Here is a 115,343-nt window from a genome sequence, read left to right as displayed (position 1 = left end):
GGCGCCCTGACCATCTCTCCTGTTATGGGCTGAGCATTGAACCCGGTACGGAATTCGAACGCCGCTGGGACAACAAGGAGATTGTTCTGCCCACGGATGATGAACAGGCCAAGATGTTTATCAACGGCGCAGACCTTCTCGAATCAGAGGGCTATCTTCAGTACGAAATTTCCAACTACGCCCAGCTTGGTTTTCACAGCCGCCACAATCTCGGATACTGGCAGGGCCGCGAGTATCTCGGCATTGGCCCTTCTGCGGTCTCTACGGTCAAACATCTGCGCTGGCAGCACCCGCTCACGTTAGACGAGTATCAGCACAGCATAGAATCTGGCCGTCCCGAGTCCAGCGCTGAGCGCCTTGATGCCATTACGCAAGCCAAAGAAGCCATCATGCTTCACCTGCGCACAGCAAAAGGCCTCCCCTTTGCCCGCTACAAAGCGCTCACAGGTCGCGATTTTCGCCACGATTTTAAGCCCATGATGACTGCCCTCTACAACAAGGGGCTTATTCGTCTCAAGGCCGGGCATATCTCTTTCTCTCGCACGGGCATGCTTGTTTCTGACACCATTCTCAGCAATATTTTTGCCTCCCCAGTCTGGGACAGCCCAGTCGAAATTTCGCGCTAGCTGCCTTCCTCCACGTTTTTGTCCCCCAGCAAGAGGCATTTCCAGCCGTTTCTCCTCCCTTTTCTCCGTCCCACAACCTGCTTTATCTTTTTTTCCCTGCGCATTAGGCATTTGTTTTCATTTTTTTCATACGCAAAAATCGTTTACTGGTGCCGCTTTCCAGAGATTCTCTAAAAAAAGTCTCATTTTTTTCTAAAGCTTTTTCCCTCCACGCCGAACAGATAGGCAACTCACGAAAATAACAGCAAGGACGCTGTTTTAAGAATCCCAAGGAGGGAACATTATGTCTCTGGTAATCAATCACAACCTTTCTTCTGCTACCGCTTCCCGTAACCTGACTCAGTCTTACGGTGCACTGAATAAGTCTGTTGGTCGCCTCTCTTCCGGTCTGCGTGTCAACTCTGCCGCTGACGACGCTGCTGGCCTCGCTGTTCGCGAAATGATGCGTGCTGACGTTGCTGCTCTGAACCAGGGCGTTCGTAACGCTAACGACGCTATCTCCGCTATTCAGACCGCTGACGGCGCTCTCGGCGTCATCGACGAAAAGCTCGTTCGTATGAAAGAGCTTGCTGAACAGGCTTCCACCGGTACGTACACCAACGAACAGCGTGTCATCATCAACTCTGAGTACCAGGCTATGGCTTCCGAAATCACTCGTATCGCTAACGCTACCGACTTCAACGGCATCCACATGCTGAACGGTAACCTCTCCAAAGCATACGACGGAACCAAGGACGAAGGCGCTATGCGCGTTCACTTCGGTACCAAGGACGACGCTGCAGAAGACTACTACGACATGAAGGTTAACGGTGCTACCGCTAAAGCCCTCGGTGTTGACTCTCCTGACCTCAGCACCCAGAAGGGCGCTGCAAGTGCTCTCGATACCATCGACACTGCTATCGCTTCCAAGGATAACATCCGTGCTAACCTCGGCGCTCTGCAGAACCGCCTCAGCGCTACCATCAGCAATGTGCAGATTCAGTCCGAGAACCTCTCCGCTGCTGAATCCCGCATCTCCGACGTTGACGTTGCTACCGAAATGACCGAGTTCGTTCGCCAGCAGATCAAAACCAACGCCGCTGTCTCCATGCTGTCTCAGGCTAACAGCCTGCCCCAGATGGCTCAGAAGCTCCTCGGCTAATCCCGAACCGCTTCACACTACCTTCTATTCTGACTTCAAGAGGCCCCTCCATTGTGGAGGGGCTTTTTGTATTACGAGACCCCGTCTCGTGCTCTGCAAGAGGCGCGTGGGTGGTGGGCGGGGACTCTGTCCCCGCACCTCTGCAAGGGGCGCTGCCCCTTGACCCCGCCCAAGGACGAGGCCCTTGGGAATCCCGCTATCGCCCAAAATTAAGGGCCGGATGTGTGAAAGCCCTTGGCTTTCCCCTACATCCGGCCCTTAATTTTTGAGCTAGGGGAATTTCCTCAACGCGTGTTCTTCTGCCTTTTTCTGCCGCACTTATTTTCTTTCTGAACGCTCGCGTTCAGAAAGAAAATGGTGGCAACGCACGGGAAAGAGAAAGAAGCCGCTTTAGGTAGCCCCAACAAGTTTAAAAGCCGTTCAAGCTTCGCTTGCACGGTTTTTAAACTCGATGAGGATACGTAAGGGAATCATTCCCTTACGCGGGGGTTTGGGGGCAGGCCCCCAACTTCCCCCACCCACCCATCCAGCACTAACGCGCTGGGGCAGGCCCCCAACTTTCTCCATTCACCCACCCAGCACTAACGCGCTGGGGCAGGCCCCCAACTTTCTCCACTCACCCACCCAGCACTAACGCGCTGAAGGGCGAGTCATCGCTAAGGGATCAAGCATCTTTTCTGCTTCATCCCGGGAAAGAAGTCCCCGCTCAACAACGAGGTCGAGGACGGGACGGCCTGTCTTGTCAGACTCCTTGGCAATGGAAGCGGCGGCTTCATAGCCAATCACGGGAGAAAGAGCTGTGACGGCACCAACGGAACGATGAACTAACTCAGCACAACGCTCACGATTGGCAGTAATGCCATCAACGCAACGCTTGCGTAACATCAGGGATGCACGGGCAAGCATGTCGACAGACTGGAAAAGGTTAAACGCAATAATAGGCTCAAACACATTCAGCTCAAGCTGCCCACCTTCGGCGGCCATTGTCACTGTCAGGTCGTTGCCGATCACCTGATAACAGACCTGATTCACAGCCTCGGGAATAACGGGATTCACCTTGGCAGGCATAATGCTGGAACCGGGCTGCATCGCGGGAAGGTTAATTTCATTGAGTCCGGTGTGCGGACCGGAAGAAAGAAGACGCAGGTCGTTGCACACCTTGGAAAGCTTCACGGAAATACGCTTGAGCATACCTGAGACAAGAACAAACGCACCGGTGTCGTTGGTAGCTTCCACAAGATTAACGGCGGGAGTAATTTCGAGATCTGTAATAGCAGAAAGGAAGCGACATACAGCCTCGGCATAGCCTTCAACAGTGTTGATGCCAGTGCCAATGGCCGTCGCGCCCATGTTGCTCTCAGTGAGGAATGGGAGAATTTCGTGCAGACGACTAATGTCTTCGTGAATAGTCACTGCGTAGGCAGCAAATTCCTGCCCCAAAGTCATTGGGACAGCATCCTGAAGCTGGGTACGCCCCATCTTGAGAACGTCAGCAAACTCCTCGCCCTTGGCCTCAAAACTTTCGACCAAAAGATCAAGTTCCTTAAACAGGTCAGCGCACGACCAGGTCAGGGCAATTTTCAGGGAAGTTGGATAGACGTCATTTGTTGACTGAGACAGGTTCACATGGTTGTTGGGGTGCAGATACTGATACTCACCCTTCTCGTGCCCCATGATTTCAAGAGCGCGGTTGCAGATCACTTCGTTGGCATTCATGTTTACCGAAGTGCCAGCGCCACCCTGAATAACATCCACAGGGAACTGGTCGTTGAACTTGCCAGAACGTACTTCGCGGGCCGCCTGAATGATGGCGTTTCCGCGTTCTTCATCCAAGAGACCAAGCTCCATATTGGCGTACGCTGCGGCTTTTTTGACGCAGGCGATAGCCTGAACAAGTCGAGGAAAAAGCGAAATCGGAATTCCAGTAATCTGGAAATTTTCCAATGCGCGAACCGTCTGAACACCATAGTACGCATCGGCCGGGACCTTGCGAGGTCCGAGGCTATCCTTTTCAGTGCGGAAAGTCATGAAGCTGTCCTCTCATCTGGGAGGCCCGCGTCATGTACAGGTCAGGAGGCTAAAACAGCATCACGCGTTGCGGGCAAATGAATGCACTCATACCGCAAGCCGTCAGACTCCAGATGCACATACGCCAGAGTTGGATCATAACTACCCTCTCGCATACTTCCGGGATTCGCAACCCACGTTCTACCATAGCGTTCCCACTCGGGTTTATGCGTATGCCCAAAGCAAATGAGATCGTAGTCAGGTCCAAAGGCCTCAGCTAGGTTAGCAGATAGTTTTGGGATACTTTTGTATCCGTATCCATGCACAACACCAACAGTCAATGTGTCAAAACGAAACGAAACTCTGGTATCAAGTTCAGCTGTGAGAAGGCCGTCGTCACAGTTGCCAGCAACAGCATGAAACTGCGGATGCTGGCAAAGGTAACTCCAGACAGGAAAGCTGCACATGTCGCCGCAATGGACCAAAACATCAGCAGAAGCGAGGAACCGCTCATACACGGCTTCGAACCACGGCGACACGTCAAAAACGTGTGTATCGGAAAGAAGTGCTATTTTCATTCTTAGTTATCAATGGGGATCGAAGATCCCGAAATCAGATATTTCAAATCATCGTCTGTAAAATACAGACCAAGCCCAGCAAAGAACGAGCTGTTGCCAGAATCGCTGGCAAAATCATCCCAGCCAGCAGTGGCGTAAAAATTCTTGAGAAAATAAATCTTGGCACCAGCTTTCAGATGCGGCGGATCATCGTCGTCAAAATCAAAGGCTTCAAAGTACGCCTTGATGCGATCATCCCAAAGATAATAGTCGAGACCGACACCACCGGTGGACTCCATCAGGCCACCGCGCAGAGCCAAATCACCCCAGCGCTTACCGATCTGTGCATTGAAGAGAATACGGTCTTTTTCAGTTTTCTCTTCGTTTTCAACCTCAACCGTCGTGGGACCGCCATTGATGGAGGTCTCTGTAATGGTCTCGGTTTTCCGTGTCCGCCCACCGGGGTCAGACACCACACCAATCATATAAAAATGACTGGAAGACGGCTCAATAAGCATATTGAGGTAAGTCTTCACGTTGTCAGAATCAGCCAGATACTCGGCAGAAAAATCAACGCTGGTCTTAAACTGCTCCTGCTTGCCAAGGAAGGTGTTGATGCCCTCAAGCGCCTTGTCCAGCTCACGGGCTGTGGTGTCGTCATTCACAAGCTTTCCAAGGGAACCCTTGCCCTCGTCAATCTTGCGGGCCACGCTTTCCAGCGATGCCACAGTGCTGTGAAGATTGTCACCCATTTCCTCGTCATTCACGAGACGGCCCGCAGCGCCCTGCCCCCTGTCGATCTTGCCCAGAACGCTGTTCATCTGGCCCAAGGTCTGGCGCATGTCTGCGGAGGCAACTTCAAAATTCTTAATGATGGTGTTGACGCTTCGCTTGTTGTCTGTCGAGACATCACGAAGATCCTTAGAAAATTCACGCATGTTCTCAACGATCATGTCGATGCTTTCCACATTGCGCTGTACCATCTGGTTCAGGGTCACAGTCAGGTCCCGCATACTCTCAAATGTCATCTGCAGGTCCTGCTTTCCCTTTTCACCACCAAGGACGCCACTCACACTGCTCGTTACAGAACTGATATCGTCAGCAATCTTGCCGACCTTGTTCATCAGAACTTCCAGATCAGCAGTGCGGTCCGAACGCTGAATCATGCCACCCTCTGCAAGCACAGGGTAAGCCTCGGTTCCGCCTTCCAGCGAAACATACTTGTCGCCCAAAACGCCGCGCGTCATAATGTGGGCCACAACGTCAGCGTGCAGCTTCACCTTGTCGTCTACAGCAAGCGTCAGCCGAGCGCGTCCGTTTTCCAGCGCAATGCGCTGAACGCGACCAACTTCAATACCCGCAATCTCAACAGGAGCACCTTCCTTAAGGCCAGTGACGCTGTCAAAATATACATCAAGATCATAGCTTCCGCCGCGCAGCATACTCTGCTCGCCAACCTGAAAAGACATAAAGGCCAGCACCAGTATTGCGACAAAAACAAATACACCGACTTTGACTTCGGCGCCTGATTTTCCTGTCATAGGATGTCTCCCCTCGACTTCGCCACCCCGATGGCGTTTACCCTACTACTCCAGACCGATAGGTCCGTCTGCGCGCCCCTCAATAAACTGACGCACAACCGGATTCTGGTTTGCCCGAATTTCTTCAGGAGTTCCCCTCGCTATGATCTGACCCTCGTAAAGCATATAAATTGTATCGGCGATAGCCATAGTCGCCTGAATATCGTGGCTAATCACCACGCAGGTTGCACCAAACTCATCCCGGGTTCGCAATATCAACTCATTGATGGCCGCAGACATGACAGGGTCCAGCCCGGATGTCGGCTCATCAAAAAGAACTATCTTCGGGTCCAGCGCAATGGCCCGGGCAAGGCCCACACGCTTTCTCATGCCACCAGACAGCTCGGCAGGCATCTTGTGCCCAGCATCTGCGAGTCCAACAGAAGAGAGCTTTCTGGCCACAATATCTAAAATTTCTTTGTTCCTGAGTCCTGAATGCTCGCGGAGCGGAAAGGCAACATTGTCTTCCACAGTCATGGAATCAAAAAGTGCCCCTTCCTGAAAAAGCAGACCAAAGCCTCGGCGAACATCCGCCATGTCCCGAACAGAAAGACCAGTGATGTCCTGCCCCTCAATGCGCACCTCTCCACTGTCAGGCTTCATCAGCCCAACAATATGCTTGAGCAGAACAGACTTGCCGCCACCACTCCGTCCAATAATGACGGTCACGGAATCCGGCTCAATATCAAGGCTGAGTCCACGCAAAACATGCTGTGAACCAAAGCTTTTATGCAGGTCTTTGCAGGAAATTATTGCTTGCATATTACATCATCAGTGCCGTCAGCACATAGTCACTGGAAAGAATCAAAATGGAAGACAACACCACAGAATCCGTCGTGGAGCGTCCAACCCCCTCAGCCCCGCCATGCGTCATAAAGCCTTTGTAGCAGCCGACAAGGGTCAAAATCACCCCAAACACGGCGGCCTTGACCAAACCGTTATAAATGTCGCTCAGCTCAACAAGCTCATAGACCTTGTTCATAAAAATGCCGCCATTAATGCCAAGCATCCTGACGCCAACCAGATAGCCACCAACCATGCCGACAAAATCTGAAATAGCCGTCAAAAGCGGAAGCATCACCAGCCCGGCAATAATGCGGGGCACAGCAAGATACTGCACAGGATTGACCGCCATAACCTCCAGAGCGTCGACCTGTTCGGTCACCCGCATGGTGCCAATTTCTGCGGCAATAGCCGAGCCAGCCCGCCCTGTGACCATAAGGGCAGTAATGACAGGACCAAGCTCACGAGTCATAGACAGGGCAACCGTTGCCCCAACAAGGGATTCTGCAGAAAAAAGGCGAAAGGCATAATAGGTTTGCAGCGCAAGGACCATCCCGGTGAACAGGGAGGTCAGCACAACAACAAACAGCGAATACACGCCGATAAATTCCATTTGTCGAAAAAAAAGGCGAAGGCGGTACGGCGGCCGGAACGTCCAGAGGAGCGTTTCCCAAAAAAGAAGAGCAATACGCCCCAGTTCCGCAACCAGCGCAATACTCGAGGCTCCAAGCCATGCAAAAAACTGAGTCATACCTTTCCTTCGTTTCGTCTCAAATCGACATAAATCTGTTTTTCTGTTTTCCCAGCTTTTAGCATCTATTCTGACAATTTACTAGGCATCACAGGAGTTTTACCCCTGTATTCCACGTTACCGAAATGCGACAAAAAGAGGTGCAAGGCTCAGGTTTTTAGAGCTTTTTTTGACTTTTTTCGTCAAAAAAAAGGGTCTCCCCAAAGGGAAGACCCACATTTTTTTGGTTCCTAGGCAAGTTCTGGTACCCGGTGCTCCTGCGCAAGTTCGCGCCGGACTTCTTCCAAATCAATCACAATAGGATCAATCAGGGTAAAGCCCTCAGGGTCACACCAGTCTTCAGCGTCTGCCCAGCGTCCATCGTAGAGCACGTTGTCGATAACAAAGTAGTTGGGTTCTCCCATTACCCTGTCCCAACGCTGCACATTAAAAGTAAACTTTGCCGGATCAAATTCCTGAATATCATTCCACTTCCAGCGGAAACGGCAGAATTCGTCATCAAAGCCCAGCACAGCCAAAAACTTGGCTCGTGAATTCAGGTAAAGCCGACGACGCATTGTTGTCACGTCTTGCGTAATCCGCGTCTCGTCAAAGGGTACGGCCTCCGAGTCGACAAAGACTCGCACACAGCAGTCTGGACAATAGCGCATCCCATACGTTGCAGTATTCCCCTTTCGCCACCACGAAAGATACTTCTGCTTGTATATTCCACGTCCAAAATCTGCAATCTTGCGCGCAGTGCTTTCAGAAATCGGATGCAACGCGAGGTCACAACTTGGTCCTGCAATTTCAAATGTCACGTTCATGAGGGAACTCCTTCCCTCGAGCACTCCTTACTGCATATCACCATCACAATCCAAGAACAACAGGAAACCCACCGCATCGTAGCGCCATAAAAAAAGCCTCGACATTCATCGAGGCTCTCCTGTTCGGCTTATTTTTTATCTTTTCCGTTTTTATTGGCCCACCAGCTTGAGTCTGGCCCCAAAAACCACCAGTCACTCTGGTCAGTGGCATAGACCTGCGCGGCAAGCTCTTTGCCCTGTGGCGTTCTCAGACGCTTGAGCGCCCCCTGAAGCCATTTCTCGGCATACGGGTTGCCAAGGTCCATCTGCTCTTTGAGGCACATAATAAAGTCAATCTGGTCTGCATCCTGTGCAAGCCGGGATTCTTCTGACTCTGCCCCTTCCAGCTCGCCCCACAGCCCCAGAACCTTCTCAGAAAGTCCCGTACCTGCGGTTGCATCTTTCAGGGCCTGCGTTCCATTCGCCGTGCAATACATCTTGTTGACGTAATTCAGGTCTCCGGTCCGCGCCTCATGCACATCATGAAAGAGGCACATCATGGTCGTATGTGAGCTGTCTGCTCCGGCCATCTCTGCCAGGACAAAACCAATAATCGAAGTACGGAAGCTGTGTTCGGCAACGCTCTCTTTGCCGGACCCCAAAAACTGGTAGCCCGTCCGCGGCGTGTGCCGCAGCATTCCAACTTCAAAAAGAAAATCCGTCAGCCGTTTCAGACGGGTCATGTCACAATTTTTTAGAGCCGGAGAACGCTGCTCCGACGTCGAATCACTCATTGTTCCACCCTTTTCGGGCGGGCTACGAACGGTAGTCCGCGTTAATGCTTACGTATTCATGCGTCAGGTCAGAGGCCAAAAGCGAACTTGCGCCTTCGCCATTCCCTAACTCAATATCAATATGGATGTCTTGCTTCTCAAGATGTGGCACCAGCAGGCTGTCAAAATCAATATCCACAGGCTGACCATTTTCAAAAATGCACAGTCCAGCAATGGAAATAGACACTTCTTCCGGCTCAAAACGCGCGCCGCTCCGTCCAAGGGCCGCAGCGATACGTCCCCAGTTGGGGTCCTGACCAAACATGGCGGTCTTGACCAGTGGAGAATTACCCACGGCCCGAGCTGCAAGCTCTGCATCTTCATTATCAGGAGCGCCCGTCACCGAGACATGCACAATCTTTGTTCCACCCTCGGCATCCTGCACAATCTGGTAGGCAAGGGAACGGCACACTTCTGTGACGGCTTCCAGCAAAACCTCACGCCCAATAGTGTCGACACTCATGCCGCTGGCGCCATTGGCAAGGCCAAACACCGTGTCATTTGTGCTGGTGTCGCCATCGACTGTCACCCGGTTAAAGCTCCGATTCACAGCCTCACGCAAAATTTCACGCCACTGTGCAGCAGGCACGTCGGCATCAGTCATCACACACCCAAGCATGGTCGCCATGTTTGGCGAAATCATGCCAGCACCCTTGGCAAAACCCAGCACCCGAACTTCACGGGCGCCCTTTCCAATGCTCTGCCATGCAAGCTTGGGGAAAGTATCCGTAGTCATGATGGCCTTGGCAACGTCAATAACGCCAGCAGTAGCCCGGCTTTTTGAAAGCGGAGACATGGCCTTGCGCCACAGGTCCATCTTGAGCTGAGGGCCAATCACACCTGTGGAAGCAACCAGCACCTGATCGGGCTTGGTTCCCACAGCCTTGGCAACCATCTTTCGGGTCTCCTGACAATGTGTCAGTCCCTCTGCTCCGGTGCAGGCATTGGCCTGCCCAGAATTGACGCAGACCGCATGGGCCGTATCACTCAGGGCCAAAGCTTCGCGGGAAACGCGAACCGGCGCAGCCTGAAAACGGTTTGTCGTAAATACTCCGGCAGCAGTTGCCGGGGTTTTGCTGATGACCACACCAATATCGTTACGGTCTGGAGTCTTAAACCCAGCCGCAGCAACAGCAAAAGTAAATCCCTGAGGAATCTGCATCTTTTGTCTCCAGCTCTTTACAGCATAGCTAACGTGTTCTTGTGTTGAGGCACTGAGCATGACGGAATTTTCTTCTTTTTAAAAGAAAAAAGCGCCCGCCAGAGGCGCGCGCTTTTACTGCATACTGAGCGCCTAGCGGCCACAGCACTTTTTATATTTCTTTCCGCTTCCGCACGGACACGGATCATTGCGGCCGACCTTCGGTTCTTCCCGTTTCATGGGCTTCTTCTTGGCGGCCTCAGACTCTCCGCCTCCGGCGTAGGTCACATTCTTTTCTTCCTGATGCTGGAAGTCGTCTTCGTGCACCTCCTGCTGCAAGCGCAGGCGGCACAGGGAACGCAGCGTGGTTTCCTTGATGCGCTCCAGCATATCCTGGAACAGCTCAAAGCCCTCACGCTTGTACTCCTGCTTTGGATCTTTCTGACCGTATCCACGCAGGCCAATGCCTTCACGCAGGTAATCCATGTTCAGCAGGTGTTCTTTCCAGTTCCTGTCGAGGCTATCCAGCAGGAAGAAACGGAAAATTTCTGTATACATATCTGGTGCGCCCTGACGCAGTACGCCAAAGCGTTCGTTCACAGCGTCACGTGCAGCATCACGGGTCGGCAGCTTTTCACGCAGCTCATCCACCCGGCCAAGATTGAAAATCTCATCCAGACGGCCAGCAACAAACTCTGTCGCCTCTTCCTCGTCACCGTGACGGGACTTGGAGTGCTCAAGGCTCTCAAAGAGTCCATCAAGCTGTTCGTCAACAAAAGTGTTCACCATCTCTTCCAGCTCAGCAGGCTGGGCGCGCATGATGTCACGACGCTGGGAATAGATAACCGTACGCTGCTGGTTCATGGTGTCGTCGAACTCCAGCAGCTGCTTACGAATATCAAAGTTACGGCCTTCAACGCGACGCTGTGCGTTCTCAATGGCCTTGGTCACCATTGAGTTCTCAATAGCTTCGTCATCCTCAAGGCCAAGGCGGTTCATGATGCCCTGAAGCTTCTCAGAACCAAACAAGCGCATCAGATCATCGTCCAGAGCAAGGAAGAACCGGGAGGAACCCGGATCACCCTGACGGCCAGAACGACCACGGAGCTGGTTATCGATTCGGCGGGACTCATGGCGCTCAGTGCCAAGGATGTGCAGGCCACCAAGCTCACGCACGCCCTCGCCGAGCACGATGTCAGTACCACGGCCAGCCATGTTGGTAGCAATGGTAACTTTGCCCGTCTGGCCAGCCTCAGCGACAATCTCTGCTTCCTGCTCGTGGTGCTTTGCGTTCAGAACGCTATGCGGCACACGGCGCTTTTTCAGCAAGCTGGACAGGCGCTCAGACTTTTCAATACTCGTCGTACCAACCAGAACAGGACGGCCTTCCTTATGCTTTTCGGTCACGTCCTCAGCAATGGCGCGGTACTTGGCGTCCTGATTCTTAAAGATCAGGTCAGCCTGGTCGTTACGAACCATCGGGCGGTTGGTCGGGATAACGGTCACGTCCAGATCATAAATCTGCTTGAACTCAACAGCTTCCGTATCAGCGGTACCCGTCATGCCAGACAGCTTGTCATACATGCGGAAGTAGTTCTGGAAGGTAATAGATGCCAAAGTCTGGTTCTCAGCCTCGACCTTGACGTGTTCCTTGGCTTCCAGAGCCTGATGCAGACCATCGGAGTAACGGCGACCTTCCATGAGGCGGCCCGTGAACTCGTCAACGATCATGACCTGCCCCTCTTTCACCACGTAGTCCACGTCACGCTTGAACAGGCGGTGCGCCTTCAAAGCCTGCAAGACGTGGTGCTGATAAGCGATATTGGCAGGGTCATACAGGTTGCTGATACCCAAAATATTTTCGCACTTGATAACGCCTTCATCGGTCAGGGACACGGTGCGGGCTTTTTCATCAAGGATGAAATCGTTCTCCGGGTTCAGGCGGGGGATGATGGAATCCATCTGCGCGTACATGGCGACGGAATCCTGAGCCTGACCAGAGATAATGAGCGGGGTACGGGCTTCGTCAATAAGGATGGAGTCAACTTCGTCAACGATGGCAAAATGCAGATCACGCTGAACAAGCTGGTCCAGATAAAATTTCATATTGTCGCGGAGGTAGTCGAAACCAAACTCGTTGTTTGTTCCGTACGTAATGTCCGCGCCATACGCAGCCTTGCGTTCTTCGTCGGTCATGCCATGCAGCACAGTACCAACGCTCAGGCCGAGGAACGTATAAATCTGAGACATCCACTCGGCGTCACGACGGGCGAGGTAGTCGTTCACCGTCACGACATGGACGCCTTTTCCGCTCAGGGCATTGAGCACAACTGGCAGTGTTGCCACCAGAGTTTTACCTTCACCGGTTCGCATCTCTGCGATACGGCCGCCATGCAGGACAGCTCCACCGATAAGCTGCACATCGTAGTGCCGCATGTTCATCTGGCGACGGCCAGCCTCACGCACCAGCGCAAAGACTTCTGGAAGCAGCTCGTCAGTGCTCTTGCCAGCCTCGACCTGCTGCCGAAGCTCCGCAATACGAGAAGGGAAATCCGCGTCCGAAAACGCACGGACCTTGTCCTCAAGGCTATTCACCTGATCCACAACAGGTCCCAAAGTCTTCAGGTATCGCTCATTCTTGGTACCAAAAAGTTTACGCCCAATGGCCGCGAACATATATTTCTCCTCGTATGTCAAAACGCCAGAAGATGGCGTTCGGGTCAAAAATCATAGATCAAACATATCCAGCCAGTGTGCAACGGTCACGCCCTCTGGGGCTGTTCCGGCAAGCTGGGAATAACATCCGCTGCATCCTGTCAGCACGCAGGAAGGCGACTCTTGCAGCAGGCCTTCCCAACAGCGTTTCCCGACGGTCGCAGAAAGTTCTGGAGCGGTAAGCTGGAGGATGCCACCCATGCCACAACACTCTGCGGCATCGGGCTGGCGGAAAGATTGTCCTAAAAGATCGTGCAGCAGAACTGCATCCGGGTCCCCATCTGGAGCATGGCACGGATGATGGTACACCAAACTCGACGGCATATCACCGCTTTGTTCAACGCTCATACCCTGACACAGGGAAGAAAGGGGAAGGAGACTCTCGGCAAAGCGCTCGGCCTCTGCCCTATCACGAAAAAGTGACGAACAGGTCGCATAGGCGGCAAGCCCTGCGTGGCAGCTTGCACAGAAGGTCACCAGCAAATGTTCTCCGGCCTCACGCCACAGCTCGACGTTATGCGCTCTGGCGTTTTTCTGGGCGGCTTCTGCCCCTGCATGACCAAGGCTCGCTCCGCAGCAGTCCCACTTAGGGCGCACAGCGGTTTCAAAGCCCAAAAACTCCAGCAGTTTTTCTGCGGAGCTGGTCCATCGCCGGGTAACAGCCTGAGCAAGGCAGCCTGGGAAAACTACGGCCTTCCGGTCATATTGGCAAGCTGGCGCACTTTCTGGACGGAGGAACCCGGCAAGTTTTCGTGGCTCAGCCAGTGCGGCGAGCTTTTTGGCAGAAGATGGAATTCGGGAATCGCCCTTGCCACACACTGGAGCTGCCAGTTTTGCCATACGCGAAAAAAGCGGCCACGACAGTGCAGAGCTTTCGATCCAGACCTTCCAGAGTCTGCGGGCAATACCTGCGTGTTCTGCCCGGACTCGCGCCACCGCATGTGGCACATCCACGTTCCGAGGGCAGGCCTTATGGCATCGGCCACAGGTCAGGCAACTCGCGGCCAGCGATGCGGCTTTCTTTTCAGAAAAGAGTTCCGGGGTCTCGGCAAAACGCTCCAGAAGCAGCATGCGTCCACGAGGACTCAGCTCTTCCTTTTGCGTCGCGCTAAACAGTGGACAGACTTCCAGGCAACGCCCACACTGTATACACTGTGGATCCGTCCCGGTGTCCTGCGATTGTACGTTTTTCTCTTGCGTCATGATCTGTAATATATCCCAAAACTCGCAGAGCAGTTGGTCCTGTTCCGCAATCTGGGACAATAAGTCCGCGAATGGGTCCAGTCAATGCGCTGATTCAATTAAAAAAAATGTTATGCTGGACAAGCTTTCTTAGTGGGATATAAGCATCTGACGCAACGCAACTTTTTGACGCAGAACCCACGCAAGGGAAGGAAATGACGACTCAGAAAAAAAACCTGTCTCCAGTACCATACATTGCACTGCTCGGTGCAGTACTTCTCTGGAGCAGCTCTTTTGTGGCGATGAAGATTGGACTCAGCCATTTTGACCCCAACGTCTTGATCTTTGGTCGAATGCTCATTGGAAGCATCTGTCTCATCCCACTTTTTGGATACCTCACACGAGTTCAGTACAAAGCCGGAGACTGGAAGCCTCTTTGCTTTATGGCTTTTTGCGAGCCGTTTCTCTATTTCGTCTTTGAGTCTCACGCGCTCAAATACACCTCTGCAGCTCAGGCTGGCATGGTTACATCCCTTTTGCCTCTTTTTGTAGGCATTGCTGCAATTCCATTTCTGAAAGAAAAAATCAGCCGATGGATGATGGCAGGCTTTCTTCTTGCCGTTGCTGGCGTTATCTGGCTCAGCCTTTCTGGTGAAACAACAGAAAATGCCCCGGCTCCCGTCCTTGGCAATATTCTGGAAGCCCTCGCTATGGCCTCGGCAACAGGCTACGTCATCATGCTCAAGCGGCTCTCCTTTCGCTATTCTTCCAACTTTTTGACCGCATTTCAGGCCGTCGCTGGTGCCGCCTTCTTTTTCCCGCTGCTCTTTTTGCCCACAACTGTCATCCCAACACACTTTCCTACCGAAGGCGTGCTTTCTGTGGTCTATCTCGGCAGTATTGTGACTCTCGGCGGGTACGGCCTTCACAATTATGCCGTCAGTCAGATCCCGGCCAGCCAGTCTACCGCGTTTATTAATCTTATCCCGGTATTCACAGTGTTCCTTGGCTGGCTCGTCCTCGGCGAGACCTTTACCGGCCAGCAGATGATCGCCTCCGGTCTCGTTCTCGCCGGTATCTTTCTCAGCCAGAAGAAGACACGGCCTGCTTCGCAAGCCTCATAACACCCGGCGAAATCATATCCAGCATCACCAGCACGTCTTCCAGTGGAAGCGGGCAACTCGTGCCTTCGATATAGCTCTTCGCCTTTGCTAAATGTTTTTCCGTAATATGCCCGGAGTTCAGCAGCCACTGCACTGGATTTCGGGCATTTCGTTTTTCATCCAGCGTCTGGATCTCTTTCTGAATTTTTCGCTCCCGACGCGCCAGCATATCTGCCTTGCGCTCCAGCACCCGCTGTTGCCGCACCAAATCTTCGTACTCCAGCGACAAGGTGTCCAGCTCGCCCCCAAGCTTTCGGCACTCCTTTTCTACCACCCGTCGGCGCTCCAGAAATTCGCTCTTTTCCCGGTAACAAAAAAATCCCCCAACTATTCCGAACAGCAGCAGCCCCATTGTCGTCCAGAACATGCTCATACGCTTTCGACCTCCCTTCGCTTTTTGCGGAAGCTCATCCCTCGGCTCCCGCCACGCTCTCTCTTCCTCTTCTCCGCCGCGTTCAGCTCTGTCTCCTCGCTCTCAAGTTTCTCCTGCAAGGCTCGCTCTGCCTCCTCGGATCGCGCGCATTCTTCACGAAGATGTGCAAGCTCATCGTGCTTCCCGCGAATCTGTTCACCAAGCGACAGCAAATCCCGCTCCAGTGTACTCCGCTCTTCATCCAGCACCGCGAGCTGTTCTCGGTTCCGCCGCCGCAATTGCGTAACGTATGCACTGAAAACACCTACAGTAAGCAGAACTGTCAGTATGCAAACAAACGTCTCCACAATCCCCCTCCTCTATGGGCTTCAATTTTCTCACGTATCCTAGAGAAGCTCGCGCCCTAAATCAAGGTATCTATAGAACTTATACTGCTGTAAAGGTAGGTTACAAGACTCCGCCCTGTGCTCTGCAAGGTGGGCTTGGCAGGTTTATTGGGGCGCTGCCCCAAGCCCTGCAAGGGGCGCTGCCCCTTGACCCCGCCCAAGGACGAGGCCCTTGGGAATCCCGCTATCGCTCAAAAAATAAGGCTGAATGGGATGAAAGCTTCGCTTTCCTCTCCATCAGCCTTATTTTTTGAGCTAGGGGAATTTCCTCAACGCGTGTTCTTCTGCTTTTTTCTGCCGCACTTATTTTCTTCTTGAACGCAAGCGTTCAAAAAGAAAATGGTGGCAACGCACGGGAAAGAGAAAGAAGCCGCTTTAGGCAGCCCCAACAAGTTTAAAAGCCGTGCAAGCGAAGCTTGCACGGCTTTTAAACTCGATGAGGATACGTAAGGGAATCATTCCCTTACGCGGGGGTTTGGGGGCTGGCCCCCAAATCTTCTCCCAGCTCATTCTATTCTAATAGGCTTTACCGGGGTTCATGATGTTCCGGGGGTCGAAATCGGCTTTAATCCGGCGCATGAGCTGCCGCTCGACGGGTCCGATTTGCCTGTTGAAATATGGATACTTGGTCATGCCGACGCCATGCTCGCCAGACATCGTACCGCCACAGCCGAGGACGACCTTCAACACATCATCCTTGAGCGCTTTAGCGACGGGGAGCTGCCCGGCGGTTTTGTCATACATCACATTAACGTGCAGATTGCCGTCACCGAGATGGCCGAAAACGAGAGTCACAAGCTTGTGTCGGGCTGCGGCCTCACGAATACCAGCAACAGCCTCAACGACACGCCCACGCGGCACAGTGACATCGTCAGACATCTTGTCTGGCGCGACGGTGAAAGACGCGGGATTGATAAGCCGCCGCACTTCCCACAGAGCTTCTTCGTCGGCCCCCTGCCCGGTGGCGAGAAACGAAGGGGAACATAATTCAAGGACACGAGATAAACGCGCAAGCTCAAGGGGGAGAACTTCCTCTGAGCCATCAAGCTTGAGGAGAAGCACCGCTCGGGTCGCCTCTGGCCACGGAGCCGTGGTGACGGCGGAAAGAGCTTCGAGCACTTCGCGCGCCATGAACTCCATCGCCACGGGCAAAATTCCTGCCCGGAAGACCTCGGATGCAGCATGAAGCGCAGCTTCGAGAGAAGAAAAACCTACGAGCACAGACGCCGTCTGCTGCGGGAGCGGGAGAAGCTTTAGCTCAAGCTCCGTGATAAATCCCAGCGTCCCCTCGGAGCCGACGAAAAGACGTGTCAGATCCAAGCCGACAACATTCTTGTGGGTGCGCCCACCACACTCAATAAGCTGCCCACCGGGGAGCACGGCTTTCAACCCGAGCACATAGTCACGGGTAACGCCATACTTTACGGCGCGCATGCCACCTGCATTGGTGGAAACATTTCCACCGATGGTGGAAATGCGATGGCTGGCGGGGTCCGGGGGATAAAAAAGTGACTTTGCAGCACAGGCACTCTGAAGCTTTGCGGTCACGACACCGGGTTCAGCAACGGCCACAAAGTCCGTCGGGCTAATATCCCGAATGGCGTTGAGATTCAGAGATGAGACGACAATACCGCCGCCCTGAGGCACACAGGCACCAACAACGTTCGTGCCGCGAGATCTTGGGAAAAGAGGAATGCGCTCGGCATGGGCAAACTGCAAAAGTTCCTGCACCTGCTCCACGTTTCGAGGCTGGACAACGGCCCACGGCATGGCAAAAAGCCTGCTGGAATCGCCGCCATAGGCGCAAATTTCCTCTGGGGAAAAGCTGATGTCTTCCTCAGAGAAAATGCCGGATAAAAAAGACTGCTGTGCAGAGGAGAGCATACGGTCTCCTATTTAAAGCGGGCAAGCTCGCGGGCAGTGTCGCGGGCAATATCTCGACGCTTGATGTCGTCGCGGCGGTCAAAGTTCTTTTTGCCTCGGCCGAGACCGATTTCAACCTTTAACTTGCCGTTGCGGAAATAGAGTCGGATGGGGATAACGGACAGACCTTTCTGGTCAACTTTTGCCTCAAGGGCTTCAATCTCCCGACTGTGCAAAAGAAGCCGACGCTCGCGTTCAGGCTCGTGACCTGTGTACACGGCGTTTTCATAGGGAGCGATGTGAACGCCAATAAGCATGGCCTGACCGCCAGCAACGCGCACATACCCGTCCTTGAAACTCACGTGCCCATTTCGAATGGACTTGACCTCGGAGCCCATGAGGGAAATGCCAGCCTCATAGACTTCCAAAATTTCATAATTCCGGCGGGCGTTCTTGTTCACGGCAACAGATTTTGTGCCCGCCCTGTTCACTGATTTCGCCATATATTTTTAAACCATGTCGTCCAAATCAAGGAGCGATGAATAAAAAGTCAGTTCTTCCGGGAATCTGGTAAAGATAGAATCCATAACCAGACGATTAATCTTCATAACGGTACGGCAATCCAAAATGCGCCGCAAAAGCGTTTTGCACTCGTCCATTGTGGTCTGACGAATGATGCGCTTGATGCCGGGGATAGCCTGCGGGTTCATGCTCAGCGAATCAATCTGCATTCCCAAAAGGATGGGCACACAGAATGGATCAGAGGCAACCTCGCCACACAGACTCACCTCAATGCCAGACTGATGCGCGGCGTCAACAACCATTTTGATGGACCGCAGCACAGCCGGATGCAAAGGCTGATACAGATAGGAAACATCTTTGTTGGTTCTGTCAATACCGAGTGAGTACTGAATCAGGTCATTGGTACCAATGGAGAAAAAGTCGACTTCACGCGCCAGAAGCTCGGCAGTCATGACCGCCGAAGGCAGCTCGACCATAATGCCGACCGGGATATTCTCGGCAAAATGGAGTCCGTCACGCCGCAGGTCCTGCTTGACCTCAAACAAAACCTTGTTCGCTTCGCGAAGCTCCCGCAGCCCTGAAATCATTGGATACATCATAGCGCAGTTGCCATGTACGGCAGCGCGCAAAATAGCGCGAAGTTGCGTTTTGAACATATCCTTGTGCTGGAGACAAAAACGAATGGACCGCAGGCCAAGGGCCGGGTTCCGCTCGCTAATCTGCGCATGCTGGGAAAGCAGCTTGTCCGAGCCAAGGTCTAGTGTCCGATAGGTCACCTTCTTGCCGTCCATAATCTCGGCAAGTTCCTTGTACTCCTCATACAGCTCTTCCTCAGTTGGGAGAGAGGGGCGATTCATGTAGCTGTATTCCGTCCGGAACAGCCCAATGCCCTCCCCGCCGTAATCAAGAACAGCAGCGACTTCTTCAAAAAGTTCTATGTTGGAGTGCACAGCCACCCGGAAACCGTCAATGGTTTCGCCGGGAAGATGGCAGTTGCGATGAATCGATTTCTGATATGTCTCAAAACGATTCTGCAACTCGGTGTAGTGCGCCAGCTCCTCTTCGGATGGCTCCACCAGAATGCGCCCCTTGAGGGCGTCAATAATGATAAACTCACCGTCAGTAATATTGTCTTCAAGCCCGCTCACACCAACAATAGCAGGAATCTGAAGCGTCCTTGCCAGTATCCCGGTGTGCGAGGTCTTGCCACCTTCTGTGGTGCTAAAGGCCATAATCTTGTCGACTTCCAGTCCGGCAGTGTCGGACGGGGCAAGATCATGCGCCAGCAAAATGATACGGCCTTCAATGGCCGTCAGCCCAGAGGAGAGTCCCATAAGTTTGGACAAAACCCGGTCAGCCATCAGCCGAACATCCTGAATCCGCTCCCGGATGTAGTCATCCTTGATTGCGGCAAAGGTTTCTTCGGTATCCTTGATGGCCTTGAGCAAAGCCCACTCAGCATTGATCTGCATTGTGGTGATGTACTTCACCACAGATTTGCTCAGCTTTGGGTCCCGCAAAATTGTAATGTGCGAATCAATCAGGAGGGCGTGGTCAGAAAGTTCCTTTGGCAGGTCTTCCCGAACAGCGACCAAATCGCTAATCGCGCAGTCAACAGCCTGACGCAGACGTTCAGCTTCGCTTTCCACAAGGTCCTGAGCGATGGACTGGCGTGGAATGGCGCCGTAAAGACGCCGATTCATGAAAAAGGCTTTACCAATGGCAATGCCAGAAGAGACCGGAATACCGGTGATGACCTTTTTGGCCACTACTTCTCCTCGCCGAAGCGGTTCAGAAACAGGTTCAGAAGAGTGTCAACAGCCTTGCCAGCATCAGTGCCGCGTGCCCGGAGCGTCAGGGCGCAGCCCTGAGGGGCAGCAAGGGTCAGCAGGTCCAGAATACTTTTTGCGTCCACAGACTGGTCACCAGATTCAAGCAGAATTTCCGAGGCAAATTTCTGAGCCTCTTGGGCAAGTCGTGCAGCAGGTCGGGCGTGAAGTCCAAGCTCGTTTCGCACGCAGACCTGAGCACTGCGGAAATCATCAGCTTCGGTTTCCAGCACTGTGTCCTCCATTGTATTGGGTCGCCCTTCCGGGGCGCTCTCGTCGTGTGATGTCATCATCTCATGCAAACAGTGAAATCAAAAATTTCTCAAGCCACGGGTAGCCAAGGTACGCAGTCACAAGGAGCGCAACAATAACCTCCCGTGAAAGCCCTGCCGTAAAAACAACACCAGCAAGGCCTCCCAAAGCCAGAACCGCAGCAAGCCACTCATACCACAAAAAGAGCTGTGGCCATGAGACAAACCAGATTCCGGCAACGAGCAGCGCGTTCACAAGCTTGAATCGCTGCCCCCAATTAATCAGGTCCCACTTCTTTAGAACGTGCAGAATCTGCAAACCCTGCCGATAGCCAGCCATAAATGTGTAGGCCTTGAATGCCTGCAGAGCGAAAAAGCAGGCAATACCAAAGACCAGCGCAAGCCAGCCTAGCCCAGAGGCCCAGAGCAAAAACGTCGCGAGGGACCAAAAAACCAGTATGCTGCCACCAAAAAACGAGTCGCCAATGGCAGACAGCGCATAAATCGTGGTGCTTCTCAAGCTTCCAAATGCCTCTGGAGACAAAAGCCCACGAGCTATTTTTGTTTCGACACCAAGAAAGATTCCAAGAAGGAGCGGTGTCCAGAAAGGATGCGTGTTGTAATGCCCAACATAGCGCTGCCGGGCATGACGCAGTGGTTCGCCCGAGCCGTAGATAGCTCGGAGTCCGGGGTCAATGGCAAAGGCGAGGCCAATATTCTGCATTCCGCGGGTGTTGAAGCCCGCACCAACAAACAGCGTCCGCACAAAACAGGCATGCAAGACCCTTGCCGTCGGAAATGAGGCGCCGCCATGTGTTTTGCCCTTCTGAGCACCTGCCGCCACTACATCCTCCCTCATCTTCTGCCAGTTGGGACGCGCTACCTAGAGCGAATTGAGCAGCGCGTACACGTCCTTGCTTGACCAGCCCTGCACCTGATCTGCCACGCGACGGGCGAGCTGGCGCGGTTTGCCACCAGCTTCTCGCTCACGTTCGAGCAGAGCACAGACTTCGTCCTGTGTGGCCCGTTCATTTTTTGACGGTGGGCCAACAACAATGGTGAACTCGCCGAGGAGCGGGACCTCAAGTGAATCAAGTTCAGCCAGGTTTCCGTTTATAAAATCCTCGTGTGCCTTGGTCAATTCACGACAGACGCAGACGTCTCGTGCACCAAGGCACTCATGTGCAAGGGCCAGACTTTCCATGAGCCGATTTTTGCGCTCAAAAAAGACCAGCGTTGCACCTGTTGCCCCATGCGTGGCAAAAAGCCGCTTCTGCTCGCTGACCTTACGGGGCAAAAAGCCCAGAAAGGTGAACGGCAGGGGTGGGATTCCACTTGCAGAAAGCGCTGTCAGCGGAGCACTGGCTCCCGGAACCGGAACAACATCCAGACCTTCTCTGCGGCATTCACGTACCAGAGTGAAACCGGGATCAGACATAAGGGGCGTTCCAGCATCGGAAATCAGGGCAACAGACTTGCCTTCCTGAAGCGTCTCAATCACGTGCGCTGTGCGGGCGTCTTCGTTGTGCTCATGAAAGCTCACAAAACCATGCGCCGGGATACCCAGACGATGGAAAAGCTGGCCGCTTCTCCGCGTATCTTCTGCCAGGACGACATCCGCCGCAGAAAGCACATGAAAAGCCCGGGGAGACAGGTCTCCAAGGTTACCAAGGGGCGTTGCCACAACATACAGCGCGGGGCGCAGGGATTCTTCTGATTCGTTCTGTTCTATCATCTCTTCTTGTCGGAGCGCCAGGGGCGCCCGCCTCCGCATTGTCATTACTCGCTTTCGGCAGCAGAAACAATGTAAAACCGATGGGCTACCACGGTTGCCACGCGCAGGAACCCGGCGCTGTCATAAGCTGAAATGCGTTTTCGATGTGCTCCAACTGGGGTTTTCCCCCTTTTTTGGGCACAACAATAGATATTACATCAAAACGGCAGTCCCGGCACCATGCCTCATGCGAACTCAAATATTCTGATGCAGCGCGAGAGAGTCGGGCACGTTTTCCACGGTTTACCGCAGCACGGGGGTCAGACATTGGTCCCTGCGTGCGGGTTTTGACTTCCACAAAGACCATAAGGTCCCCCTGAGAGCAGACAATATCCAGCTCGCCACTCGGGCAGTGCCAGTTTCTGCTTTCTATGGTGAACCCGCTGGTCTGCAAATAGCTTGCAGCCAGATCTTCGCCTTTCTTTCCCAGACTCACATGCCAGGCAGACATAATGACCTCTCTTTTGGTGCTTCTTCCTGACGGACACCACGAAAGGTCATTCGATGCATTCGGCACGGGCCATGAGCGCGAAGCGCTTCCAGATGGACCTTGGTTCCATATCCCTTGTGCACGGCAAATCCATAGCCGGGATAACGCGCATCCAAATGAATCATCAGACGGTCGCGGAAAGTCTTGGCCAGAATTGAAGCAGCAGAAATTTCGGGAACTTTGGCATCGCCACCAACGACGGTGCGCTGTGGAGTATCCAGCGGTACGGGCTGGTTGCCATCAATGGCAAGAAAAGACGGGTGGATTTTGAGAACCCGGATTGCACGGCACATGGATTCGAGCGAAGCCCGCAGGATGTTCATCCTATCGATGTCCTGCGGCCACACCACACCAATCCCCCAGGCAAGAGCAGTGCTCTTTACCAGAGGCTCCAGTGCAAGCCGTTTTTTTTCGGAGAGTTTTTTGGAATCGGTAAGACCCGGAAGAGAGAAACTTTCGGGTAAAATGACAGCAGCAGCGACAACGGGGCCAGCCAGACAACCTCTGCCGGCCTCGTCAACGCCTGCGAAAGGCCGGGGAAAGGATTCCCCGGCCATTTTCTCACATTCGAGTAACGGCATGGACGAAATCTCCTGCCGTCTGCGACACCTTCGACCAGGTGGCCGAACGGCACGTCGTGGAAACTAGTTCCACTGATTCTTGGACTTAATACGGGCAGCCTTACCCTTACGGTCGCGCAGGTAGTACATACGGCTACGGCGGACTTTACCTTCACTGAGAACTTCGATGCGCTCAATGTAGGGGCTGTTCATGGGGTAGATGCGCTCTACGCCAACACCGTCGGAAATCTTCCGAACGGTAAAGGTGCTGTCAGTGGTGCCTTTGCGCTTGCGCAGTACAACACCCTGGAAAACCTGGATGCGCTCTTTTTCACCTTCGATGATGCGCTGGTGAACCTTGACGGTGTCACCGGGCTTGAAATCGGGCAGGTCGAGGCGCAGGTGTTCACTCTCGATTTTACGGATAGCGTCCATATCAAAACTCCTTCGCGGATAATGTTCGTCGCGGAAATTTTTTAATACGCGTCACCAAGGACGCGGTCAACGATAATGGCCGTGGCAGACCGTACAGACAGGTGGTTGTACGGGCCAAGATTCCTGATGGGCCGGAGGATGGCGTCGGCATCTTCCAGCACTTCTGGAGCAAGCCCAGAAGCAGTTCCCATGACAAGCAGCACGGGACGATCACCAGTCCATTTACGCACGGTCGGAATGCTCACGTTACCGGCTCCGCGTGCCGAAGTGGCCACGATAACCGGACGCTGACCAGCCTTTTTCTCCACAGCTGCAACAATCTCGGCCAGGTCTGTTGCAGTGTGAATGGAGCCGAAGGCGTCGGTGCGGTCACGATTGGCTTGGCGCCCGGGACCGTCGAGCCAGTGCCCGATCAGACGTTCTAGCAGTCTGCGCTGGTCTTCAAGCGGAGTAGCTATGTAGTACCCACCGAGACCATAGGTGCGTGAAACGCGGGCTATATCGTGAACGTCAAAGTTTGTCAAAGAGACAGCGGTGGTTTGACCGAATTTATTAAGGACCGGAGCATGAAGCAACGCGAGGTAAAGATTCTTTCCTAGCGTTTCAACCCCGCCACTCCTACGGATTTTCCGCATGAAGTGCATGTCTTCTACTGTAAGTTCAGCATCCTCCAAAATATCGGGACGCTGCTTCAGGGTCAGCTCCAAGGCTTTTTCCCGGCGCCACTCCGCAATGCGTGCGTGATCTCCGCAGGTTAATACATCCGGCACAGCCTGTCCGCGAAACTCAGCGGGACGGGTGTAGTGCGGGTATTCCAGCAGGCCGTGAGAAAAACTTTCCTCGTCGCCAGAGTCTTCATGACCCATAAAGTTCGGTACAAGCCGTGACACTGATTCGATGACACACAGAGCAGCAGCTTCGCCACCATTAAGGACAAAGTCTCCAACAGAGACGCCCTCAATGGGGTACTGCTCCAAAATGCGTTCATCAATGCCCTCGTAACGCCCGCAGACCAGCGTGATGTTCTCTTCCTGAGCCAGTTCTCTGGCAAAGCTTTGAGTCATCTGCCGTCCCCGCGGGGTGAGCATAAGTATTCGTCCGGGTTTCTTTAGACCATCCAGAGCCTTGGACAGCGGATCACACATCATAACCATCCCTGGTCCACCACCATAGGGGCGATCATCCACAGTGTGTCTGTTGTCTTCGGTATAGTCTCTGGGATTTGTCAGAGAAAAACTGACGAGATCTTCTTCGACGCCCTTGCCCAGCATAGCGCAGGACAGCGGCGAATCGAAAAATTCGGGGAAAAGAGTAACAATGTTAAAATGCACGAAATGCGACCTTCTGGCGCAGACACCCCGTTTAGGAGGCGTTCTCGGACGACGAATCTTCGGCGTCCAGGTAGAGTTCCAGCAAACCCGGCGGAGGAGCAATGACAACACAGTCCTCATCTGGGTCCACGGAACGGATGAATTCCTCCGCAACCGGGAACAGCACCTCGTGCCCTTCTGGAGTGACAATAGACCACAGCTCTTGCCCTGCAGGGACTAAAACGTCCTGAACATGGCCCAGAGTTGAGCCATCCTCAAGACGCACTTCAAGACCCACAAGCTGGGACAGATAAAATTCTCCATCCTCAAGCTCGGGCAAGTCAGACTCCCGGATGAGCAACTCGAACCCTCGCAAGGCTTCTGCCTGCGAACGGTCCTCGATGCCCTCCAGAGTCAGGAGCAGTGCTCCTTTATGCTGCCGCCATGACACGACCTCACGCCGCTGCATACGAGGACGGCGCGGACGTCTGGGACGATATTCCCGACGACGCCCTCCTCTCTTGCCACCACGGGCAAAAGACGGCGGGTCTTCTTCCTTTGGCTTTGGGGTATTTGGCCCCTGGCGCAGCTGTAGAGCCAAGCCATCCAAAAGAGAAGGGGAGTCCGTATGCAGAAGCACACAGACTTCCCCCCGAATTCCATGAGGCTTGGTAATCTCGCCGATGACGACAAGATCATCGCTGCCCGGCGGCATACCGTTAGCTTTGCTCATAACGGGATACTCGTCAGCGCTGTGCCGGGAAGAATATCACGCGTTGTTTACGTCATTAAGGGTAAACGACGCTGCATATCGAGAGAAGCTCTAGGGGAAACCCAAAAACTACTCGATAATTTCCAGAACAGCTCTTTTGCGAGCTTTCGTGGAAGCAGCACCGATGATGGTCCGCATGGCTCGCGCGGTGCGCCCCTGCTTACCAATCACCTTGCCAAGGTCTTCCTTGGCGACTTTCAGTTCGATAACCGAAGTTTGTTCACCCTCGATTTCCGAAACCTCTACTGCGTCGGGGTTATCGACCAAAGACTTTGCGATGTAGGAAATCAGATCCTTAAGCATGTTACCTCCGGCTGGGAAATCGAATTCTGGCAGAACTCAGCGCGTGATGCCCGACAATGGGCTACTCGCTGGCAGACTCGGCCTTTTTCAAGAGAGAGCGGACAGTATCAGAGGGCTGAGCACCCTGCTCCATCCAGTACTTAACCTTTTCAGCATCAATCTTCAGTTCCACGGGGTTAACCATGGGATTGTAGTAACCGACGAAGTCCAGCGGACGACCGTCACGACGAGTGGCGCTGTCGATTGCAACAATACGGTAAAAAGGACGCTTTTTGGAACCCATGCGGGTCATTCTCAGTTTGATAGCCATGTGGTTTCCCCCATTCTGGTTGATAGTATTATAACTGAAAGAAAATGCAAGTAGCTACTCAAAAAATGAGTGACTGCTCGACAGCCGTCACACGCAGTTAGTGACCCACACCGAGGGCACTAACCACCGAGATTACTTCTTTTTCTTTTTTTTGTTCCGCCCAGCCGTCTTCTTGCGTTTTTTTCGCTGAGTTTTCGACTTGGTGGAACCGGGACGAGACCCCATCCCTTCCATGCCTTCCATGCCCTCCATTCCAGGCATGCCGGGCATACCAGGCATTCCGCCTGGCAATCCTGCTCCGGGCATCCCGCCGGGCATTCCGGGGAGACCTTTGGGCATACGCGGCATACGGGGCTTTTTGCCCTTGCTGCCGCCGCCCATCATCTTCTTCATCATCTTGCGCATCTGCTCAAAGTTTTTCACGAGCTGGTTCACGTCAGAGACGGCCACGCCCGAGCCTTTGGCGATACGAGCCTTGCGGCTGGGATTGATGACAGAAGGATTACGGCGCTCCTCCATCGTCATGGAACTGATGATAGCCTCGATGCGAGCCATGTCTTTTTCGGGAACAGAGAGTTCTCCGATTTTATCTTTCAGGCCTCGCATGCCGGGAATCAGCTTCAGCAGGCCCTCAATGGACCCAAGCTTTTTCAGCCGACGCATCTGCGTGCGAAAGTCTTCAAAGTCGAACTCTGCACGCTGAAATTTTTTGCCGATTTCTTCGGCTTCTTCCTGATCGATGGAGGACTGTGCCTTTTCAATCAGGGTCAGCACATCACCCATGCCGAGAATTCGGGAGGCGATGCGGTCGGGGTGGAACACTTCAAGGTCGCTGACCTTTTCGCCCATACCCACAAACTTCAAGGACTTGCCCGTGACGCTCTTAATGGACAGCGCAGCACCACCACGTGCATCACCGTCCATCTTGGTCAGAATCACGCCGCTGATGTCGAGCTTTTCATCAAAGCTCTTGGCAACATTGACGGCTTCCTGACCAATCATGGCGTCAGCAACGAAAAGGATTTCATTCGGAGTACAGGCGTCCTTGATGTTCGCCAGCTCATCCATCAACTTTTCGTCAATCTGCAAACGACCTGCGGTATCAAGCAGGACGACATTGCAGCCAGCTTCGCGAGCGGCTTCAATACCCTGCTTGCAGATGTCCACCGGGTCCATGCCAACTTCGGACGGGAAAACAGGCACGTCAAGCTGACGGCCAAGGGTCTGAAGCTGGTCAATAGCTGCCGGACGGTACACGTCAGCAGGAACCAGATAGGGCTTCATCTTCCGCTGACGGCGAAAGTGCAGCGCGAGTTTTGCGGCCGAGGTGGTTTTACCTGAACCCTGCAGGCCGACCATCATAAAGACAGACGGATTGCCGCGCAGGTCAACGTCCTGCGTCTCGCCACCAAGCAGCTGTGTCATTTCATCGTTAACGATTTTAATGACCTGCTGGCCGGGCGTCAGGCTTTTCTGAACGTCCTGTCCAAGGCAGCGCTCCTTCACCCGTTCGGTGAAGTCCTTAACAACCTTGAAGTTGACGTCAGCTTCCAGCAGAGCAAGACGCACTTCGCGCAATCCCTGCTGAATATTGTTTTCGTCAAGGCGCCCCTGCCCCTTGAACTTCTTGAAAACTGAATCAAGTCGGTCAGAAAGACTTTCAAACATAATCTATTTTCCCGTCCCAAAAAAATAAAAGAGGTTCTAGTTAAAGAACCTCCCCCATTTAGTCAAGTTTGACACGGCGCGGGTTGTGTACCCGAGGGGTATACAAAGGTCAAGAGGTTCACCCGAGAGCTTAGGCTTTTCGCACGTAAAGGACTCTCGTTGCTGGCATTTCATGCCCTCACCGCGCAGCTGGCCGTTTGTACGGCTCATGTTCCACAGACGCAAAACACCGTCAGAATTTTTCTGCATGCGTTTGCGCAACGCAAGACGACATCTTTTGCGCCTAGCGGAACCCCATAGCATGGTGCGCTGAATCTTCGGCACTCATCTCCGTCCCAACATGGCACAGAGAGCAGTTGCCTCCTGCCCCCAGCGGAGCAGCTTCGTGGGTATACTGCAATGGTGCAATATTGTCACGGTCTGGCCCATACCCGTTTTCACGAACAGCCGGGTACACAGCATGGGGACTTCCATGACAGGCACCGCAATACAGTGCGTCCATTTCATCCCGACGCATGCGGTACAGCCCTTCCGCTCCCTCTGTCCACTCATTAAATGCCGACACGCTTTCTGGTGGCATGTACTCGCGGTGGCAGTTCAGACAATCAGGTTCCTGTACCCACGGCCGCCGGGGATTCACTTCGGCAATCTGCTCAAGTCCTGTAGGCCTCAGCTGCGCCAAAAGTTTTTCAGCTCCGCGGCGCTTTTGTGCCGCATCGTAGCGAAGCAGGGAAATTGCATGATCGGCAAGAGTTCCATGACAGTTTGTACAGGTCAGGCCAATGTCGGCATGCACTCCACGCAGGCAACGCGTCTGCCCTTCCGGACCGGAAGGATGGCAGTATCCGCAGGCCACTTCGCTCTCGTCATCAATATAGCTGGCATGCCAGCCATGAATCGCCGCTGGCAGATTTATCATGCCGGGCTTGCCCGGAGCCTTGAGCACCGGATCAGGGTGGCAGCTCTGACACAAAACAGGCTTCCCTTTCTCTGCCGAGGCGCGGAGGCGAGTTTTATTTATCCGGTCATGAACTGCAAGCACATCTTCGGCTGTCTGGTCAGAAATTCCGGCAACACCAGCAACCCGCCATGTGCCACCGTGGCAGTTTTTGCAGCCCATCTCCGTTGATGTTGGCGCAACCGTGCGAGTTTTGGCCAAAAGCTCTCCGCTTTCCGAGTCGTAGGCCTTCACCGTAAAAATTGGATACGGATTAAAGCCCCCGCCATCAGGATACGGAACAACCGGGAGAAGTGCGGCTTCATACACGCCCTGCCCTTCGCTCAGGTGCAGTGTTCCAGAAACTCTGTTCCCGGCCAGCCCCTCGCCAGCCTCCAGTTTTTTTCCAAAAAGCTGCTCAGAAAAATCCCAAAACCTGACATGCTGCTCAGGGTTCGCAAACGCCGCATCCACCTGATAGCGAATCTCCACTCCTTCCGTGACCAGCTCCGGACTTTCTCCCCGCCGGACAAGCTGACAGAAAAGATCATTGGCTGGTGGCAGCAGCACCCAGTACGGATCTGAATCCGAAATACAGTGCATGCCCATCGTGTTCCACGCCAGCAAAACAAACTCGTCCTTTTCCTTATCAAAAGGCGGGATGTCCACCGGGTCAGGATTGGGTGAACGGATCTGTTCTGGCGCGGTGCCAGAATGCAAGACGTTCACGACATACTGGGCAAGCGCATGCCGCTCTTCGTCGTTCCCAATAAACGGCGGCATGTAGGTATTGAGCTTTCCCTGCCCCGTGAGCTGTGACTCCAGTCCCACAACACCAAATTTACTGGTCAGTGGGAGAATATCATTGAGCGGTCCCCGAACGCTGTGACACGACAGGCACTGATTCACAAAAATATCATGCCCGGCATCCAGCGTATTTTCAGGAGTGACGCTCTTGTGCTCGGTCCAGCGCAGGCTCTTCAAAAAGCCCTGCTCCCGCACAACATTCAGCTCCGCCACAGGCAGACCATTCGAGAACATATGTCCATATATGACATAGGGTCGCCGGGCGGCTTCCCGAATCCATTCAAAGGACCCGACCTCAACAAAGCCCAGCGCAAGCAGAATACAGGCCAGCGCGGTCTGCGATCTGCGAGGCAGGCGCAGCGCCATAAACAGGCTCAGGACAACAATACCGGGTATGGCAATGCTCAGCGCCTGAACCAGCGGCAAAATTTCATTGTTATGGCCGAGGATCATTCCCTGCACACTCACTGGCAACACCTGGAAATACCACCAGCCCGAGGGAATCATCAGCAAAAGCGGCCACACAGCCCAGCCCGCAGAAAAGCGAACCAGCTTCTTTCTCGTTGCATCATCCTCCACCCGGCTCGCTGTAACAAAAGCAAACAGCCCCGCTAGGCTCAGCCCCAGCATGGTCCGCAACACGACAGATGGCACAAAGGACGGGTTCAGGAATCCATCCCAGAACGCCCCTGTTTCCAGCCATTCGCCCGGCGTGAGCATGGAGCTGATAATGCCGTCGATCATAACCAGTGAAAACCAGCCAAACACAAAGTAGCACCAGCCCACAAACAGGTGCCTGCGCCGGTCCATCTGCTCGAAGGTATAGAAATACACCAGCAGGCAGGCAATTTCGCCAAGGAAAAACACCCACTCTGTGGCCCAGCCAAAAGAATAGGTTTGTACCAGCTTGAGCGTCGCCGCAGGGCTGGTCAAACTGATTGCGAACCAGATACCAACGCCTGTCAGCCCACCAAAAACCATTGTCAGCAGCACAAAAAACTTGGTGTGCCGCTTCACATACGCTAAAATTTCCGGGCTGTTTTGCCGATGAGCAAGGTGCTCTGTCAGAACAAGAAAAAGTCCGCCACCAACGGCAAAATGCGCAATGAACACGTGAACGACAGCAATAAAGGCAATGACAAACCCACCGCCAAGGGCCGGAATCTGCATGACAGGAAAATCCATTATGCCCCCCATTTCCGAGACTGAAATGCGTAGCGAAGCACCAGCGCCAGAATGCACGCCGACACCAGAAATGCACCAAGAAAGAGCAGGAGCGGAGACCATTCACCTTGTGCAGGGACCTGCGAGACAGCATAAAATGGTTCAAGGCTTGCGTAGCGCACCATTTCGCGCAACCCTGTCATCACCCCAATGGTTGCAAGTACAGAGACGAGCGCAGGGACAGGCTGCTGCCGCAGTCCAGAAATAAGGCATGCAGCGACCCCGGCCATTCCTGCGGCCAAAAGCAGAGACGGAAACGCCCTTCCGCCAAGGAACAGCTCCAGAACATCCGCAGGCAGGCTCACCAGCCACCACGAACCAATTGCAACCTGGAACGCAGTAGCATAGGCAAAGACCTGCATGCCACGACGAACATTCTCCCGTGATCCGGGGAGCATGCGCCGGGACTTGCGCGACCAGTAAAGACCCTGTACCAAGCCTCCAACAGCCAGCGACGCCACCACAAAGTGGAGATAGCGAGGCCACAGGCTTGGGTCCGAGCTATTCAGCAAGGTACCGCCAGAATTGGTAAAATAGCCTTTCCATGCCTCAGGACGAAGCATCATGCTGGTCGAATTGGTAAAGACAAAGGCCACATAGAGTAATGCGGCCACAACAAGGCTCAGCAAAACGAGCCGGAGCCGCCCAAGACGCTGGAATCGAAAATCCCATGCGTACGCGGCATAATAGGCACAGATAAGAACAAGGACGACTGCAAGCCTGTAGACGCCTGCAAGGATGTCTGCGACGTTGTAGAACTGCCCATACAGAACTTGAAGGAACAGAAGTGGCGGCACACCAAAATTAATGGTCAGCGCCATCACGGTAGGAATCTTTTTGGACGAATGCCTGCTGACTGGCCCGGAGCTGGTCTTGACGACGCCCTCTGCCAGCGACATCATTGCGCTTCCGAGCAGAGTGTTGACCAAAAGCAGGTGGATGACAAAACTCACAAGCAAGAACGCCTGAAACCATCCCCACGGAACCTGAAACGCTCCGTGCGGTGGAATGAGGGCTGTGGGGTCCATTCATGCCTCCCATTGCAAAAGAGTCTGGTATGTCTACGGTTCTGTTCCTATTGTAGTAAACACAAGGAGCACAAAGGACAAGCTTCAGAAGACTTTTCACAAAAAATTCTTACAGCTTCTCTGTCTTTTGTACTAGGCTTCTCATGAAGAGCAGTATTTTTTCACCGCCCCCCGGCGCATTTCACCGGATGCTTATCGCATGACACAAGACGCTCACAAACTTTTACTCGACATAGGCAACACCTGTACAAAAATCAGTTACTGGTCCCCAGAGAGCAGAACTGTATTCTCTCAGGTGGAAACCCTGCCCACCATTGCGGACTCCGCAGAGAACTGGGCAGACCGCCTCGTGCACACTGCCGAAAAATGGCAGCTTGCCCCTGCGGACTTTTCCGATATTCTTGGCTGCTCTGTTGTGCCGGACCTTATTCCGCTCATCAATTCCGCCTCAGAGCTGGCCTTTGGGCGTTCTGCCTGCTTCGCTCCAGACACCCTCCCCGTCCCCTTCGACAATATTTCTGAAATACCTGACAACGTCGGTCCAGACAGACTTGTTGCCGCGTATGGTGCCCGCCACCTGCTCGATGCCGAAAATATCATTATCTGTGATTTTGGTACGGCAACAACTCTTGATGCTGTTTCGGGAAATCGCTTTCTTGGCGGGGTTATTTGCCCCGGAATGCGAACTTCTGCACGAGCACTCAGCTCGGATACAGCTCGCCTGCCAGAACTCAGCCTTAACCTTGAATCCCCTGACTTTTTCTTTGGGTACAAGACCGAAGACAGCCTGAATCAGGGTTTTATCTTTGGGTTTGCGGCTCTGGCAGAAGGTCTGATAGAACGTTTTGAAAAAGAACTGGGCACCCGTGCTGCCGTTGTTGCAACAGGCGGGCTTGCCAAACGGGTGGCGGACGTTTGTCCTAAACTCCGTTCCATCCACGCAACGCTGACGCTGGAAGGGCTTGTCTTTGCCCAAATGACAGCCAGCAGACAGTCTTAGAGAGTAATACAGGTTTGACGCGGCCTGCGCTTCGTGGCACATGGCCCTTGCAAGTCTGGTACATTATCCGTTTTACATACAAAGGAGCGCAGTCATGAGCACCATCGTAAACGTATGGGGCAGAGAAATTCTCGATTCCCGTGGTAATCCTACTGTTGAAGTTGAAATTACGACGGAATCCGGCGCAAAAGGCCTTGCCGCTGTTCCTTCTGGAGCTTCCACTGGCTCTCGTGAAGCTCTCGAGCTTCGTGATGGCGACAAGGAACGCTACCTCGGAAAGGGCGTGACCAAAGCCGTTGAGCACATCAACGGTGAAATTGCCGAGAACATTCTTGGCATGGACGTCACCCGCCAGGTCGCCATCGACAACATGATGATCGATCTCGACGGCACCGAAAACAAAACCCGCCTTGGCGCAAACGCCATGCTGGGTGTTTCCCTTGCTGTTGCCCGCGCTGCTGCCAATTTTTACAAGCTTCCCCTGTACCGCTATCTCGGCGGTGTGAATGGCAAAGTGCTGCCCACCCCCATGATGAACATCATGAACGGTGGCGAGCACGCACCAAACAATCTCGATATTCAGGAATTCATGATTGTGCCGCTTTCTGCTGATTCTTTTGCAGAAGCTCTGCGCATGGGTTCCGAGACTTTCCACAACCTGAAAAAGCTTCTCGCTGCCGACAACCACATCACTTCCGTGGGTGACGAAGGCGGCTTTGCTCCGAACCTCAAGGACCACCGCGAAGCTTTTGCATACATCGTCAAGGCAATCGAAGCTGCTGGCTACACCGCAGGCAAAGACATCGCTATCGCTATTGATGCCGCTGCCAGCGAGTTCTACAAAGACGGCAAATACGTCTTTGCTGGCGAAGGACGTGAGTTCACCGCCGAAGAGCTTATCCAGTACTACCGCGAGATTGCTCACGAGTTCCCGGTTATCTCCATCGAAGACGGCCTTGCCGAAAGCGACTGGGACGGCTGGAAGCTCATGACCGCCGAGCTTGGCGAAGCCCTTCAGCTCGTCGGCGACGACATCTTTGTTACCAACCCCGATATCCTGGCTCAGGGCATCGAGGCTGGCGCAGCAAACTCCATCCTCATCAAGCTGAACCAGATCGGTACCGTGACCGAAACCATGGACACCATCGAAATGGCAAAGCAGGCTGGCTACACCACTGTTATCTCTCACCGTTCCGGCGAGACCGAGGATCACTTTATTGCTGACCTCGCAGTGGCCGTAAATGCTGGTCAGATCAAGACTGGCTCTCTTTGCCGCTCCGACAGGATTGCAAAGTACAACCAGCTGATGCGCATCGAGGAAGACCTTGAAGACGAAGCAATCTACTTTGGCCCCATCATGGGCGAACAGTGGTTTGACATCGACTAGCATCTGGTTGTAACAACAGCCGCATCAAATGCAGTGCACGGGGCGCGGAATCTTTTCCGCGCCTCTTTTTGTTCATCGTGATTTTTATTGATCTGTAAAGGGGAACAAGCATGATTCTGCTGGACGGCAAAGCAACTGCGGCAGCTATTCGCAGTGAACTGAAAGAGACAGTTGCAGCAAAAGAAACGCTGTATGGCCGCAAACCCGGCCTCGCTGTCATTCTCGTTGGTGAAGACCCGGCATCTCAGGTGTACGTTCGGAATAAAGAACGCGCCTGTGAAAATGCAGGTATCGAATCTTTGGCCTACCGCCTTCCCGCGGACGTGACCCAAAAGGACGTCGAAGACCTCATTCGTGAACTCAACACTCGCGACGACGTTGACGGCATCCTCCTTCAGCTTCCTCTTCCCAAAGGACTGGACAGCCAGACCTGTCTGGACCTCATCGATCCAGAAAAAGACGTTGACGGCTTCCACCCGGTCAATGTTGGGCGCCTCGCCCTTGGACTTCCCGGCTATGCACCCTGCACTCCGGCTGGCGTCATCGAACTTCTCAAACGCCACGAAATCACAACAAGCGGCAAACGCGCCGTTATCATTGGCCGCTCCAACATTGTGGGCAAACCTATGGCCATGATGCTTTGGGGCTATGGCGACTTTGCCAATGCCACCGTGACCGTGGCCCACTCCCGCACGCCCAACCTGAAAGAACTCTGTGCCGAAGCTGACATTCTCGTCGCTGCCATTGGCCGCCCTCACTTTGTGACGGCAGACATGGTCAAGGAAGGCGCAGTCGTGATTGACGTCGGCATCAACCGCACAGATAACGGCCTCGCCGGTGACTGTGACTTTGACGCCATCAAGGACAAAGTCTCTGCCATCACCCCGGTTCCCGGTGGCGTTGGACCGATGACTATTGCCATGCTGCTCGTCAACACCATTCAGGCCTACGAGCGCCACAACGCATAATTTTCTGCCAAAAACTGGCGTTCCGTTTTGTACGGAGCGCCTTTTTTTCTGGGCAATTTCCCGGACTCTCCCCTTCTAGGACTTGCGCTCTCCCGCCCCAGCTTTTATAGCATCATAACGCCACCGCAAAGACCGGCAGCCCATGCGAGCGGCTGTCCCAAGATAAATTTAGAACCGCAGGAGTTCACGCATATGAAGCTGACCAGCAGTTCCTTCCCGGAAAACGGTCGTATTCCCATTCAGTTTACCTGTGACGCCAGCGACTTTTCCCCGTCTCTCGACTGGGAAGACGCTCCCGAAAATGCCGAAGGTTTCGCCCTCATCTGTGAGGACCCCGACGCTCCAGGTGAAAGCCCCTGGGTTCACTGGGTGCTCTACGGCATCCCCAGTGTTGCGTTCCGCCTTGCCGCCAAGATTCCCCGCACAGCCGAGCACCCCTCTGGCCTGCGCCAGGGTCTCAACTCCTGGGGACGCATTGGCTACAATGGCCCATGCCCGCCAGAAAATGACGACAAGCATCGCTACATCTTCACCCTCTATGCCCTGGATAACGACATCTCCCTCGCCCCCGAAGCCAGCAAAGAGCAGCTTCTTGAGGCAATGGAAGGTCACATTCTGGACACAGCACAGGTTATGTGCACCTATTCCCGATAGTACAGCGCCGCTTCTCCCGAAGCGGCGCTTTCCTTTTCTCCCAAAAATTCACTGCACCATCCCCCTCCCTGTGCTACTATAAAGAAAAATCCAGCTCCGGGAGGAACTATGACGAGTTTCACGCGCTTCCTCGCCTTGCTTCTCTGCATGTGCGGTATTCTTGCGCTCAGTTTTGGCTGCACCAGCAGCCGCCCAACCGCGCTCTCCCCTGTCCCGCAGGCTGTCCCGGCCAACGCCGAAGAATATCCCCTGGACGCCAGCTTTGTTGCCAAAAACATCTTTCGCAAGCTTCAGGAAAAACGCACCCCCGGTGCCGACTTCTCCCAGCAGGCCTGCGACTGCGTCAAAAGTGATTTCACCTATCCCGGATTTGAGCTGAGTTCTCACCGGCTTCTCGAATATCGCGATCGGGAAGACGGCCGTGAGGGGCGCAGCACCAGCGGCATCCTTCGCGTCGAAGACAGCTTTGGCCGCTCTGCACGCATCCTCTATTCTTCCAGCTACACTCTCGGCGAGAACTCCGTGGACATTGACTCGGCACAGGTTGCCGCCATTTATCCGCAGTCACCATCCATCAGGATGATGCTTATCCCCAAAGTCAAAATGCCCGAAAGCTCCGAGCTGCCCAAGGACTGGGCCGGGATTTATACCTCCCTCGCCAAGCTCGACAACATGCCCGCTGGTGGACTCACGGAATCCAAGTGGCTCGACACGCACACTCTCGTGCTCTTCCTCATGGATCAGACGCCCCCAGAGGCAACCATCGACCTCGAACTTGATCTCCCCGACCGCATCGACCTCAACAACAGGCTCCATATTCCCTATGAGGAGGCTTTCGACTTTGACGGCTGGCGGGTCGCTATCATCTCCCTCATGCCGCAGCATCTCGCCCACAGCAAATAGCACAAAAAAAGGCCCGCCAAGAAGCGGGCCTTTTCTCGTTCAGACAAATTCTAAAATTCATAGTCAACGCAACGCCGCTCTTCTGCGACCTGCTTAATGAAAACTCCAGCCTCAACGTGCTTCGGGTGCACAGCGTAGGCTTTCAGTGCCTCGCGGGATTCAAAAACGCTATACAGTGCGATATCAGACACGCCACCCTCAGGATCAATATTGATCCCGACCTCAAACTCCACCGGGCCAGGTACAACGCCCACCAGCGCGTCAAGACGCTTCTTCATTTCCACTGCGTTCTCTGCCTTGCTCGCGCCGGCAGCTTCGTCCTTCAGTTTCCAAAGTACGATATGTTTCAGCACTGCTGTCTCCATTTACTCGGTTGTGCGCCCAACAGCTCGCTGCTGAGATTCGCGTTCACGCTTCCTTTCCGTCTTCCGCAATGTCCGGCGCGCCTCCGCTTCCTTCCACCGTCTGTGATCTTCGTCCGTCTCCAGAATCAGCGGAGGAATCTCTCGAGGCTTGCCGTTCGGGTCCAAAGCAACAAAGCTGAGATATGCAGATGCGCAGTATCGCTTCTCGCCCGTAAACATGTTCTCAGACTCTACTCGGACACCGACCTCCATCGAAGAGCTGCCCGTATAGTTTAAACTCGCCTTGAAATTTACCACCTCACCAACAAACACCGGCTTTAAAAAATCCATCCGGTCAATGGACACCGTCACCGCGTTCGAACGGCAATGCCGCATCGCTACCGTCGCCGCTGCAAGGTCTATATATTTCAGCGTCACACCACCATGCACATTCCCCGCAGGATTTGCGTCTTGTGGCAGCATCCGCTGTGTCAGCACTGTCTGGGACTCGCGCTTCGTCTTCCCTTTCATCTTGCCTCCAATCTCTCGCTTTTCCACCCTCACCATCTCTCCCTACAGAATGCACAACCTCGCCCCGTCTCGCAAGCACTATGGTATGGGCCACGGGCGGGTGTTGTTTTATTGGGGCACTGCCCCAAGCCCTGCAAGGGGCGTAGGGGTGGGCGGGGACTCTGTCCCCGCACCTCTGCAAGGGGCGCCGCCCCTTGACCCCGCCCAAGGACGAGGCCCTTGGGAATCCCGCTTTCGCTCAAAAAATAGGGCTGAATGGGATGAAAGCTCCGCTTTCCTCTCCATCAGCCCTATTTTTTGAGCTAGTGGGCATTTCCCGATTGCGTGTTCTTTTGCCTTTTCCAGACCGCACTTATTTTCTTTTTGAACGCTCGCGTTCAAAAAGAAAATAGTGGCAACTCGCAGAAGAGAAAGAAGTCGCTTTAGGCAGCCCCATTAAGTTTAAAAGCCGTGCAAGCTTCGCTTGCACGGCTTTTAAACTCGATGAGGATACGTAAGGGAATCATTCCCTTACGCGGGGTCCGGGGCTGGCCCCGGTTCTTTCCCTCCCACCCATCCAGCCTTTTCAGGCTGGGGCTGCCCCCCCCAATTTCCCATAAAAAAAGACCACTCGACTCAGCACCTGAATGCCGATGTGATGAGTCGAATGGTCCGAATTGAGGACGGCGGCGGTTCCGTCAAGAGGGCGAGAAGAAACCGCTGCGCTGCTGTCCTCCTACCTAGTGGAGAGCAGCTCATAATGGCCGAAAAATCTGGGGGACCAGTTTCGCGGCTAAGTTGGTCACTCATGAGCTGCGAGTGCGAGATGGGGATGGCGAATCCCCTATTGTTACGCGGGGGGTGGGTCTTCCTGCGGACTCCCCCCCGCTGTATACATACGTTTATTAATCTTTAAGCTGCTCGGCGAGCACTTCCGCATAATGGCGGACGCGAATACCGTCTTTGCGCTTCTCGGCACCGCCGCGGAGCTGCATAACGCAACCGGGGCAGTCGGTAACGAGCTGGGTAGCGCCGACTTCTTTCACGTGGTCGAGCTTCTTGTTCATAAGGGCCTGAGATTCTGCGGGGAACTTGGCTGTGAAGGTACCGCCGAAGCCACAACAGACATCTTCTTCCTTAATCTTCACATAGTCGACGCCAGCTTTCTGCAAACCTTCCTGAGTGCAGCCCTTGACGCCGAGTCCGCGACACATGTGACACGGGGCGTGGTAGGCAGTTTTCTCTGTGGTGGAAATGGTCTTGAAGTCGCCTTCGTCGAGCTTGAGAACATCGCGAACAAAGGAGCTGAAATCAATAACGCGATCAGCAAACTGCTGTGCTTTGAGCGCAAATGACGGATCATCGGCAAGCAGACGCGGATACATGTGCTTCATGTGAGAGGCACAGGAGGCGCACAGCGTAATGACGTAGTCATAGTTGGATGCGTCAAAGGCGGCGATGTTCTGAGCAGCCAATTCTGCGGCGTGCTTCTTTTCGCCCATCATCTGCAGAGGGAGACCACAGCAGGACTGCCCTTCTGGGAAGCCCATAGCGGCCTGACCGTGCTTGAGGACCTTCACTGCAGCAGCCATCTGCTCAGGATAGACAAAGTCCTGCACACAACCGGCAAACAGGCCAACCTTCATCTTGGGAGCGTCGACCTTGGAGTCGAGCTTCTTCCAGATGTCACGGAAAGGCTTGTCTGCAACCTGCGGCAAAGCGCGGAAGTTGTGATCCTTAAAGAATGCCAGCGGAGGATGGCGCAGGAAGCCGTTCTTGGCTTTCATGGGAGCCTGTCCATAGCGGGCAGTCTTGAGCAGGGAGTGGAAGAGGCGGCGATTCTTCATGAGCTTGCCGAGAAGCTCAGAATACAGGGGATGGCCTTCTTCTTCGAGGATACGACACTGAATTTCCTTGATGAGTCTGGGGAGGTCGATACCAGCGGCACAGACTTCCTTACAGGCACCACAGTTAATACAGTTCTGGACGAGGTTCTTTGCCTTGTCGCGACCGTGGAAGAAGTAGGTCAAAATCAGGCCGATAGCGCCGATGTAGATGTGTCCCATCTTGTGACCACCGACGAGGCGATAGACGGGGCAGACGTTAGCGCAGGCACCACAGCGAACGCAGCGGAGAACCTGAGAAAAATCAGGGTCCTGAGCCATGGCCAGACGGCCATTGTCCAGGAAGACGATGTGCATTTCTTTCTTGCTGTCAGTGGTGACAGCACACTCGTTGGCGCCAGCAATCCAAGTAATGTACGAGGTCAGAGCCTGACCTGTTGCATTACGGGGCAAAGCTTTCAGCACACGCAGAGCGTCATGCATGGTGGGGGTCAGCTTGTCCACACCACAGATGGCGACATGCACACGAGGAAGCGTGGTCACGAGACGGGCGTTGCCTTCGTTGGTTACGAGGCCGATAGCACCAGTTTCAGCAATGGCGAAATTTGCACCACTGATACCCATGTCAGCTTCGACAAAATGGCGGCGGAGTTCGCGTCGAGCCACTTTCACCAGCTTCTGAATGTCAGAATCCTGCTCTTTGCCTGTCACGTCCGTAAAGAGATCACGGACCTGATAGCGAGAGAGATGGATAGCGGGCATAACCATGTGAGACGGGCCTTCGTGGCGCATCTGGATAATCCACTCACCAAGGTCAGTTTCCACGACTTCAAATTCGTTTTCGAGCACATGATTGAGGCGGGTTTCCTCAGCAGTCATGGACTTGGACTTCACGATTTTTTTGACGTCGTTGTCGCGAGCAATCTGGGCAATGATGTTGTTTGCCTCAGCAGCGGTCTTTGCAAGGTGAACATGCACCCCCAAGGACTCAGCTTTAGCCTTAAATTCTTCATACAGCTCAGGCAAACGATGGATTGCTGCATCCTTTGCATCAGCGATTTTAGAAATCAGCTCTTTTTCATTTGTGTCCGCAAAGGCGTTCACACGGTTCGCACGATATGCAACGAAAAATTTATCAATCGCTTTACGCAGAAATTCGTCGTCGAGAGCTTCCTGACAAGATTTACGGTAATCGGAAAGATTCTTTGCGTCCTGCATCCTAGTTATCCTCCAGCAGCAAGATGTGAAGTTCCAGGGGGCCATGAACACCAACTGCGAGTACTCGCTCAATATCAGCAGTACGACTTGGACCGGTGATGAAAGCGCTGTAGCTTGGTGAATTGTCTACCATCTTCGTAAATTCGGCTTCGACAGCGTCGGAGTCTTCACGAAGGCGGGAAACAGGCAGGATGGCGATATGGAATTCGCTCACCATAGTGGTGAGGCGGAGTTCTTCACTGTTGGAGTTGAGGACGAGAGTGCCGGGATTGGCCATGCCGTAATCACAATGAGTCAACCCGATGTCCACACCAGCGAGGTGCTGGCGCATACCTTCGGTGACAAGCTCAAAGCCATGTTTTTCACACAGAGCGGCAAGTTCCTTGCCGTCCTCTCCGGTGAATTCAGGAGCGGCGATAACTTTCTGCTGTTTCAGGTCGCAGTGGGCCTGAGCGTCATCAGAAAGTGGCTCTTCACATCCGGACAGAAGCAGTTTGCAAGCTTCCTTTCCTTCACAGGTGTCCATGACGTAGGAGAATGCTTCCGAAAGGTTCTTGATGCTGTGTACCTGAGCACCGACCTTTGTGGCGTTTTCAGTAAAAAGTTTTACCAAATCAGTTTTAGCGCACATGTGATCCCCCCCTTTTTTGGGCACATGAGTTTTACCGCAAGTCGAAAAAACGACTTACACCAGGAAAAGCCGCGGGTGCGGGTGTGCAGTCCACACCCGCGGCCAACTCAATCAACAGAAGCTGCTATTTGGAAGGAGCGATCACGCTCACAGTCTGCTGCGCAATCTCGAGTTCTTCGTTGGTACGAATGACGAAGGCGGGAATGCGGGAATCTTCGGCAGTGATGCGCATGTGTTCACCGGCACGCTTGCTGTTGGCTTCAACATCAAGCTTGATACCGAGTTCTTCCATGCCGCAAAGCACGTCGTGGCGGACGATGTCGTCATTTTCACCGATACCAGCGGTGAAGACGATGCCGTCAACGTGGCCGAGGAGAGCCAGGTATCCACCAATGAAGAGGCGAACACGGTGGCAGAGCATATCCAGAGCGAGTTTTGCACGTTCATTGCCCTCTTCCACAGCAGCGTGGATGTCACGAAGGTCGGACATACCACAAATACCTTCCAGACCGGACTTCTTGGTCACCATCTCGTCCAGCTCATCAATGGTCATGCCCTCAGTGCGAGCAAGGTAACCAAGGATGGTGGGGTCAATGTCACCGGTACGGGTTCCCATGATGACGCCACCGGTGGGGGTGAGGCCCATGGAAGTATCGATGGACTTGCCGCCCTTGACTGCGGTCAGGGAGCTGCCGTTGCCAAGGTGGACGGTGATGATGTTGCAATCCTCAGGCTTTTTGCCCATAAGCTGAGCAAAACGCTTGGTGACGTAACGGTGGGAAGTACCGTGGAAGCCGTAGCGGCGAACCTGGTGCTTCTCGTACATTTCGTACGGCACACCGTAGACGTAGGAGTGAGCAGGAATGGTCTGGTGGAAAGCAGTATCAAAAACTACGACGTGACCAGCGTTGGGGAACAGTCGCTGAGCGACGTTAATACCAGCGAGGTGAGCGTAGTTATGCAGAGGCGCCAGAGGAGCAACCTTCTCAATAGCGGCCTTGACTTCGTCGTTGACGAGGACAGGGTCGGAGAAGAGGTTTGCACCCTGCACGATACGGTGGCCAACGCCAGCGATTTCTGCAGTATCGTGAATAACGCCAGTATCTTCAGCGGTCAGCTTGGCAATAACCAGTTCCATACCAACTTCGTGGTTCGGGATGGGCTGTTCAAACTTGAACTTCTGCTCATCGTCGGTATCAGGATTCCGCTTGTGGGACATAATGCCCATGTCGAGGCCAATGCGCTCGATAGCGCCAGAAGCCATAACAACGTCGGAATCCATGTCGAACAGCTGGTATTTGATGGAAGAGCTGCCGCAGTTGATTACAAGAATCTTCATGTGTTGAAACCCTCTTGGGACTGCCTCTAAATGAGGCCTTTTTCGGCCTGCGCCTGAATGGCGGTGATGGCCACAGTGTTAACAATGTCAGGAATGGTGCAGCCACGGGAGAGGTCATTGACCGGCTTATTGAGACCCTGCAGGACGGGGCCAATAGCCACAGCACCCGAGGAACGCTGCACTGCCTTGTACGTATTATTACCGGTGTTCAGATCCGGGAAAATGAACACGGTTGCCTTACCAGCAACTTCGCTGCCAGGCAACTTCGTAGCTGCTACGCCGGGATCTATGGCTGCGTCAAACTGCAGCGGGCCTTCCAGTGCAAGCTGGGGAGCCTTTTCCTTGGCGAGAGCAACAGCTTCTTTGACCCGGTCGACATCAGCGCCCTTACCAGAAGAGCCAGTGGAATAAGAAAGCATCGCAACACGAGGTTCAACACCGAAGATACGAGCAGTTTCAGCAGAACCGATGGCGATTTCTGCAAGCTGCTCAGCTTTGGGATTCGGATTGACAGCGCAGTCTCCATAGACATGGACGCGGTCCTTCATGCACATAAGAAATACACTGGAAACAATGGATGCGGTGGGCTTGGTCTTGATGAACTCAAATGCAGGACGGATGGTGTGCGCGGTGGTGTTCAGTGCACCGGAGACCATACCATCAGCGTCATCCTTGTGGACCATCATAGTCGCAAAGTAGGTCGCATCCAGCATTCTGTCTCGAGCGTCCTCAAGGAGGATGCCCTTGTGCTTCCGGGCTTCAAAGTATGCCTGAGCGTACTCGTCGAGCTTGTCGGAAGACTTGGGGTCAACAAAGTGGGCACCAGACAGGTCCAGCCCCAGCTCGGAAACCTTTGCCTTAACGGAAGCTTCGTCACCAAGAATAAAGAGTTCGCAGACGTTGCGGCGCAGAATGATCTCTGCTGCACGCAGCACGCGGTCGCATTCGCCTTCGGGGAGCACAATGCGCATTCTGTGGGACTTGGCTTTCTCCACAAGGTTGTACTCGAACATTTTCGGAGTCACCTTGGAAGACTTGCGGTCGATAAGGCGCTTGCCCAGCTCTTCGGAGTTCACGTGAGACTCGAAAGTGCCAAGAGCAAGGGAAACCTTGCGGAGGTCTTCGGGATCAATGCGGCCGTAGAGTTCAGCCAGCTTCTGGGTCGTCTGGTAGGTGTGGCCCTTTACAGACAGGATCGGCAGCGGAGCGCCAGACCAGCCCTCAATGAGGCGCTGGACATTCTCGGAAGGCTTGAGTCCGCCTGTCAGCAGCACGCCGGAGATGTCTGCAAAAGAACCAGAAAGTCGGGAAGCGAGAGCGGTGAGGATGATGTCCTCGCGGTCACCGGGGGTGATGACCATGCTTCCGTTTTCAACGTAATCAAGGAAATTGCCAATCTGCATGGCAGCGACAACAAAGTCTTCAACAACAGCTTCGAGACGGTCTGCACCGTAAATGACTTCAGCCTCAAGCCATTTCTGCACGTCTTTCACTGTGGGATTGCCAAGACCTTCTTCCTCAGGGATCACATACACAGCCATGGGCTGGGAGCAGTTCACCTTGCATTTCAGGTTTTCAGCAATCTTTGCATGGTCGACGTTTTTCTCTGCACGGTTAATCACAGTTGCAAAGACATCAAGCCCCTTCTCTTCCATCGAATCAACGGTCAGCTGAGTCGTGCTGAGAAGCTCTTCTTCACTCTTGTCGCGGCCAGAGGCAATGAGCAGTGCCGGGCAGCCAAGGTTCGCTGCAATGCTTGCATTGAGATCAAACTCAAAGGCAGCATCCTTGCCGCGGAAATCCGTACCTTCACAGAGAACAAAGTCATACTTGGCTTCAAGGGCCTTGTACTTGTTGAGGATGTTCTCCATCAGAACAGCGCTTTCACCGTTGTTGATCAGCTCACGAGCTTCAGCAAGGGTGTATGCAAAGGTGTCCTCGTAGGGGATATCGAGATTGAAGTGCGTCAGGAGCAGGTTGACATCATGATCGCGCCCGCCATCAACACGCTCGCTAATGATGGGACGGAAAAAGGCTACCTTACGAATATCACGCAGCAGAAGCTGCATAACACCGAGAGCTACAGCCGATTTTCCACTCTGGGGCTCGGTCGCTGTGATGTACAGATTTTTCGACATGACAATTCCTCTGTTACAGGGCGGCGACAGGAGCCGCCGCCCCATGTGGTGTTTTAGTCGAGCGTCTCTGCGTAGATTTCGATTGAATGCTTTACTTCGACACCGGCATGCGACTGCGACAGAACGTCGTTCAGCTGCATCATGCAGGCCGGGCAACCAGTTGCAACAACCTTGGCGCCGGAGGCGATAACATTATCGCGCTTGCGTTCGCCAATCTTCTTGGAGACCTCGTAGTGAAAGAGATTGAAGGTTCCGCCGTTGCCACAGCAGCGGTTGTGCTCTTTCATCTCCCGGAAGTCATATTTGGGGTTGGCTTTCAGGAGAGCACGGGGCTGGCTGGAAACGTTCAACGACTTATCCAAGTGACACGGATCGTGGTAGGTCAGCGGGATGCCGCCCGTCGTCTCGGGTTCGGGCAGCGTAATGTCCAGCTTGTCCACGATAAACTCATTAATATCGATAGCCTTCTCAGCAATCTGCATGGCAGCAGCGCGCTCGGAAGACGGCATTTCAGATACAAACTTTGGCCACAGCTCCTTGAATGCTGCCGTACAGGAGCCACAAGGAGTTATCAAATAATCGAAGGATGCGTCACCAAAAAGTGCCACATTCTTTGCAGCCTGCTTCAGGAAACCTTCGATATCGCCAGAAGCGAGAGAAGGCAGACCACAGCAGACCTGGCCAGAAGGCATGTACACGCCCACACCATGGTGCTTGAGAACCTTCAGTGCTGCAAGACCGACATTCGGGAAAAACTTGTCCACCGCGCAGCCAGGATAAAATGCCACACGAAGGCCAGAGAATCCAGCCTGCTCGTCAAGTGCGGACACATGACGGTGGAAAGCCTTTTTGGCCAGCGGGACAAAGTGACGCTTGCCAATGATCGGGTCCAGCATTCTGGCGCACGAGGTACCAAGCAGCTCATCGCCCTTGGAGGTCACAGCACCCTGGAAGATGCTTGCGGTATCCAGCATGGCATTAAACAGCTTGGGGCGAGTCAGCAGGTTACGGAAGACAAGCTTCTTTGCTGCAGGCAGACCAAGGTACGTATTCACAATGCAACGGCCCTTCAGGAAGATGTCCATAATCTTGACACCAGAAGGACAGTTGGCAGCACAGGAGCCACACAGCAGACACTTGTTCAGGCGCTCTTTGACGCCCTCAGCATCATTCACCAGCTCGCCAGACAGATTCTCCAGCAAAGCGATTTTGCCACGTGTTACGTCTGCCTCAGACATTGTTTCAGCAAAAACAGGACACACACTCTGGCACATACCACACTTCATGCAGGCGGCCATCTGGTCGTCCAGCTCATGAAGCATCTGTGCAAGTTTATGAAGATCAGCCATTGTCTATGCTCCTATGATCTTGCCGGGATTAAGAATGCCCTTCGGGTCAACGGCAGCCTTAATGCGCTTGGCGTAGTCAATAGTGGCACGGGATGTTTCTTTCTCAAGCCACTTGGCCTTGGCGAGGCCAATGCCATGCTCACCAGAAAGGGTTCCCTTGAGGGACAGTGCAACATCAAAGATCTCGTCAACTGCGTCCTCAACCCGGGCAAACTCTTCGTGATCGCGACGGTCACAAAGGATGGTCGGGTGCAGGTTACCATCACCAGCATGACCAAAGGTGCCAATGGTCACGTTGTACTTGGCGGCGATGTCGTTGACGGCACGAATCATTGCTGGGATCTGGGAACGCGGCACAGTTGCGTCTTCAAGAACCGTGGTCGGACGGGCACGTGCAAGAGCAGGCAGAGCTGCTCGACGGGCTTCCCAAATCTTAAAGCGATCTTCTTCGTCCTTTGCAGCCTTCACGGTTGTTGCACCGCACTGACCACAAATCTTGACGACCATTTCAGCTTCGTCAGCGACCTGTGCGGGGTGACCGTCAACCTCGATCAGAAGGATTGCAGCTGCATCAGTGGGAAGACCGGCTTTCGTGTAATCCTCAACCAGTTCAATGGTACGCTGGTCCATCAGCTCGAGGGTACAGGGAACGATCTTGTTCGCAATGATTGCTGCAACTGTCTCAGAAGCCTTATCGATGGAATCAAAAATGGCCATCATAGCACGGTTTGCTGCCGGCGGCGGAACGAGCTTCAGAATAGCCTGTGCAATCACACCAAGGCTGCCCTCGCCTGCAATCTGCAGTGCGGAAAGGTTGAAGCCAGTTACGCATTTCACGGTGCGGGAACCGGATTTGACCAGATCGCCGTTGACGTCGAAGAAGTCGACACCCATGACGTAGTCTTTGGTCACACCGTATTTCAGTCCGCGAAGACCGCCTGCGTTCTCTGCAATGTTACCAGCAAGAGTAGAAACAGCCTGAGAGCCTGGGTCCGGAGGATAAAAAAGTCCGCGAGAAGCAACTTCTGCAGCAAACTTTGCGGTAACGACGCCCGGCTCAACAACGGCGTACATGTCTTCCTCGTTAATTTCGAGGATCCTGTTCAGGGAGTTGGTCAATACTACAACACCACGGTTCTTGGGAATGGTCCCACCAGACAGGTTACTGCCGGCACCGCGAGGAGTAATGGGAAGACCGTTTTCGTTACAAAGGCGCAGAACCCTGCCAAGTTCCTCAACCTTGTTCGGTCGAACAACCAATTCAGGGGTTACAGGATCAAGTACGGCTGAGTCGTACGCATAAGCCTGTCTATCGGGTTCGGCATCAAGGACGTTTTCCTTACCAACAATGGCCTGAAACTCTTTTATCAGGGCGTCGTTCATAGCTTTCTCCTGAGGGCTCAAGACTGTCTTTTGGAGATACATGAGAGGGGTGGCCAAAAACCACCCCTCCCCGTTCTTTTTTTAATCCATAAAGATTCCGCTAACACGCAGAAGCTTCGGCTTTCTTTCTCTTCGCTGCCTAGAAAAGATGCGGCAGGAAGACAAAGCTCATCAAGGTGGTCACAATACCAACCACCAGGCCGTACAGCAGGAATGGCCACACAGTCTTTTTGAGGATCTGTCCTTCCATTCCGGACAGACCAACAACGGCACACACCGCGACAATGTTGTGCACACAGACCATGTTACCCATGCCACCACCAACAGCCTGCGCAGCCACAATGATCTGTCGGGGAAGATCAAGTGTAGTTGCTACGCCCCACTGGAACTCTGCGAACAAGAGGTCAGAAACCGTGTTCGAACCAGTGATGAACGAGCCAAGCCCACCAACAAAGGAGGCCACCATCGGCCAGGCATTACCCGTCAGTGCAGCGACGGCCTGTGCCATGGCCAGAGGCATCGAAGGATACCCGTTAGGATTAAACAGCTCGTTCCCAACACCAGAGCCTCGGAAAATCGAGACCAGAGCCACTGCAAAGAACAGTGCAATCGTGGGATTTTTCATTACGCCAATGGCCTGAGACCATGTGGCTTTCACTGCTTTTCCGCTCATGCCGTGGATGAAAATAGTCATCACAGCAACGAGGATGAACGGAATGGTTCCAGGCAAGTACAGATACGCAATTGAACCATTCACGCCTTCGTATCCAAGGATATCGGTGAAAGAAATCTTTTGTGCAGCAAGAATTCCCTTCAGTCCGAGATCTGGGATACGGGTTATGACCAGAATCAGGCCGATCAGCACATATGGAACCCACGCGCGTAACTGGCTCATATGCGGCTTAAACTCAGCCTTTTCATCCGGAGCAATAGTCCCGATCCATTCCGGATCCCACTTGTCGTGAGGTCCGAAATCCCAGGACCCTTCGGGCACACAGAAGCCCTTTTTCGCACCAAAAATCAGGATGCCTACGCCAACAAGTCCACCAATCAGAGACGGGAACTCAGGTCCAACCAGCCATGCAAAGATCATGTATGGAATGGTGAACGCGACGCCTGCAAAAATACAGAACTTCCATGCTGCAAAACCTTCTTTCCAGCTTCTGTTCGGGCCAAAGAAGCGGGTCATGAAGCCCAGCATGAACACGGGCAGGATGAATATCATCGGCAAATGCATCAGCGTTGCCCACTGCCCCACCAACAGGTTAAATGACTCCATGTTGGTGAAATTAACTCCAGCTGCGCCAGAAACAACAGCCGCCTCAACAAGGTCTTTCAGGAACTTCAGTCCCAGTACGACAGGTGTACCTACAGCACCAAACGTCACCGGGAAGGAGTTAAAGACCAAGCAGATGACTGCCGCTGCAAGCGGAGGAAAACCTAAGCTCAGCAGCAACGGGGCTGCCAGTGCCGCCGGCGTTCCGAATCCGGCCGCGCCCTCAAGAAATGCCGCGAACATGTAGCCAATAATGATGGCCTGCACTCGGCGGTCTCGAGAAACGTTCTGGAATCCGTACTGAATTGTCTCCATGCCACCACTATGCTGCAACGTGTACAGAATCAGCAGTGCACCAAAAACAATAATCAAAATTCCGATTGCGGTGATAATTCCCTGAACAGTTAATGCTGCAACGTACCCAGCAGGCAGCTGCCACGCAAAAACCGCTCCCAGAGCCGTAACCAGCCACGCCAAAGGCATGGCTTTAGTGGCTGGCCAGCGCATCCCAACCATCAACACCAGGGCAAGTGCGATGGGGAGGACCGCCACCAGTGCCAATACACCAATGGACATAGAAGCTCCCAACGTGTTTTAAAAGGTTGAACGATAATCCACTCCCTCTCTATCAAGGATTGTGCCAAAGTGGTAGAACCAATTTTCTCAATATAATTCGGCAGCTTATTTAAAAGTCTGAAATAAGGTACAACCAATTTTTAGCCATTTTGTCTGGCAATTCAGACACCCCAGGCCAACACGCTTATCTCATTGTTTTCATTCAATTTAATTGGTTGCGTTTACAGTAACCACTTTTTGCATATGAATGATAGCAATTTTCAACTCCCCCTACCAAGCCACATTCTGTCACGCTCTTGACATATTTCCGCCTCCCTCTTTCCGTAACTGTCTTAAAAATCAGACTCTCCCCTAACTGGAACCTTTTGTCCTATTTCCCGAACTCCCTGTTTTTTCTTGTGATTTTTATATCATGATTTTTGTGCGGGGACTTTGTCCCACTCCCCTACAAGGGGCGCTGCCCCTTGACCCCGCCCAAGGACGAGGCCCTTGGGAATCCCGCTTTCGCCCGAAATAAAAGGGGATCGAAATGTGATGAGAGCTTCGCTCTCCTCTCCATTTCGATCCCCTTTTTTTCGGTCTAGTGGCGTTTCCCGATTGCGTGTTCTTCTGCCTTCAAACCGCACTTATTCTCTTTGAACGCCAAAAGGCGTTCAAAGAGAATGGTGGCAACTCATGGGAAAGAGAACGATGTTTTTTACGCCTTCTCACCCAAGTTTGAATTTCATTCACGCGAAGCGTGGAGGGAATTCAAACTCGATGAGGATACGTAAGGGAATCATTCCCTTGCGCGGGGGTTTGGGGGCAGCGCCCCCAATTTCTCCCCCCCACCTAGCCAGCTCTACGCCAAAAAAAAAGCGGGTCCCTGAGAACAGGGACCCGCATATACGCGAAGCAGATGTTAGCGCTGGTAATTACTTACCTTCGCGGCCATCTTCGCAAGCCTCGCCGCCTTCGGGGCGGGCGTGCTCAGCGGTTTCGGACATGGTGCAGTTGTCACCAGCCTCTCCGCCTTTGAGTTCAACGCTTTCAGCGATGACCTTGGGGCCTTCGAGAGAAGCGAGGGCCGTGTAGGTTTCAAAGCGCTGGTTGTACTCGACTTCGATTTCAGCGCGGAGCTTCTTGGACTCTTCGGGGAAGGTACGCTCGAGCAGGCCGTAGCGGTTTTCACCGGAGAGGAATTCCTGAAGGCTTCCGTCGGGCTTCTTGGAATCGAGGGAGAAGGGATTCTTGCCTTCTTTGGCAAGTTCGGGGTTGAAGCGGTACAGCGGCCAGTAACCGGACTTCACAGCCAGTTCCTGTTCGTACTGGGTCTTGCCCATACCCTTACGGATACCCTGGTTGATGCAAGGTGCGTAACAGATAATGAGGGAAGGACCATTGTATGCTTCAGCTTCCTTGAATGCCTTCATGAGCTGCTGCTTGTTAGCGCCCATAGCGACGGAAGCGACGTAGACGTAGCCGTAGCTCATAGCCATCTGGCCGAGGTCCTTCTTGCCGGTCTTTTTACCGGAAGCAGCGAACTTGGCGATGGAGCCGAGCGGGGTAGCCTTGGAGGACTGACCACCGGTGTTGGAGTACACTTCGGTGTCGACAACGAGGATGTTGATGTCTTCGCCGGAAGCGAGGACGTGGTCAACACCACCGTAACCGATGTCGTAAGCCCAGCCGTCACCACCGAAGACCCAGAAGGACTTCTTGGTGAAGAGTTCATCCATCTCAGAGATCTGAGCGATGAGTTCGGTCGGCATGACGTTGCAGAGTTCTGCACGGATCTTGTCGCCGTAGGACTTGGAGAGATCAGCGTCTTCCATGTTGTCGAGCCAACCCTGCATAGCGTCTTTCAGCTCAGGGGTCAGTTCGGTCTCGAGAGCCTTTCTGACGAGGTCAGCAAGCTTCTCGCGGCGCTGGGAGATGCCGAGGTGCATACCAAAGCCAAACTCTGCGGCGTCCTCGAACAGGGAGTTGCCCCAGGTCGGGCCGTGACCGCATTTGTTGGTGGTGTAAGGCACGGTCGGAGCGGAAGCACCCCAGATGGAGGTACAACCGGTAGCGTTGGCAATAACCATACGCTCACCGAAGAGCTGAGTAAGAACCTTAACGTAAGGAGTCTCACCGCAACCGGAACATGCACCGGAGAACTCAAGCAGGGGCTGGAAGAACTGAGAGTTCTTGACGTTGTCGCGCTTGGCGAGGGCGTCGCTCTTATCAGAAATACGAGCTTCAGCGAATGCGAGGTTGTCGATTTCGTCCATCTGAGAAGCGAGAGGCTTCATCACGATGGCCTTGTCCTTAGCAGGACAAATGTCGACGCAGTTACCACAACCCAGGCAATCCTGAGCGTAGACCTGCATGCGGTACTTCATGCCCTTGAGTTCCTTGGAACCCTTGATGTCCACAGTCTTGAAGGACTCAGGAGCACCGGCGAGTTCTTCCTCAGTTGCGACAACCGGGCGGATTGCAGCGTGAGGGCAGACGAAGGAGCACTGGTTACACTGGATGCAGTTGTCAGGATTCCATTCCGGAACCTTGATTGCAACGCCGCGCTTTTCGAAAGCGGTGGTGCCGAGAGGCACGATTCCGTCAGGCTCGAAAGCGGAAACAGGCAGCTCGTCACCCTGCTGAGCGAGGATAGGACGAACAACGTCTTTGATGTAATCGGGATCTTCGCAGTGGCAGGAGCAGTCTTCGTCAGTAGCGGTCAGCCATGCTTCAGGAACCTTGACTTCGACGAGAGCGCCAGCGGCGTTGTCGACAGCCTGGTGGTTCATGTTAACGATGTGCTCACCCTTCTTGCCATAAGAAGTGACGATAGCTTTTTTCAGCAGCTCAACAGCCTGCTCAAACGGAATAACACTGGAAAGCTTGAAGAAGGCAGTCTGCATCACCATGTTGATGCGGCCACCCAGGCCAACTTCGCCAGCGATCTTCACAGCGTCAACGGTGAAGAACTTGAGCTTTTTCTCTGCGATAGCGCGCTTCATGGAAGCAGGAAGTTCCTTCTCCATGTCCTCGACGGTCCAGGGGCAGTTCAGGACGAAGGTGCCGCCGTCCTTGATGCCGTCCAGCAGGTCATACTGGTGCACGTATGCAGGGTTGTGACATGCAACGTAGTCAGCATCAGTGATGAGGTAGGTGGACTGGATCGGAGAGTGACCGAAACGCAGATGAGAAATGGTGATACCGCCGGACTTCTTGGAGTCGTATGCAAAGTAACCCTGAGCATACATGTCGGTGTTGTCACCAATGATTTTAATAGCGGACTTGTTAGCGCCGACAGTACCGTCGGAACCAAGACCCCAGAACTTGCACTGAACAGTGCCTTCGGGGGTGGTATTCACGTCCTCAACAACCTCAAGGGAGGTGTGAGTCACGTCATCGTTGATACCAACGGTGAAGTGATTCTTCGGCTGAGCAACCATCATGTTGTTGAACACAGCCTTGATCATGCCAGGAGTGAACTCCTTGGAACCGAGGCCGTAACGACCGGCAACGATGGTAGGCATGTCGCCGCGTTCCATGAATGCGGTGCAGACATCTTCGTACAGCGGATCGCCGAGAGCGCCAGGCTCCTTGGTGCGGTCGAGGACGGTGATGGTCTGTGTGGTAGCCGGGATAACGGAAAGGATAGCTTCGGAAGACCAGGGGCGGAAGAGGCGGACTTTAACAAGACCGACACGCTCGCCGTCAGCAACCATGTGGTTGATAACTTCTTCGATAGCTTCGCAGGAGGAACCCATGGAAATGATAACGCGCTCAGCCTCAGGATGACCAACGTAGTCAAAGAGACGGTAGCGGCGACCAGTGATGGACTCGACCTTCTTCATGTTTTCGAGGACGATGGAGGGCAGCTCTGCGTAGAAAGAGTTGCAAGCCTCACGGCCCTGGAAGTAAATATCGGGGTTCTGGGCAGTACCACGAACCTCAGGATGCTCGGGGTTAGCACCGCGGGCATGGAAGGTTTCGATTGCTTCCCAGTTCACGACTTTCTTGATGTCTTCGTAGTCGATGACTTCAATCTTCTGAATTTCGTGGGAGGTACGGAATCCGTCGAAGAAGTGGACGAACGGCACGCTGCTATCAAGAGCGGACAGGTGAGCAACGAGAGCCATGTCCATTGCTTCCTGAACGGAATTGGATGCGAGCAGAGCGAAACCGGTCTGACGGCAAGCCATAACGTCGGCGTGGTCGCCGAAGATGGACAGAGCGTGACCAGCGAGAGCACGAGCGGAAACATGGAAGACACCGGGGAGCAGCTCACCAGCGATCTTGTACATGTTCGGGATCATGAGCAGCAGGCCCTGAGAAGCCGTAAAAGTCGTGGTCAGAGCGCCAGCAGCCAGAGAACCGTGAACAGCGCCTGCTGCACCAGCCTCAGACTGAAGCTGCTTGATGCTGACAACCTGGTCAAAAATGTTTTTCTGACCTTTGGCAGCCCAAGTATCAGCGACTTCGCCCATGGTGGACGAAGGGGTGATGGGGTAAATGGCGGCACAGTCGGACAGTGCATAAGCAATATATGCAGCTGCGTTGTTGCCGTCCATGGTCTTCATGTGTTTAGGCATAAATCCTTCTCCTTAAAGATTCATGAAACAGTTACCGAGACAAAATCCAGACACGGGAACTGTATTCCTGGGAAAAGCGTTCCCAGATAAGCAAGTATCGTGCCTCAATCGAGCCTATGTGTTTTACCCTATAAAACTGGTGAAAGTGACGTAAAACCGAAATTCAACGCCAATTGGTACCGCACCGTGTCCGTTTTTCAGGACAGAATAAAATTGAGGAGCGAGAACTGTTTATTCAAACAATCAGCTCCCATCTGTCCCTTTAACGACAATCACCAGTTTCGTATAGTCTTCTCGCAACTTTTTTGATGAATATCGCAATATTCCATACAAAAACACGATTAATAGCTTGTTTTCTAAGAGAATCTTTTTTCTCAGACAGAAAAGTCAAAATCCTGAAAACAAGACATACCGCAAAAATTACTTTGCTGAAAGCCCAGACTTCTTGAGAAGCGCATAGTAGTGCGAGCGAGACAGGCCTGAGATTCTTAGAATCTGATTCAGGTCACCGTCACAGCGCTCAATAAGCGTCTGGAGGTACTGCTTTTCCATCAGCGACTTAAACATCCGCAAGTCAGGAAGGTCTCCGGTCATGAGACTTTCCAGTCCGGCAGCTGCAGAACGAGCTTCCTGCTCCAGAGGGCTTTGGGGACCCTCTGCTGCGCCATCTTCGCGGGCTTCTCCCAGGGTTGCCTTGGCAACCTTAATGCGGATGTCCTGCGGAAGATGCATTGCATACAGCGTTTTTTCCTGGCCAGATGCAACAAAAGCTCTTTCGAGGACATTAAATAACTCACGTACGTTTCCAGGCCACCGGTAGGACCCAAGTACCTCGAAGAAATCGGACCCAAAGCCCTTTACAGGAACTTTATACTGTTCACACAGCCGCGTTATGTGGTGTAGAGACAAGGGTTTAATGTCTTCAATACGCTCTCGCAGCGGCGGAAGTTCGATCGCAATGGTCTTGAGCCGAAAGAGTAAATCTTCCCGGAACTTGCCCTCGTGCACCCGATTTTCCAAATTTCGATTCGTGGCAGCAATCAAACGAAAGTCGCTGGTCTCCTCCTGCAGGGAGCCAACCGGACGAAAACGCTTTTCCTGAAGAACACGCAAAAATGATTTCTGCACATTCAGTGGCAGTTCACCAATTTCATCAAGAAACAGTGTGCCACCATCCGCCATCTTGATAAGACCAGTCCGGTCTTTGTCCGCCCCCGTAAAGGCGCCACGGCGATGACCAAAAAGCGTGCTCTCAACAAGAGTTTCCGTCAGCGATGCACAGTCCAGAACCACAAAGCGCCCTGTCCGACGCCCACTGTTTTCGTGAATGGTTCGGGCCGTCAGCTCCTTACCAGTTCCGGTTTCGCCTGTGATGAGAGTCGCAGACAGCGAGCGGGCCGACTGCGCCATCAGGTCAAAAATCCGGTGCATTCCAGAGCTGTAGCCAATCATGTTATCAAGGTTCATCGCGACAACAGGCGATTCTGCCCGCTTCTCTTCACGATATTTCAATGCCCGCTGCACGCTGAGCATTGTCTGCTTGATAGGCGTCGGCTTCACCAGATAGTCCCAAACGCCACCCTGGATAGCGAGTTCCGCTCCATCAGGGTCGCCCTGCCCCGTCAGAATGATAACCTCCGGAGAATCTTCCAGTGCCTTGATTTCACCCAGGGCATCCAGTCCATTTCCATCCGGCAGGCGGACATCCAAAAAGACGACGTCGAAATTCTGGCTTCTGAGTTTTTCCAGCCCACCCCGAAGGGTCGACACGGTCTCGCAGTGAAGGAGCATCCGCGTCAGCAGGCTTTTCATGGTTCCACAAACTTCCTGATCATCATCAATGACCAGAATGTTGCCAAATACGTTTGAGTCATCAAGCATTGCCATGCAAAATATCCCTTATTGCCTGTGAAAGAAGATTTCGGTCATAAGGTTTAATAATTACGCGCGAAATATTTTCGAGAGCCTTGGCAGCACCCACGACCCGTTCCCGTCCAGAGACGAGAATAACCGGAAGTTCGGGGCGGTGCCTGAGCAGCTCTTTGGCAAACTGCACTCCATTCATGCCGGGCATGTCATAATCCGTTATGACAAGATCATAGGCTTCGGTGCTTTGCTCGAGAATTTGTTCAGCAGTCAGGGCATCTTTTGCAGAATCAACCTCATAGCCAAGCTGAGAAAGAACTCGGGGGATCGTCGCAAGCTGGTCCTCGTCATCCTCAACAAATAAAATGCGTCCATGCCCCGGCAATGCCGGGCCAACGCTTTTGACCTGTTCCTGCTCCTGTCCAAGGGCAACAGGAAGACGAATCGTGAATGCAGTCCGCAGTCCCGGCGTACTCACGACTTCTATTCCACCCTTGTGGTTTTTCACGATACCCATCACCACGGCCAAGCCAAGGCCCGTGCCTTCAGCCTTACCCTTGGTCGTAAAGAAGGGATCAAAAATCTTGTCAACAATCTCCGGCCGTATGCCGGGACCATTGTCCGCAACAGTGAGGGCTATGTACCGCCCCAGAGGCAAATTGTGCAACTCCGACTTTTCTACATCAATGTTTTCCACCTCCAGACTGATAACCAGACGCCCTCCATTCTCCCGTAACACGTGGAAAGCATTGGTACACAGGTTCATAACCACCTGGTGAATTTGTGTTGGATCAGCCAGACAGGGACCAAGCCCCTCGCCAAAGCGGGTCAGCACCGTAATGTTGCGCGGGAGCGATGCCTTGAGCAGGCCCACAGCATCGCGGACAACCTCTTCGACATGGATATACTGAAAGCCTTCCTGCGAGGGACGGCTAAAGGTCAAAATTTTCTTCACCAGCTCACTGCCCCGCATGGCAGCCTTGAGCACACGCTGGAGATCCTGCCCGGCGGGAGTGCTGGAATCGACATCAAGCTGGGCCAGCTCCGTGGAGTTGATGATTGAGGTGAGTATATTATTAAAGTCATGAGCGATGCCGCCAGCCAGAGTACCAATGGCTTCCATCTTTTGCGACTGGAGCAGCTGCTTCTCAAGATTCGCTTCCTTGGTCACGTCCTCTCCGGTGGAGAGCGTGCCCATGATCTTCCCTTTCTCATCCAGAAGCGGCACCTTGTTCACCTCAAGGATGCGAACTTCACCGCTTGCACTTTTCACGGTGCAACGCTGGCGGCGAATCGGGATTTCCGTTTCAAAAACTTTCTTGTCCAGTGGTTCTCCCCATTCCAGAAAGCCTCGCAAACCCGGAAGTGCGGAGTCCTTTCGCCCAATGACCTGACTCGGAGACGACAGACCAAAGAAGTTTGCAAAATTCTTGTTCGCACCAAGATAAAACTGGTTGCGATCTTTCCAGGTCACCAGCAGCGGGATGGTGTCCATAAGGATTTCCTGAAAAGAAAGCTGATTGCCCATTTCCATTTCGGCCACCCTGCGGCGGGCAACATTGCGAACCAAAAAGAGCGTAATCAGCATGAGCAGCAAAAAGCCCACAATGATTGTCCAGAATACGCCCCGGTCAATCTCATAAAAGGCTTTCGGTGCATTTATAATGATACTGTCTGAGGGAAGCAGCTTCTCGTCAATATGCAGACGCTTCAATTCCTTAAAATCAAACATATATTCCGTGGGCACGCTCTGAACAACAGGGATTTCGCGAACAGGCACGCCCGTCAGCACCTTGAGAGCCAGCTTTCCTGCCGCTTCGCCTGTGCGCTCTCCGGACAGCATCCGTCCGCCAACAATGCCGTGCCCCAGCAAAAATTCCCAGCTGGAGTAGATTGGAGCAGACGTTTCATCAGCAACGATCTCCAAAACGTCTTTTGCTGAGTAGAAACGCCCCTGAATTTCCTTATAAAACGGAATGAAAAAATAAAACGTCTCCTCGGACTGGCGCTGCACCTTTTTGCGCAGCTCCTGCATGGTAAAGTCCGACCAGTATTCAACCGAAAGTTTTTTATTTAACTCGGGGACTCCAGCAAGAATCTGATTGCGAATGGCGACGCCTGTCGTGGATTCATCACCAATGATGACCATGTGGTTTCGCTTGGGGTTAATCTGAAGCGCAAGCGAAAGCGTAAACACAACGTCAAAATTCTCTGCTATCCCGGTCATATTTCGCCCCTGAATCAATGCAGGGTCGTAATCATTGAGTCCGCAAAAAACGGCAGGAACATCCGGGAACAGCTCTTCTCCATAGCTGAGATAAAAATCCACAGCATTATTGTCGGATAAGATGACCGCATCAAAATTCCGGTCCTTGAACTTGCCCTTGTACAGGTCACGAAGCATGGGCGACACAAAATCAAGCTCATACTTTTTGAAATCCATGTATTCGACCTGAAGTGCAACATTTCTGTATGGATCAAGGGATGTTCTAAGCCCCTGAAGGATGCTGTCTGACCAGGAATAGCCGTCATGATAGGAATTGAGATACAGTATATTTCCTTTCAGAGAAGGCTGGGGCATATTTTCCACAGCCTGCCCAAGAACAGGAAAACACATGAAAAAACATAGCAAAAAGACACATTTTATCATCTTGGACATGTAAATACCTTGTCCTTTTTCTTGAACTTTTGACAAAAATCCGTATACAGTGCTGCTACGTCAGTTTTTCTGCCACGTTGTCCTCAAATTTTTTAGACATCCTTTAGCCCGAAATTTTTCTTGAGGCAAAAGCTTTTGTTTCGCAGAGACCACAAAAGGCTTGCATTCCACCATAATACAGAGACAGTGTATTGACAGTAGAGAGCTTTGGTGGATATTTGTAAGTCTCTTCACGAACAAGAAAATTTTGTGGTGTGGGGCCACAGAATATTCTTCAAGTGAATTTTTTTGTACTCACTATTTCAAGAAAAGTTATTATTAGCAGAGAACATCCATACTATCCATGCCGCATGGAGCCTAACGTCTACAAAATCGGAGGGGGATTTTGGCGACACCTTTTGCTTCCAGCTCTACTGAACGTCTTTTAAAGACGATTCGGGGAGACTCTTCATCTCAAAAAATACCCGAACCAGCGCCGCAGCGTCCACAACGCAGGAAACAGCCGCGTCACTTCGCAAAGAAACCGCTTTTTTCCATAAAAAAGGCTGTTCCGCGTACTGTTATTGGCCTGGATATTGGTCCAAGCAAGCTTCGTCTTGCAGTCATCCAACATCACAACGAGACGCCATTACTCCAGCACCTCATGGAAAAAGACTACCCTGTTGGTGGTCATCCTGGTGAGCTGCTCTTTGCTGAATTTCTCAAATCAACACTCACAGAGGTTCATGCAGGACACAACGCTGTGGAAATCTGGACACTCGTCTCCACAGCGCAGGCCGACATCTGGCGCCTGAGTATTCCCAAGGTTCCAGAAAAGCATATTCCCGAAACTTTGTACTGGGCGGCGCACAAAGCCAAACATTTTGTCAGCGATGACGTCATTTTTGACTATCAGCTGCATGGCGAACGTCTTGATCGAGGCGTACAAAAAATCGACGCTGTCGCGTATACTGTCCCCCGCAAATTTCTGACCGAAGTTCAGGAGCTTGTCGCGTCTGCGGACTTCACGCTTACAGGGGCGACCATTACGCCCTTTGCCCTCCAGAACCTGTGTCAGGGACCAATGGCGAGCACCCAGAAAAAAAGCTGCGCCTCTGTTTTTATTGGCCGCTACTGGTCACGCATTGATATTTTCGAAAACGGCAAGCTGGTCCTGAGTCGTGGCGTCAAAGCGGGTCTTGAAAGCATGGTCGAAGAGTTACAACTTGCACTTCGTTCTCCCAGCGATCAGCAGGGAACAGACGCAAACGATGCTGGACTTCTGGACTATTCCTTTTCCATGCAAATGGAGGGACTCGACCCAACGAAAATGCCCGGTACCGAAGTACAAGAACCGAGCGTCAAATTTTCCGAAAAAGAAAGTCGAGAATACCTTATTGCGCGACTTTTAGGTACTCCCCTTCCAGACTCAGTCCAGCACCCTGAGCTTGAGCTGTCCGAGCTGATGAATATCATTAGCCCAGCCCTGACAAGACTTGTCCGCCAGATCGACCGGACCTTTGATCATCATATCAATGCTGAACACGGGCAGGCCGTCGAGCAAGTCTATTTTTCTGGACTCATTGCCGCCAGCAAACCTGTCCGTGACTTTCTGAGCGCCCAGCTTTCGCAGGACTGTTCGCTTTTTGATCCGCTGGGGAGCGATCGCATCGCCCACACGCAGATCAAGACACCGAAAGATATAGCAACCCGCACAGGCTTCAACCTGACCATTGCGCTTGCCCTGTCATCACAAAAAGACACGCCAAACCTCCTGCACACCTATCAGGACCGCATCCGCGAAAAAAGCAGCGCACAAATCACGCAATACGTCTTTGCGGCTTTTCTTTCGATTTTTATCCTTCAGGCAGGCTTTTGGGGCTGGCAGCAGTACCGCCAGCATACGCTGACGCAAGAACTTGAGCAAAACATGGAAGCGCTCAATGCGCAAAGCCCCAGAATCAGCAAGACGTTCATGGACAAGCTGGTCAAACGCGTTGAGCATCGACAAAAGGCCGATAAACGCCGCGCCAAACGCTATGAATCCCTTGCGGCACTGCGCGAGATTACCCAAATCACTCCGACAAGCATCAAGCTCCTCCGCTTTGACCTTGAACTGAGTCCCGGACCAGCAACACAGGTCCGCCCAGCGCGCCGTCGCCTGAGTCAGGCAAACACCGAGCGGCTGCTCGTGCTCGAAGGGCATATTCAGGATCAAAGGATGCCGGATTCTATCCTTGCGTCATATCTGGTAAAGCTGGAAAATTCCCAATTATTCTCGCGCCCTGTCATTATGGACAGGCAGGTCCAGCACCCCGGAGCACAAAGCTCTGGCCTGTATTTTACCCTGCACGTCAGAGTGGAGAGTTAGACATGCCCTCAAAACTCAGTTTTTCTCGATCGCACATCATCAAAATGATCTGCTCTGCCGGTGCCTTACTGCTCTTCTTTCTTGTGTTTAATCTCCCTGCGGCTCACGAAGTACGCCGCCTCAAGCAGGAACTTGCCAAAACAGCGTTTGCACAAAAAGAACAGCGGGCGTTTTTCCCTCTGTATGTCCAGTGCAAACAGATACTCGACAGCCCCACGTCAGTGCTTCCTCTCCCCAAAGCGTCCCGGCTGGACTTTGACAGCATTCCGGGGCTGACGCCCCGCATTTCCGCTTTGGCGCAGGACTACCAGCTCCAGCCGCAACGCGTGCAGTGTGAACCTGCAACTCTGGGACTGCGCAAGGGAACAATTTTGCTCGACCTCGACCTCAAGGGGCAGCTTCAGGACTTCTGGGATTTCTTCCTTGAAATTGGCGCCCTGCCCTACGTGGAAAGCATCCAGTCGCTGCACATTACGCAGCAGCCCGGCAACACCTCCCTTTTCCAAGTTCGGGCGTGGGTTAACGTCAAACAGGTCAGGCAGGAGGGCTAGGCATGGAAAAACGTGAAAAACGACTGCTCGCCCTCATGGGGGTCGCCGTTCTCTACGGGGCATACACCTTTCTGATGCCTTCTGGTGAGGCTCCCAAACCGCAAGCCAAGCAGCTCGACCTGAACGCCTCTGTCAGCAGCATACAGCAAGGGCTTATCATCAACCGGCTCTCCCAGCTGGAAAAAACAAAAATTGCCCTTGCCGAAGGCTCTGAGCTGGAGAACCCTTTTGAGCCGCTCACCCTTTCCGCACAAACAGAGGGCATGCAAACCCGAACCCTTTCCGACGACTCCGGCTTTCACTACTCCGGTTTTATCGAAATGAATGGCCAGCGAATTGCCATTGTCAACGGACAGGAACTGAGCTGTGGAGAGCAGCTCGACAACAGCGCCTTTACCCTTGTTGACATTCGCCACGGCTCAGTCCGGCTGGAACGGACAAGCGCGGCAGACGGCTCCCGGGAACAGCTGACTGTTCCTCTGGAAGATGACACTGTAAACGTTACCGAGGAACTCCATGCCCAGAAGCTTCACTAAATTCTCCCTCTTCCTCCTGATGTGCGGCACTGTCATCAGCCTGTGTCTTGCAGGCTGCGCTCACGACAAAACAACGGCGAACGAGCAGTTTTTGAACAAATGGAAAACCATTGCTCAAAAGGCTCAGGGACACTCCCCTGCTCCTGTCCCCCGCGTTCATCAGCGACTGGAGCCAAAAGCCGTGTCTCTGTCGCTCCAGGAACACCACGTCCTGCCAACAAAGACCGTGTCCCTTCGCATGCACAACGCCAATCTTGTTGCCGTGTTGCAGGCTCTTGGGCGTATTGCCAACCAAAGCATTCTCATCAGTCCCACAGTACAGGGCATGGTCAACGTCAACATTGTTTCCCAGCCATGGGATCGCATCTTCCTGAGTATCCTCAAGAGCAATGGTCTGAGCTATGAATGGGAAGGCAAAATTTTACGCGTCATGACGGTTGAGGACATTGAACAGGGCATCAAGCTGACCGCGCTCAAAAACCGTCAGCCTCTGGCAACCACCATTGTCCGGATTCGCTATGCCGACGCCAGCAGCATGAAAGACGATCTTGAAAAAGTGCTGACGCAAACAGACGACGGCAAAAGCCGGGGCACGGTTGAGGTCGATGCGCATTCAAATGCCCTGATTATTCAGGCAACGCCTGACGATGTCCGCAAACTGGTCAAGCTGGCAGAGTACCTTGACCGCCCCAGCAAGCAGGTTCGCCTGCGGGCACACATTGTGGAGACCACAAGCAAGGTCGCCCGTGATCTTGGCATCCAGTGGGGCGGCGGCGCAAAAGTTGCCAACGGAGACAACAGTCTCTTTGTTTTGCCCGGCGGCACCGGAGGCTCCAAAACAAGCAGCCCCATTACAACAGATGGTGTTGTCCCAAACCTGAATGATGGGAAAACAGGCAACTCCGGGCATGGTCCCGCAATGGATTTTGTTCCGTCCACCTTCCCCAGTAATGGCAACGGGCTGTCCCTCGGACTGCTTTTTGGCACCATTGGCGGCAATATTCTGGAAGCCCAGCTTTCTGCTTTGGAAGAAGACAACAAACTGCGTATTCTTTCCAGCCCCTCCATCACCACTCTGGACAACCAGACGGCCTTTACAGAGAACGGCGCAGAGGTGCCCTACATTTCTCTCGACGAAGCAGGCAACACCAATGTGGAATGGAAGGATGCCGTCCTGCGGCTGGAAATCACGCCTCACGTCATTGACGACAGCACCCTGAAGCTCAAAATCAGGGTGAAGAAAGACGAGGTCGACCTGAGCAACAAAGTGCAGGGCAATCCACTTATCGTCAAAAAACAGACCGAAACAACGCTCATCACCCGCAACAACGAAACTGTTGTTATTTCGGGCCTGACCAAGCGCACTCTGAGCAACAAGAACTCAGGTGTCCCGTATCTCAAGGACGTTCCCGGCCTTGGTCTACTCTTCTCTGGAGACAGCAAGAGCAATGACCTTGAGGAGGTCCTCATTTTCATCACTCCCAACATTCTGAGCCAGTGGATACAAGGCTCCCATCCCAAAAATGTAGAAGAGCTGGAAAAGGAATACGACGAGGATATGAAGAGGCAGGAAGAAGAAAAGAACGCCGCTGAGGACGCAGAGAAACCAGAGATTTCGGTCTCAGAAAAGACATCATAACAACGGAGACGGTGCACAATGGAGTACTACGGACTGCTCGGCTTCGGCTGCGAACCGTTTTCCAATTCGCCTGATCCCAATTTCTTTTACGGCGCCGAGGGGCATCTTTCCTGTCTGCACAGACTGGAGATTGCTCTTCGGCTTCGCCGAGGCCTCAATATTGTCCTCGGAGAAGTCGGCCTAGGCAAAACAACGGTCTGTCGCCAGCTCCTGCGCTCCCTGCATGCAGACGCTGCGGTGGAGACCCACCTGCTTCTCGACCCATCCTGTCAGTCACAGCACGAGTTACTTTGCCGCCTGCATGAGCTGCTGTGTGACCAGCCCCCCGAAGCTGGCGCTTCAAGCTGGGACATCAAGGAAGCCATCAAGCACAGTCTGCTGACCAAGGCAGAAGACGAGATACTGGTCGCCCTGTTTATTGACGAAGGGCAAAAGCTTTCTGCCGAGAGCCTTGAGCTTTTGCGCGAGCTGCTGAACTTTGAGACCAACACGGCCAAGCTTCTGCAAATCGTTATCTTTGCCCAGCCCGAATTTCAGGACCTGCTGGAGCAGATGAAAAACGTCAAAGACCGGATCAACGAATGCATCATCATCTCACCGCTGAACCTTGCCGAGACCAAAAAACTCGTCATGCACCGCATGAGCTGTGCGAGTATTGGCGGCCCAACCCGTGCCCCACGCTTTAGCTCTGGGGCCTTTCGGGAACTGCACCGGCAAAGCAAGGGACACCCGCGCCAGATCATCACCCTGTGCCACAAAATTATGCTTGGACTCATCATGCAGGACAGGCAAAGCGTGAGCGCGCGGCTCGTCAAAAGCTGTGCCCGCAGTCAGGGCACCTCACCGCACACGCTTTTTAAATTTTGTGCTGGAGCCTGTGCGGCAGCGCTTGTGGTCGTCAGCCTGTTTTTGCCCTCCGTACAGAAATACACACTGCCCTATGCCGAGCGCATGCACGCAGCGCTTGCGGAGCACTTGACGTCCAAAGCTGATACCCCGCCTGTCACAGCTCCTATATCCACGCAGGCAAAAGAGTCCAGCGACTCAGCCCTCCCCATGCACCCAGCAGAGAACCTGCTCCATGACGGACTGGGGACTGTTCAGGTTCCAGCCGGAGCGTCTCTCTCAAAAATCATGGCGGGAGTGTATGGCCGCTACACGGAAGACGATCTGGAAAAACTGCTTGTCGCCAACGAGAGCCTCAGAAGCCCCAGCGATCTCAGCCCCGGGCAAACCGTCTGCTTTCCACCGCCACAGGCATACCCTTCGCAGAAACTCCCCCACCGTATCTGGCTTGAGTACGCCCGGACAGGCACGCTTCAAAGCGCCTATGAAAGCCTGCGCACGCTTGGGCCAGAGTTCCGCATTCTGGTCCATAGCAGCCGGGAGCTGGGCTGCTGCTTTAGCCTTGTAAAACGCCGGGCTTTTCTCGACATCCACAATGCAGAAAACGCCCTGCATGCTCCCCACGGACGCACACAGCGCATCGCACCTCTTGGTCTCATTGATTCCGGTACCCGAGGGATGCTCTTTTATGGTGGTCTTCACTTTCCCGCGACACTTCACGAACAGGCAGAACCCAACTCTGACCTGACAGATGCTTCGATCTAAACGAGGTTCTTCATGAGTTCCAGAAAACGGCTCCGACTCGGAGAAATGCTTATTCAGGCAGGCCTGCTGCAACAGGACCAGCTTCCACAAATACTCAAGGCCCAGTCACAGTCTTCGCTTCGCCTTGGGCAGTTCCTTGTCCAGAAGGGCTACATCGAAGAACGACAAATTGTCGCGCTCATCAGCCGCCAGCTCAATATCCCTGTCTACAGCCCAGAAAAGTACCCTTTTGACATGGACGCAGCAGAGCTGCTCTCCCCAGAGCTTGCCCAAAAGCACAACGTCGTCCCTATCCGCCGCATGGGGCGCGTGCTAACGCTTGCCATGACAGACCCCACAGACATCAACGCTCTTGATGCCGTGGAAATCGCCAGCAACATGGAAGTTGATCCGCTTATTTGCACGGAGCAGGAACTGACTGAACTTGGACTTGCCACCTACGGAAGCAAGCTGGGCATGCTGTCTGGTGTGCTGGAAGGCATTCAGGACGATGAACCAGAGGAACATGCATCTGGCGAGGATGAAGACGACGATATCGCTGTCGACTCCCTCGAAAGCATGGCCACAGACGCCCCTGTGGTCAAACTGCTCAATTCCATCCTGTCGCAGGCTATGCAGGAAGGTGCAAGTGACGTCCATATCAGCCCGGAGCGCGACTATATCCAGCTCCGTTTTCGCGTAGACGGCAAGCTTCGAGAAATCCCGGCCCCCTCAAAAAAGTTTTTCCTCTCACTGGTCTCGCGCATCAAAATTCTGTCTCACATGGACATTGCTGTCTCCCGTATCCCACAGGACGGCCGCTTTTCCTTCCAGTATGAAAATCAGGAAGTCCATGTCCGTGCATCCAGTCTGCCGACTATCCACGGCGAAAACATCACGCTGCGCCTTTTGGCCCGCAACAATTCCCTGCTGGGACTGGAAGACCTTGGCATGTCCGGGGATGACAAACAAAAACTCATCACCGCGCTTGAGCGTCCGTATGGCATGATTCTCACTACAGGACCGACAGGAAGTGGCAAAAGTACTAGCCTCTATGCTGCACTCACCAAGCTCAACACCCCAGATACCAACATCATCACACTTGAGGACCCGGTGGAATACCGCGTCCCAAAAATTCGACAGGTCCAGCTCAATACCCGGGCAGGAATGACCTTTGCGAACGGTCTGCGTTCCATCCTGCGTCAGGACCCAGATGTCATTCTGGTTGGTGAAATCCGTGACCGGGAAACCGCAGGCATCGCTGTTCAGGCCGCCATGACAGGACACAGACTGCTTTCCACTCTGCATACCAATGATGCAGCTGGAGCGGTGTCCCGTCTTTTGGATATGGGCATTGAGCCATTTCTGGTGGCTTCAACCCTGCTCGTATCCATTGCACAGCGACTGGTGCGCCGCATCTGCCCGCATTGCCGTGAGGAATACACCCCGCCCCGTCAGGCGCTTCGCGCCCTGAATCTGCCAGAAAATCACAAATACTACCGTGGAACCGGATGCAGGCTCTGCCGAAACTCTGGCTATTCCGGGCGAGTTGCCATTTTTGAGATTCTCGAAATTACAGAAGAAATACAGACTCTCATCATGGACCGGGCGTCATCCAAAAAAATCACTCAGGCGGCATTGCGCTCCGGGAACTTCCACACCCTGCAACAGGATGCGGCCCGAAAAGTGCTGGAAGGGGTCACGACAATTGAAGAAGCCGCAAGCAATGTTCTCATTTAGGAAAACTCATGGCGCAGTACACATATAAGGCACTCACAGAGAGCGGAAGCACTCACAGCGGCAGCATTGAAGCCAGCTCACTTTCTGAAGCAAAAACCCGGATTGCAGCAGAAGGCTTTATTCCTCTGGACGTCAAAAAGGCGTCCTCCAGCTCAATCCAGTTCAATGGACTGAACAGGCTTTTTCATCGAGTCAAACCCACAGAGCTTATCCTGTTTACCAAGCAGTTCAGAACCATGATAAGCGCGGGCCTCTCCGTACTGTCTCTTTTGGACGTTCTGGAGCAGCAGACCGAAAATCCGCGTCTCAAAAAAGCCGTCATTGATATTCATTCCGACATCAAAAGTGGCTCAAGTCTGCACGCGGCCTTTGCCAAACACGGTGATATTTTTGACCACCTCTATTGCAGCATGCTGCATGCGGGCGAGATCAGCGGCCAGCTCCCTTCTGTTCTGGAGCGGCTCAGTTCCATCCTCCAGCACGAAAGTGAGGTCAAAAAGCAGATAACCTCTGCCATGACGTATCCCTGCATTGTTCTGACGGCACTTTTCGGGGCATTTCTCTTTTTGCTGACCTTTGTCATTCCGAAATTCATGGGCATCTTTGAGAGTGCAAATATTGCGCTCCCCCTGCCAACCCGAATCTGCATTATCATGTACACGGCGCTCTCTCAGTACTGGATCCTGATTCTCCTCGCACTGGCAGGAGCAGGCGTTGGACTCACCATGTTCCTGCGGCAGGAGCGTGGACAGCTCTGGAAAGATCGCCTCATTCTGCGCATTCCCATTGTCAGCCCTGTTATTCTCAAGGCGGCCATGTCCCGCTTTGCCTCAATTTTTGCGCTGTTGCAGGCCAGTGGCGTTTCCGTCATCAACTCCGTGGACATTCTGGCCGAGACTATCGGCAATGCCGCCATTAGCCGCGTGTTTAAAAGCCTCAAGTCAGAACTTCGCGAAGGCCGGGGCATTTCTGGACCACTGAAAAATTCTCCATACTTTACGCCTCTTGTCATCAACATGATTGCCATCGGTGAAGAGACTGGTAACCTTGACGAAATGCTCAAGGAAGTTGCGGCCCACTATGACTATGAGGTGGATTATTCCGTAAAGCGTATGGCCGACCTGATTGGACCTCTGCTCATTCTGGTTCTTGCAGGTGTCGTTGGCTTCTTTGCTCTCGCCATTTTCCTGCCCATGTGGGACCTCACAAACATCGCGGGGTAGCTTCATGACACACGTCAAAATGAGCGCACGGGTTTTGGTCCCCTTCATTGTTTCAGGACTCTCCATTTTTGCAGTTCTGGTCTATGCCCATGTCCTGCCGCTGCTTTTTGACCTTCCTCATGACCCAGAACTCCGCCTTTTCCTGCTCTGTCTCCTTGTGGGCAGCATCACTTTTTTGGCGTCACTCTTTTCTTTACGCTGGATTACCGGGCCGCTGTTCCGCTTTTTCCGCAAAGCTGAAGACCTTGGCGTCTTGTCTGCCAAACAGAGTGCAGAAGAAACGCACAACAAAACCGATCCGGAAATCTGGGAATCCATGCTCTTGCAGGTAACAGATATTCTTTCCACTCTGGACGCCAGCACCATGTTTCCTGAAATCATCTGCCAAAGCCGAAGCATGCGCGAAGTGCTCACCCAGACCGCCCAGGTTGCCCGCACCGACAGTAGCGTTCTCATCACAGGCGAATCAGGGACGGGCAAAGAACTTATCGCCTCTGGCATTCACAAATGTAGCGCCCGCGCCAAGGGGCCCTTTCTTGCCATTAACTGCGCAGCAATTCCGAGTCAGCTTCTGGAAAGCGAACTATTTGGCTATGAGCGAGGGGCGTTTACCGGGGCAAGCAGCGCCAAACCCGGCAAATTTGAACTTGCCAACAATGGCACGCTTTTTCTTGATGAGATAGGCGACATGCCTCTTGAAACACAGGCAAAAATTTTGCGCACACTCGAAACAGGGGAAATTTCAAGACTGGGAAGCACTTCAACCCGGCACTGCGATGTGCGCATTATTTCTGCCACCAACGCAGATCTCCCCAAAAAAGTAGAAGAAAAGACCTTTCGGGAAGACCTCTTCCATCGCCTCAATGTTTTTCCACTTGCCCTGCCCCCCCTTCGACAGCGCAAGGAGGACATTCCCGCGCTTGTGGACCACTTCCGCAAAAAGCTTGGGCATGAAAGCCCCTGCCCGCCGGAAATGCTCCAGATTTTTCTTGCGCAGGACTGGCCCGGCAATGTTCGGGAACTCAAAAATCACGTTGAGCGAAGCCTTGTTCTGGAAGATGCGCAGCGTTTGACGCCTAGGCACGAAGAACACGTCCCAAATTCTCCAGTTCAGGAGAGCACTGCCCCGCGCGCGGAGCAGGCCAGCGAGCTTGAACACAATGATCTTGATTCATCGCTTGCGGCTATTGAATGTAAAATGATCTGCGCAGCCCTCAAAAGGACCGAAGGAGTACAAAACAGTGCAGCCGAGCTACTGGGCATCAAACCCCGGAGCCTGTGGCACCGGATCAAAAAATATGAAATCGACGTCAACAAATACAAAATAGCTCAGCATCATTAATTTTTTTCTGTAGATGACACAAAAAAAGGGCCACAGAAAAGACACGCCTTTCTGTAACCCGACTCTGTCATGAGGCTCTCCATGCGCAGGAGAAGCGAGTCAGCCTCAGCGCTTAATAAAGCTCACCAGACCGACAACAGCACCAACGATGAACCCAATGGTGTACGGAGTTGAGGACAGCCCAAGGGTCCACCCAAAGTACTGGAAAAGACCTGCACCTGCGAACGCACAGATAAGCAGGATGATAATCCGAATAAGCATAATGCACCTCGCGGTTAAATATAGAGCACCAGAGCGCAGTATACACGAGATTGCGCCTCAATGAAAAGCTGCCTCTGCATCTTTCTGGATGAGGACAAAATCTCCAGTACTTACCCCTGTTTTGTGTTTTTCCTTGGCCGTCTCCTCCCTTTGGGGAGAAACAAAACCAAGGCAACCAATGCTCCAACAGTGGACCCTATGCCGACGGCAGAGAACGGAAGCCCAAAGGTCCACCCAAAATGCTGAAAAATCAGTGCACAGAAAAATGCACAGAGAAAGATAATGATGAAATTCTGAAAAAAGCGCATGGCTCCTCCGTACTGAAAAATGAGATTCACCCATGAGTATACAGGACTTTGCGCAAAAGAGAAAAGTGGAATCACAAGAGACGAGAAAGATAACAGAGCACTCGGTGAAGAAAAAGAGTGCGCCCAAGTGCAGTGAAGGGATGAAAAAAAAGCTACAGGACAGCAGGCGAAGCGGGCGCATAAAAAAAGCCCCCGCAAGCGGGGGCTGTCTCACTAACACATTAAAATCTAGAGGCTTCCATCAGCTTATTGGGGAACGGAATATTTACCCGTGATGCCCGTCGAATCAAGCTTACCGCCTGTCACCTTCACCGAGCATTCACCACTTTTTCCGGTCGCCTCAATTGTGAACTCGTTATCCCCAAGGTCAACAACCAATCCTGTAATTTCTTTACCAGTTGCACTACCACCGGAGTTATCAATAGTACCCGTAGGGCACGCAAATGTCGTTCCATCAAGCACTGATTTAGCATAATCCATCGCACATGTACTCTGCCAAGCAGAAACAATGCCCTTTGCTACAGCCTCCTCAGCTTTTTTCCTAGCATCAAGGAAACGAGGCACAGCGGCAGCAGCGAGGATGCCAAGGATAACGATGACCGCGATAAGTTCGATCATGGTAAAACCGTTTTTCTTACGGGTATTCTGATTCATACTGTTTTCTCTCCCCAAGGGTAACAGGTGTCAATGAAGTCGATGTGTTTTGTCTCAAGGCACGAACTCTGCCTCAGACTTTCCCTCACTTCGATTACGACAGCGACGCCAGCTTTGACGCCACCAATGTGGTCAGCAAAAAGCGCACTGAGCCTTATGCTCAAACGCATCTGCGCTCTTATGCACCACCGGAATAACTGCACGCTCCATGCCATAAGTCCCCTCTTCGGGCTGGTGGAGCGTCTAAAATTTCCCCGATATTTCAGAAAATTGCAAGCAAAATGTAGAGCAGTTATCATTGCTTATAAAACACTGCTCCATTTTTTGGAGATACAGCTCCAAACTTTGATGAAATGCGCTCAATCTGTGAGCTTTCCCCGTGCTGGACGTTCAGTTCACCAGCTTTGCAGCTGACAAAAAGCGCTGCTTCGGGCTACAGTTTGCCAAAGTACTCTGACGCCAAAGGACACACAGATATTCATGAAATCCCAGAAAAGTCATTCACTCGCAGCTCCCGGCTTTCCTCTTGTAAATATTGCCCCACTCGCAGCCCTTGTGGGTCTCCTCTTTTGCATCCTTGCCGCGCTTGACGTTCTTTCGGTGACCTGCGTGAGTTCCGGCTGTCAGGCCTTTCAGGATGTCACCCTGTTTGGCTTTTCGCTCTGGTGGTACGGAGCCGCCTGTTTTGCCGTACTTCTTCTGCTCCTCGCACTCAAAAAATACAGCCTCGCTCGGCACCTTGCGCTCCTTGCAGTTCTTGCTGACTGCTTTTTGCTTGGCTGGATGGCTCTCAGTGTGACCTGTACAAACTGTTTGCTCGGCGGCGGACTTTTTGCTCTCACAGCCCTGTGCCTCTTTTTTGGGCAATTCAAGGTCAACAAAGTAGCAGCAACAGCACTGCTCCTCTGGCTTTTCCTCCTCAGTCCCAACCTCTTTGGCCTTGCCCACGAATTCACCTCCCCTTGGGTGATGGCAGGTCCCAAAGACGCCGTAGTACGCCTTTATTTCTCTCCATCCTGTGGGGCCTGCTTCAAGGCGGTCAGTGACATGTCCCGCATTCAGGGCGGAGCTGCTTTCATCCCTGTCTGTAAGGAAAAACAGGATATTGGACGCATCATTGCCATGACGCAGGCACTGAGCCAAGGCAAACCGCTTCCTGAGGCATTACGTGAAAGCCAAGCTCATACCACTATTCCAGATGACCTGCCTCTTGCAGAAGAGCTTCGATTTCGAATCCGACTTTTTGCAAACAGCGTCCTTTTCAAACGATTTGGAACACAAAGCTTTCCTCTTATGACGATGTCCGGCTGGTACGCAGGGCCACAAAAATCACACACAGGCTCAAAAGCGAAGCACGATGGACAGGATACTTCCCAAAACGACACAAAATGAAGCTGACCCGGTACATATTTTGCTCAGATTTACGGGCAGAGACACAGATTTTTATACATAGAGGATAAGAAATGCATTTGCAGCGACATGCTTCACGCCCCACCTCATGCGCAGGTTTCACCATGCTGGAGCTTTTGGCCATTATCACTCTGCTTGGCATTCTCGCTGTTGCAGCAGTTTCGAGCATGGGAACGCTTTCTGAATCCTCACTCATCGGGCAAACCGAAGTTCTCAAGCGCCACATCCGCTACACCCAGCACAGAGCCATGAGCACGCGCTCGACATGGAAAATCACCGCCAGTGCCAAGAACCATTCCTACGCCCTGTTTCAAGTGCTGGAAGGCGACAAAGATCAGGTACGGCGTTTTCCCACTGAGCAAAGTGACAGCCGAGTCCTTCCTGATGGTGTCACCTTTTCAGAAGATTGGACTATTGAATTTTCTCCACGAGGAGAACCAGAAGTCTCGAAGCTCCAAAAAGACGGACACCAATGGGCGATTCGCCTTTGCCAAGGCAAGGCAAAACGACAGTTCAAGCTGACAGAATTCACAGGCTTTTTGACAGAAACCGAGAGAGTTCCATGATGACGACACGCACACAGCGGGGCTTTACCCTCATTGAACTTATACTTGCCATCGTCCTGCTCGGCATTGTGGCGGCCTTTGGCGCGACACTCATGATGAACATTGCAAGCAAAAGCGCTGTTCCCTATGCACGCGTGACAAGCAGGGCCGCAGCGCAAAGCATTGTGGAATCCATTCAGAATGACTATCGCGCGCAACTTTTTAAGACTCAGGACGCAAAAGAGGCGCTCAAAAAGATACGCGAGACCCTCAGCTCAAAGTATGGCGAAGGCTACACAGCGACGTCACAGTTCATTGATTTTGATGACAATGGAAATGAAATTCCAGACGCCAGCGGCACACTGCTCAAAGTCACTGTGACTGTTGGAGATCAAACCATCTTTTTTCTTTTGACGAGCTAAGGCATGAACACACAGCATACAGCCAATGGTTTCACTCTTATTGAACTCATTGCCGTTATCGTCCTCGTGGGGATTTTAGCAGCAGCAGGAGGCATGTTCTTTGCCGATGGTGCGCGGGGATACATGGCAGTTCGGGAAAGCTCAGACATCAGCCAAAAGCTCGACCTCACCATCATGCGTCTGGAACGTGAGTTTCGTGAATCACTCGAAATAACGAAACATAACGGCTTTACTGACATCTCAAAAATGGTTGCCGAAACTCCCGCTGGTTTTCGTAGCGTTGCCCTCAACGGAGAAACGCTTTTGATGGGAAAGGGAGAAGATTATCCAACACCCAGCGACGGCTATGTTTTAATGGATCATGTCAAAAATTTCTCCATGACGCTCAACTCAGCCAAAGATGAAAAGGCGTCTGCGAGTGAGGATATTTCGAGCATTTCCATAACGCTCAGCTATGCCGCCCAGTATGGGAAAACACAAACCGTGCGCACAACGCTTTTCCTCCGCAATAATGGAAACATTGGCAGCTCCACGCCGCCCCCCGGTGGAGTCACTCCGCCTGAGCCTGGAGACCACTGCTTTGTTGCCACGGCGGCCTGTGGCGGTGATCTTCATCCAATGGTGCGAACCCTGCGCGCCTTCCGCGACGAGTACCTTGCCCCATGGGCTGGCGGGCGAGCCTTCATCTCTGCCTATTACACATATGGTCCATACTTCGCGAACGCCATTGCTCAGCATCCTGTAGCCAAAATCTGTGCCTACATAGCGCTTCTTCCCCTGACTGGACTCGCAGCGCTCCTGCTTTGGTCTCCACTGGGAGGCTTTGCCATTCTGTTGGCCCTCTGTGGAATTTTCTGCATTTCCAAACACGCATACAAGCGAGCACGCCATGTCGCATAAGCACGAGCGGGGAGCGATACTGCTCACTCTTCTTTTGGGAATGGTTTTCCTTGCCGCAGCAGGAGCTGCGATGGCTCCCATGCTGAGCACAAGTGTGGAAGATCAGGCCATCATGAGCCAAGGCTCGCAGGCCTTCTATGTTGCGGAGTCTGGCTATTCTCTCGCCGCAAACAGGTTCCTGCATGCCAAAGATGGCGACAAAAACTCTGCGCTAGCCAAGCTGCACAATACAACTTTTCGCTTCAAAAAAGCAGGGGACAGTCAGCCCACATTTAGCCTTGCGGTCTACCCTCGCTGGCTGACAGTACGGGGAAGCACCGGAGCAGCCGTCACAGCTCAGGTCTTTGGCGGACTTGATACAGAATTCATCGATTCAGCACGAACTTTTTACTGCCCCCAAACAGGGCAGACATATACTCCACGCTCTTTCAACACCTCAACAAGATTGGCAGAAGCAAGATCCTCCACCAATACCCACAGCTTTACGCTCCAGCTTGATACGCAAGGGCACGGACTCAGCCAAGGCGACGACCTTTTGCCCGCTGCGCTCCCTAGCTCTCGCATCATAAAGAAAAATGCATCTCTCCAGCTCTCCACGGGTGCACAGGCTTTCCCCCAATATGGCGGCGTGTTTCGCGTTCAGGGCCTTGAAGGCGCATGGACATATACGAAACGCGAGGAAAACACTCTAACCAATATTCGTTCAGCAGCTGCGCCAACAAAGACTTTTGAGCCTGTTACAATTCCAGATAACACGCATGTCTTTCTTGATAAATTCGTGGCTGTCGAAAGCACAGGCACAACTCGCTTTGGAAGCTATACCCTGCGTTATGCAGTGCCCATTGGCTGGACATATGAAAGCTCTGAGGCACCCAAAGAAGTTGTACTTTATGAGAATTTTAAGGACGACACGGGTGGATTTTCCAGTGATGGAACACCACGCCCATACACATCCGAAGGAAAACTCAAGCTCCAGCAAAAAGGCGAAGTGCTGTACTCACCTCGTGACAACACTCTAAGCTATGCCAATATTAAAAAGGCCAACAATGGCTGCCTCAACTACGATGCCCAAGTCAAAATTGGCTTTAATCTAAACAATACAAACCAAATTAAAAACATTTTCACAGGCTTAAGCTTCAGGCTTTCAAACGGGAATGGGAACTATGGTTTCTCCCTCATTGGGGACAACGTTCTTAAAGACTTCCTGAACAATCCCGGATCACTGACGAGAAATACACTCTATCTTGTTTTGTGGAAAAAGACAGGAAACCGCTACTCTGTCATTGCCTGCGACGAATGGAGCGAACCATATTTTTTGACAAATTTTTGGGGATTTAGAACGTACTTTACTCCCAACGGGATGGCTTTGGCGGTCCGTGTCACAGAAGGCTACGCCGCCCATTTTTCTCTCCAAAGCGGTCAAAGTATGCCTACCACGGGAACAACATTGAGCTGGAATGGAGGTAAAGCCAAACTCGCCCGAGAACCAGCGTATTCCCAAGGATATTTCTACATGACCGACTCTCCTCGCGCTGGGGAACTCCTTATGACGCTGCCCTCTGGGACACAAATTCCTCAGGGGACTGTCACGGCTAAATTTCACACTCCTGAAGGAGATTCTGGGACTCTCATCCTTTCAAACACCTCAAGCACAAAAACAAATGTCGTAGACTGCTTTTACGGCACTCAGTACAGCTCTACGAGAGTGAACTGGGCCCCATGGTCAATCTATCTGTGGACGGGACGAACTCGCTATAAATACCCATATGGAACACTCACCTGGCCCAAAGAAAACTGGATTGATCGAGGAGAGATTGTCTATGATTATTGGGGAAGATTATTAGGTTTTCAGAGGAGTCCGACACACTTTACACCACTACGTTTCCATACAGAGATACTTCCTGCTCACTACGTCAACACAACGGAGCCTCAGTATCTTACCCTGCTTGATTCTTTATCTTACACCAGTGGGACTTCGCAGTCGCAAGAGGTGGGGATCCATAATTACAGTCACTTTGGACCGGGGCGTGTCAGTTTTGACGATTTTTCCATCAGAGCTACAGCCCGACCAGGTTCCCAAAGCAGCGGCTTCACCGCCCCCATTGTTATTTCGCAATAAAAAAGGCCCTCGAATGAGGGCCTTTTTTCTTCTCTCGCACTAGGGACAAAAAAACACAGAGCACCTGCACCCACGTTTTTCCTCTCGCCTATCCTTGAACAGCAAAAGATCTTCGGATGCGCATGCAGGACGTCCACCCCTAGCAAGGACGCCACGCACAGTGCTCTGTGTACTCTGTATTATTCCACCCAATTCAGGGTTCGATCAACTGCTTTTTTCCAGCCACGATAGCCCTGTTCCCGGGTTTCTTCTTCCATGCGTGGCGACCACGTCCGGTCTTCCTGCCAGTTCTCAATCAATTCACTTCGCTCGTTCCAGAATCCAGAGGCAATGCCTGCGGCATACGCGGCGCCAAGGCAGGTGGTCTCTGCGACGCTCGGACGAGTCACGGGGACATTCAGGACATCCGACTGAAACTGCATCAAAAGTTCATTGCGGACCATTCCACCATCGACCTTGAGGCTCGTCAGTGGCACTCCAGAATCCCTGTTCATGGCTTCCACAATGTCCCGCGTCTGGTACGCCGTAGCTTCCAGCACAGCGCGAGCAATGTGATGTTTGTTCACGTAGCGGGTCAGGCCTGCAATCACGCCACGGGCATCAGGTCGCCAGTATGGAGCAAAAAGGCCAGAAAATGCTGGCACGACATACACTCCGCCAGTATTTTCCACCTGCTTGGCCAGCTCTTCCACCTCGGCCGCATCTTCAAACATTCCCATATTATCGCGCAGCCACTGCACCAAAGCGCCAGCAATAGCAATAGAGCCTTCCAGACAGTAAGACGGCTGGCGACCACTAAACTGATAGGCCACGGTAGTAATCAAACCATGCCGTGACGGAATAGGTTCGTGTCCTGTGTGCAGGAGCAAAAAGCACCCTGTCCCATACGTATTTTTTGCTTCGCCGGGTGTAAAACAGGTCTGCCCCACTAACGCGGCCTGCTGGTCACCAACAGCGCCACAGACAGGCACACGGGCCTGCAACGGACCATGTTCATCCGTTGAACCCCATGTTGCTGCGTCGGATGAAGGAACAATCCGAGGAAGCATCTGGCGCGGGACACCCATAATTTTCATGATGTCTTCATCCCACTCCAGCTTTTTCAAATCCATCAGCATGGTTCGGCTGGCATTGGTCACGTCCGTGACATGCGCACCGCCCTTGGGTCCACCAGTCAGCCACCAGATGACCCAGGTCTCCATCGTACCAAACAGGGCATCGCCCCGCTCTGCGGCAGCCCGTGCTTCTGGAACATTCTCCAGAATCCACTTGATCTTTGGTCCAGAAAAATATGTTGCAACAGGAAGGCCAGTCACCTCACGAAAACGATCCTGTCCGCCATTTTCCATGAGTTCCTTACAAATCTCATGCGTTCTTGTGCACTGCCAGACAATGGCGTTGTAATACGGCTTCCCTGTAAGGCGGTCCCACACAACCGTGGTTTCACGCTGGTTGGTGATGCCAATTGCCGCAAGCTGCGAGCCTTTGATGCCAGACTTGAGCAAAGCTCCGCGGATGACCTCCTGCGTATTGGCCCAGATCTCCAAAGGATCATGCTCAACCCAGCCAGGTTCAGGATAGATCTGCTCATGTTCCTTCTGGTCCAGTCCAACAATTCGGCCATTTTTATCAAAAATAATAAACCGCGTACTCGTCGTTCCCTGATCGACTGCTCCGATGTATTCGGCCATTGCTCTTCCTCCGCTGTTCGTTATCTCATCCCGTTCCGGGAAGCATTGTCTGAGGGACGCCCCCCGGCGCACCGCAGACAAAGATCCCCGAAAAAACGGGCCGGTTTCCCGGCCCGTCATCGTGTTTACTGCTGGGCACGCCAGTTTTTGATCATCTCATCATAGGAGATGGTCTCGCCCTTTTCATCAGGACGTTCAGGCTTTGGTGCGCCAGGCTGGCTCAGCCAGTACTCTCTGCTCTTCTTGGGGTTGAGCTTCGGAGAATACTTGGGCAGACGCAGCTTACTCATCAGCTCGTCCATCTTGTAGGCCAGCTTGTCCATTGCTTCCTGCGGGGTGGCTTCGCCAGTGACGACCAGCGAAACATGCTTCCACCACTGCTCAGCAAGCAGAGGATAATGCGGCGGATTCGGGCCAGAGTCAGTCCACAGCTTTTCAACAGGAGACTTATAGAAGGTCACGATACCACCGTAGGTTCCCTTCTCCTCTTCTTTGGCGAGGTAGTCAGAGAACACAGTCGACTTACGGATGGGGGTACGGCCAACGACAAACTTCTTCAGGCAGACAGTCTTGGAAATGCAGAACTGTGCCCAAAGCCACGCAGCCTTGCGCTCGTCGCCTTTAACGGACTTTTTCAGCAGGGTCCAGGAACCAGCATCATGATAGCCAACCTTCATGCCTTCGTCCCAGTACTTGCCGTGAGGTGTCGGAGCAACACGCCAGAGCGGCTTGCCGTTTTCATCGGTTACAGGGCTGGAAGGATCATTGAATGCCGGGTCAGAAAGCCAGGTAATGTACTGGAAGATACGCTGGGCAACGTTGCCGCGAGACGGAGCAGGTCCAGCCTCAGACCATGTCATGGAAGCAGCGTACGGCGGAGCATACTTTTTCAGCCATTCAACGTACTTGGTTGTTGCATACACAGCGGCAGGGCCGTTGGTTGCGCCACCACGTTCAACAGAAGCACCAACAGGGATCTTGTTTTCGCAACGGATGCCCCATTCATCAACGGGGTAGCCATTGGGAAGCCCCTTGTCGCCAGCACCAGCAATAGACAGCCATGCGTCAGTGAAGCGCCAGCCAAGAGACGGAGACTTCTTTCCGTAGTCCATGTGGCCATAGACTTTCTGACCATCAATGGTCTTGCCGGTAAAGAATTCTGCGATGTCTTCATACGCCTGCCAGTTCACCGGAACACCCAGCTCGTAGCCGTACTTTTCCTTAAATTCTTTCATGAACTGAGGATTGGTAAACCAGTCATAACGGAACCAGTACAGGTTCGCGAACTGCTGGTCAGGCAACTGGAGCTGGCGGCCATCATAATCCTGACCAAATTCAGGATTCAGGAAGTCAGGCATGTCCAGATACGGGTTGGTCACGACTTTGCCTTCGCCAGCCATGTATGCATTCCAGTCCAGAGCGCTGTCCAGACGGAGGTGCGTACCAATCAGGTCGGCGTCGTTCACAAAGATGTGATAAATCGGTCGGTTGGTCTGAATCTGGCGCTGGATGCGGTCAACGACCTCACCTTCGCCAATGATGTCGTGGGTCACCTTGATGCCAGTCAGCTCATAAAAAGCCTTGGTCAGCACCTCAGATTCCCATTTGTGGGTTTTGATACCTTCTGCAACAGACTTGATTTCCATGCCCTTAAAGGGCTTGGAAGCGTTCACAAACCATTCGAGTTCTTTCCGCTGAGCGTCTTTGCTTACTGCGCAGGGCTGGAAATATTCCACCCATTTTTCAATGACTTCGCCCTTGTTTTCCTGTGCCTGCACAGGAAGCGCAAAAACAAAGCCCATGGAGATTGCAGCAAACAGACATACAAATCGTTTTAGCATGTCCCAAGTCTCCTTCGTTGAATTCCGGTTGTGGACATCAATCCCAATATCTTTTCACCACTAAACGAGCTTGAACCTCCTCTCAAAGAAACCACACAGTACGGTAGCGACAGGCCACCGCAGGCCTAGCCCCAGCGCCCCTGAATGAGGCCCCAGGCGACTGCAAGAAACGTCGGGATCAGCAACATGCTGCCCCCAGCGATTCCAAGCCAAACAAGGAAAATGAATATGGCTGACATGATGCCAATAAAGAAACGATCGCCACGACGGGTGATGATCGGATAAAACCCCTTTCGCGGAATACTTGGCGAAACAACGTCCCAGACTGTCATGCAGAACAGGGCAAAAAACAGCCCACCGATGGCAAGCCCCGTCGGCACAGTCCAGTACATCCACGCCGTTTGCTCAGAAATCCATTCCCACATGTGCTAGACCCTCCCAAGGGCAAAGCCCTTTGCCATGTAGTTCCGGACAAAATACACCACAATAGCGCCGGGAATAATGGTCAGGAATCCTGCCGCCGCAAGAAGCCCCCATTTCACACCCTCGGCACCAATACCCACAGTCAGCTGCACCACAGCAGGCTTGGCATTGGTCACGGTCAGGGCCTTGGCCAGAATCAGCTCAACCCATGAGAAGGTGAACGCAAAGAACGCGGTCACGCCAATACCGGGACCAATAAGCGGGAAGAAAATCTTCCGGAAGAACTGTGGGAAGGTGTAGCCATCCACAAAAGCTGTTTCGTCAATCTCGCGCGGGATTCCGGACATAAAGCCCTCAAGAATCCAGATTGCCAGCGGGATGTTGAACAGGCAGTGAGCCAAAGCAACGGCCCAGCAGGTGTCGTAGATGTGCAGCAGGTAATACAGCTCGGTAAACGGCACCATAAATACAGCCGCAGGCGCCATGCGGTTCGTCAGAAGCCAGAAGAACAAGTGGTTGCTCCCCCGGAACTTCCAGCGGGAAAAGGCATACGCACCCGGCACTGCTGCCGTCAGGGTAATCACGACGTTCAGGAACACGTAGGTGAGTGAGTTCATGAAGCTAGAACGCCAGAATGGATTCGTAAAAATTTCCTTGTAGTTATCAAAGGAAATTTCGTGCGGATAAAAGGTGAGTTCCTTCAAAATCTCCACGTCAGTCTTGAGTGACGTGATAATCATCCAGTAAATCGGGATAAACAGCAGAATAAAGTACAGCGTCAGCGCTATTGAGCGTTTGCGAAGCTTCATGACTCTTTCCCTCCCTGCTCGGAGCTGTTCATTGCCTGGAAGAAGAAGAAACTGAACATGATGACAATAAACAGATAGATGATGGACACCGCGCCAGCGTATCCAAGCTCGTAGGATTCTGCCTTACGTGCAACCAAAAGGCTCAGGAAAGTTGTGGAACTTCCCGGACCACCACCAGTCAGGGACAGCGGCTCTGCGTAAATCTTGAATGAGTCCATGAAGCGAAGCAGAACAGCCAAAATCAGAACGGGCTTCAGCTTGGGCAGCGTCACGTAGCGGAAAGTCTTCCATGCTGACGCGCCATCAATCTCTGCGGCCTGATAATAAGCATCCGGAATGGCCTGCAAGCCTGCAAAGGACAGCAGGACAACCAGCGGCGTCCAGTGCCAGACATCCAGAATGAAAATGGTCAGCGGTGCATCAATGGGGTCAAGGGCGACGTTGTACGAGTAGCCAAAGAGATCAAGGAAGCCCGGAATGACGCCAATGGAAGCCTGCGTGAACAGACGCCAGATAATACCCACGACGTTATACGGAATAAGCAGCGGGATACCCAGAAGCACCAGACTCACCGCAAGGCCAATTCCTTTTCTGGGCATGGCCATGGCAATGGCGATTCCCAGCGGAATTTCCACCAGCAGCACCATAGAACTAAAGCAGAGCTGACGGGCAAAGGCCCACCAAAACGCGCTGTCGTGGAGCACTTCCACGTAGTTTTCAAAGCCAACAAACTCCGGCAATGAACCGGAAAAGATGTAATGGACGGAATAGTTTATGACGGTCATCAGTGGCACAAAGGCACTGATTGACATGAGAATCAAGGTGGGGATCAAGAAGATCCATGCCCTGTTTTTCATGGAACACCCCCTAAGCGAGGTTGAATTTTGGACTACACAAGACGGTGACCATCTTCAAAAAGCTTCACTCCCCGCTCCGGGAAGTGCACGCCGATGGTATCTCCCTCCCGCGGTCCAAAATTCTCTGGGGCGCGGGCCTTAATCTGCACATCACCATTTGTCAGGGTCAAAATCCTGTAGGCACCAGTGTTCTCCACAACGGAAATCCGAAACGGGACACAGCCAGAATCATCCGCACAGTCATGTGGTTCGATGAATTCCGGGCGCACACCAAGCTCCAGATCTCCCTGTGCATCCTGCAAAAGATCCCGCAGCTCGGCATCCTGTACCGGAATGGAGAAGGGACCACAGTTCAGCCCAATATCATCAAGGCTGCACGACAGGACATTCATCCCCGGACTCCCAATAAAGTAGCCAATAAAGGGATTTTCCGGATCGTCATGCAACAGCTTTGGACTGCCTTTCTGGACCAGCTCCCCATCCCGGACCACCGTTACGTCGTCGGCAAAGGTCAGGGCTTCGTGCTGGTCATGCGTCACGTAAATCATGGTCTTCTGGAGTGAGACCTGAACCTCGCGCAGCTTGCGTCGCAGTCCCCACTTGAGCTTGGGGTCAATGACGGTCAGCGGCTCGTCCAAAAGGACCGCAGCAGTGCTTTCGCGAATGATGCCACGTCCAAGCGAGATTTTCTGCTTATCCGCAGGGTTCAGCCGGGAGGAATGAATCTTGAGTTTTTCCTCAAGGTCCAGAATTTTTGCCACTTCGCGGACTTTGGAGCGGACTTCCCCTTCCGGGGTTCCCTCGTTGCGAAGCGGAAAGGCCAGATTGTCAAAGACATTCATGGAGTCATAAATCACCGGGAACTGAAAGACCTGAGCAATGCCCCGCTCGCGAGGAGTCAGGCCCGTCACATCCGTCCCATCAATGAGAATCTGCCCCTTGGTCGGGCTGGGCAAAAGCCCGGAAATCAGGTTGAGCAAGGTGGTCTTGCCACATCCCGAAGGCCCAAGAAGCGCGTTTGCACTTCCATCTTCCCAAACAACAGACAAATCCCGAACGGCCCACTTACGCTCACTCTCTGGCGTTTCCGGCGGGTCGTAAGAATGGGAAACATTCACCAGTTCGACTTTCGCCATAGTTCTCTCCTCCTCGTGGACCTATTCCACAAAAGTTTTCACCACCAGAGCCTTGCTGTCCGGGTCAAAGAGGAACAGCCGGTGTGGGTCCATGTAGAGATTGACCTCCGTCCCAATCCGGTGCCGGTGCACCTCTTTTTGCAGCACAACCAAAGGCTGATCCGCAAAACAACAGTGCAGCTCCGTATCGGAACCAATGGTCTCGGACAGGCTGACCTCAGCCTTCAGCGGCACAAGATCATCCCGAATTTTCACGGTGTGAATGTTGTAGGCTCTGATGCCCACCAGATAGTCAGAAAGCTTGAGTTCTTCCGAGAAGTGCGACACGTCCACATCAAGCCCCTGTCCCAGATGCAAAATGCTTCGCCCGTCATCATGGGTCAGGGAACCGCGAAGCAGGTTCATGGTGGGATAACTAAAATAGGCTCCGACTTCGGCCCGCGACGGATAGCGGTAGACCTCACGCAGGGGGCCAAACTGCAGAATCTCGCCGTCTTCCATGTAGCCAACATGCGTTGCCATCGACAGCGCATCAACAGGCTCAGGCGTGGCATAGACAACCACACCACCCTTTTGCGACAAAATCTTTTTCAGCTCGCCACGCAGCTCCTCACGGAGCTTGTAGTCAAGGTTTGCAAGCGGCTCATCAAGAAACGTAAACTTTGCCTCCTTGATGAGCGCACGGGCAATGGCTGTCCGCTGCTGCTGACCACCACTGATTTCTTCCGGATAATGCGTCAGCACCTGTGAAAGCCCCAACAGCTCTGCATAGGTCTGCACCTTTTTATCCAGTTCTTTTTCCGGAAGCTTTTTCCCTTTGCCAGCCCGCAAAGGCGATGCAATGTTTTCATAGACCGTCAGCGACGGGTAATTCACAAACTGCTGGTAAACCATGGCAACAGGCAACTTCTGCACCGGCTCGTTTGTCACGTCGTGTCCGTCAAAATACACACGGCCACGCGTTGGCTTGTCGATACCGGCAAGAATTCGCAACAGCGTTGTCTTGCCTGCTCCAAGGCCTCCGAGCATCGTCACGAATGCACCATCCTCAACCTCAAGCGTGAGGTCCTTCAGGACATCAACGCCGTCAAAGGTTCTCGTCACATGCTCGATTCGTATGCCCAACGTGCCATTCTCCTTTCTTCCCGGAGGGTCACAGCTCAGAGGAGCGCCTCCGTTCAGACAGCCTGTTCGCGTAATGCCGCAACAGCCCTCTGCGCTGTTGCAACGGCCAGTCCAGTCCCACAGCGGGAACGAATCCAGTCCTGATACCCAAGAATGGACCCTGCCGCATAGAGATTGGGATAGACTGGCTGACCATCCACCCCGACAGGCCGACATGCATCATCCACCTGCACCCCGGCCCTATTCAGTTCATGCCCACGAAGGTCAAAATATTCCAGACGGTGCCACATGGAGCGCCCTTCTGGCTGATGCACAGGCAAATCCAGAATGCTCTCCCGTATGCCCGTCCGCCTTGCCTGCAAGCCGCCACCCAAAAAGCGGCCTGTGGCCAAAAGCAGGTTCTTTGCCTCAACCCGACACTCCAGCTCTCTGGCACCACAGTCCAGTGTCCACCCATTCCCGCCCTGCCGAGCCTGCAAAACCTTGTGCCGCGGGAGCAGCATCACACCACGAGCCGACAGGGCCAGTTCATACGCCTCACGAAGACGAATCCCCGGTACTGACGGTGGCATGGACGGAATTTCAAACACAGGACAGCCAAGCAGCTCTGCCATGTTGTGACACACAGCGTCACAGTCATGGATACCAAGCATTGCAGGCATCCCCACAAACTTGGCGTCTGCCAGATGAGGGCGCAGCCGCTCTGCCAGCTTTTCACAGGCACCGGGGACTTCCATCGCCCGTGCCATATGCTCGGCATAGACTTCACTACGGCCTTCCATTCCCGGAAAATCACAGCTCACAGCCCGAATGTTTGGACGGCGCGAAGAAAGCACCGCCGCAAACTGCCGGGCGGAAAAGCCCTTGAGACCTGCAAAGCTCACCACCAGACAGGGGAGCGAACTCTGGAGCATATCCACTCCGGCGCGCATGGTCTGGGGAACCGCCCACGTTGTTTTGGGCAGGCCCGACATGGTGCAGGCCTGAAAATTAGAATCCCCCGCATCCGCATACGGCAGCCCGGCTTCCGCCGTGAACTGCAAAAACTCCCGCATGGCGCTTCGAATTTCCGTCGGGGTACACCGGGCGTAGGGATGGGCAGGCTCTCTGGCAGACAGCTCTTCCACTCCTGCCCACGGATCGGAGAGAGGCGTGGTGTTGCCGCGTTCAGCATAGCCCAGCACGTCAAAATAGCCGCTCGTAAAGACCAGCCCGCCAGTGCTTCCACACAGCACCACAGACAGTCCTTCCTGCGCAGCAAAATACGCGCTGGCAACGCCAGCCAGCCCACAGCCCGCAACCGCAAGATCGACCTGCACGTTCTGCACTGGTCCCTGCGTCATGAAGTCCCTCCCCGGTCTTCAAAATTATCCAGCCCCATCAGGCCACAGTGCACGGCTTCGGCAAGCTCGGCCTGCGCAAGCTGCGTTCCCCACAGCACGGAACGCTGTCCCTTAAAGCGCTCTCCAAAAAATTCCCGCATACGCTGTAGCCCAGTTTCCGACTGAAACACGCCTTCGTCATAGAGATATGACCCAACGCGAATGCCACAGAATGCCCCCTGACAAGCGCCCTTCCCGACCCGACTCCGCAGGCCAATAGCCCGCAACGCTGGCTCGGAAGCGTACTCCTGACAGGAACTCACAATGGTATCCACGGTGCTTTTGGGCACCATTTCGCACTCGCACAGGAGTTCGTCACCATGCGCGTGAGCCGTGAGCCACTCTTTGGGAGTCAGGCCCGGTTCTGTCCACTGACAGCGACGGGTTGAGGGCAAAGCCTCAGTTCGCGTCAGACAGGGCGCGTCCACGCCAAGATGTTCGCAGACAACATCAGCAGTCTTCTCGGCCATGAGGCGATAGGTGGTCAGCTTGCCACCGGCAACAGTCATAAAATTTGTGATGCCCGAACGGGCGTGATCGAAAATCTGAAAACCGCGACTGGCGTTGCGGTCACTAGACTCGCCACCACTTTCGATGAGTGGCCGAACTCCGGCATAGGCCCGGATGTAGCGGGTTAAGCCAAGAAGAGGCATCATCCCCTGCCCTTCTTCGATGTTCTCATCAACTTCGGCCATACTCGGGCGAATTTCATCGAGTGTGTCGAGCCGAACAGAGGTTGTTCCAAGCACGGAAACCGTTCCACCGGGAACGAGTATGTCGCCATTTCCCGGAGGCCGGAGGCGATTGATGACACGATGCGACAGGCGCTCGTGAGTCACGAGCAAGGTTCCCTTGGAATAGCGAAGCGGAATATGCGCCCCGGCAAGTGCAGCAATCTCACCGCACCAGGCACCAGCAGCACTCACCACAATTTCCGGTTCCACCAGCACCTCTTTTCCGGTCCGCACATGGCGGAACAGCACAGAGCGAACGTTCCCGTCCTCAATGTCAAAACGCACAGCCCGGTGCCGACGCATGTAGATGCTGCCGAGGTCACGGGCCTGCGTCAGATTCTCAAGGGAAAGCCGGAAAGGATCTACTGAGGCGTCGTGCACGGCATACACAGCTATGGCATCCGGAGACAGATGAGGCTCCATCTCGTGAGCCTGCGCAAGATCGACAGGCTCGCACGGAACGCCAGCATTGGCGCAGGCAAGGGGGAAATCTGCTATGTAGCTTTCATCATCGCCTTTGACGGCAACAAAAAAGCCCCCGGTATCTTCAATACACTGGGGGGCAAGACGCCGGAGGATGTCCGATTCTTCGCGACATTCCGCAGCAGAATGGGGATCAGAAGAAACATAGCGGCCACCACTGTGCAAGAGTCCGTGGTTTCCACCAGAGGCACCAGCATTAATGTCACCCATTTCGGCGACAACGCAATGCACACCGCGCAAGGCAAGATCCCGAGCCAAACCAGTTCCGGTAACGCCTCCGCCGATTATGAGCACCTGTGTTTGCATTTTACCCTCTGCGACAGTTTTTTAACACGCAGTTTTAGATTACAAATGCCTAATCAAATGTACATGATGCATCAGTTTAGTCAATACTCTTCTTCCGTTTCGCCTTCCTCAATGTATTTTTTCTGTCAATTTACGCTCATGGGTGACAAAAAGCCTCCACCCATGCTACAGTGTGTCAAAATACACACACAAAACAAGTATGTTAGATATGCACGAGCGCACAAAAAACGCAGCAGAAAGCCCTGATTCGTCGCAGTCTCAACAGGTTTTGGACGCGGCCAGAAAAGCAGCCCTGACCAAACGGCAGCAGCATATTCTGGACACAGTTCTTCAACGCGGTTTTGTGTCTCTGGAAGAGCTGGGAAAACTCTTCAAACGCTCGACCCAGACCATGCGGCGAGACATCAAATTCCTCTCCCAGCAGGGCCTTTTGCGGCGCTATCATGGCGGAGCTGCCCCCCCAACCGTGGCGCACAACACGGCGTATGGCATCCGGCGCGTTCTGTGTGGCACAGAAAAAAACGCCATTGCCAAAGCGCTTGCAGCTCAGATTCCAGACAGCTCGTCTCTTTTTCTGGACATTGGAACAACGTCGGAGAGCGTGGCCGCAGCGCTGGAAGATCATCACAGCCTGCGGGTTATCACCAACAACCTGAACGTGGCAGCACAACTCTGCCACCACGACGACTTTGATGTCATTGTCGCTGGTGGCGTGGTACGAGGGCGAGATCATGGCGTAACAGGCGGAGCCACCGTCGATTTTCTCAACCAGTTTCGTGCAGACTATGGCATCGTGACCTTGAGCGGCATTGATGAAGATGGCACCCTGCTCGACTTTGACCTTCAGGAAGTCCGCATTGCCCGCACGATCATGTCCAATTCCCGGCAGGTCATGCTGGCTGCTGACCACACCAAAATTGGCCGGGGGGCCATGATGCGCCTTGGCCATCTCTGTGAGGTGCACGATTTCTTTACAGATCGCCTCCCGCCGCGACACCTGCTGAAAATTCTCGAACAGGCCAGCGTCCGGCTGCATGTTGCGCCGGAAACATCCTGTGCAAGTTAAGGAGTCTTTCCCATGAGCAGTGCCTCCACCAGTTCCCTGCACAGCTCCCGTTTTCGGGATCTTTCCCGCTCACTTTTCCCCAAGGACGGCAGTTTTGACAGCTGCCTGACCTGCGGCATGTGTTCCTCGGCCTGCCCGGCCAGTGGACTGGAAGACATGGACCCCAGAAAATTCGTTCGCATGGCCAATCTTGGAATGGACCATGAACTCTGCACCACCCCGTGGGTCTGGATGTGTACCATGTGCCGCCGCTGTGTTCATGTCTGCCCCATGCAGATCGACATCCCGGCGCTGGTCTATGAAGCGCGGGCCTCATGGCCCAAAGAATCCCGCCCCAAAGGCATCATGGGGTCCTGTGCACAGGCACTGCGCACCGAAGGAAACAGCGCAATGGGAGCAAGTTCCGAAGACTTTTCTTTTGTGGTGAACGACGTGCTGGAAGAAGTGCACGACACACAGAAAGGACAGGAAGAACTTGTTGCCCCCATCGACAAGAAGGGCGCCAAATTCTTCCTGAATCAAAACTCCCGGGAGCCAGTCATGGAACCCGACGAGATGGTCCCGCTCTGGAAAATTCTGGATTACGTTGGTGCAGACTGGACCTACGGCTCTGTTGGATGGGCCGCAGAAAATTACTGTATGTTTGCCGCAGACGACGCGGCGTGGGAAAAAATCGTTCGAGACAAGGTCAGCGCGGTGGAGGAGCTGGGATGCCAGATATGGCTCAACACTGAGTGAGGCCACGAATTTTACGCAGTCCGGGCCGGACTGCACAAGTTCAACATCACGCCTCACTTTTCGCTGGAAAGCATTATCAGCTGGTATGCACAGTGGATTCGCGAAGGAAAACTGCCTGTCAATTCGGACTGGAACAGGGAATCACGTTTCAAATTTACGGTACAGGACCCCTGCCAGCTCGTGCGCAAAAGCCTTGGCGACCCCATCGCCGAAGACCTGCGCTTTGTAACAAAAGCCGTTGTTGGTGAAGAAAATTTCGTCGACATGTACCCAAACCGCTCGAACAACTACTGCTGTGGCGGTGGTGGCGGCTCGCTTCAGGCAGGCTACACCAAAGAGCGCCGGGAATACGGAGCCTTCAAGGTCCAGCAGATTCTGGCAACCGGGGCCGACTACGTCATAGCCCCCTGCCACAACTGCCACTCCCAGATTCATGATCTCTCTCATGCTTCTGGCGGCAACTGGTACACCGTCCACCTGTGGACACTCATCTGCCTCTCTCTTGGACTCCTTGGACCCAATGAGCGCAGTTACCTAGGACCAACACTTCAAAATTTCTGTCTCTAATTTTGGGCAGTCATTCTCGTGGGAACCGAGGGAATCTCTTACCCCTCCGAGGGATGCTCTCGGCTCCCCCCTCCTTACGCAGCAGAAAGTAGGCAGCACGCACGGCAACGCACCCTGCATTGACAGCAATTTCCTGCCATTATAAAACAGCACATGCACACTGTAGAATCCGAGCTGGTTCTTCCAGTCACACTGCATGATGACAACTTTGAACGAAGCCAGGAAGCTCTGGAGCTTCTGGTGGCACATCTTCGTGCAGTTCGGGATGCCTACAACAAAGCTATTCGCGAGCACGGGAAGCACTACTACGCAGACACCCCACCGCAGCTTCCAGCCCCAGCCCCAGACTCCTCACACGATGAATGCGAACGCTGGAGCACCCTGCTTTTTGAGCCGGCCCGCTCCCGACTTTCTCCAAAGCTCCGCAAGCGGCTCGCCGCCCGCTTTTGCAAACGTCTTCGCCGGGCAATGCAGCACAGCCCCTCAGGAATACCTGAGCCACCCCGCATGTTTTTTGGAGGCTACCTTCCCCTTCCGCTCGACCAGCTCACGCTCTCGCACCCATCCCCGTCACTCTTTCTTTTTGAATTTTCGGTCTACCTTCACAGTCCAAATGCGTCAGTTTCTGTAAACCCTCTCTCCAAAATCCCTTTCTATGAGAAAAAAACCCTGCTTCGCGTACGAAGAACACCCGAACCTGACAGTCTTTCCCGAAAAAGCCTTGAGCTTCTCTTTGCGCAGGAAGCGCCGCTTCTGAACGCCCACCTTGAAGAGCACAAAAACACACTCACTCTGCACCTGCTGACAGCCCTCCCAGTGCCCAACGACTAAGCCCCTCTTTTCTCATATTTTTTATATTTTTTCAGAAATGCCAAAAAATATTTTGGATGGAATTTCAAACAGTTTCATTTAAGATATTTGTTATTGCTGGTCATTTTTTGTCATTTGAAGATATTTTCAACGGCAAATTTGGAAAAGACAGCCCGAAAAGACTTACCCAGAGTTTTGCACACCAGAACCCGCCATTCCTCGAGAGTGTCCTTGACAAAGAAGAGAAAAGGCTCTTAGCCATTCTTCAAGCATCTGATGCAAACACTTGCACAAATGCAGCATGCTGCCTCATCACTCTTTTTTTGTTTTCTGTTGCCATATGTGCGTATGGCAACTCTTTTGACATGGAGGATTTTCATATGAAGGGGGCATGTCTTAAACTTTTCTGTCTTTCCTGCGCCATTTTTCTTATGGCCGGGACAGCTCAGGCAAAAGACAGCGAAGATGTATTTACACTTGGCGAGATCGTTGTAAACAGCGAAAAGCCCGGCGTTAAAGACATTTCTATCCACAACGTCATTGATGCTAAAGAAATTGAAGCCATTGGCGCAAAAAACCTTGTCGATGCCCTGCACTACGCTCCTGGCGTTTACATCGGCACGGGCCGCAAAAACCAGCCCAACATTTCTATTCACGGCTTTGACCAGTCCCGTACACTGATTCTGCTGGATGGTATTCCTTACACAGAAAGCTATTACGGCAAGCTGGACCTGCGTCAGATTCCCTCATCCATCATTTCACGCATCGAAATCACCAAAGGCGCACCGTCTGTTCTCTATGGTGCCAACTACCTTGGTGCAGTCATTAACGTCATCACCAAGAAAGGCACACAGGACCCCTCTCTTGATCTGACTGGTGAAATGAGCGATGCAGACACCTACCGCGTTGCAGCTGCCCATGCGAACACCGTGGGGAACGTCAACTACTGGTTAAGCTACGAGCGCAGTGCTTCTGACGGCTGGTGGCTCTCTGACTCCTACGACCAGAAAGACGGTGTTATCGAAGAAAAGCATCGCCCAGATACTCCGGCAACGCTGGAAAACGGTGGTCTCCGCGATCATTCTGACTATGACCGCCAGACGGTCTGGGGTCGTGTGGGTGTGACGCCGACCGAAAAAAACGCCTTTTATCTGAGTGCATTCTACACCTCGTCCAACTACGGCATCCCGGTAAACGACGAGCAGGCATTCATTAAGCACGGCTTCTCTGACATGGCCGAAGTTGAAGACTATGCCGACTGGGGCTTTGACTTCAACGGCAGTCAGGAAATCACTGACTACCTGAAACTCCGTGCCCTGCTCTATTACCATAATCATCAGGACGAATATCAGTCCTACTCCGATCCGGAGCATGACACCAAGCTCGATAAGAGCAAATACAAGGACTACATTGTTGGTGGTTCCCTCTTCGCAGACATAGAGCCTGTTGAATGGGACACCCTGCGTCTGGCGTTCCATTACTCCGGCAACTCCCACAAGGACAGAAAAGCCGAAGATGAAAACTACGCAGAATTCTTCTCCTACATCGGTTCTGTGGGCATCGAGAACGAGCTGAACTACGGCGAATTCCCGACTCTCGTTGTTGGCGCAAGCTATGACTGGAACGACATCACCAAAGCCGAGGAAGACGACGGTACCGAACTGGATTACACCGATCCAGATGCCCAGTTCAACCCGATGATCGGCCTGAGCTACCAGGTCAAGGCCACAAACACCCGTGTCTACGGCTCCATTGCCCGCAAGACCCGCTTCCCGGCCCTGAACGAACTCTTTAGCTCCAAGAGGGGCAATCCCGAACTCGAAACCGAGCGCTCCATCAACTACGTGCTTGGTGCAGAGCAGCCCGTCACAGACTGGCTGGATGTTGAGATTTCCGGCTTTGCTCACGAAATTGACGACTACATCACCCTGAACCAGAAATCTGGCAACAAGGACAGCTACGACAACATTGGCAAGGTTGAGATGCTCGGCTTTGAAGCTGGCGCACACATCCGCCCCATTGATGACCTGACCCTGTCTGTCAGCTACACCTACAACCACGTTCGTGACCGTTCCGAGGATCGCGTCACCGAATATGTGGAGCAGGCTCCCGAGCACCTTCTCTCTCTTGGTGCCGACTACCTGATTCCGGTGATCGATGTTGCAGTGAACCTGCGCGCCCGCTACATGGACGGCGTGTATTCCGACCTGCCTGACCGCACCGATCCCAATGCTGACGAAGTCAAGCTTGATGACTTCTTTGTGGTTGATGGCCGCATTTCCAAAAGCTTCCTCGAAAACTACGAAGTCTACTTTGAGATGAAAAACATCTTTGACGAAGACTACGTTGACGACTCCGAGGGCTACCCAGCCCCGGGCCGCAACTTCCTCGTTGGTGTCAAAGCCAGCTTCTAAAAAACACACGGGGGAGCCGCTGGCTCCCCCACACATTTTTCTATGACAACATTCGCATCGCGTCCTCAGCACATCTTTATCTCTGGTTCCCGGCACTGCGGAAAAAGCTCATTGCTGGCGGAACTCGTTCTGGCGCTCTCGCACAAGGACATCCCCTGTGCTGGCATTCTTTCCCGTGGTCTTTGGGAAGACGGTATCCGCTCTGGCTTTGACCTTATAGACCTCCGCTCCCGCACCACCACGCCACTCTCCCGACGCATCCCTGATGCCGCACCCGGCGAGATTCCCTTTGAATTTCTGGCTGACGGATGGACAGCTGCCCGCCGCGCACTCCAGCCGGAACGCTGCCAAAGCGCAGCCCTTGTTGCTGTGGATGAAATAGGTCCGCTGGAAATGCAGGGAAAAGGTTTTGCTCCGCTCCTGCCTCCCGTGCTCGAACTCCCCGTCCTGCACGTCTGGGTTGTTCGATCTGCACTTGTTGATGCTGTTGCCGCCCACTGGGACCTTTCTCCGCACGTCATAGAAACACAGGAACACGGCGCGCTGACCCGTCTTCTCGCGGCTGTCTCCAAAGGACTGGGAGAACAGATATGAACGAAATGCTTCTCCAGCGAATAGTCATTCTGGCACTTATGGGCAGTGCTGCTGCCCTTGGCATGAGCCTGCGCAAGAACACCACAGCATGCCAGTTTTTGGGTATTGCGGTGTCCTCTCTTCTCTGTTTTGAATTTTTGGGACTGAGCCTTTTTTGCAGGCGACTACCCCTGTATGGCGGACTCGAAGCTCTCCCAAGCATCGCGCTTTTTCCTGCACTCTGCGCCACCATACTCAGCGTTCGCAGACAGGCCCGGCACTATGTCCCTATTTTTTGGGGCATGTCCTGCATCCTGCTCGCCCTGCCGCTGCTTCTTGGGTCTTCCCTGAACCCAGACTTTTTTATGTATGGCTTTTTCTACACCCAGGCATTCTTCTTCTGCCGTCTGCTCTCCATGTGCTTCCTGGCCTGCGCCATCTGCTGGCAGCTGGGGCTCCTCTTCTTTGGGCAGGATGATCCTTTTGCAGCCAACCACATGCTTTCTGCCCGCGCGCACCTTATTGCCTCGGCCGCATTCTTTATGGCCGCAGAGCTGTGCGGCAGCATCTGGTGCATGTATGGCTGGGGCGACACCCTGCACTGGAACAGCCAGTTTTTCATGGGCTACATCATGTTCATCTGCCTCATGATTCCCTGCCACCTGCCCCCGGCACTCGCGCGCAAACTCCGCCTGCGTGCTCTTGTCTCGGTCGTCCCAATGCTCTTTGTCTTTCTTCTCTACGTTTCCAAACAGAGCTAGTCGTCATGGTAAAAAAACTCGCATCTCTCAGCTGCACACTCAGTGCCCTTCTTGCCCTTGCTGTCTGGCTTATCATTGGCTGCATTCTGTCTTCACGCTTTGGAACGCCAGATATTTTCTCAGACATCAACGGCACAGTGCTCCTCCAGTGGGCACTCATGAACGGGAGCAGCTCCCTTGGCATCCTGTTCTGGTTTGCCTGTGGCTTTGCCGCCGCAGGTCTGCTTTTTGCCAACCTCATCGCCTGCGTCAGTGTCCGCCTGCTCCCCCAGTGCAAACGTCGGATCGATATGCAGCACTACATGCTGCTGACCTTGCACATTCTCTTTGTGTTTGTGCTGCTTGGGCACCTTGCTGATGTCACCATTGGCTTCAAAAACACAGACATTGCTCTTGCCGAAGGAGAAAGCTACACCAGTCCACAGGGCTACACCCTGCACATCGACCGAATTCTTATTGGCGACAACCCCAAAGACTTTCGCTTCAACCGCCGTGACGTGCGCGGTCGCATGAGCCGTGACGAGTTCCACCCAGACCGAAATCAGGTCTTTTTCCACATTTCTGGTCCCACCCTGCCCCAGATGCAGGGCCAGATTCAGATGCTTTCACCTTTTGTGGCTCCAGATGGACTCCGCATCACTCTCACAAAATTTCTTGTGGCCAAAGAACCGGGCGACTCCATGCAGGCAGACATTGTCCTGAGCTGGAACCCCTTTCACAGTGCCGCATTTTCCGTTACTGCCCTGATGATTCTCTGCTTTTTCCCGCTGGCATTCCGGCTTTTTTGCCGAGGACTCTCCAAGGAGCATACATCGTGAGACGGCTTTTCTTTTTTCTCCTGCTTTTTTGCCTCACCGCACTGAGCACTGGCCCTGCCACTGCCCAGCCTGTGGAGCTGGTGGACATGCTCGGGCACCGCGTTGTGCTCCCCGCACAGGTCGACCGCATTGTCACCACCTTCAAACCCGCCACACTCACGGCCCTGAGCCTTGGGCTAGGAGACAGGCTTGTTGGACTTGATGGCAATTCCCGCTACGACCCGCTTCAGATCAAAATCTACCCACAGTTGCAGGACCTGCCCTCAGTTGGCAGCAAGTCCACAGGAATCAACTTTGAATCCCTGCTTGCCGTGGACCCCGATCTTGTCATTCTGTACAGCCAAAAAGACGGAAAGGAACTTGCCAGCAGACTAGAATCTCATGGCATCCCCTGCCTCTTTGTGCTGCCAGAGACCTTTGCAGGAATAGAAGAAAGTCTTCACCTCATCGCACAGGCTGTCGGCGAACCAGAACGGGCCACCCGAGTGATTTCTGCCATGCGTCATGCCACGGATCTTGCGGCCAAATACACGGGCAATATTCCAGAGGCACAGCGCAAAACAGTGTACTTTTCTTCCCCCAAGTCTTTCCTGTCCACCGCTGGCGGAGACATGCTGCAAGACTCCATTATCCGCAAAGCCGGGGGCATCAACTGTGCGCAGGCCCTGTCCGGATACTTCCGACAAATTTCCCCGGAACAGCTCCTGCTCTGGAACCCAGACATGCTCTGTATTGCGGGGCACGCCCGGCGAGGCGCGTGCTCCATGCTCTCCCGCTCCAGCTTCTCGCAGCTTCGCGCTCTCAAGACCGGAGCAACATACTGTTTTCCCTCCAACCTTGCCCCATGGGACTTTCCATCTCCGCTTTCTGCACTTGGCAGTCTGTGGATGGCCAAGCGCCTCTATCCTGAGCGGATGAAAGACGTTGATCTCCTGCACGAGATTGACCGCTTCCATACTCAGGTTTTTGGAAAATCCTTCCGGGAAATGGATGGAAAACTTGAAGACATGACCCCATACTCTGCCCCTGTTACGGAGCAGAGCATATGAACACAGGAACCCAGACCTCTCGCAGCCGCGCCCGAAAGACCACGCTTCTGCTTGGCCTCCTTCTTGTGCTTGTCTTTGCGCTCTCCCTTGGAATTGGCCGTATTTCAATCAAGCTCACAGACCTGCCCCTGCTCTTTCAGGCTCTTGTGCATCCAGATCTTGCCGATCACAGCCTGCACACTCAGGCCATTGCCCTGTTTTGGGTTCGCCTTCCGCGCTGCATCATGACGGCGCTTGTGGGGGCCGGGCTTGCCCTGTCTGGCGCCGTGTATCAGGGACTTTTCCGTAACCCGCTTGTCTCGCCAGATATTCTTGGCGTCTCCGCAGGTGCCACCTTTGGCGCTGCTCTGGGCTTTGTTGTTCCCGGTGTCGAATTCTTTGGCATTCAGGCTCTGGCTTTTGCCTTTGGCCTGCTGGCTGTAGGTTGCGCCCTGCTTATTGCCAAGGCCGTTGCGGTCAAGCCCATGCTGGTGCTGGTGCTGGCAGGTCTGGTTGTGCTCTCAGTTTTTAACGCGGGCATCACTACACTCAAATACATGGCCGATCCGTACAATGAGCTTCCCGCTATTGTTTTCTGGATTATGGGAAGCATGAGCCGGGCCTCATGGAATGAACTCGCCATCGCCGCCCCACTGGTGGGCGGGGCAATCATCCTTGCCCATCTCTTTTGCTACAGGCTCAACATCCTTTCCCTTGGCGATGCACAGGCTCTCTCTCTTGGCGTCAATCCCAAACCGTGGCGCATCCTGTTCATCACCACCAGTTCAATGGCTGTCGCCGTGAGTGTTGCCACCTGTGGACAGGTTGGCTGGGTCGGTCTGGTTATTCCCCACATTGCCCGTACACTTGTTGGTCCCAACCATGAGCACATGCTCCCGGTGTCCACGCTTACCGGAGCAATTTTTCTGCTCCTTGCCGATACCGCAGCCCGAAGCCTCAGCGGTGCCGAGATTCCCATCAGCGTGATTACGGCCTTTACCGGCGCACCGTTCTTCGCTTTTCTGCTCTACAAAAATCGCGGGAGTGGCTGGTCATGAGTCTTGTCTGTTCCAAGCTGAGTTTTTCCTATGGCAGCAAGCAGATCCTGAACGATGTCAGTTTTCAGGTGAAGCGCGGCCAGTTCTGCGCCATTCTTGGCCGCAATGGTTCTGGCAAATCCACCCTGCTCTCCTGTCTGTGTGGCCTGCTCCCCGCGGGCAGCGGAAGCGTTAGCGTGGCAGGGCAAGACATGCTCTCGGCCGGACGCGAAAGCGTTGCCAGAATGATGAGCCTTGTTCCGCAGGAGCACGGAGAAATTTTCCCTTTTTCTGTTCTGGATGTCGTTGTCATGGGCCGAACAGCCTACCTTGGCGCCATGTCCCGCCCCTCCGAGGCAGACTATGCCGCAGCCGGAGACATTCTTAAAAAGCTCAGTGCCGACCATCTGGCCCACAGGAATTTTAACCGTATTTCTGGTGGTGAGCGCCAGTGTGTGCTTTTGGCCCGCGCGCTCCTGCAAACCCGTGAGACTCTGCTCATGGACGAACCAACCAACCACCTTGATTTTAATAACCAGTACAGTCTGCTCTCCCGCATCCGCACCCTGTGCCGGGAGCGGGGAACACGAGTGGTCGCCACCCTGCATGACCCGAATCTGGCCCGTATCTTTGCAGACACCGTGGTCATGCTCAAAAAAGGCACAGTCATTGCGCAAGGCCCCTGCTCCGAGGTCATGCGTCCCTGTGCCCTGAGTGACCTCTATGAGACTCCAACCCGGCGCATCACCACACGCGAAGGTCTGGAACTCTTTTTGCCAGAAAAAGCCCTTGAAGCTCCGGTCCTGGACGGTTACCCAAAAGCACAGAGCAACTCCTAACGCAACGACGTCACCGAGAGACATATGCCATACACACGACACACCGGAACCTGCCTCAGCCTTGCCCTTGCCGCAGTGCTGAGCCTTGGGTCCACCGCACAGGCCAGCTCTGCCATGCAGCGCACCCAGTCGCTTGTGCACAAAGAAATTTCACAGTCCGTTGCTGCCCAAAAACGTGCCGAAGCATGGGCGGCAGAAAAAGAAGCCCTCCTTGCGAACCAGCGCGAACTGGCGGCGCAGGAAGACTGGCTCACGTTTCGCTGCCAAAAATATGAAGCCTACATTGCCGCGCAGAAAAAAAGCATTGCTGAGCTGGAACGCCGCAAAACCGTATTTGCCCGCATTGAGCGCGAGCTGGAGCCTTTTCTGGACCAGACCGCCACGCGCATTGGGCAGCTGATTGAACACGACCTGCCCTTTTTGAAAAAAGAACGGGAACAGCGTCTGCGCTTTTTGCAGGACTCCCTGAATGACTACCACCTGCCGCTGAGTGAAAAACTTCGCCGGGTGATGGAAGCTCTTCAGGTTGAGGCTGAATACGGTCACGGACTGAGTGCCACAGAGACACTTCAGGACATTGATGGCGCCAAGCGACAGGGCACCCTGCTTCGTCTTGGCCGCGTAGCCCAGTTCTTCCGCAGTGCAGACGGAACTCTCTCCTGCGTCTGGGACAAGACCAGCTCCAGCTGGGAAAAACTCGATACCGACGCCGCCCGTTCCGTCCAGCAGGGCATAGACATTGCCATGCGCCGCCGCCCGGCAGGACTGCTTCTTCTTCCTCTTGGAGTGACCGAATGAGTTGCCAAAAAATTTCACGACTGAGCAAACTCAGCGTTGTTGTTCTGTGGACTCTGATTTTCCTGCTCTGGAGCATGAGCCTTGGCTTTTGTGCTGACGCTCAGGACCAGAATTTTACCCGCGCCCAAAAAGCCCTGCGCGCACAGGCCACAGAGTCTGCGCAGCAGACAGCTCTGGGTCAGCAGGATATTGCGGCACAAAAAAAAGCCCTGCGCGCAGACATTGCCGCTCGCAGAGCTCGTGTTGCAGACCTCAATGCCCGCATGAAAAAGCTGGAAAAAGAATTCGACGGCCTGCTCAAGAAAGAAGACCGTCTGCGTGATGAACTTGCCGAACAGCAGGATGTTATGCACGCCATTGAAGGCACCATTCGCACCAGCGCCAAAGAAGCGGACAAGCTCTCGCAGCAGAACCCTATTTCTGTAGAGTATCCGTCGCGCCCGGTTATCAGCTCCCGCCTGCTCGATACAGACAGCTTCCCCGGTATGCAGGACATTCGGGAACTGGCAAACCTGTACTTTGATGAAATCACTGCAACAGGCGAAGTGAAACTTCGGCAGGGCGACTTTCTGGACCGCAACGGCCGTAAAGCCACAGGCACGCTGCTTCGTGTTGGCCGCTTTAGCACGAGCTACCTGAGTGACTCCGACATGGGCTTTCTCCAGCCTGATGCTGCTGGTCTCCAGTTCAGCGCGGTTGCGACCGAGGCAGACCGGGACGCTGCAGCTCCCATGAAAAATATTCAGGCGGGCGAAATTGCCACTGTTCCCGTGGACCTCTCCGGGGGTGCCATATTCACCCGCCTTGCCAAGAATAACGACGTCCGGGGCTGGCTGGAATCTGGCGGACTGCTCGTCTGGCCCATTGTCCTTGTTGGACTGGCTGCCCTTATCCTCATTCTGGAACGCTGTGTTTCCTTGTGGCGCATCCACTCTGCAAACCGGAGCATGGAAAAAGAGCTGCTCCCCCTGCTCCACAATAAAGACTGGAGCAAATGCGCCAGCTTCTGCGAAACGCACCAGTCCTCGCCAAGCTGCCGGGTGCTTCTGGGCATGCTTCGCGTCAAGCACATCAGCCGTGAACAGCTCGAAGACGCCATGCAGGAAGGCCTGCTGCACGAACTTCCCCGGCTCGAACGCTTCCTGCCCACGCTTTCTGTGCTCGCTGCCATTGCCCCACTTCTGGGCCTGCTCGGCACGGTCACAGGCATGATCGACACATTCCAGACCATTACACTCTTTGGCGCAGGCAATCCCCGCATGATGTCCGGCGGTATCTCCGAGGCACTTATCACCACCCAGCTTGGTCTGGCCGTTGCCATTCCCATCATGGTGGCCCACCACCTGCTGGAACGCCGGGTTGATGCCCTTATTGGAGACATGGAAGAAAAGGGTGCAGGACTGGCCCTTGAGCTGACCGACACGCCACAGGAGAACACCCGTGGCTGAGCTGTGGACAGGCCTGTGTGACTTTCTCCGCGCTGGCGGACCGGTCATGATTCCTCTGGGTATGGTCTCCCTTGCCCTGTGGTGGATTGCGCTCTGGAAAATATTTGAGCTGGAGCGCATTCAGCGGGAGGAATTGCCCCTTGAACAGTATGGGGCACTTCGGGGCGGAGCAGAATCCCAGTGCAGCGCATGGCAGGAGACAATTCTGAAAGGATGGCGCAAAGGAAAAAGCGAGAACCCCAAGCGCAACAGGCGCCTGCTTGATACTCTGCGCCAGATTGAGGAACGCAAGGCCGAGCGCCTCTCGTCCACAGTGTACGTGCTCGCCGCCATCGCCCCACTCCTTGGACTCTTTGGAACGGTTTCCGGAATGATTGAAACCTTTCAGGCGATTACGCTCTTTGGCACAGGCAACGCACGGGCAATGGCTGGCGGCATTTCCGCAGCACTCATCACCACCCAGACCGGGCTGGTCGTTGCTGTTCCGGGACTCTTGGCAGCCAACATGATTCAGCGCCGCACCCGAGATCTGCGGGAACGGATGGAACGTTTTTGTCTTCGCCTTGCGCGGGACTCTTTTTCTGTGGAGACCGCATGAAAAGCTTACGATACAGCCGAAGGCGGCGCCGCTCTGGTGTAGAGCTGAACATGGCCCCGCTTATCGACATGATTTTTATTCTGCTCATCTTCTTTCTGGTCACGACAAACTTTGTTCGGGAGTCTGGCGTAGACGTCAAACGCCCCACAGCACAGACTGCCGTCTCCAAAAGCAAGGCGGGCATGGTCATTGGCGTCACCAGCGAAGGGCTGGTCTACATTGGCGGCCGGACTGTAGACGTCCGTCTTGTCCGGGCACGCGTTGAGCGCTTTTTGGCCGAAACGCCCGGCGGCGGCGTCGTGATTGCCGCAGATCGGGAAAGCCGAACCGGCACAGTGATTCAGGTGCTCGATGCCTGCCGTCTGGCCGGAGCAAAAAACGTCAGCGTTGCCGCAAGGAGAGCTGAATGAGTTCGCCTGTGCGAATGCTTGGCGTTCTGGCGCTCGCGCTCGTGGTCAACCTGCTCCTTTTTTGCGGACTGCCACTCCTGACCCAGACCAAACAGGCCCCGGCTCTTCCTCGCTATGAGGAACCGTTTAGCCTTGCGACGCTCCCCAAGCCAGAGCGGAAGGTGCGCAATTCCCGGCGAAAAAAATTCGAACAGGAGCGCAAAAAGCCCAAAGTCATCAAAACCGCCCTGCCCAAAAAAAGCATCCCGCAGAAGACAAAAATACAGCCGCTCATGCCCCGGCTCCAGCTGGATGCCGCGCCGCCCATGATTGCCGCGCAAAAAATCGACCCATCATTCTTTGAAAGCGGGCAGGCCAGTCTTCCGGGACTCAAGGGCTTTGAACTTGGAGAAGTCGACACGCCTCCACGCCTGAGCCATCCTGTCAACCCGGTGTATCCCTATGATGCACGCCGGGCAGGAATAACAGGCGTTGTCCGGGTCCGCTTCATGGTTGATGAGCATGGCCGGGTCTCCAAAATCACGATTCTTTCGGCCAAGCCCCAAAATGTCTTTGAAAAAAGCGTGCTCAATGCTGTACGCCGCTGGCGTTTTCGCCCCGGTGTGCTGGATGGCAAACCCGTCCCCACATGGGTCGAGGTGCCACTTCGCTTTAACCTGAATTCCTAGGACCTATGCGCCTCGTGATCCACATACGCCAGCTTTGCCCTCTGTATACATCTTTGCCCAGCGCCCGCACCCTGTGCGCGGCTCTTTGCCTGTGTTTTGTTCTTTCTGCTCCTGCACAGGCAGCACAGCAACGCCACAGCCGGGCAGCAGCTCAGGCACTCTTTACGGCGCAGCAGCATCAGGAAAAAGGCGAAGCGGTCAAAGCGACCACAACGCTTGAACGCTATCTGAAAAAACATCCCAATAACCCAGACCCCAGCGTTTTTCTCATGCTTGGCAATTGCTACTTTGAAGCAAAGAAGCCAGCAGCGAGCCATGCCATCCTTGCCAAGGGCTACGCCCTTTTTCCCAAAGACCCAGCATTGGCCCAAAACTACGCCGTAAGCCTTGCAGGCATGGGCAAACATGCCACGGCATCCACGGTCTACGAAAATGCCTACGCTGTAAGTACCCCTCGCAACCCGTCCCTTCTCTACTGGGCCGGAGCCGAGGCCTACGCTGATGAAAATTTCTCCCGTTCCATGCGGCTCATGACGCGTCTTCTCGCCTCACACACTCCACACAGGCGCTCATGGCTGGAACTCTTTGCCTACGTGAGCATCCAGCAAAAACAGACCGCTCTTGCTCAAAAATACCTTCAGGCCAGTCTTGATGCGAAAGCTGACCAACCACAACTCCTCCAGCTTCTGGCTCAGATTCACCTGCTGCATTCCCGCTATGAAAAAGCCTGTGGAGCACTGGAAATCGCCTATGCACTCAAGGCTCCCCGCCCTGCACAGTGGCGACAGCTTGCACGCATGTATCTCCAGATCAATGCCCCGCAGCAAGCCCTGCGTTGCCAGCTCAAAGCGGAACGTGCGGGCAAGAGTGAAACGCTCTCAAAAAAGGCAGCAGCCCGCCGCGAACGCCACGTCATTCTCACGGCTCAGCAGCTTGCAGAATCAGGGCACAGTGCACAGGCCATTACCCGGCTTCAAAAACGATTCGCTATCAGCCCTTCGCAGGCTGTGCTTGAAGCCATTGCCCGCATTCAGCTCCAGAGCATGGACTTTGTGGGATGCCGAAGCACGCTCGCCACGGCAGAGAAACAGGCTCTCAGCTCCCCGACCCTGCTCCTGACCGCTGCGTATGCCTGCTGGCACCAAAAAGACTGGAAAGCAACACGCTCCCTGCTCCAGCGCTATGCACAAAAGGTGCAACACAAGACAACTGCGATGCACATTATCGCGTACCTCAACAGTATCCTCGACGAACAAAAGGCCGCAACCGAGGCAGTACAGTCCATCCGGTAGCAGTATTCCGGTCCAACCTCTTTCCCAGAGCACTTCTGCATTCACATCTTTTTTTCATTCGCTTTTCTTTCCGCATAAGCCGTTTGCCAAGCTTCCTGTGGCCCTGCAAAACAAGCTTTCACAAGGAAATTCGACATGTTCTTTATTTCTTTTTTCAGAAATATTGAGCGCAAAACTTTTCGTTTTAGAAAATTTTACAGAAAAGCATATTGACCTTTCATGGCTCCTACCTGTACGAATCCGGCGTGCATCCGCACAAGGGGAAAATTTCAATTCGCATAGGGTGTGTCATGGAAATTTACATCACCAATCTCATCAAGTTCTTCTTTGTCTTGGCACCGTTTTTTGTGCTGACCATGTTCCTTGCCCTCACCAAAGGGCTGGACACCTCAGCCCAGCGCAAGGTTGCCATCCGCGTCACCATTTCCAACATTGTAATGTGTTGCCTTATCTTCTTTTTTGGCAATGCCATTTTTAAGGTACTGGGCATCACACTGGACAGCTTCCGCATTGGCGCAGGAGCACTGCTTTTTCTTTCTGGTGTTTCTTTGGTGCAGGGAGCCAAGGGCGACACCCTGAATGCCGAGAGTTCACCAAGCGACGTGAGCGTCGTTCCGCTGTCCATTCCGGTTTCCATTGGGCCTGCCACCGTCGGCGTGCTCATGGTTATGAGTGCAAGCCTCGATCAGTTTTCTGACAAGCTCCTGAGCATCTTTGCCATTTGCTCCTCGGTCTGCGTGCTTGGCATTCTGCTCTATACCGCCTCCAAGATTAAAGACATCCTTGGAAACAACGGCATCGAGATTCTCACCAAGCTTTCCGGACTTGTGCTCGCGGCTCTCGCAGCGCAAATCGTCTTTACTGGCGTCAAAAACTTTTTGGCCTAGACAGCACAACGCCCCCGTTTCCGGGGGCGTTTTTTTTAACTCATTTCATTTGCGGCGTATGCCGTTGCCAAAAGCCGTGGCAAATATCCAGACAATCCGGGAGTCAACAGCTCTCGCCGCGCCACTCCTGCCGAAGAGCACAGTTCGATGCGCTCCAGCATGTCCCGCACCGCAGCATCACGCCGCCCCGCATTCTTCGCCCCGTTCAGGCATGTGTCCAAGTGCCGCACAGCCTGTATAACAAGCTCACGAGGTACACCAAGCTGCGCACAGTCAAGACGCCTGAGCCTCTCAAAATCATCCCGTGAAAGCCGAGAGCCAAGCAAAACAAGAACCTCGGAGCGCAAATTAGGCTTCTGCAAAAGCCGGGTGACGGCACTGGCAAAAGCTCCAGCCTGGGTGGTCCAGCCCGAACGACCAAGAGCCTGTGCCAGCGCCGCGCGCTCGCGTTCCGAAAAGAGCGGGTCGTCGCACACCGCTACGGCATCTCTCAGGATCTCACTCTGGATGCTTTCCGAAAATTTTACCAAGGCAGCACAACGCGCAGCTTCCCGTTCCTGTGCTGCCTGCCGCTCTGCTCTGGTCTGCTCAGCGAGCAGCCGACGCGAGACAAAGCGCTCCTCTGCGCTACTTAATTCCTGCTGCTTTGCGAGCTTGGGAAGCAAACGCCTTGCCGCGTCATAATCACATGCCCCGACAGCATCCCGACAGCCATTCAAGACATCCGCAAAGCACGCTTCTACATGATTCTGAAAACGCGTCTCTTCAGAGTACTGAACGAATTCTTTTCGTTCCTCCGCAGACAGCCCTGTGAGCAGCCCTGTCCGAATCTTGCCGCCTGAGCTGTCAATTTCCTCCTGAACCTGCGCCCGGCGAAGAGAGTGCATTGCGCGGCCCAACATTTCTTCACCCTGCCCCGGCCTGAGCCATGCCTTGGCCGAGTCCAGACGCTCCCGGATCTGTTTGATAATCCGGGTTCGCGCTACCGCAGAATGCGTGTCGCACGCCGCCTGAGCATAAAAGGTCACATCGCGTTCCAGTCGGGCCAGACGCTTTCTGCTCTCTTCGGCAAGTATCTGCGAGGAGGCAAGGTTCAGCTCAAGATGTGAAAGCTCATCAAAAAAATGCTGCAAACCCGGCTGAGCCGTGCGCCCTGCCGCGGAGGGACGCAAGCGTTTCAAAGCCTTTTCTGCCTCGGAAAAATCGCCTTTTTTTGCTGCGTCCTGCACTGTCTGGCGCACCTGTTCTTCGAGCTGAACCCGCGCCGCTGCGGCGTCATCCTGCGCCCTGCACCCATCCAAAAGCGCCTTGGGGTCTGCCTCCTGTGGCGTTCCCTGACGCAGGGCATTCACCTGAATTCTGGACATATGCACACTCCTAGTACAGCCCGCCAATAAACTTTGAGCCGATTTGCATTTTGGACAGTGTATTCTGCCGCGAGGTGTACAGAGCTGCATTGCTGTAGCTCTTGGCCTGCGTCAAAAAACCATACGATCTTTTCTGCGCTGCGTATCGGATATCCCGCGCCTTACCTGCTTCCTGCTCTCGCAAAGCAAACAGCTCCCGATCATACGAACCAGCCAGCCCAGCCAGCAGCTCGGCCGTCGACTGTGATTCACCACCAAGCGCAGCCTGCTGCACTCGCTGGCTTGCCCGCTGCCGCTCCTGTTCCAGCCGCAAGATCTGCTTTTCCTCTTCCGTCTGCTCATGCAGGTCCTGCACCGCACTTTCGCCTTCGGACAAGGCCTGCTGGCTGCACAGCCCCGCCTGTACGGCATGGGCCGACGCGGTCTGTTCCTTGTACGCGCCACTCATTGCCGAACTCCCTGCAACCAAAAGCATGGAACCAATTGCCAGTGTCTGTGCTGCCATTACTGAACCCTCGCGTAGATGTAGAAATTCTGTTTTCCAAAATACCGGCGCAAAAGACCTTCCCGTTCAAAGCCAAGCCACTCAAGCCAGCGGCAGCTCACCGGGTGCTGTTCCAGCACTAGAGCCTGTGCTCGCCACACCCCCTGCTGCGCGCAAACCCACGGAAGCCACGCCCGCACAGCGCGACAAAATGCCACACCGTAACGGGGAAGTTCTGGAGACGTCAGCGCCCAGAGGTCGCCCACCCCCTGACGCAGCGACTGCATCCCTGCACAGGCAAGAATCCGTGGGCCAGCGAGTGCCGTAAACGCCACACCAGACACAAGCATTTGTTCTCCAAAATCCTGAATCTGCTCGTCATATCCGGCACAGTGCAAGCCCTGCGCATCAAGAGGGCGAAGCTGTATTCGATCAAGGTGCTCTCGCCGTAACGGCTCAATTCGCAAGCTCATACAGCCCTCCTATTCCACCTGCACCTGAGGGATGCAGCATAAAATCGTCATTGGAAATGGTTCTGTCTGCCGAACGGTAAACAGCCCCTCGGAATGAAACCCACCGGGAAGGCGAAGCTCGCGATCTCCATGATAAAGAGATGGCGGACCACTCGAAATCTCCTGACGAAGCGGCAAAAGCGGTTCATACGATTCCCTGCGATCATCACCAGAGCACACCTCTCCGCCAATACTTTCCAAAAAGCGGAGCATCACACTCATCACTCGCCGTTTTCGCCCCTGAGAACTGCTTCCATTGGTAAGAGGCAACTCCAGACGCATAGGCTGCAAAAGACTCGTGTAGCTGTAGCCCACAAGAATATTGAATGCAGAACAGCCAAGCTTAATGCCGCCATTCTGTACGGTTTTGAAGCCCAAAAACGCTTTGTCAGCCATAACACAGAGCGTTTCGCCCTCCATGTCGTCCAGGCCGGAGATCTGCTCCACCTTGCTGCCGCTGTACCGAAGCCAGGAGTCCAAATACACGCCAGAAAAAGACACGCTTTTTCCTGTCCCTTCCGAATATGGGACAAGGCGCTCAATAATCTGAGCAGGACGCCCCAGATGCATCCGCCGTACAACCATCCACAGCTCGTCCCCAAACTCGCCGGGCACAACGCTTATGGATTTCACACGCCCTCCCCCTCCCAGAATATGATGGTGCCAGGCGCGAATATTTTCTTCCCGCAGGTAGGTACAGCCAAGAAGCTCTCCATCATTTCGCACACACCACAAAACGCCATCTGGCTCACGGGCGTATGCCATTTCCCGGATTCCTGACTCGGTCAGATGCTCGGCAAGCAAGGTCAGCTGCGGCGCAACGTATCGGCTGCTCAGCGCATCTGTCTGCATTTCCCGAATCTTGCGCCCGCTTCGACTCACATACAGCACGGCATCCGAAACCAGCTCTGCCCCAACAGAAGAACTGCCATACGCAGACAACCGCCGACTCTGGCAGTTGGACGGCGTAATTCCCTTGAGTTCTGAGCCTGACCAGATTTTAAGTTCAAAGGCATTGGTTCCAACCAGCAAATGCTCCTGATCTGTCATCCAGCAAATGGGATTCACCCGCGCACCACTCAAGGTGTGCTCAATGGCATCATCATCCAGCGGCACCCCCTGTGAGCCATGCAGCCAGCCGCTTGTGTTCATCCGAAAATCGCCATAGGCCCCTGTTCGAGACATCCATATCGTCTGGGGCTGGCGATAGGTCGCGGCGAGCACCAGCCGGTTTTCATAAAAGCCCACAAAATTTGGCCAGCACATGGCTCCCCACTGGCTCGGTTTTGCCTCATCTGGTTCTGGCCCCACAGTCCACGCACTCACATTCAGCTTGCCATCTGCATTCAGAATGCTTTCCACCTCGTTCGTACTCGCTTCACCCGGTGAATCCTTAAAAGAGATCACCCGTGCATACATGCCTGTCTGAATCGTTCTGTTTCCAACATACATGTACCAGCACTCATAGCCTCCGCCCCCAATGATCTTGAGCACCATGTTTGCCCGAAATTCTGAATATTCCGGCAAAACAAAGGACTCTCCGGCACGACCGGTCCCAGGGCTGTCGTCCTGTTTTTTGACCACCCAGTGCGCACCCGGCCAGTCCAGAGAAAGCGGCTCAAGCGTCCACGAACTGTGACTAAAACGCCGCAGCACATAAGGCGGCGTGGACTCGCACACCATGTACAGCTCATTTCCGTTTTGCGCAGTGCGGATGGATTTCAGAAACTCACTACGCCACGGGATATCCAGCTCATAGACTTCATTTTTGGAATCAAGCACAACCCCGTTTCTGGTAAAAAAGCGCATCTTGCCTGCGCCAAGTTCCAAAACGTAGCTTTGTGATTCCGTCGCATTAAAATCAAAGTTCAAAAGCCGCTCCGGGCCGGACGGACTCAGTGCCTTCATGATGTATTCTGTCCCCTGACGCCGGGACACGCTGCCGTAAGGCCGGGGAATAAAATTCTCCAGCCGACGACAGCCCGAATAATACTTTTCGTGATCTGTACGCCCTTCCATCTGAGGAGAAAGCTCCCCGGCGGAGAACGCGTTGAGAATGGGATTTGAATAGGCCATGCCCTAGCTCTCCCTTGCGGATATGAATGCATGAGGACGTTGCGGGGCAGGTCGCCCCCCGCCCTGGGCATCGCGACTTTTAGCGGTCCGCAGACGCTCGCGATACAGCACTTCCATGCGTTCCTTTTCTGCCGAAGACCCGGTAATTTTTTTTGCCACCCGCGCAGCAAGCCGCGCCGCCAGCGCCGAACGAAAGGTCGGCGGTAACGCCTTGGCATGACGAATGCGACGCACGTAGCGCAAAAAAACATACGGTGAATCCGTCAGCAGACTCTGCCCCTCCAGCTCAAAATTCTGCTCAGGCTCCACATCCACCACACAGAGCGCATCCGACGGCAGCTGAAAGGCCCGTGCGTACCCAAACGCGGCACCAGAGACCTGCTCTGCCAGTTCGACCCGGCGAAGAGCAAAGTTCCACGGATGTTCCTCCAGCATGGCATCACGTTCTGTTTCATAAAAAACCGACATGATGCGAACCAGTTCCGAATCCTCTTTCAGCGAGCCTATGCCTTCTTCGCCAAGCTCCATCAGTGCGGCAGACATGATCTGCATGGACACGGCTAAAGTCCTCCTTCAAACACCGCATGGAAAAAGGCTTCATCACTGTCACGGTCCTGCCCGTCCTGCGGCTTGTCCCTCGCCTCGATTGCGGTGATGCGCATGGAAAAAGGCTGCATGTCCTGTGCGTCACCATGCGTCCCCGTCGCGTATGCCGTCAGCTCAGCACTCAGGGTGTAACGGCTTCCTGCCTCAATTTTTCCAAGCTCAAAGTCAGCCAGCACATCCTGCGGAACAGAAAAGCGAAAGGCTTCTGAACCTGTTTCCTTTTTCTGCTCACGGCGAGAGCTTTTCCCTGCCCGCCCTGTAGCCTTCTGACGCGCTCCCGTCCCTTTTTTGTCCTTTGGGGCAGGGGCAGACTGCGCCGTACCGTGAGATGCAGACGCGGTTTTAGTCGTGCTTCCGGGCATATCAAACTGAGCAAATTCCATAGCGTTCTCCTGCTTCTGTAGGCCGGGCCACCACGACGGTGGCCCGGGGAAAAGGTTCATGCTAGCGGGCGAGGAACTGCGGGAAAACCGACAGCTTGCCATCTGCGGCAGGATCCGTGCACTCAACACGGACTTTCACCTCTTTTCTGGTGTGCGTTGGAAGCACGTAGCGGCCAAGCACTTCCCCAGCAGGCAGCGGGGCATTCCCATGAATCTGACACACCGTGCCAAGCGGGATAAATTCCGCGCCATCGCCATCACTGTGCATCATCGTCACCGTCAGCTCCTTGCCCTCGGCAAGTGCAAGTTCAGAAGCGACCTCCGCGATGATTTCCACAGAGCCAAGAGTTCCAGAAAGGCGCTGCACAGAGCCATTGCCATCCGCAGCGGTGTTGCGCGGGACATCCATGTCTTTTGCCAAATACTCGTCGTGTACCCGAAGCGTCTGTCCGTACATAGTTCCCCCTTTATGCGTTCACGACGACGTGCTCTTCGGTGGCGTCGTCAAAGTTGTAGCTGGTCACAATGGGCACGCCATTCCACTCGGCAATGCGGCGATCAACACCACGATCACCGGGCATCATCTGGAAGGCAGCGCCCTTGCCAATATCTGCCAGCACAGACAGCACCTTGCGGTGGCAGAACAGATAGGTGTTGTTCTGTGCCCGCACCATGTCCAGAAGGTTGTCCACCATGAGCGCCGTGGGCTTTTTCTTGGCCGAGATGTTCACAAGTGCGGCAACCGTGTTGGGATTGGCGATCTGCATGCCAAAGTAGCCCTTGTAGCGCACGCCATAGCCCAGAATGCCATTCTCGTTTTCGTAGAGACCACCGCCATTGATGGCGCTCACATTCAGAATGCCACCCTGCTTGAATGCGCCGGGACTATAGAGTCCTGTGGTCTCGCCAGACACAAAGCGAACCGCCAGAATGGACCAGCAGTCCCCTTCTGCACCAGCGTCCACAAGTCGGCTGTTGTCCAGCGCGTATTTGCGGAAATTGCGATACAAAAGCGAGCGCTCAGCATCCACACCCAGCTTGCGCAGGGCCTTTGGCGTTTTTTTGGCAAAATAGCTGTCACGACCGCCAAAAGCTCTGGCCTTGTCCTCCGGGCAAAACATCTTTGCGCCCATGATCGCGAGGTCCACTTTGCGCAGCCGGGATTCCACATCAATGGAGTCCAGCGGTGCATCCATGTCCACAAAACCACCACCAGTCACATCAGAGACTTCCTCAAAGACGTTCCACAGGCTGTGCGAGGCTTCCTCAAAAGGAATCACGTCCAAAACCGGAGTTTCTTCGGTCAGCCAGTCCACCTGTTTGGGCTGCTTCTTTGCAAATGCGGCCGAAAGTTCTTTCAAAGTTCCTGTTGTGCTCATGCCTTACGCTCCCTTTCCGCCAAAGACATTTTCGGCGAAAAACTGTTCGGTTGAAATCGACTCTCCTGCGGGGCGGAAGCTTCCGCGCTCTCCAGCAAGAGTGTCTTCGGAAAACGTCTGCCCCACGGCAGAAAACAGGCGCATCATCTCTGGACTTTCTGCAATTTTTTCGTGCAGAGCCTTGGTCTCACGCGGGTCAAGCCCGGCAGTACGAGCCGTTCTGTCGAGTCCCTGAAATGCAGCATCACAGCGCTCATTCAGTTCTTCTCCCCACAGCCCGTGCAGTTCTTCCCGACTTGCAGCAAGCTGTCTGGCATGTCGCCGAGGCTCACCCGCCAAAAACTCCTCAACCATCTGCTCGTAGCCCTGAGCCAGCCCCTGTGCCTGCTGCGGCGAAAGAGCCAGCCCATGTGCAGCCTTTTTGAACCAGTCCACAAAATGCGGATCTGCATCCCGGCCCTCGGGCATGGTGATTTCATAGTTTTCCGGAGAATCAGGGACACCTGCAATGCGCCGGAACTCAGCTTCAAAGGATTTTTTCTGCTCCTCTGTTGCATTGTCCGGAAGAGGCGTCAGGCCAATAGTCTTGCGCCCGACCAAAGAACGGGCATTGAGCAGAGAACGGGCCATGTCTGCCGGAGACTGAAACTCCCGCAGCACCGGATGCTCCCGCAAGGGCACATCCTTCCCGTCCTGAGTCCACACCGCATCCTCAGGGATGACGTTTTCCAGCCAGTGTTGTGTACCGGAAGGTGTCTCTGCGCCGTTTCCATTACCGGGGGCTGTCGAGGCTTCCATTGTCATGGTCCTGTTGCTCCTTGTGCTGTTTGTGCTGTTCTGTATGAATCTGTTCCAGACGCTCCAGCAGCTGAAACAGGGTCATGCGTCCATAGCGAAAAGAAACCTGCTCCGCGCTCTGCCACGTTTCCGGGCAGAGGGTCGGCTGCATAAAGCAGTGCGTTTGCAGGAACTCCCGCAAAATTTTCCCGTCTGGCGTTGCCAGAGCATGGCTCACAGCGTGGGCCAGTTCGCGCTCCTGCATGTCTGAGATGCTCATGCCTCACCGCTCCTTGCCTGCGCCTGCGACGCTTCAAGCAAGAGATCCGCAGGGCTGCCCTTTTCCGGGGCATGCGACAGATCTGGAACCAGCTTCGCAAGCTGGGCCAAAGACTTGGCCTGCTCATATTTCTGCGCTTCAAGCTGCGCCTGCGAACGCTTTTCCCGAAGTTCGGCAACCTCGGCCACCGAGCGCATTCCTGTTTGCGGAAACCCTCTGCTCTGCATGAGTCGCCGCAGGTTTTCGTCATGAGCAAAGTTGTCAAAGATCTCAGGCGCCACCCCAGCCATGCTTTGGGCATCTCTGTAGGTCTCCAGAATGGCTCTGTTCCGGGACTGTTTTTGTGCCAGCATGAGCGGACTGACGTACTCGGCCCGCAAAAGCTGCCCCTGCAAAATTTCCGGAGCCTCTGGCAGCTCACCTCGTCGTTCCAGCAGGCGATGCAGTCGGCTAAAGAGCCGCGAAAAATTCTCCTGCTGCTGATTCACCAAAAGTGGACCCAGCAAAAACATGCGCTCCGAACTCAGCTCGGCAACTTCCATTGCCGTGGGGCTTCCCCCCTGCTGGATGCGCGAACGAATGGTCAAAAACAGGTCCACAAAAAAAGCCTGATTGATGTCCTGCCGCGTGCTTTCCATCAGTTCCCAGGTGAAGCCAGGACTGCTCCCAACAGAAAGCGGTCCAAAATCCGCAAGGCTATTCCCCTCGGCACGGCGGTAATAGTTCATGGCCCGTGGCTCAAAAGAGAAGCGCCCCACAAAACCGTCATCAGGGACAAGGTACGGCGGCGCAACGGCAAGCTGCCCGGCTTCCAGAACCAGCCGCTTCATTTCGTTAATCATTTTGACATCAGCAAGGGCCTCTGTACCGGGACTTGTGGAATACGCGCTGGCAGGCACGCGGCGAAAACGGGCCACCACATAGGGCAACTCTTCATACCCACCAACAGACATGACCTTGCCTTCTCCGAGGTCCAGATACACAGAGGCATAGGGCAGGTGATTTTCCGTCAGGGAACGCTGCCGTTCACCACGGGGAAACACCGCATGCACAAAGGCAAACAGTTCTGACTGCCGCGCAGGATCATCGCAGGCCCGGCGCACGGCATCGGAAAGCTGCTCAAGCCCAAAGCGGGCCGCAGCATCCCGCGCCGAGAGCTGGAAACGGCGAAACACCGTATCCACTTCTCCCTGCGCATTTTCAGAGATATAGATTTCATTCAAAGGCAAAGCGCGAAAACGAATGCCTCCAGTAGGCGTGGCGTCAACGTAGAGACACTGCCAGCCAAAAAGTCCTGTCTGATGATAGGCAAGGGCCTGTTCGCGATAGAAGCCACCTTCGGCCAGCACCCGGTAAAAGAGGTCTTCGACTTTCTGGAGCCACTCCCGGACCTCCGGCTGATCTGCCAGCTCCTGATCGTCCAGTCCCAGCACGAACCAGCGCTCTGACGGTGAGCTTGCGCCAGAAAGCAGACCTGCGGAAAAAATCTCCGCAGCCCGGCGAGCCGTGGCATCCACGATTGTGGACTCGCGCTCTGAATGAGGCGCAAGATCCAAAAAGCCTGAATAGCCCGGTCCCATAAATCTGGAGACATCAGTCCAGACACGTTCAAAAGGCTGGCGCGCAGTGCGAAGCGCTTCAAACTGCCGCAGAACCTGGCTGCGAAGTGAAACACTTCCCTGCATTGACTGCTCTTGTTTCTGCATGCTTACCCCAGTGTCCTTTTCCGTACATTTGCAGGATGTGGGTCCCCCAGAGTCGCCCGCTGGGAAGCTGCGCCCCCAAGCTGAAGCCGCCTGCGAGCCATCTGTTCTTCCTGTTTTCGCAGCTCATCTTCCTTCGGGACCTTTGCCTGAGCTGTGCGTTCCGGTTTTTGCGAACTCATTGGAACAGGCACCGAGACAGTCCGCACCTGTGGTGATGAAAACAAAACTCCACTCATCGCACTCTCCTTTCTTCAATCAACCAGCATACTGCTGCCGCGCATGTGCCCGGCGGACAGGCATGGCAAAAGTCAGGGCCAAAGCATCAGCCAAATCAGGGCTTCGTACCCCACGCGCACGCATTTCATCCTTGGATTCCAGGGTCAGCCGCCCGGCGCTGTCATACGAATAAGACGGAGCAACAAGGTCCGCGTGCAATTCGTCCCGGTCTGGGATGTCCACCTGCACCGGGTCCAGAAGCCAGTCGCGAAGCCCAGCCCACATTTCTGCCCGGCGATTCCGGTACCGCTCATTTCGGCAGGCGGCCGAACCAAAGTTCACCGCCACAAGCCGCGAAGCAAATCCCATCTCGCGCAGGCGATCCACAACACCAGCACCAAGTCCCCCAGCATCCACAAAAAGTTTGCTCACATACGGCTCAGAAGCCTCCAGAATATGCGCACACTCACCAGCGGTCTGCATGGTGTCTTTCTTGCGCAGACGACGAATGCCAAACGCTCTGCGCCCCTGCCGAAAAATGATCCCGGTGGCGTCATTTCCAAAACGTGCTGGGTCCACGCCACACACCAGCGGTCCCGTCCCCTGTTCGTTTGCCTTGCGAGCCAGCATCACCGCCTCAGGGACAATGAACGGCTCAGCTCCAGTAAAGGAAAACGCCTCTGCCGCCGTCGCCGGATATTCCCGGCGAAAGAGCACAGGGTCCCGCAGCTCCGCAATCTTGTTTCGTCGCCAGGCCATCTGCTCCATATCCAGCCCGTAGAGCTGCATGTATTCCTGCTCTTCCGGACGGAGCGAAAAGCTTTCCGGGCAGTCCCGGCGGTACTCCTGCTGCCAAAACCATGGAATGAACACAGGCTGAAAAGGACTTTCTCCAGACTCAGCCCGCTGCCATTCCTGATGGAAAAAATCCCCCATGCCATTTGCCGTGGATTCCAGAACGACTTCTGTTCCTGCGGCATCTGGCACAGCCTGCAAAACACCAGCGGCGTGCTCTGCGGCGTTTTTCCAGAACGCGATCTCCGATCCATGCAGATACTGCACAGTCTGGGATCGCCCCGCTCCTCGCGCGCCAGCAGTGGCCACGCGATAACCAGAATCCAGCCGAGGGAATTCCAGCTCCCGGGCATTGTCATGCCCGCTTTTGGGACGCACCGGCTCTGGACAGTGCTCGTAAAAACGCCGAGCCATCTCCAAAAGCCCACGGCTGGCCTCCATCTCATGCGCCATGATCAGCGCCCGCGTGCCCTTGGCGTGCGTGACTTTCCAAAAATATCGACCGCCAACATAGGTAGAACAGCCTTGCTGCCGCCCCTTGAGCACCAGTGCCCGGACCTGACCGGTCCGCCTGCGCTGCTCTTCAAGCCGCCTGTGCAGATAGCGCTGGGCACGGTTGAGTAAAAACGGTGCCAGCCCTTCGCTCTTGGTCCGAATCCACAGACAGCGGGATGCATAGTGCGGAAAGTCCTGCATAAGCCGCCGCCGTATTGCTTTTTCCCTTTCATTCATTCCAGACTGTCCAGTGTGTCTTCATGTGTTTCCGCTGTACTCTCGGGCTTCTCGTTAAACATGTGGAGATACTTTCCCAAAAGACTCAGCGCCCTGTTCGCGTTGGATGCGTCAAAACGGTATTCCGTAACCGCGTTTTCCCCTTTGCCAGAGCTGACAGCCACGGCCTGCATGCAGCGCTCTGC

General features: G+C 53.8%; 103 protein-coding genes (2 of these 103 cut by a window edge). 38 read left to right on the top strand and 65 right to left on the bottom strand.

Annotation, left to right across the window (positions count from 1 at the left end; all coding sequences use genetic code 11):
* Window positions 1–626, top strand: partial view of a radical SAM family heme chaperone HemW gene (gene hemW, locus B5D23_RS01855; protein ID WP_078683687.1) — the 3' portion only. It extends 538 nt beyond the left edge of the window; 626 of the gene's 1,164 nt are visible here — the last part of the coding sequence; its start codon lies off the left edge, out of view; the stop codon is at window positions 624–626.
* A 283-nt stretch (window positions 627–909) separates the two neighbouring features.
* Window positions 910–1,767, top strand: coding sequence for a flagellin N-terminal helical domain-containing protein (locus B5D23_RS01850; protein WP_078683686.1), 858 nt, complete (start codon window positions 910–912; stop codon window positions 1,765–1,767).
* A 630-nt stretch (window positions 1,768–2,397) separates the two neighbouring features.
* Here the strand turns inward: B5D23_RS01850 and aspA are convergent.
* The 10 genes from aspA to B5D23_RS01800 form a co-directional block, all read right to left on the bottom strand.
* A complete protein-coding gene (gene aspA, locus B5D23_RS01845) occupies window positions 2,398–3,795 on the bottom strand; it encodes an aspartate ammonia-lyase (RefSeq protein ID WP_078683685.1) in 1,398 nt (465 codons plus the stop codon).
* Between the two features lie 41 nt (window positions 3,796–3,836).
* Entirely contained in the window at window positions 3,837–4,352 is a 516-nt protein-coding gene (locus tag B5D23_RS01840; protein WP_078683684.1) for a metallophosphoesterase family protein, read from the bottom strand.
* 2 nt (window positions 4,353–4,354) lie between these two features.
* Window positions 4,355–5,872, bottom strand: coding sequence for an MlaD family protein (locus B5D23_RS01835; RefSeq protein WP_078683683.1), 1,518 nt, complete (start codon window positions 5,870–5,872; stop codon window positions 4,355–4,357).
* 45 nt (window positions 5,873–5,917) lie between these two features.
* On the bottom strand, window positions 5,918–6,673 hold the full coding sequence (locus B5D23_RS01830) for an ABC transporter ATP-binding protein (protein ID WP_078683682.1): 756 nt from the start codon (window positions 6,671–6,673) through the stop codon (window positions 5,918–5,920).
* 1 nt (window position 6,674) lies between these two features.
* Entirely contained in the window at window positions 6,675–7,445 is a 771-nt protein-coding gene (locus B5D23_RS01825; RefSeq protein ID WP_078683681.1) for an MlaE family ABC transporter permease, read from the bottom strand.
* A gap of 230 nt (window positions 7,446–7,675) precedes the next feature.
* On the bottom strand, window positions 7,676–8,251 hold the full coding sequence (locus B5D23_RS01820; protein WP_078683680.1) for a hypothetical protein: 576 nt from the start codon (window positions 8,249–8,251) through the stop codon (window positions 7,676–7,678).
* Window positions 8,252–8,379: 128 nt separating this feature from the next.
* On the bottom strand, window positions 8,380–9,024 hold the full coding sequence (locus B5D23_RS01815) for an HD domain-containing protein (RefSeq protein ID WP_144012506.1): 645 nt from the start codon (window positions 9,022–9,024) through the stop codon (window positions 8,380–8,382).
* Window positions 9,025–9,046: 22 nt separating this feature from the next.
* A complete protein-coding gene (gene argJ, locus B5D23_RS01810; protein ID WP_078683679.1) occupies window positions 9,047–10,225 on the bottom strand; it encodes a bifunctional glutamate N-acetyltransferase/amino-acid acetyltransferase ArgJ in 1,179 nt (392 codons plus the stop codon).
* A 132-nt stretch (window positions 10,226–10,357) separates the two neighbouring features.
* Window positions 10,358–12,880, bottom strand: a complete 2,523-nt coding sequence (gene secA / locus B5D23_RS01805; protein ID WP_078683678.1) for a preprotein translocase subunit SecA — start codon at window positions 12,878–12,880, stop codon at window positions 10,358–10,360.
* Window positions 12,881–12,931: 51 nt separating this feature from the next.
* Window positions 12,932–14,122 (bottom strand): (Fe-S)-binding protein, encoded by a 1,191-nt coding sequence (locus B5D23_RS01800; RefSeq protein WP_078683677.1) that lies wholly within the window; start codon window positions 14,120–14,122, stop codon window positions 12,932–12,934.
* 194 nt (window positions 14,123–14,316) lie between these two features.
* On the opposite strand from B5D23_RS01800, the gene B5D23_RS01795 reads away from it, so the two are divergent.
* Complete coding sequence (locus tag B5D23_RS01795) at window positions 14,317–15,225, top strand: DMT family transporter (protein ID WP_078683676.1); 909 nt, start codon at window positions 14,317–14,319, stop codon at window positions 15,223–15,225.
* On the opposite strand, the gene B5D23_RS01790 is transcribed toward B5D23_RS01795, so the two are convergent.
* From B5D23_RS01790 to B5D23_RS01705, 18 genes are all read right to left on the bottom strand, one after another.
* Window positions 15,185–15,637 (bottom strand): hypothetical protein, encoded by a 453-nt coding sequence (locus tag B5D23_RS01790; protein WP_078683675.1) that lies wholly within the window; start codon window positions 15,635–15,637, stop codon window positions 15,185–15,187. The genes B5D23_RS01795 and B5D23_RS01790 overlap by 41 nt on opposite strands.
* Window positions 15,634–15,984, bottom strand: a complete 351-nt coding sequence (locus tag B5D23_RS01785; RefSeq protein ID WP_078683674.1) for a coiled-coil domain-containing protein — start codon at window positions 15,982–15,984, stop codon at window positions 15,634–15,636. The genes B5D23_RS01790 and B5D23_RS01785 overlap by 4 nt, the downstream gene beginning before the upstream one ends.
* A gap of 555 nt (window positions 15,985–16,539) precedes the next feature.
* Window positions 16,540–17,907, bottom strand: coding sequence for an FAD-binding oxidoreductase (locus B5D23_RS01780; protein WP_078683673.1), 1,368 nt, complete (start codon window positions 17,905–17,907; stop codon window positions 16,540–16,542).
* Between the two features lie 8 nt (window positions 17,908–17,915).
* Window positions 17,916–18,389: an SsrA-binding protein SmpB gene (gene smpB / locus B5D23_RS01775; protein WP_078683672.1), complete on the bottom strand. Its 474-nt coding sequence runs from the start codon at window positions 18,387–18,389 to the stop codon at window positions 17,916–17,918.
* Window positions 18,390–18,395: 6 nt separating this feature from the next.
* Window positions 18,396–20,177: a phosphoenolpyruvate--protein phosphotransferase gene (ptsP, locus tag B5D23_RS01770; protein WP_078683671.1), complete on the bottom strand. Its 1,782-nt coding sequence runs from the start codon at window positions 20,175–20,177 to the stop codon at window positions 18,396–18,398.
* A complete protein-coding gene (locus B5D23_RS01765; protein WP_144012517.1) occupies window positions 20,177–20,482 on the bottom strand; it encodes an HPr family phosphocarrier protein in 306 nt (101 codons plus the stop codon). The genes ptsP and B5D23_RS01765 overlap by 1 nt, the downstream gene beginning before the upstream one ends.
* Window positions 20,483–20,531: 49 nt before the next feature.
* Entirely contained in the window at window positions 20,532–21,332 is an 801-nt protein-coding gene (locus B5D23_RS01760) for a PTS system mannose/fructose/sorbose family transporter subunit IID (RefSeq protein WP_234985051.1), read from the bottom strand.
* 39 nt (window positions 21,333–21,371) lie between these two features.
* Window positions 21,372–22,223, bottom strand: a complete 852-nt coding sequence (gene rsmI, locus B5D23_RS01755; protein WP_078683669.1) for a 16S rRNA (cytidine(1402)-2'-O)-methyltransferase — start codon at window positions 22,221–22,223, stop codon at window positions 21,372–21,374.
* An 85-nt stretch (window positions 22,224–22,308) separates the two neighbouring features.
* The gene (locus tag B5D23_RS01750) at window positions 22,309–22,713 is read right to left on the bottom strand and encodes a YraN family protein (RefSeq protein WP_078683668.1); all 405 of its coding nucleotides are present in this window, start codon (window positions 22,711–22,713) and stop codon (window positions 22,309–22,311) included.
* Window positions 22,695–23,333, bottom strand: coding sequence for a ribonuclease HII (locus B5D23_RS01745; RefSeq protein ID WP_200803611.1), 639 nt, complete (start codon window positions 23,331–23,333; stop codon window positions 22,695–22,697). Before B5D23_RS01745 ends, B5D23_RS01750 begins: the two co-directional genes overlap by 19 nt.
* Before the next feature lie 63 nt (window positions 23,334–23,396).
* Window positions 23,397–23,747: a 50S ribosomal protein L19 gene (gene rplS / locus B5D23_RS01740; RefSeq protein ID WP_078683667.1), complete on the bottom strand. Its 351-nt coding sequence runs from the start codon at window positions 23,745–23,747 to the stop codon at window positions 23,397–23,399.
* Window positions 23,748–23,788: 41 nt separating this feature from the next.
* Window positions 23,789–25,078: a tRNA (guanosine(37)-N1)-methyltransferase TrmD gene (gene trmD, locus B5D23_RS01735; RefSeq protein WP_144012505.1), complete on the bottom strand. Its 1,290-nt coding sequence runs from the start codon at window positions 25,076–25,078 to the stop codon at window positions 23,789–23,791.
* Between the two features lie 31 nt (window positions 25,079–25,109).
* The gene (gene rimM / locus B5D23_RS01730; RefSeq protein ID WP_233813718.1) at window positions 25,110–25,790 is read right to left on the bottom strand and encodes a ribosome maturation factor RimM; all 681 of its coding nucleotides are present in this window, start codon (window positions 25,788–25,790) and stop codon (window positions 25,110–25,112) included.
* Window positions 25,791–25,898: 108 nt separating this feature from the next.
* On the bottom strand, window positions 25,899–26,132 hold the full coding sequence (locus B5D23_RS01725; protein ID WP_078683665.1) for a KH domain-containing protein: 234 nt from the start codon (window positions 26,130–26,132) through the stop codon (window positions 25,899–25,901).
* A gap of 61 nt (window positions 26,133–26,193) precedes the next feature.
* Window positions 26,194–26,442 carry a 30S ribosomal protein S16 gene (gene rpsP, locus B5D23_RS01720; protein WP_078683664.1) on the bottom strand — a complete coding sequence of 83 codons (249 nt, stop codon included), beginning with the start codon at window positions 26,440–26,442 and terminating at the stop codon, window positions 26,194–26,196.
* Window positions 26,443–26,574: 132 nt separating this feature from the next.
* A complete protein-coding gene (gene ffh / locus B5D23_RS01715; RefSeq protein WP_078683663.1) occupies window positions 26,575–28,110 on the bottom strand; it encodes a signal recognition particle protein in 1,536 nt (511 codons plus the stop codon).
* A 283-nt stretch (window positions 28,111–28,393) separates the two neighbouring features.
* Window positions 28,394–31,039, bottom strand: a complete 2,646-nt coding sequence (locus tag B5D23_RS01710; protein WP_078683662.1) for a cytochrome ubiquinol oxidase subunit I — start codon at window positions 31,037–31,039, stop codon at window positions 28,394–28,396.
* Window positions 31,039–32,106: a hypothetical protein gene (locus tag B5D23_RS01705; RefSeq protein WP_078683661.1), complete on the bottom strand. Its 1,068-nt coding sequence runs from the start codon at window positions 32,104–32,106 to the stop codon at window positions 31,039–31,041. Before B5D23_RS01705 ends, B5D23_RS01710 begins: the two co-directional genes overlap by 1 nt.
* 199 nt (window positions 32,107–32,305) lie before the next feature.
* Here B5D23_RS01705 and B5D23_RS01700 point away from each other — a divergent pair, with 199 nt between their 5' ends.
* The 5 genes from B5D23_RS01700 to B5D23_RS01680 all read left to right on the top strand — a co-directional run bounded on the left by B5D23_RS01700 (window position 32,306) and on the right by B5D23_RS01680 (window position 37,018).
* Complete coding sequence (locus B5D23_RS01700; protein WP_078683660.1) at window positions 32,306–33,106, top strand: type III pantothenate kinase; 801 nt, start codon at window positions 32,306–32,308, stop codon at window positions 33,104–33,106.
* A gap of 94 nt (window positions 33,107–33,200) precedes the next feature.
* Window positions 33,201–34,493, top strand: coding sequence for a phosphopyruvate hydratase (gene eno / locus B5D23_RS01695; RefSeq protein WP_078683659.1), 1,293 nt, complete (start codon window positions 33,201–33,203; stop codon window positions 34,491–34,493).
* A 110-nt stretch (window positions 34,494–34,603) separates the two neighbouring features.
* Window positions 34,604–35,461 (top strand): bifunctional methylenetetrahydrofolate dehydrogenase/methenyltetrahydrofolate cyclohydrolase FolD, encoded by an 858-nt coding sequence (folD, locus tag B5D23_RS01690; protein WP_078683658.1) that lies wholly within the window; start codon window positions 34,604–34,606, stop codon window positions 35,459–35,461.
* Between the two features lie 192 nt (window positions 35,462–35,653).
* A complete protein-coding gene (locus tag B5D23_RS01685; protein ID WP_078683657.1) occupies window positions 35,654–36,115 on the top strand; it encodes a YbhB/YbcL family Raf kinase inhibitor-like protein in 462 nt (153 codons plus the stop codon).
* Window positions 36,116–36,223: 108 nt separating this feature from the next.
* Window positions 36,224–37,018, top strand: a complete 795-nt coding sequence (locus B5D23_RS01680; protein WP_078683656.1) for a hypothetical protein — start codon at window positions 36,224–36,226, stop codon at window positions 37,016–37,018.
* Window positions 37,019–37,068: 50 nt separating this feature from the next.
* Here the strand turns inward: B5D23_RS01680 and B5D23_RS01675 are convergent, their stop codons facing one another.
* The 12 genes from B5D23_RS01675 to B5D23_RS01615 all read right to left on the bottom strand — a co-directional run bounded on the left by B5D23_RS01675 (window position 37,069) and on the right by B5D23_RS01615 (window position 58,638).
* Entirely contained in the window at window positions 37,069–37,371 is a 303-nt protein-coding gene (locus tag B5D23_RS01675; protein ID WP_078683891.1) for a Dabb family protein, read from the bottom strand.
* Between the two features lie 12 nt (window positions 37,372–37,383).
* Window positions 37,384–37,893, bottom strand: coding sequence for an acyl-CoA thioesterase (locus B5D23_RS01670; RefSeq protein ID WP_078683890.1), 510 nt, complete (start codon window positions 37,891–37,893; stop codon window positions 37,384–37,386).
* A gap of 884 nt (window positions 37,894–38,777) precedes the next feature.
* Window positions 38,778–40,934, bottom strand: coding sequence for an L-lactate dehydrogenase (quinone) large subunit LdhH (gene ldhH, locus B5D23_RS01665; protein ID WP_078683655.1), 2,157 nt, complete (start codon window positions 40,932–40,934; stop codon window positions 38,778–38,780).
* A gap of 1 nt (window position 40,935) precedes the next feature.
* Window positions 40,936–41,565 (bottom strand): lactate utilization protein, encoded by a 630-nt coding sequence (locus B5D23_RS01660; RefSeq protein WP_078683654.1) that lies wholly within the window; start codon window positions 41,563–41,565, stop codon window positions 40,936–40,938.
* 124 nt (window positions 41,566–41,689) lie between these two features.
* Entirely contained in the window at window positions 41,690–42,904 is a 1,215-nt protein-coding gene (locus B5D23_RS01655) for an acetate kinase (RefSeq protein ID WP_078683653.1), read from the bottom strand.
* Window positions 42,905–42,930: 26 nt separating this feature from the next.
* Complete coding sequence (gene pta / locus B5D23_RS01650; protein ID WP_078683652.1) at window positions 42,931–45,042, bottom strand: phosphate acetyltransferase; 2,112 nt, start codon at window positions 45,040–45,042, stop codon at window positions 42,931–42,933.
* A 53-nt stretch (window positions 45,043–45,095) separates the two neighbouring features.
* On the bottom strand, window positions 45,096–46,391 hold the full coding sequence (locus tag B5D23_RS01645; RefSeq protein WP_078683651.1) for a (Fe-S)-binding protein: 1,296 nt from the start codon (window positions 46,389–46,391) through the stop codon (window positions 45,096–45,098).
* Between the two features lie 3 nt (window positions 46,392–46,394).
* Window positions 46,395–47,774: an FAD-binding oxidoreductase gene (locus B5D23_RS01640; RefSeq protein ID WP_078683650.1), complete on the bottom strand. Its 1,380-nt coding sequence runs from the start codon at window positions 47,772–47,774 to the stop codon at window positions 46,395–46,397.
* A gap of 139 nt (window positions 47,775–47,913) precedes the next feature.
* Window positions 47,914–49,626, bottom strand: a complete 1,713-nt coding sequence (locus B5D23_RS01635) for an L-lactate permease (protein WP_078683649.1) — start codon at window positions 49,624–49,626, stop codon at window positions 47,914–47,916.
* Window positions 49,627–50,540: 914 nt separating this feature from the next.
* Complete coding sequence (nifJ, locus tag B5D23_RS01625) at window positions 50,541–54,191, bottom strand: pyruvate:ferredoxin (flavodoxin) oxidoreductase (RefSeq protein ID WP_078683647.1); 3,651 nt, start codon at window positions 54,189–54,191, stop codon at window positions 50,541–50,543.
* A 420-nt stretch (window positions 54,192–54,611) separates the two neighbouring features.
* Window positions 54,612–56,078 (bottom strand): sigma-54-dependent transcriptional regulator, encoded by a 1,467-nt coding sequence (locus B5D23_RS01620; protein WP_234985050.1) that lies wholly within the window; start codon window positions 56,076–56,078, stop codon window positions 54,612–54,614.
* Window positions 56,065–58,638 carry a hybrid sensor histidine kinase/response regulator gene (locus B5D23_RS01615; RefSeq protein ID WP_233813700.1) on the bottom strand — a complete coding sequence of 858 codons (2,574 nt, stop codon included), beginning with the start codon at window positions 58,636–58,638 and terminating at the stop codon, window positions 56,065–56,067. The genes B5D23_RS01620 and B5D23_RS01615 overlap by 14 nt, the downstream gene beginning before the upstream one ends.
* 463 nt (window positions 58,639–59,101) lie before the next feature.
* Here B5D23_RS01615 and B5D23_RS01610 point away from each other — a divergent pair, with 463 nt between their 5' ends.
* Genes B5D23_RS01610 through B5D23_RS01575 form a run of 8 tightly spaced genes read left to right on the top strand, consistent with a single transcriptional unit; the run spans window position 59,102 to window position 69,687 of the window.
* Window positions 59,102–61,066, top strand: a complete 1,965-nt coding sequence (locus B5D23_RS01610; protein WP_078683645.1) for a type IV pilus biogenesis protein PilM — start codon at window positions 59,102–59,104, stop codon at window positions 61,064–61,066.
* A 2-nt stretch (window positions 61,067–61,068) separates the two neighbouring features.
* Window positions 61,069–61,617 (top strand): hypothetical protein, encoded by a 549-nt coding sequence (locus tag B5D23_RS01605; RefSeq protein WP_078683644.1) that lies wholly within the window; start codon window positions 61,069–61,071, stop codon window positions 61,615–61,617.
* A gap of 2 nt (window positions 61,618–61,619) precedes the next feature.
* On the top strand, window positions 61,620–62,153 hold the full coding sequence (locus tag B5D23_RS01600; protein ID WP_078683643.1) for a hypothetical protein: 534 nt from the start codon (window positions 61,620–61,622) through the stop codon (window positions 62,151–62,153).
* The gene (gene pilQ / locus B5D23_RS01595) at window positions 62,134–63,792 is read left to right on the top strand and encodes a type IV pilus secretin PilQ (protein ID WP_234985049.1); all 1,659 of its coding nucleotides are present in this window, start codon (window positions 62,134–62,136) and stop codon (window positions 63,790–63,792) included. Before B5D23_RS01600 ends, pilQ begins: the two co-directional genes overlap by 20 nt.
* Before the next feature lie 18 nt (window positions 63,793–63,810).
* A complete protein-coding gene (locus B5D23_RS01590; RefSeq protein WP_078683642.1) occupies window positions 63,811–65,403 on the top strand; it encodes an ExeA family protein in 1,593 nt (530 codons plus the stop codon).
* Between the two features lie 12 nt (window positions 65,404–65,415).
* The gene (locus B5D23_RS01585) at window positions 65,416–67,122 is read left to right on the top strand and encodes a GspE/PulE family protein (RefSeq protein ID WP_078683641.1); all 1,707 of its coding nucleotides are present in this window, start codon (window positions 65,416–65,418) and stop codon (window positions 67,120–67,122) included.
* A gap of 8 nt (window positions 67,123–67,130) precedes the next feature.
* On the top strand, window positions 67,131–68,345 hold the full coding sequence (locus tag B5D23_RS01580; RefSeq protein WP_078683640.1) for a type II secretion system F family protein: 1,215 nt from the start codon (window positions 67,131–67,133) through the stop codon (window positions 68,343–68,345).
* A gap of 4 nt (window positions 68,346–68,349) precedes the next feature.
* A complete protein-coding gene (locus B5D23_RS01575) occupies window positions 68,350–69,687 on the top strand; it encodes a sigma-54 interaction domain-containing protein (protein ID WP_078683639.1) in 1,338 nt (445 codons plus the stop codon).
* Window positions 69,688–69,792: 105 nt separating this feature from the next.
* On the opposite strand, the gene B5D23_RS14985 is transcribed toward B5D23_RS01575, so the two are convergent.
* Window positions 69,793–69,948 carry a hypothetical protein gene (locus tag B5D23_RS14985; RefSeq protein WP_159445871.1) on the bottom strand — a complete coding sequence of 52 codons (156 nt, stop codon included), beginning with the start codon at window positions 69,946–69,948 and terminating at the stop codon, window positions 69,793–69,795.
* Between the two features lie 554 nt (window positions 69,949–70,502).
* A complete protein-coding gene (locus B5D23_RS01565; RefSeq protein ID WP_078683637.1) occupies window positions 70,503–70,910 on the bottom strand; it encodes a type IV pilin protein in 408 nt (135 codons plus the stop codon).
* A 480-nt stretch (window positions 70,911–71,390) separates the two neighbouring features.
* On the opposite strand from B5D23_RS01565, the gene B5D23_RS01555 reads away from it, so the two are divergent.
* The 5 genes from B5D23_RS01555 (at window position 71,391) to B5D23_RS01535 (ending at window position 76,306) form a co-directional block, all read left to right on the top strand.
* A complete protein-coding gene (locus B5D23_RS01555; protein ID WP_078683635.1) occupies window positions 71,391–72,302 on the top strand; it encodes a hypothetical protein in 912 nt (303 codons plus the stop codon).
* 71 nt (window positions 72,303–72,373) lie between these two features.
* Window positions 72,374–72,886, top strand: coding sequence for a pilus assembly FimT family protein (locus tag B5D23_RS01550; protein ID WP_078683634.1), 513 nt, complete (start codon window positions 72,374–72,376; stop codon window positions 72,884–72,886).
* Window positions 72,883–73,287 (top strand): type II secretion system protein, encoded by a 405-nt coding sequence (locus B5D23_RS01545; protein ID WP_159445870.1) that lies wholly within the window; start codon window positions 72,883–72,885, stop codon window positions 73,285–73,287. Before B5D23_RS01550 ends, B5D23_RS01545 begins: the two co-directional genes overlap by 4 nt.
* A gap of 3 nt (window positions 73,288–73,290) precedes the next feature.
* Window positions 73,291–74,187: a PulJ/GspJ family protein gene (locus B5D23_RS15120; protein WP_078683632.1), complete on the top strand. Its 897-nt coding sequence runs from the start codon at window positions 73,291–73,293 to the stop codon at window positions 74,185–74,187.
* Window positions 74,177–76,306: a hypothetical protein gene (locus B5D23_RS01535; RefSeq protein ID WP_144012504.1), complete on the top strand. Its 2,130-nt coding sequence runs from the start codon at window positions 74,177–74,179 to the stop codon at window positions 76,304–76,306. Before B5D23_RS15120 ends, B5D23_RS01535 begins: the two co-directional genes overlap by 11 nt.
* Before the next feature lie 179 nt (window positions 76,307–76,485).
* Here the strand turns inward: B5D23_RS01535 and glpK are convergent, their stop codons facing one another.
* From glpK to B5D23_RS01490, 9 genes are all read right to left on the bottom strand, one after another.
* Window positions 76,486–77,997: a glycerol kinase GlpK gene (glpK, locus tag B5D23_RS01530; RefSeq protein WP_078683630.1), complete on the bottom strand. Its 1,512-nt coding sequence runs from the start codon at window positions 77,995–77,997 to the stop codon at window positions 76,486–76,488.
* Window positions 77,998–78,122: 125 nt separating this feature from the next.
* Window positions 78,123–79,838 carry an ABC transporter substrate-binding protein gene (locus B5D23_RS01525; RefSeq protein WP_078683629.1) on the bottom strand — a complete coding sequence of 572 codons (1,716 nt, stop codon included), beginning with the start codon at window positions 79,836–79,838 and terminating at the stop codon, window positions 78,123–78,125.
* Window positions 79,839–79,963: 125 nt separating this feature from the next.
* Window positions 79,964–80,263, bottom strand: coding sequence for a DUF2160 domain-containing protein (locus B5D23_RS01520; protein WP_078683628.1), 300 nt, complete (start codon window positions 80,261–80,263; stop codon window positions 79,964–79,966).
* A gap of 3 nt (window positions 80,264–80,266) precedes the next feature.
* Window positions 80,267–81,070, bottom strand: coding sequence for a carbohydrate ABC transporter permease (locus tag B5D23_RS01515; protein ID WP_078683627.1), 804 nt, complete (start codon window positions 81,068–81,070; stop codon window positions 80,267–80,269).
* Window positions 81,067–81,927, bottom strand: a complete 861-nt coding sequence (locus B5D23_RS01510; protein ID WP_078683626.1) for a carbohydrate ABC transporter permease — start codon at window positions 81,925–81,927, stop codon at window positions 81,067–81,069. Before B5D23_RS01510 ends, B5D23_RS01515 begins: the two co-directional genes overlap by 4 nt.
* A 32-nt stretch (window positions 81,928–81,959) precedes the next feature.
* Window positions 81,960–83,063, bottom strand: coding sequence for an ABC transporter ATP-binding protein (locus tag B5D23_RS01505; RefSeq protein WP_078683625.1), 1,104 nt, complete (start codon window positions 83,061–83,063; stop codon window positions 81,960–81,962).
* 21 nt (window positions 83,064–83,084) lie between these two features.
* Window positions 83,085–84,188, bottom strand: a complete 1,104-nt coding sequence (locus B5D23_RS01500; protein WP_078683624.1) for an ABC transporter ATP-binding protein — start codon at window positions 84,186–84,188, stop codon at window positions 83,085–83,087.
* 53 nt (window positions 84,189–84,241) lie between these two features.
* Window positions 84,242–85,531: a glycerol-3-phosphate dehydrogenase subunit GlpB gene (glpB, locus tag B5D23_RS01495; RefSeq protein WP_078683623.1), complete on the bottom strand. Its 1,290-nt coding sequence runs from the start codon at window positions 85,529–85,531 to the stop codon at window positions 84,242–84,244.
* Window positions 85,528–87,093, bottom strand: coding sequence for an FAD-dependent oxidoreductase (locus tag B5D23_RS01490; RefSeq protein ID WP_078683622.1), 1,566 nt, complete (start codon window positions 87,091–87,093; stop codon window positions 85,528–85,530). Before B5D23_RS01490 ends, glpB begins: the two co-directional genes overlap by 4 nt.
* Before the next feature lie 199 nt (window positions 87,094–87,292).
* Between B5D23_RS01490 and B5D23_RS01485 the strand changes: the two genes are divergently transcribed.
* The 17 genes from B5D23_RS01485 to B5D23_RS01405 all read left to right on the top strand — a co-directional run bounded on the left by B5D23_RS01485 (window position 87,293) and on the right by B5D23_RS01405 (window position 103,845).
* Complete coding sequence (locus B5D23_RS01485) at window positions 87,293–88,159, top strand: DeoR family transcriptional regulator (protein WP_233813672.1); 867 nt, start codon at window positions 87,293–87,295, stop codon at window positions 88,157–88,159.
* Window positions 88,160–88,171: 12 nt separating this feature from the next.
* The gene (locus tag B5D23_RS01480; protein WP_078683620.1) at window positions 88,172–89,464 is read left to right on the top strand and encodes a (Fe-S)-binding protein; all 1,293 of its coding nucleotides are present in this window, start codon (window positions 88,172–88,174) and stop codon (window positions 89,462–89,464) included.
* Window positions 89,465–89,617: 153 nt separating this feature from the next.
* Window positions 89,618–90,295, top strand: a complete 678-nt coding sequence (locus tag B5D23_RS01475) for a hypothetical protein (protein WP_078683619.1) — start codon at window positions 89,618–89,620, stop codon at window positions 90,293–90,295.
* A 359-nt stretch (window positions 90,296–90,654) separates the two neighbouring features.
* Window positions 90,655–92,688 (top strand): TonB-dependent receptor plug domain-containing protein, encoded by a 2,034-nt coding sequence (locus B5D23_RS01470; protein WP_159445869.1) that lies wholly within the window; start codon window positions 90,655–90,657, stop codon window positions 92,686–92,688.
* A 42-nt stretch (window positions 92,689–92,730) separates the two neighbouring features.
* A complete protein-coding gene (locus tag B5D23_RS01465; RefSeq protein WP_078683617.1) occupies window positions 92,731–93,282 on the top strand; it encodes a nucleoside-triphosphatase in 552 nt (183 codons plus the stop codon).
* The gene (locus B5D23_RS01460; RefSeq protein ID WP_078683616.1) at window positions 93,279–94,022 is read left to right on the top strand and encodes a hypothetical protein; all 744 of its coding nucleotides are present in this window, start codon (window positions 93,279–93,281) and stop codon (window positions 94,020–94,022) included. The genes B5D23_RS01465 and B5D23_RS01460 overlap by 4 nt, the downstream gene beginning before the upstream one ends.
* Before the next feature lie 5 nt (window positions 94,023–94,027).
* Window positions 94,028–94,840, top strand: coding sequence for a hypothetical protein (locus B5D23_RS01455; protein ID WP_078683615.1), 813 nt, complete (start codon window positions 94,028–94,030; stop codon window positions 94,838–94,840).
* A complete protein-coding gene (locus tag B5D23_RS01450; protein WP_078683614.1) occupies window positions 94,837–95,889 on the top strand; it encodes an ABC transporter substrate-binding protein in 1,053 nt (350 codons plus the stop codon). Before B5D23_RS01455 ends, B5D23_RS01450 begins: the two co-directional genes overlap by 4 nt.
* Window positions 95,886–96,926, top strand: a complete 1,041-nt coding sequence (locus B5D23_RS01445; protein ID WP_078683613.1) for a FecCD family ABC transporter permease — start codon at window positions 95,886–95,888, stop codon at window positions 96,924–96,926. The genes B5D23_RS01450 and B5D23_RS01445 overlap by 4 nt, the downstream gene beginning before the upstream one ends.
* Entirely contained in the window at window positions 96,923–97,744 is an 822-nt protein-coding gene (locus tag B5D23_RS01440) for an ABC transporter ATP-binding protein (protein ID WP_078683612.1), read from the top strand. Before B5D23_RS01445 ends, B5D23_RS01440 begins: the two co-directional genes overlap by 4 nt.
* Window positions 97,745–97,768: 24 nt before the next feature.
* Window positions 97,769–98,542: a DUF3450 domain-containing protein gene (locus tag B5D23_RS01435; protein ID WP_078683611.1), complete on the top strand. Its 774-nt coding sequence runs from the start codon at window positions 97,769–97,771 to the stop codon at window positions 98,540–98,542.
* Window positions 98,539–99,990 (top strand): MotA/TolQ/ExbB proton channel family protein, encoded by a 1,452-nt coding sequence (locus tag B5D23_RS01430; protein ID WP_078683610.1) that lies wholly within the window; start codon window positions 98,539–98,541, stop codon window positions 99,988–99,990. Before B5D23_RS01435 ends, B5D23_RS01430 begins: the two co-directional genes overlap by 4 nt.
* The gene (locus tag B5D23_RS01425; protein ID WP_078683609.1) at window positions 99,983–100,588 is read left to right on the top strand and encodes a MotA/TolQ/ExbB proton channel family protein; all 606 of its coding nucleotides are present in this window, start codon (window positions 99,983–99,985) and stop codon (window positions 100,586–100,588) included. The genes B5D23_RS01430 and B5D23_RS01425 overlap by 8 nt, the downstream gene beginning before the upstream one ends.
* Window positions 100,585–100,998: an ExbD/TolR family protein gene (locus B5D23_RS01420; RefSeq protein WP_078683607.1), complete on the top strand. Its 414-nt coding sequence runs from the start codon at window positions 100,585–100,587 to the stop codon at window positions 100,996–100,998. The genes B5D23_RS01425 and B5D23_RS01420 overlap by 4 nt, the downstream gene beginning before the upstream one ends.
* Complete coding sequence (locus B5D23_RS01415) at window positions 100,995–101,666, top strand: energy transducer TonB (protein ID WP_078683606.1); 672 nt, start codon at window positions 100,995–100,997, stop codon at window positions 101,664–101,666. Before B5D23_RS01420 ends, B5D23_RS01415 begins: the two co-directional genes overlap by 4 nt.
* Window positions 101,667–101,680: 14 nt before the next feature.
* Window positions 101,681–102,958 (top strand): tetratricopeptide repeat protein, encoded by a 1,278-nt coding sequence (locus B5D23_RS01410; RefSeq protein ID WP_144012503.1) that lies wholly within the window; start codon window positions 101,681–101,683, stop codon window positions 102,956–102,958.
* Window positions 102,959–103,248: 290 nt separating this feature from the next.
* Complete coding sequence (locus tag B5D23_RS01405) at window positions 103,249–103,845, top strand: MarC family protein (protein ID WP_078683604.1); 597 nt, start codon at window positions 103,249–103,251, stop codon at window positions 103,843–103,845.
* Window positions 103,846–103,880: 35 nt separating this feature from the next.
* Here B5D23_RS01405 and B5D23_RS01400 read toward each other — a convergent pair whose 3' ends face one another.
* From B5D23_RS01400 to B5D23_RS01335, 14 genes are all read right to left on the bottom strand, one after another.
* On the bottom strand, window positions 103,881–105,212 hold the full coding sequence (locus B5D23_RS01400) for a hypothetical protein (protein WP_078683603.1): 1,332 nt from the start codon (window positions 105,210–105,212) through the stop codon (window positions 103,881–103,883).
* 10 nt (window positions 105,213–105,222) lie between these two features.
* Window positions 105,223–105,717, bottom strand: coding sequence for a hypothetical protein (locus B5D23_RS01395; protein WP_078683602.1), 495 nt, complete (start codon window positions 105,715–105,717; stop codon window positions 105,223–105,225).
* Window positions 105,717–106,169, bottom strand: coding sequence for a GNAT family N-acetyltransferase (locus B5D23_RS01390; protein WP_078683601.1), 453 nt, complete (start codon window positions 106,167–106,169; stop codon window positions 105,717–105,719). The genes B5D23_RS01395 and B5D23_RS01390 overlap by 1 nt, the downstream gene beginning before the upstream one ends.
* Window positions 106,170–106,178: 9 nt before the next feature.
* On the bottom strand, window positions 106,179–108,284 hold the full coding sequence (locus B5D23_RS01385; RefSeq protein ID WP_078683600.1) for a phage tail protein: 2,106 nt from the start codon (window positions 108,282–108,284) through the stop codon (window positions 106,179–106,181).
* 3 nt (window positions 108,285–108,287) lie between these two features.
* Complete coding sequence (locus tag B5D23_RS01380; protein ID WP_078683599.1) at window positions 108,288–108,842, bottom strand: phage connector family protein; 555 nt, start codon at window positions 108,840–108,842, stop codon at window positions 108,288–108,290.
* Window positions 108,843–108,844: 2 nt separating this feature from the next.
* Entirely contained in the window at window positions 108,845–109,273 is a 429-nt protein-coding gene (locus tag B5D23_RS01375) for a hypothetical protein (RefSeq protein ID WP_078683597.1), read from the bottom strand.
* Between the two features lie 61 nt (window positions 109,274–109,334).
* The gene (locus tag B5D23_RS01370; RefSeq protein ID WP_078683595.1) at window positions 109,335–109,730 is read right to left on the bottom strand and encodes a hypothetical protein; all 396 of its coding nucleotides are present in this window, start codon (window positions 109,728–109,730) and stop codon (window positions 109,335–109,337) included.
* A 10-nt stretch (window positions 109,731–109,740) separates the two neighbouring features.
* On the bottom strand, window positions 109,741–110,652 hold the full coding sequence (locus B5D23_RS01365) for a major capsid protein (protein ID WP_078683594.1): 912 nt from the start codon (window positions 110,650–110,652) through the stop codon (window positions 109,741–109,743).
* 3 nt (window positions 110,653–110,655) lie between these two features.
* Window positions 110,656–111,456: a hypothetical protein gene (locus tag B5D23_RS01360; protein WP_078683593.1), complete on the bottom strand. Its 801-nt coding sequence runs from the start codon at window positions 111,454–111,456 to the stop codon at window positions 110,656–110,658.
* Window positions 111,425–111,709 carry a hypothetical protein gene (locus tag B5D23_RS01355; RefSeq protein WP_078683592.1) on the bottom strand — a complete coding sequence of 95 codons (285 nt, stop codon included), beginning with the start codon at window positions 111,707–111,709 and terminating at the stop codon, window positions 111,425–111,427. The genes B5D23_RS01360 and B5D23_RS01355 overlap by 32 nt, the downstream gene beginning before the upstream one ends.
* Complete coding sequence (locus B5D23_RS01350; protein WP_078683591.1) at window positions 111,706–113,415, bottom strand: portal protein; 1,710 nt, start codon at window positions 113,413–113,415, stop codon at window positions 111,706–111,708. Before B5D23_RS01350 ends, B5D23_RS01355 begins: the two co-directional genes overlap by 4 nt.
* A gap of 2 nt (window positions 113,416–113,417) precedes the next feature.
* Window positions 113,418–113,651: a hypothetical protein gene (locus B5D23_RS01345; protein WP_078683590.1), complete on the bottom strand. Its 234-nt coding sequence runs from the start codon at window positions 113,649–113,651 to the stop codon at window positions 113,418–113,420.
* A 19-nt stretch (window positions 113,652–113,670) separates the two neighbouring features.
* Complete coding sequence (locus B5D23_RS01340) at window positions 113,671–115,158, bottom strand: terminase large subunit (protein WP_078683589.1); 1,488 nt, start codon at window positions 115,156–115,158, stop codon at window positions 113,671–113,673.
* Window positions 115,155–115,343: the 3' end of a terminase small subunit gene (locus tag B5D23_RS01335; protein ID WP_078683588.1), read on the bottom strand. It continues 246 nt past the right edge of the window; the window shows 189 of its 435 coding nt (coding positions 247–435); its start codon lies beyond the right edge, outside the window; its stop codon occupies window positions 115,155–115,157. Before B5D23_RS01335 ends, B5D23_RS01340 begins: the two co-directional genes overlap by 4 nt.

The organism is Desulfobaculum bizertense DSM 18034, from assembly GCF_900167065.1.
In the GTDB taxonomy this organism is placed as follows: Bacteria; Desulfobacterota; Desulfovibrionia; order Desulfovibrionales; family Desulfovibrionaceae; genus Desulfobaculum; species Desulfobaculum bizertense.
Note: the sequence above shows the minus strand (reverse complement) of the source record. Positions and strands in the feature narration are given on the sequence as shown.

Bases quoted from the DNA above. Each gene is read 5' to 3' on its own strand.
- B5D23_RS01620 (WP_234985050.1), bottom strand. From the start codon at position 56,078: ATGGCAATGCTTGATGACTCAAACGTATTTGGCAACATTCTGGTCATT.
- B5D23_RS01400 (WP_078683603.1), bottom strand. From the start codon at position 105,212: ATGTCCAGAATTCAGGTGAATGCCCTGCGTCAGGGAACGCCACAGGAG.
- B5D23_RS01815 (WP_144012506.1), bottom strand. From the start codon at position 9,024: ATGAGTGATTCGACGTCGGAGCAGCGTTCTCCGGCTCTAAAAAATTGT.
- argJ (WP_078683679.1), bottom strand. From the start codon at position 10,225: ATGCAGATTCCTCAGGGATTTACTTTTGCTGTTGCTGCGGCTGGGTTT.
- B5D23_RS01365 (WP_078683594.1), bottom strand. From the start codon at position 110,652: ATGAGCACAACAGGAACTTTGAAAGAACTTTCGGCCGCATTTGCAAAG.
- B5D23_RS01790 (WP_078683675.1), bottom strand. From the start codon at position 15,637: ATGAGCATGTTCTGGACGACAATGGGGCTGCTGCTGTTCGGAATAGTT.
- ffh (WP_078683663.1), bottom strand. From the start codon at position 28,110: ATGTTTGAAAGTCTTTCTGACCGACTTGATTCAGTTTTCAAGAAGTTC.
- B5D23_RS01580 (WP_078683640.1), top strand. From the start codon at position 67,131: ATGGCGCAGTACACATATAAGGCACTCACAGAGAGCGGAAGCACTCAC.
- B5D23_RS15120 (WP_078683632.1), top strand. From the start codon at position 73,291: ATGAACACACAGCATACAGCCAATGGTTTCACTCTTATTGAACTCATT.
- B5D23_RS01350 (WP_078683591.1), bottom strand. From the start codon at position 113,415: ATGCAGAAACAAGAGCAGTCAATGCAGGGAAGTGTTTCACTTCGCAGC.
- B5D23_RS01455 (WP_078683615.1), top strand. From the start codon at position 94,028: ATGGTAAAAAAACTCGCATCTCTCAGCTGCACACTCAGTGCCCTTCTT.
- B5D23_RS01440 (WP_078683612.1), top strand. From the start codon at position 96,923: ATGAGTCTTGTCTGTTCCAAGCTGAGTTTTTCCTATGGCAGCAAGCAG.
- rimM (WP_233813718.1), bottom strand. From the start codon at position 25,790: ATGAGCAAAGCTAACGGTATGCCGCCGGGCAGCGATGATCTTGTCGTC.
- rsmI (WP_078683669.1), bottom strand. From the start codon at position 22,223: ATGATAGAACAGAACGAATCAGAAGAATCCCTGCGCCCCGCGCTGTAT.
- B5D23_RS01465 (WP_078683617.1), top strand. From the start codon at position 92,731: ATGACAACATTCGCATCGCGTCCTCAGCACATCTTTATCTCTGGTTCC.
- B5D23_RS01475 (WP_078683619.1), top strand. From the start codon at position 89,618: ATGCACACTGTAGAATCCGAGCTGGTTCTTCCAGTCACACTGCATGAT.
- B5D23_RS01605 (WP_078683644.1), top strand. From the start codon at position 61,069: ATGCCCTCAAAACTCAGTTTTTCTCGATCGCACATCATCAAAATGATC.
- B5D23_RS01340 (WP_078683589.1), bottom strand. From the start codon at position 115,158: ATGAATGAAAGGGAAAAAGCAATACGGCGGCGGCTTATGCAGGACTTT.
- B5D23_RS01660 (WP_078683654.1), bottom strand. From the start codon at position 41,565: ATGTGCGCTAAAACTGATTTGGTAAAACTTTTTACTGAAAACGCCACA.
- B5D23_RS01655 (WP_078683653.1), bottom strand. From the start codon at position 42,904: ATGAAGATTCTTGTAATCAACTGCGGCAGCTCTTCCATCAAATACCAG.
- B5D23_RS01795 (WP_078683676.1), top strand. From the start codon at position 14,317: ATGACGACTCAGAAAAAAAACCTGTCTCCAGTACCATACATTGCACTG.
- glpB (WP_078683623.1), bottom strand. From the start codon at position 85,531: ATGACGCAGGGACCAGTGCAGAACGTGCAGGTCGATCTTGCGGTTGCG.
- B5D23_RS01405 (WP_078683604.1), top strand. From the start codon at position 103,249: ATGGAAATTTACATCACCAATCTCATCAAGTTCTTCTTTGTCTTGGCA.
- B5D23_RS01470 (WP_159445869.1), top strand. From the start codon at position 90,655: ATGAAGGGGGCATGTCTTAAACTTTTCTGTCTTTCCTGCGCCATTTTT.
- rplS (WP_078683667.1), bottom strand. From the start codon at position 23,747: ATGGACGCTATCCGTAAAATCGAGAGTGAACACCTGCGCCTCGACCTG.
- B5D23_RS01750 (WP_078683668.1), bottom strand. From the start codon at position 22,713: ATGTCTGCCTGGCATGTGAGTCTGGGAAAGAAAGGCGAAGATCTGGCT.
- B5D23_RS01575 (WP_078683639.1), top strand. From the start codon at position 68,350: ATGACACACGTCAAAATGAGCGCACGGGTTTTGGTCCCCTTCATTGTT.
- B5D23_RS01520 (WP_078683628.1), bottom strand. From the start codon at position 80,263: ATGTGGGAATGGATTTCTGAGCAAACGGCGTGGATGTACTGGACTGTG.
- B5D23_RS01430 (WP_078683610.1), top strand. From the start codon at position 98,539: ATGAGTTGCCAAAAAATTTCACGACTGAGCAAACTCAGCGTTGTTGTT.
- B5D23_RS01835 (WP_078683683.1), bottom strand. From the start codon at position 5,872: ATGACAGGAAAATCAGGCGCCGAAGTCAAAGTCGGTGTATTTGTTTTT.
- B5D23_RS01645 (WP_078683651.1), bottom strand. From the start codon at position 46,391: ATGGCTGATCTTCATAAACTTGCACAGATGCTTCATGAGCTGGACGAC.
- B5D23_RS01820 (WP_078683680.1), bottom strand. From the start codon at position 8,251: ATGAACGTGACATTTGAAATTGCAGGACCAAGTTGTGACCTCGCGTTG.
- rpsP (WP_078683664.1), bottom strand. From the start codon at position 26,442: ATGGCTATCAAACTGAGAATGACCCGCATGGGTTCCAAAAAGCGTCCT.
- B5D23_RS01550 (WP_078683634.1), top strand. From the start codon at position 72,374: ATGCATTTGCAGCGACATGCTTCACGCCCCACCTCATGCGCAGGTTTC.
- B5D23_RS01375 (WP_078683597.1), bottom strand. From the start codon at position 109,273: ATGGAATTTGCTCAGTTTGATATGCCCGGAAGCACGACTAAAACCGCG.
- B5D23_RS01590 (WP_078683642.1), top strand. From the start codon at position 63,811: ATGGAGTACTACGGACTGCTCGGCTTCGGCTGCGAACCGTTTTCCAAT.
- B5D23_RS01825 (WP_078683681.1), bottom strand. From the start codon at position 7,445: ATGACTCAGTTTTTTGCATGGCTTGGAGCCTCGAGTATTGCGCTGGTT.
- nifJ (WP_078683647.1), bottom strand. From the start codon at position 54,191: ATGCCTAAACACATGAAGACCATGGACGGCAACAACGCAGCTGCATAT.
- B5D23_RS01745 (WP_200803611.1), bottom strand. From the start codon at position 23,333: ATGCCGTTACTCGAATGTGAGAAAATGGCCGGGGAATCCTTTCCCCGG.
- B5D23_RS01510 (WP_078683626.1), bottom strand. From the start codon at position 81,927: ATGAAAAACAGGGCATGGATCTTCTTGATCCCCACCTTGATTCTCATG.
- B5D23_RS01700 (WP_078683660.1), top strand. From the start codon at position 32,306: ATGACACAAGACGCTCACAAACTTTTACTCGACATAGGCAACACCTGT.
- B5D23_RS01765 (WP_144012517.1), bottom strand. From the start codon at position 20,482: ATGGAGGACACAGTGCTGGAAACCGAAGCTGATGATTTCCGCAGTGCT.
- B5D23_RS01535 (WP_144012504.1), top strand. From the start codon at position 74,177: ATGTCGCATAAGCACGAGCGGGGAGCGATACTGCTCACTCTTCTTTTG.
- B5D23_RS01395 (WP_078683602.1), bottom strand. From the start codon at position 105,717: ATGGCAGCACAGACACTGGCAATTGGTTCCATGCTTTTGGTTGCAGGG.
- B5D23_RS01545 (WP_159445870.1), top strand. From the start codon at position 72,883: ATGATGACGACACGCACACAGCGGGGCTTTACCCTCATTGAACTTATA.
- B5D23_RS01385 (WP_078683600.1), bottom strand. From the start codon at position 108,284: ATGGCCTATTCAAATCCCATTCTCAACGCGTTCTCCGCCGGGGAGCTT.
- eno (WP_078683659.1), top strand. From the start codon at position 33,201: ATGAGCACCATCGTAAACGTATGGGGCAGAGAAATTCTCGATTCCCGT.
- B5D23_RS01780 (WP_078683673.1), bottom strand. From the start codon at position 17,907: ATGCTCTCCTCTGCACAGCAGTCTTTTTTATCCGGCATTTTCTCTGAG.
- B5D23_RS01640 (WP_078683650.1), bottom strand. From the start codon at position 47,774: ATGAACGACGCCCTGATAAAAGAGTTTCAGGCCATTGTTGGTAAGGAA.
- B5D23_RS01525 (WP_078683629.1), bottom strand. From the start codon at position 79,838: ATGCTAAAACGATTTGTATGTCTGTTTGCTGCAATCTCCATGGGCTTT.
- B5D23_RS01415 (WP_078683606.1), top strand. From the start codon at position 100,995: ATGAGTTCGCCTGTGCGAATGCTTGGCGTTCTGGCGCTCGCGCTCGTG.
- B5D23_RS01850 (WP_078683686.1), top strand. From the start codon at position 910: ATGTCTCTGGTAATCAATCACAACCTTTCTTCTGCTACCGCTTCCCGT.
- pta (WP_078683652.1), bottom strand. From the start codon at position 45,042: ATGTCGAAAAATCTGTACATCACAGCGACCGAGCCCCAGAGTGGAAAA.
- B5D23_RS01370 (WP_078683595.1), bottom strand. From the start codon at position 109,730: ATGTACGGACAGACGCTTCGGGTACACGACGAGTATTTGGCAAAAGAC.
- B5D23_RS01800 (WP_078683677.1), bottom strand. From the start codon at position 14,122: ATGACGCAAGAGAAAAACGTACAATCGCAGGACACCGGGACGGATCCA.
- B5D23_RS01420 (WP_078683607.1), top strand. From the start codon at position 100,585: ATGAAAAGCTTACGATACAGCCGAAGGCGGCGCCGCTCTGGTGTAGAG.
- B5D23_RS01490 (WP_078683622.1), bottom strand. From the start codon at position 87,093: ATGCAAACACAGGTGCTCATAATCGGCGGAGGCGTTACCGGAACTGGT.
- B5D23_RS01710 (WP_078683662.1), bottom strand. From the start codon at position 31,039: ATGGATTTTCCTGTCATGCAGATTCCGGCCCTTGGCGGTGGGTTTGTC.
- B5D23_RS14985 (WP_159445871.1), bottom strand. From the start codon at position 69,948: ATGCTTATTCGGATTATCATCCTGCTTATCTGTGCGTTCGCAGGTGCA.
- B5D23_RS01705 (WP_078683661.1), bottom strand. From the start codon at position 32,106: ATGGACCCCACAGCCCTCATTCCACCGCACGGAGCGTTTCAGGTTCCG.
- B5D23_RS01840 (WP_078683684.1), bottom strand. From the start codon at position 4,352: ATGAAAATAGCACTTCTTTCCGATACACACGTTTTTGACGTGTCGCCG.
- B5D23_RS01390 (WP_078683601.1), bottom strand. From the start codon at position 106,169: ATGAGCTTGCGAATTGAGCCGTTACGGCGAGAGCACCTTGATCGAATA.
- B5D23_RS01360 (WP_078683593.1), bottom strand. From the start codon at position 111,456: ATGACAATGGAAGCCTCGACAGCCCCCGGTAATGGAAACGGCGCAGAG.
- ldhH (WP_078683655.1), bottom strand. From the start codon at position 40,934: ATGCAGGACGCAAAGAATCTTTCCGATTACCGTAAATCTTGTCAGGAA.
- B5D23_RS01585 (WP_078683641.1), top strand. From the start codon at position 65,416: ATGAGTTCCAGAAAACGGCTCCGACTCGGAGAAATGCTTATTCAGGCA.
- pilQ (WP_234985049.1), top strand. From the start codon at position 62,134: ATGCCCAGAAGCTTCACTAAATTCTCCCTCTTCCTCCTGATGTGCGGC.
- aspA (WP_078683685.1), bottom strand. From the start codon at position 3,795: ATGACTTTCCGCACTGAAAAGGATAGCCTCGGACCTCGCAAGGTCCCG.
- B5D23_RS01460 (WP_078683616.1), top strand. From the start codon at position 93,279: ATGAACGAAATGCTTCTCCAGCGAATAGTCATTCTGGCACTTATGGGC.
- secA (WP_078683678.1), bottom strand. From the start codon at position 12,880: ATGTTCGCGGCCATTGGGCGTAAACTTTTTGGTACCAAGAATGAGCGA.
- B5D23_RS01565 (WP_078683637.1), bottom strand. From the start codon at position 70,910: ATGAATCAGAATACCCGTAAGAAAAACGGTTTTACCATGATCGAACTT.
- B5D23_RS01345 (WP_078683590.1), bottom strand. From the start codon at position 113,651: ATGAGTGGAGTTTTGTTTTCATCACCACAGGTGCGGACTGTCTCGGTG.
- B5D23_RS01355 (WP_078683592.1), bottom strand. From the start codon at position 111,709: ATGAGCATCTCAGACATGCAGGAGCGCGAACTGGCCCACGCTGTGAGC.
- B5D23_RS01485 (WP_233813672.1), top strand. From the start codon at position 87,293: ATGTTAGATATGCACGAGCGCACAAAAAACGCAGCAGAAAGCCCTGAT.
- B5D23_RS01505 (WP_078683625.1), bottom strand. From the start codon at position 83,063: ATGGCGAAAGTCGAACTGGTGAATGTTTCCCATTCTTACGACCCGCCG.
- B5D23_RS01635 (WP_078683649.1), bottom strand. From the start codon at position 49,626: ATGTCCATTGGTGTATTGGCACTGGTGGCGGTCCTCCCCATCGCACTT.
- B5D23_RS01435 (WP_078683611.1), top strand. From the start codon at position 97,769: ATGCCATACACACGACACACCGGAACCTGCCTCAGCCTTGCCCTTGCC.
- B5D23_RS01615 (WP_233813700.1), bottom strand. From the start codon at position 58,638: ATGCCCCAGCCTTCTCTGAAAGGAAATATACTGTATCTCAATTCCTAT.
- B5D23_RS01555 (WP_078683635.1), top strand. From the start codon at position 71,391: ATGAAATCCCAGAAAAGTCATTCACTCGCAGCTCCCGGCTTTCCTCTT.
- B5D23_RS01685 (WP_078683657.1), top strand. From the start codon at position 35,654: ATGAAGCTGACCAGCAGTTCCTTCCCGGAAAACGGTCGTATTCCCATT.
- smpB (WP_078683672.1), bottom strand. From the start codon at position 18,389: ATGGCGAAATCAGTGAACAGGGCGGGCACAAAATCTGTTGCCGTGAAC.
- B5D23_RS01515 (WP_078683627.1), bottom strand. From the start codon at position 81,070: ATGAAGCTTCGCAAACGCTCAATAGCGCTGACGCTGTACTTTATTCTG.
- B5D23_RS01670 (WP_078683890.1), bottom strand. From the start codon at position 37,893: ATGAAAGGGAAGACGAAGCGCGAGTCCCAGACAGTGCTGACACAGCGG.
- B5D23_RS01830 (WP_078683682.1), bottom strand. From the start codon at position 6,673: ATGCAAGCAATAATTTCCTGCAAAGACCTGCATAAAAGCTTTGGTTCA.
- B5D23_RS01680 (WP_078683656.1), top strand. From the start codon at position 36,224: ATGACGAGTTTCACGCGCTTCCTCGCCTTGCTTCTCTGCATGTGCGGT.
- folD (WP_078683658.1), top strand. From the start codon at position 34,604: ATGATTCTGCTGGACGGCAAAGCAACTGCGGCAGCTATTCGCAGTGAA.
- B5D23_RS01445 (WP_078683613.1), top strand. From the start codon at position 95,886: ATGAACACAGGAACCCAGACCTCTCGCAGCCGCGCCCGAAAGACCACG.
- B5D23_RS01725 (WP_078683665.1), bottom strand. From the start codon at position 26,132: ATGCTTAAGGATCTGATTTCCTACATCGCAAAGTCTTTGGTCGATAAC.
- glpK (WP_078683630.1), bottom strand. From the start codon at position 77,997: ATGGCCGAATACATCGGAGCAGTCGATCAGGGAACGACGAGTACGCGG.
- B5D23_RS01600 (WP_078683643.1), top strand. From the start codon at position 61,620: ATGGAAAAACGTGAAAAACGACTGCTCGCCCTCATGGGGGTCGCCGTT.